We start from the raw sequence: 113,649 nt of genomic DNA on the forward strand, positions 1-113,649 counted from the left end.
CGTCATGGGGATGACTACGCATGCAATCTGGACTGCGCCATTCTGGCTGGCATTGGCTGGTGTCGCGGCAGCCTGGTATTGCTATCTTGTCAACCCTGCTGTGCCTGCGGCGATTCAGCGTACTTTTAGCCCTATCAATAAACTTTTTGAAGAGAAGTACTACATGGACAAACTCTGGATCAATGTGATCGCAGGTGGTTTCATGAAGCTGGGGCGTGTGTTCTGGAAGGCTGGCGATCAGAAATTGATTGATGGCGCGGTAGTCAATGGTTCATGGAAAATTGTCGGCTGGCTGTCTGGAGTCGTGCGTTGGTTCCAATCGGGCTTCATTTACTACTATGCGTTGGTCATGATTCTGGGTGTGTTTGCGCTCATGACGTATTTCGTGTGGCGGAACTACTAGGAGAACAATAAAAATGGCTTGGTTAAGTCTCGCGATTTGGGTGCCTATTGTTGTAGGTATCGCTCTGCTGCCCTTGAATAAACCTGGGCAAGCCCATCTGGTTCGTTGGTTGGCTTTGATTGGTGCGTTGCTTGCGTTGCTCGTGACGGTGCCGCTGTATACCGGTTTTGATACCCAGACTGCGCAAATGCAGTTTGTCGAGAAGGCTGCATGGATTTCAGCCTTCAATATCAACTACCACTTGGGCGTAGATGGTTTGTCTTTGTGGTTTGTGCCACTGACAGCTTTTATCACCGTGATTGTGGTGATCGCTTCCTGGGAGAGCATTACGGAGCGCGTCAACCAGTACATGGGCGCATTCCTGATCTTGTCAGGTCTGATGATTGGTGTGTTCTGCGCGCTGGATGGCATGCTGTTCTATGTGTTCTTTGAAGCCACGCTGATTCCGATGTATTTGATCATTGGGGTATGGGGTGGTCCACGCAAAATTTACGCAGCTTTCAAGTTCTTTTTGTATACCTTGATGGGTTCGTTGTTGACATTGGTGGCATTGATTTATCTCTACAACGTCTCGGGCGGTAGTTTTGATATTCAAACATGGCATGCCTTGCCACTCAGTCTGACTGAGCAAACCTGGATTTTCTTTGCATTCTTTGCTGCATTTGCTGTGAAGATTCCAATGTGGCCTGTTCACACTTGGTTGCCAGATGTCCACGTTGAGGCTCCTACTGGTGGCTCTGCTGTTTTGGCTGCGATTATGTTGAAACTGGGGGCGTATGGTTTCCTGCGCTTTTCTTTGCCAATAGCGCCTGATGCGGCTCATGAATACGCATGGTTGATGATTGGGCTGTCATTGGTTGCTGTGATCTATGTCGGTCTGGTGGCTATTGTCCAGGAAGACATGAAAAAACTGGTGGCCTACTCCTCGGTGGCGCACATGGGTTTTGTCAGCTTGGGCTTTTTCCTGTTCAACCAGTTGGGTATGACTGGTGCGATTGTGCAAATGGTGGCGCACGGTTTTGTGTCGGCGGCGATGTTCTTGGCCATTGGCGTGCTTTATGACCGTATGCATACCCGTGAAATCTCAGCGTATGGCGGTGTGGTCAACACCATGCCGAAATTCGCTGCCTTTGCCTTGTTGTTCGCTATGGCCAATGCGGGATTGCCTGCGACGGCTGGCTTTATTGGTGAATGGATGGTCATTTTGGGTGCTGTTCAACACAGCTTCACCATCGGTGTTTTGGCTGCGGCGGCATTGATTTTGGGGGCATCCTATTCCCTCTTGATGTACAAAAAAGTTTACTTGGGTGATATTACTAACGAGCATGTGAAAGAGCTGCAGGACATCAACTGCCGTGAGATGCTGGTGATGGTCATCTTGGCTGTGTGTGTCATCTTCATGGGGGTGTATCCGAAAATGTTCACTGACATTATGGATACCTCGGTCGTTAACCTGCTTGCGCACGTAGCGCAAAGCAAACTCCAGTAAATAGCCCAGAGAGAGACGCGATGATTGATAGATATAGCTGGGTAGCCGTTTATCCCGAATTGGTTCTTCTGATCATGGCCAGTGTGATTACGCTGGTTGACTTGGGTGAAAAGCGCCGCATGCGCAGTACTACACATTGGTTGACGCTGTTGACCCTTGCTGTTGTTGCAGGTATGCACTTCACCTATGCGGCCAGTGGCAACACCATTTATGGCTTTGGGAATATGCTGGTGGTCGATTCGATGGCCAGTTGGCTCAAAGGGTTTGCTACCGTCAGTGTAATGGTGACGTTGATTTATGCGCGTCCCTATTCAGCAGGTCGCGACATGATGCGTGGTGGTGAGCTGTTCTCGCTGTCTATGTTTGCATTGCTCGGGATCAATTTCATGATTTCTGGCAACAACTTGCTTTTGCTCTATCTTGGCTTGGAGCTGCTAACCCTCTCCAGTTATGCTTTGGTCGCTTTGCGCCGTGACGATAGCCAAGCAACGGAAGCTGCCATGAAGTACTTTGTACTTGGGGCAATGGCCAGTGGATTCTTGCTTTATGGTATGTCAATGGTCTATGGCGCAACAGGTTCCTTGGACATTGGTGAGATTTTCCGAGTCATCAATTTAGGCTTGTTTGAACACCAGCAGGTGCTGGTTTTTGGTTTGGTCTTTTTGGTCGCAGGCTTGGCATTCAAACTGGGTGCTGTGCCATTCCATATGTGGATTCCAGACGTCTATACCGGCGCACCAACCGCAGTGACGCTGTTGATCGCTTCGGCCCCCAAGCTGGCAGCTTTTGGCATCATCATGCGAATTTTGGTCGATGGTTTGCTGCCTTTGGCTACGGATTGGCAGCAAATGTTTGGTGTTCTGGCTGTTGCTTCGCTGTTTATCGGTAACGTAGTCGCCATCGCCCAAACCAACCTCAAGCGAATGTTGGCTTATTCAACTATTTCGCATGTCGGATTCATATTGTTGGGCTTGATGTCGGGTGTGCAGAGTGGGGAGTTCACCGCTGAAACTGCGCAGGCAGCTTATGGCTCGGCCATGTTCTACGTGATCACGTATGTTTTGACGACACTGGCCACATTCGGCATTATTTTGTTGTTGGCAAAAGATGGATTCGAATCTGACCAAATTTCTGACTTGGCTGGTCTGAATCAACGTAGCCCACTATACGCCGGCATTATGGCCATGTGCATGTTCTCAATGGCCGGCATTCCACCGTTGGTTGGTTTCTATGCCAAGTTCGCTGTCTTGCAGGCCTTGCTGGCAACAGGTACCGTGGCGCATATTGCCATTGCGGTTTTTGCTGTGATCATGTCTTTGATTGGTGCCTTCTACTATTTGCGTGTTGTCAAAGTCATGTATTTCGATACAGCTGATACTCAAGTCGGGCCAATCCAGGCGGGTTGGGATGTGAAATCCGTTTTGACTGCCAATGGCGCATTGATGCTGATTTTGGGCCTGCTGCCTGGTGGCTTGATGGCCTTGTGTACAGAAGCCATTCTCAATGCATTACGTGGTTAATGAGTTTTAGATTAACTTGCATGTTTTGTATTAAACCCCGTGTAGACGGGGTTTTTTTGTATGAAGGGCAAAATGGATTGGAACGGCAAAGCAGCGATCTGGATTACTGTAGCCTTGCTGCTGGCAAACCTGCCTTTTTTGTCAAGGCGAATGTTTGTGTTTGGGCGCGTGCGTAGTTCTGAGAAAACTATGGTATGGCTTGCTTTTGAGTGGCTGCTTATGTACGCTGCAGCACTGAGTTTGAGTCTACTATTAGAAGGTGCATCCTCATGGACTGGCGGCGCTGTTAAAGGCTGGCAGTTTTACGTCATCTCTGCATTTTTATTCACTACTTTCGCTGCTCCTGGATTCATTTACCGTTATCTCTATCAGCGTAAGTCTGATTAAGACGGCCTCCAGCTTTGACGCTCTCGCATTTGTACGGGCGCCGTTCCGTACAAATTATTGCTCATCATTTGATTGCGATTTTTTCATGAAGGTTTTGGATCTTCGTTGTGTGCATGGCCATGCTTTTGAAGGCTGGTTCTCTTCTGAGGATGATTACCAGACCCAAAGTGCACAAGGCATATTGTGCTGTCCTGTGTGCGAGAGTCTGCAAGTGAGTAAAGTGCTCAGCGCCCCTTATGTTTCGGCCAAGAGTAATCGTAGACCTGCCGTTTCATCGAATGTGACGCAAACGACTTCAAATCAGGGGAGGGCGACTGATACAGAGCTGCAGTCATCGCGCGTTAATGCATTGACTCAAGGCGACCTTGAGCAAGATGCGTTACGCCAAGCGCAAGAGGCGTTCAACGCGCATTGGATTGCGCATGCCAGAACCGTGATAGCTCAAGGCGAAGATGTAGGCAATGGCTTTGCGCAGGAGGCCAAGCGCATCCATGAGGGGCAAGCTCCAGAGCGTTTGATCCATGGGCAGGCGAGTCTTGAAGAAGTTGTAGAACTACTGGAAGACGGTGTTCCGGTTCTTCCGCTGCCTCACGAAGCCAAAGAGCCTGTGCAATGATCCCCTGAAAAGAGCATGGGACTTTTTGGCATAGCTCTGAAAAGCTTAATGGTTTATTGCGTCTTAAATAAACGCAATCTGTAGGCGGGCACGTTTAATTTCTAATGCTTTGATCAGTTGCTGATGCAGCGCATGTGGCGTTGCCGCTTGAGATTCCCAGCCAAGCAAGTCAGGGCTTTTTGCCCTGAACTGTCGCGTACTGTTGTCAAACCAAATCGTTAAAGTCAGCAATGGGTTTTTCCGAGTACGGTCATAGGCAGATGGGATAGACATAGGCATCATTTATTTAACATTTATTTGAATTTTACTGCGTCTATGCCATCGGTGTGCTTGATCGTGCGACGTGCCTTTGATGGGCGGTAGGAAGCCCTTTTTCTGTCACATTGGTTAAGAGCCATTCATGCGAACGACTTTGCTATGGCGCATTTCTATATATCTTTATATGAATAAAAAAAGAAAAAAAATGTATTTTTCTTTAATATTAATTCCATGCAGAATCGCGTCATCCAAACAATTACAGGTTTTAAGTCAAGGCTTCTTATGAAAAAAACAATGCAAAATAGTTTGAAGTGGGCCGCTGCCGCGCTGGCATTGACGCTTGCAGGTGGCGCTGTTCATGCGCAGCAAACATTACTCAACGCATCTTACGATGTGGCGCGTGAGTTTTATCGCGAGATCAATCCTGCATTCATTAAGCACTACAAAGAAACTACGGGCAAAGACATCAATGTTGATCAAGCCCACGGTGGCTCCAGTGCGCAGGCCCGTGCGGTTCGTGAAGGGCTAGAAGCCGATGTGGTGACCATGAACACCACGACAGACATCCAGTTTTTGGCTGACAACAATTACGTTGCCAAGGATTGGGAAGCCAAGTTCCCCTATGATGCATCGCCCACCACATCGACCATGTTGTTTCTGGTGCGTAATGGCAATCCGAAAAACATCAAGGATTGGGATGACCTGATCAAACCAGGCGTGCAAGTGGTTGTAGTGAACCCGAAGACCGGCGGTAATGGACGCTATGCCTACTTGGCCGCATGGGGTTCTGTTCTGGAGAAGGGGGGCTCTGAAGCAGATGCACGCACGTTTGTCTCCAATCTCTATAAAAATGTTCCTGTGCTGGGTAAAGGCGGTCGCGATGCCACAGCCATTTTCTTGCAACGCAATATTGGGGATGTACTGATCACGTTTGAATCCGAAGTGCTCTCAGTCGAGCGTGAGTTTGGTAAAGGCAAAGTAGATGCCATTTACCCATCCAGTAGCGTATTGGCGGAAAACCCAGTTGCTGTTGTCGAGCCTGTGGTTGCCAAAAAAGGCACAGCACAAGCGGCTAAGGCATACCTTGACTTCCTCTATTCTGATGAGGGACAGGAAATTGCTGCTCGCCATGCTTTGCGTCCACGTTCAGAAGCGGTGCTGGCCAAGCATGCAGATTTGTTCAAGCCGGTTAATCTGTTTCGTGTGAACAAATACTTCGGTTCGTTGGGAGATGCGCAACGTGTTCACTTCAATGATGGTGGCGAATTCGACAAGCTCTACGGCGGCGCAAAGTAAGTAAACCCCATGTAGGACGAATGGGCGGCAGTGATTGAATCGTGTTCATGGAGCGATGGCTTGTCCCGATACCCATGTGGCACTGGTTATGAGTCGCTGTTGCCCACTTTCTTTTCTGCGCGCTTGTGTTGATGGCGCAATGGAATATCCGCCATGGCATACAAGGCGCTAAAAGGCGCCTTGAGTGTTTTCAAGTATGTGGTTTCAGACGGCATCTTGTTTTCACAGATTCGTTGCTCACGGCCAAAACGGAATTCATTTGAAATCCATTGCGGCATGTCAGATGCGGTACTCCTCGTTGCGCTTGTTTACCCACGTTGATTGTTTATGTCACAACCTAATTACGCATCCCCGAGCTCTCCTTTGAGTACGGGTGAAAAATTCCAGCGTGCAGGGCGCTCAAAACGGGTCATCCCCGGCTTTGGCCTCACTATGGGCTATACCCTGTTTTATCTCAGTCTGATTGTGTTGATCCCGGTATTGACGCTTTTTGTCAATACTTTGCAGCTCACTTGGGCTCAGTTCTGGGATGCTGTTACTGCACCGCGTGTATTGGCGTCTTACAAACTAACGATCGGTGCGTCATTCATTGCGGCGGTTGTCAATCTGGTCTTTGGCATGTTGATCGCTTGGGTTCTGGTGCGGTACAAATTTCCATTCAAACGCTTGATCGATGCACTGGTGGATTTGCCCTTTGCGCTTCCAACTGCCGTGGCGGGTATCTCTTTGTCTGCTTTGCTTGCGCCAAACGGCTGGGTAGGGCAGTGGTTTGACAAGATTAACGTGCAAATCGCTTTTACCCCGATTGGGGTGACCATTGCGCTGATTTTTATTGGTCTGCCGTTTGTGGTGCGCACTGTGCAGCCCGTCTTAGAAGACTTTGAAAAAGAACTGGAAGAAGCTGCCAGTAGCTTGGGTGCCAGCCGTTGGCAGACATTCCAGAAGGTGATTTTTCCGGCCATCATCCCTGCGCTGCTGACCGGATTTGCCTTGGCGTTTGCCCGAGCCCTAGGGGAATACGGCTCGGTCATCTTTATTGCCGGCAATATTCCGATGGTGTCTGAAATCACGCCATTGATCATCATTGGCAAGTTAGAGCAATACGACTATGCCGGCGCCACAGCAGTCGCGCTGGTGATGCTCTTGTTCGCATTCATCATGCTGTTTGTCATCAATGGGCTGCAAGCATGGCAGCGCCGTGCTACAGGGGGAGCCAACAAATGACACAAACCGCACGTCCTGCCAAAGCCATTACAACGACTGAGTCTCCTTTGGTACGTCGCATACTTATTGGTATTGCACTGGCCTTCTTGCTGCTGTTCTTGGTGCTGCCCTTGGTGGCGGTGTTCGCTGAAGCGCTGCGCCAAGGCTTTGGTGCTTTTTTTGCAGCCTTCCAGTCTGACGATACCTGGTCGGCAGTCAAACTTACATTGATAACGGCCATCATCGTTGTGCCGCTGAATGTCGTGTTTGGGGTCATGGCGGCGTGGGCCATTGCCAAGTACGAGTTCAAAGGCAAAGCTTTTTTAATCACCTTGATTGACTTGCCATTTTCTATCTCACCAGTGGTTGCTGGTCTGGTATATGTGCTGCTTTACGGCATCAATGGCTGGTTAGGCCCTCTGCTGCAAGCCTATGACTTGAAAATCATTTTTGCAGTGCCCGGTATCGTGTTGGTTACTATTTTTGTAACCTTCCCATTCATTGCTCGGGAGTTAATTCCATTGATGGAGGCACAAGGCAACGATGAAGAGCAGGCGGCCATTGTGCTGGGCGCATCAGGATTTCGTACCTTCTGGAGTGTGACGCTGCCCAACATCAAGTGGGGTCTGATTTACGGCGTCATTTTGTGTAATGCGCGTGCGATGGGCGAATTCGGGGCCGTGTCGGTGGTTTCTGGTCATATCCGTGGGCAAACCAACACCATCCCGTTGCACGTTGAGATTTTGTATACCGACTACCAATCAGTGGCTGCTTTTTCTGTGGCAACTTTGCTGGCCTTGCTGGCCTTGGTGACCTTAGCGCTTAAAACATGGGCTGAATGGCGCCATGATGCCCAACTGAAAAAAGCCGCCGAAATGCCGCCTGAGAGTCCTTATGTCGTGGGCAACACCCAAGTTCCTTCTGGCGACGATGTCAGCCGCCATGAATGGAAACGTGCTACGCCAGTGCTAGCACCTAACGCAAACCGTCATTGAGAGTGTGGAGTTTTGTATATGAGTATCGAAGTCAAAAACATCAGCAAGACCTTTGGTGATTTCCACGCCCTCAAAGATGTCAGTCTGCATGTAGATTCAGGTGAGTTGATTGCGCTTCTGGGCCCATCGGGCTGCGGTAAAACCACTTTGCTGCGCATCATAGCGGGTTTGGAATCTGCCGATGCTGGAGTGGTGCTGTTTTCTGGGAACGACACAACCCATGTTCACGTACGTGATCGTCAGGTTGGATTTGTGTTCCAACACTATGCCCTGTTTCGCCACATGAGTGTGTTTGACAACGTTGCCTTTGGCTTGAATGTCAAGCCTCGCAGTGAGCGCCCCAGCAAAGCCCAAATCAAAGAGAAGGTCATGAGCTTGCTCAAGCTGGTTCAGCTCGATTGGTTGGCTGATCGCTTTCCTTCTCAGCTCTCTGGTGGGCAGCGCCAACGCATTGCCTTGGCCCGTGCTTTGGCCGTTGAGCCGCAGGTACTGTTGCTTGATGAGCCTTTTGGCGCCCTTGATGCCAAGGTGCGCAAGGAATTGCGCCGTTGGCTACGCCGCTTGCATGAAGAGTTGCACGTTACCAGTATTTTCGTCACCCATGATCAGGAAGAGGCGCTGGAGGTGGCTGACCGCGTAGTGGTCATGAACCAAGGCAAGATTGAGCAAGTGGGCACACCGCAGCAGGTTTGGAACGACCCTGCCAGCCCATTTGTTTATGGTTTCTTGGGCGATGTGAATCTATTTAAGGGCCGTGCGGAACAAGGCAGTGTCAGTCTGCAAGGTTTTGAACTGCACACAGGCGACCAGACCCAGTCTGGTAATGCGTTTGCGTATGTCCGTCCGCATGAAATCGAGGTGGAGCCTTATACACCGGGCGCTGAGATTGGAGCGGATGGTAAATCCAACGGCATTGTGGCGCGTATTGACCGTGCCATTGTGGTGGGGCCGATTGCACGTTTGGAACTTCTTGCGGAAAACGACTCCAAACAGGCGGACAATACGTCCGTGGCCAATACCCTGATTGAGGCGCAAGTCGCCGCAGAACGGTACGCCAAGTTGGGCTTGCGTGAGGGAGATACTGTGTTGGTGACTCCACGGCGCGCCCGCGTGTTCGTGGAAGGAACAACAACTTGAATTCCCTAATCAATTTCTTTTTTGGTTCACCTCGGCGCTTGCTCGCCATCATCGCAGCCTGTTGTGCGGCATTGTTGGCTTTTGCCTTTTATTTACAGCATAGTCTGGATCTGGAACCCTGCCCCATGTGCATTTTGCAGCGCATTGCACTGATTGGGGTTGGCGCTACCGCGCTGATTGGAAGCCTGTGGGGGCACAAAATCTGGCTTGGCTTATGGGGCTTGCTGGCATGGGGCACTAGCGCGTTTGGTGCATTTGTTGCCGCGCGCCAAACTTGGTTGCAATGGTATCCCCCTGAGTTTGCGACTTGCGGGCGCGATTTTTATGGCGTGCTGGAAAGCAACTTTCCACTGCGTGAAAAAATTCCCATGTTTTTCAAAGGAACAGGGGATTGCTCCGTAGTCGACTGGACTTTTCTAAGTCTGTCTATTGCCAATTGGTCTTTTGTAGCGTTTGCAGGATTTTTTATCGGTCTGAGCATCGTGGCCTTGCGTAAACGTTGACGCGCGCCTCAATTTGGCATGGGGTGGCTCTGCCCTTGGATTTTTAAGTTAAATCCTAAGCCTTCAATCGTTAGATTCTTCGAAAAACTATCTCTCTAAGCGCCCGGTGTCACAGCACCGGGCGTTTTTGTTTTGGCATGATCAATGCGGCAACAGGTTAACGTGTTAGTTTTAATTTTTTGTATTTATCCATCTCTATTTGGCTGAAAAAGCACAAGGCTAGTTTTGTTTATTTTTGATTGAAATAAAAAAGCGCTGGTGCATTAAGCACCAGCGCTTTTTAGATCTTTAAGACCATCACAAAGAGTGATGGGTCTTGCTGATAAGTGTTATCAGAACAGGTGACGCAGACCCACAGCGAAGGAGCTGAAGTCTTGACCAGCAGAAGCTCCTGCATAAGTGGCATTGCGCTCGTTGTCCACGCGTGTGTAGAAGCCGTAGACTTTAGTGCGCTTGCTCAGGTTGTAGTTGTAGCCCAATGTGTATTGCATTGCACCGCTCTTGTCGATTTTGTCATACTCGTCAGCCCAGCCCACGTTGGCGTGGAATTCGCTAGCGCCCAGGAAGTAGGCACCAACCAGACGTGCGGAGAGGCGGTCACCAAAGTCTGTGTAGCCCAAGTGGCTGGTTGTGGCAGCAGGGTTGAAGCCGTTGTCATCGTACTGAACATAGCCGCCCAGAGCGAAGTTGCCGCCTGTATACAAGGCGCGCAGGGTGGTGGCCTTGGCTTTGTCGAATTGAGAATAAGCAGCACCCAGATCGAAGTTACCAACTTTGTAGCTGGCGCTCAGATCGAAAGGCGAGTTGTCGCCGCCATGGTTGTCTTCGAAACCGTAGCCCAATTCAAAAGAGAAGCCGCCGAATGTTGGGGAGATATAGCCCACTTTAGCTGCGTTAGGCACCACGTAGGCAAACAGGGCATCTGCGGAAGAGCCTGTATCGTGGTTGTGCATGCTGATGTAGTCAGCAGTGTATGTGTAGGCTGTGGAGTTGTAGTTACCGGCCTTGAGGGTACCGAAACCACCAGACAGGCTCACGTGTGTTTCACGTTGAAAGCCAGAAGATGCACCAGTAGTGGAGTCCAGTTGTTGCTCCAGCACGAAGCCAGCTTTCAAACCGCCGCCCAGATCTTCGGAGCCACGGAAACCGATGAAAGAGGAGTTGCTTTGCAGGCCGGTTGTGGAAGATTGGCCAGAATATTTCTGGTTTTCCAAAGTGGTGTTAACGCGGCCATACAGCGTAACGCTGCTTTGTGCATGGGCGACTGCGCCAGCAGCCAACAGGGGGACCAGGACGAAAGGTAAATGTTTTTTCATGGCTGAATATTCCACAAGAATGTCAGATAGATGTCATCAGTGCGTCATTGTTGAGAGGCAAACTGCTGGTTTGCAATTCAATAACAACTCACCCGTAACAGGCATCGGAGTGTACGCCCGCCTGTCTGAATTCTGAAGCAATAGCTGTGCCAATCACGTTTGAAATGTGCCACAACGGACAGAAATTGGACTTGTTGTAGGCCATATACAACAAGTGTAAAAGAACAGTATTGCTGTCGACGTAAGCGTATTGCGTGCGCAGCATGCTTTCAATCACTCGTCTTGCGGCTGCAGGTTTGGCTGTTGTGTGTGTTCTGCGGCCTTCTTTAAAAGCCGCTGACGCTGGCCCATTGGAATTGCTCGGCCTCATCGGCTTCAGGTGGCCAACGGCGGATCGTTTTCTGAAAAAAAGCACTGTTAGGAATTTGCAGGCGCGCACCTCGCGTGTCTTCCGCAGTCAGGTCTTGAAGCACGGTGTAGAGCAGCCGAATTTCAAGGACGCGTCCTTTAACGCCTGGCTTGTCTGAAGCGTCGAGTATTTCAAGCCTGTCCCCGACCCGAAATGGTGCGGAGGTAAATAACAGGAATGAACAAAAGAGGTTTGAGAGCACACTCCATGCAGCAAAAAAAGCAACGGCAGCAACGGCAGCAAAACCTGTGAATGCTGACCAGATTACGGCAGCGGAAACCCCTAGTTGCTGCATCACCATCAGGGTGGCAACCAGCACGATGATCCAGCCGGCCATGGTGCGAAGCGGAACCAGCATGCGTGCAGGCAGGTTGTAGGCTTGTCCCAAGCGCTCAACAATGCGCCAGATCAAACGTTTGAGCAACCATGCACCCACCACGACAAGAATAATTTTCCCTGCATGCAGCAGGGTTGGAAGTGCGTCAAGCGCCCAACTGGGCAAGTGGTCTACTGTCATGGAGATGCGTTCAGTATGTTTGCTGTTGCTTGCCTTATGACAAGCGAAAGAGGGTATATGAGGAGGATGCGTTTTTGGGAAGATGCGCGGTGGCGGCGCAGTATGCTGGACAATGGTGTTCGCTTCACGCCTGTATTACACCTCATCAATGTGCACAAACCGATTGCGCCCGCGGGCTTTGGCGGCATACAAGGCAATGTCTGCTTGCATGATGAGCTGGTCGCGATGGGCGCCAGTGTTCGGGTGTGCATGTGGATCTAACGTAACAATACCGCCCGAGAGGGTGATGTAGTCAGCGGCTGATGAATGCGGATGCGGTTGCGGATATTGCTTGAACACGTGTGTCAGACCGCGTGCCAGTGTCAATGCACCAGCCTTTGGCGTATTGGGCAAAACCAATGCGAACTCTTCGCCGCCATAACGTGCTGCAACGTCTCTGGGCCTCAGGCATACGCTGCTGAGCAAGTGGCTTGCCTGCTTGAGAACTAAGTCACCCTGCAAATGCCCGCAGGCATCGTTGTAATGTTTGAAAAAATCGATATCGCACAAAATCAACGATAGAGGCTGTTGCTCACGCAATGCTGAGCGGTACTCCAGCTCAAGAAGGCGGTCAAAACCTCGCCGGTTGACCAAGCCGGTCAAACCATCGACCTCGACCAAATGGTTGAGCCTCTCGTTCGCGTTTTGCAAGTCCTGGCTGATGCCCATGAGCTGCCTGCGCATGTTCAGCAAACGCTGCATGGCACGTAGCTTGGCAGACAGAATGGTTGCCGTTACCGGCTTGACAAGGTAGTCATCACCACCGGCTTCAATGCCTTGCCAGATGGCTTGCTCGTCATGCAGACTGGAGAGAAACAAGATAGGCGTCCAGACGCTATTGTGTGTGGACGCTTCGAGGGCTCTGATGTGTTCAACCACTTCTAAGCCTGTGCCATCAGGGAGGATGACGTCGAGCAAGACCAAGTCAGGGTGGTGATCTTGAAACAGTGCCTGTGCCTGCTGGCGGCTGTTTGCTTGCCAGATGGTCTGTGCGCCAGCATTGTGCAGCATATGCACCAACATGCTGCGCACTGCGGGGTGGTCCTCCACCACGAGGATGCTGAATGGATCCAGCGTTGTGGGGGAGGCCATGGCTTTGCCGATGTTCAGATCACTGCTCTTGCTGGCGGCGCAGGGCCGGGAAGAGAATGATGTCGCGAATGCTGGCGCTGTCGGTCAACAGCATCATTAAACGGTCAATGCCGATGCCGCAGCCGCCTGTAGGAGGCATGCCATATTCCAGCGCGCGCACGTAGTCGTGGTCAAAGAACATGGCCTCATCGTCACCGCTGTCTTTGGCCTGCACCTGCGCATTAAAGCGTGCTGCTTGGTCTTCGGCGTCGTTGAGCTCAGAGAAACCATTGGCAATTTCGCGTCCGGTGATGTAGAGCTCAAATCGCTCGGTCACTTCTGGGCGCTGGTCGTTGGCGCGAGCAAGCGGCGAAATCTCTGTGGGGTGTTCCATGATGAACGTGGGCTGCCACAGTTTGGACTCAACAACTTCCTCAAACAGCAACACTTGCAAAGCCGCGAGGCTGCGTGTGCTCAGATGGTTGTCTTTTTCTGAGAGGCCGGCTTTTTTCAAAGCTGTCAGCAGCCATTCTCTGTCGTCTACCGAAGCACCACCTTCACAGTGCTCAATGATGGCTTGGCGAATCGTTAAGCGTGCAAACGGCTTGGACAAATCAACAGGCTTGCCTTGGTATTGCACTTGCTGGCTGCCTGCGGTTTTTTCTGCGGTGTCGCGCAAAAGGGCTTCTACAAAGTCCATCAGGTCTTCGTAGTTCCAGTACGCCGCATAGAACTCCATCATGGTGAATTCAGGGTTGTGGCGAACAGAAATACCTTCGTTGCGGAAGTTGCGGTTGATCTCAAATACCCGCTCAAAACCACCCACGATCAAGCGCTTGAGGTACAGCTCTGGCGCAATGCGCAAAAACATTTCCTGATCAAGGGCGTTGTGGTGCGTGGCAAAGGGTTTGGCATTGGCGCCACCCGGAATAGGGTGGAGCATGGGCGTTTCAACTTCTAGGAAGCTGTGGGCGGTCATGAATTCGCGCATGCTAGAGATGGCCTGGCTGCGCTTGATAAAACGCTGGCGTGTGCTTTCATCTGCAATCAAATCGACGTAGCGCTGGCGATACTTCATTTCCTGGTCGGCAATGCCATGGAACTTGTCTGGCAGTGGGCGCAGGCTTTTAGTCAGCAAACGCAATGCAGTGACCTTGAGCGAGAGTTCGCCGGTTTTTGTTTTGAACAAAGTGCCTTCGGCGGCCAGGATATCGCCCAAGTCCCATTTCTTGAACTGCGCATAAACCTCTTCACCAATGCTGTCGCGCGCAATGTAGAGCTGGATTTGGCCTGTTGCATCTTGCACGGTGGCAAAGCTGGCCTTGCCCATGACACGCTTGAGCATCATGCGGCCAGCTACGCTGGCGTGCACGTTTTGCGCTTCGAGTGCTTCGGTCTCCGTGGCGCCATGGCTTTGGTGCAGCGCTTGCGCGCGGTGTTCTGGACGGAAGTCGTTAGGGAACGCAGGGACGCCTTGCGCCTTGGCGGTTTCGCGTAGCGCATGCAGTTTTTCGCGGCGCTCAGCGATCAGTTTGTTTTCGTCTTGGGGTGGCGCAGCATCCGCTGCAGGAGTGGTGTTCAGCTCTGACATGCCAAAGGCCCGGTAGGCAGTTGCAAAACCGGCCATTTTAAAGCGCAAACGCCCCTTGGGCGTATTTATTGCTTGTGACTTACTTTGAGAAGCTGTGCTTAACGCTGATTTAGTAGAGCGTTCGTTGTCGATTTTTAACAGAATAGGTCAGTTTTTTTGATTTTTCTTGGGGAAATAACCCATGCAAAAGTGCTGTTGAAGAGGGGATGTCGGCGCATAATCGCCCCCAATTTTGGTGCGCAAACCAAAATGACTTTGAAGAAGCACTGTTGGGCTGGATACCAACCTAGCAAACAGTGCAACGTCATACCAGTGCAATGCTTTTAAGCCAGCGATGCAATGGGCAAAATCTGAACTCAAAAGGAGCGAAATGATGGGCAAACAATTCAAATCTGTGGCCACTAGCGTGGCTGTGGCCTGCGTCTGCGCAATCGGGGGATTGACGGCTGCGCATGCCGATACAGTGGTGCGACTGGGCTTTGCGGCACCGTTGACTGGGCCGCAATCGCATTACGGTGAGGACATGCGCAATGGCTTAACGTTGGCACTGGAAGAGGCCAATGCACAAGGCATTGAGCTTGATGGCCAAAAAGCAAAATTTGAGTTGGTCTCCAAGGACGATCAGGCCGATCCACGCACGGCAGTGCAAGTAGCTCAGCAAATCGTGGACGAAGACGTCCAGGGAGTTCTGGGGCATTTCAATTCTGGCACCACCATTCCAGCCTCGCGTGTATACAACGATGCAGGTTTGCCGCAAATAGCCATGGCCACGTCACCTGAGTACACCTTGCAAGGCTATGACACAACATTTCGCATGATGACCAGCGATACACAGCAGGGCTCTGCAGTCGGTGTTTATATGGTCAAGGATTTGAATGCCAAGAATGTGGCGTTGATTGATGACCGCACCGCCTATGGTCAGGGATTGACTGACCAGGTGGCCAAAGCTGTCGAGCGTTCGGGGGGCAAAGTGGTTTCGCGTGAATACACCACTGACAAGGCCAATGATTTCACCGCAATTTTGACCAACATCAAATCCAAGAACGCGGATGCCATTTTCTTCGGTGGTCTGGATGCGCAGTCAGGCCCAATGCGCCGCCAGATGGCGACCTTGGGTATCACTGCACCTTTGGTTTCTGGTGAGATGACTCGCAGTGACACCTTCTTGCGCTTGGCAGGCGATGCAGCCAATGGCACTTACGCCTCCTTGGCTGGTGTGCCAATTGATTCGATGGCACAAGGGGAGAAATTTGCGGCAGCCTACAAAGCGCGTTTCAATAAAGATGCGGGTGTGTACGCTCCCTACGCCTATGACGGTGCATGGAACATGATCACGGCCATGAAAGAGGCAGGTTCTGCCAAGCCTGAAAAGTATTTGGAAAAATTGGCTGGCTTGCAGCGCAGTGGTGCAACGAGCGAGCACATCGCTTACGACAAAAATGGTGATTTGAACGAAGTCTCCGTGACCATCTACGAGGTCAAAAATGGCAAGTGGGAGATGGTCAAAACCATGGTCGATTCTGGCAAGTAAGAACTGCTTGACCGGTTGGTAAGGGGGCGCAAGGGGGCTTGAGGCTGATCCCTTAGTCCTCTGCATGCTCAGGCATGGTAATGCCTGAGCATGCTTTTTCCCTTCAGGCGCTTGGCTCGGCAGTGGTTTGGCTAGGCGTTTGTAGCCAATGGCAGAGCTTGTATTTTGTATTGCAAGTCCTGTCGTTTTTTGAATGGCCTTTTCTGTGTGGGCGCTGTGCTGCACCAGCATGAATTTCAGGCTGAGTATGCTTTGTCAGCTCAGCGCTTAGGCGTGGCGATTCGCTCTTTCCATTGGATCCCCCATGGACATATTTATTCAACAAATCATCAATGGCTTGACGGTGGGCAGCGTGTATGCGCTGGTTGCTTTAGGCTACACCATGGTCTACGGGATCATTGGTCTTATCAACTTTGCCCATGGCGATGTCGTGATGGTTGGGGCCATGGTGGCCACCAGCGTCGTGTTGTCGCTGGCGTCAGGCGGTGCCACAGCCAGTTCGGCTGTATGGGCCTTAACAATGGCGCTGCTGACAGCCATTCCTGTGTGTATGGCTATTGGTTGGACGGCAGAGCGCTTTGCTTACCGGCCACTGCGTAAAGCGCCGCGCTTGGCCGCCCTGATCACGGCCATTGGCGTGTCCATCATCATTCAAAACTTGGCCATGATGTTTTGGGGGCGCAATTACCTGAACTTTCCGCACATCATTGAGCCGGCTGTTTTCCATATTGGAGAGGCACGTATCAGTGCTTTGCAGATCACCATCATTGTGGGTGCGGCATTGATCATGGCTGCGTTGTTGCTGGTGGTGTTGAAAACCCGTTTGGGTACGGCCATGCGCGCCACGGCGCAAAACCGTGAAGTGGCTGGACTGATGGGGGTGAACATCAATACCGTTATTTCAGCCGCTTTTTTGATTGGCTCTGCATTGGCAGCGGTTGCTGGCGTCATGATCACCACGTATTACGGCGTGGCCCAGTACACCATGGGCTTCATGTTGGGTCTCAAAGCTTTCACCGCGGCTGTGCTGGGGGGGATTGGTAATTTGGCAGGCGCCATGTTGGGAGGCCTGCTATTGGGGTTGATTGAAGCGTTGGGAGCAGGCTACATCGGCGACCTGACTGGCGGTGTATTTGGTAGCCACTACCAAGATGTGTTCAGCTTCATTGTGCTGATTGTGGTGTTGATTTTCCGTCCATCTGGTTTGTTGGGTGAACGGGCGGGAGACCGTGCATGACGACTCAAACAGTTTCTTCGCTTGAGCGCAAGCCAATTCCACTCAAGGTGTGGTTGGGCGCGCTGCTAATTGGTGCGGCTTTGCTGGTATTGCCTTTTGTGATCGGCGGCATGGCTGGCCAAGGTTGGGTGCGCATTCTGAACTTTGCCTTGCTCTACGTCATGCTGGCACTGGGGCTCAATATCGTGGTGGGTTTTGCGGGGTTGCTTGATTTGGGCTACATCGCCTTCTATGCCGTTGGTGCGTACGTCTGGGCCATGCTTGCTTCGCCCCATTTCGATTTGCATTTGCCGTTCTGGATTGTGTTGCCGCTAGGCATTGGTTTGGCTGCATTGGCGGGCATCATGTTGGGCTTTCCGGTTTTGCGACTGCGAGGGGACTATCTGGCTATTGTGACGTTGGGGTTTGGCGAAATCATCCGCATCTTCATGAACAACCTGGATGCGCCAGTCAACATCACCAACGGCCCGCAAGGTATCAACCGCATTGATACCTTCAAAGTGGGCGAGTTTGCTTTTGGTCGTGCAGAAACCATTTTGGGGTTTCGCATCACCGGACCTGAAAAATACTATTACTTGCTGATGGGCTTGGTGTTGTTGATTATTTTCATCTGCGTGCGTTTGCAGAACTCGCGCATTGGCCGCGCTTGGGAGGCGGTACGTGAAGATGAGATTGCCGCCAAAGCCATGGGCATCAACACCCGCAATATGAAGCTCTTGGCTTTCGCCATGGGGGCTACATTTGGCGGCGTGGCTGGTAGCTTGTTTGCCTCCATGCAAGGGTTTGTAAGTCCAGAGAGCTTTGGCTTGACGGAATCAATTGCCATTTTGTGCATGGTGGTATTAGGTGGCATGGGGCATGTGCCGGGTGTGATCGTAGGGGCGTTGCTGCTGTCGTTCTTTCCAGAGTTCTTGCGTGCCGTGGTCATTCCATTGCAGCAAAGCGTATTTGGCGAAGTGGTGATTGACCCGGATGCCATTCGTATGTTGTTGTTCGGTTTTGCATTGGTGCTGGTGATGATTTTCCGCCCTGAGGGCCTATGGCCATCAGCAGTGCGCAAGCGCCAATTGCACGCAAACAAGGAGGCGTCATGAGCGCTGTGGAATCAACTCCATCCCATTCCGGGCAAGCGCTACTGGTTGCGCAGGGTTTGTCTAAACGCTTTGGTGGCTTGCAGGCGCTGCAGGACGTCAGTTTCACGATTGAAAAAGGTGAGATTTTTGGGTTGATTGGCCCCAATGGCGCAGGCAAAACCACCTTGTTCAACGTGATGACGGCTTTGTATGTGCCCGAGTCTGGCCAATGCATGTTTGACGGAAAAGACTTGACGCGGCTCAAGCCGCACGAGATTGCGCAGCAAGGCTTGGCCCGCACCTTTCAGAACATTCGACTCTTTGCGAGCCTGAGTGCACTGGAAAACGTGATGATTGGTCAGCACCTGCGCACGCATGCGGGCTTGATTGGGGCGATTGTTCGTGGGAAAAAAACGCGGGCCGAAGAAGCACGAATCACCCAACGCGCCCTGGAGCTATTGGACTATGTTGGCATAGCCCATCGTGCCAATGAGATTGCCTCCTCTTTGCCGTATGGCGATCAACGTCGTTTGGAAATTGCGCGGGCGTTGGCAACAGAGCCAACCTTGTTGGCCCTAGATGAACCGGCCGCCGGCATGAATCCTTCAGAAACCGTGGTGCTTCGTGCTTTGATTGAGAAGATACGTGGTGATGGCATCACCGTTTTGTTGATCGAGCACGATATGAAGTTGGTGATGAATATGTGCGATCACGTGCTGGTATTGGAATACGGCAAAGTACTGGCCTTTGGTCGGCCCCATGAGGTACAGCGCAATCCCCGGGTGATTGAAGCGTATTTAGGGCAGGGCGCAGCTAAAGAACTGGGCTTGCTGTCTGAAGAAGGAGACGTCCATCATGTCTGAAGTCGCTCAGGAAAACGCGGTGCAGCCCGGCCACCAGAAAACCATTGCGCCGATGCTCAAGCTGCAGAAGGTGGATGTGGCCTATGGCGGTATTCGCGCCGTCAGGCACCTTGATTTGGAGGTGTTCCCGGGGGAGTTGGTGTCTTTGATTGGGGCCAATGGTGCTGGTAAAAGCACCACACTGCGTGCGATTTGCGGTTTGGTGCCGCTAGCTGGCGGCTCTATTGAATACCAAGGCGTAAGTTTGGCGGGCAAACCCAGTTATACCTTGGTGCGCCAAGGCCTGGTGATGGTGCCAGAGGGGCGAGGTATTTTTCCGCAATTGACGATCGAAGAAAACTTGCTCATGGGGGCTTACAGCCGCAGCGACGCCGCTGCTGTAGCCAAGGAAACGCAAGCCGTATATGCCATGTTCCCGCGACTGGCTGAGCGCAGGCGCCAAACGGCAGGCACCTTGTCTGGTGGTGAGCAGCAAATGCTGGCCATGGGGAGGGCCATCTTGTCTAAACCCGAACTGCTGCTGCTCGATGAGCCCACCATGGGTTTAGCACCGATTATGGTGGAGAAGATTTTTGAGGTCATTCGCGGCATTGCCGCGCAAGGTGTGACGATTCTCCTGATTGAACAAAATGCCAAGCTGGCGTTGGAGTTGAGCCAGCGCGGCTATGTCATGGAATCTGGAGAAGTCATCTTGCAAGGCCCTTCGATCCAATTGCTGCACGACCCGAAAGTGCGCGCCGCTTACTTGGGTGAGTAAGTGGCAAGAAACGCCCGTAGCGTCTTGAATGGCTAGGAGGCCAGATTCAAGACGTACGAGCTATCTCAAGCGGGAGGTTAGAAAGGGACTTTGGAGGAGGCCAGGAAGTTTTTAGCTCCAGCCTCAAAAGCCATATCGAGGCGGCCATAAAAGTCTGGGCTGCCCTTGGCGCTGCATTCGGAGGAGCCTCCATGCAGTGCCCCGATGACATACCCATTGGCGGTGAATAAGGCTGAGCCGCTGCTCCCCCCTTCTGTGATCCCTTCGGCCCATTGCACCCAGTAAAAACGACCATTCGGGTTGCTGCTGCATGTATCGCCATTGCAGTTGGCATAGGCTACGGTTTGACCGCCGGCGATTTTTGCCAGTGAACCTGCTGGGTGATGGATGCCGTAAATGTTTTGCTCGGTGTTGTTCTGGTTGGCATCCCATCCGGCCAGGAAAGTGCCTGCAGGGGCTGCATCGTTGAGAACCAGTAGCGTGATGTCGTTGCCTTGCTCCGAATTGTTGGAGAACAACAAGCGCGCGCCACCAGCGCGGGTGGTGCGCTTAGCGTCCAGATAATTGCCATTGCAGCTTGAGGTACGGAAGAACCAGTCTGTTTGAAGGCTACTGGCTTCAGTTTGGCTGCTGATACAGTGGTTCGCGGTCAGGAAGTAGGGGGTGTTGGAGTTGATTGCGTCGTTGAGTAAAGACCCTGTGCACCAGTAACCTTTGCCATCGGCTTGGGTGAACAACATACGCGCTACGGCATCGCGCTGCTGGCTGCCATTGTTGTAGCAAGTGACATCCAGGTTGCAAGAGCCGGCCGAGGGGACTTGTTCGGCTTTGGTGATCGCCGGATTGAAGTTCAGGTCTTGTAATGGATTGGATGACGATGCACTATCGGCAGATTCGACTGCATAGGTGTATTCGCTTGCATCACGGAACATATTTGAAATAGTTGGCAAAGCCACCTTCACCGCTTCGCTCGGTACGCCAGCAGGCAGGTTGATTTGCAATACCACGGTATCGCCGCCCAAGTCTGCACTCCACCAGGTGCGGCCTGCAATGCTGGTGTCGCCCGCATCGGTATTGTTCTTGATGGTCTGGTTAATGGCTGCGCCTGTGGTTTCATAACCAACAGCCTCGACTTGCCCATTGGCTTCTTTGAACACACGCACGGTGGCGCTGTCAGGCAGCGCGTCAACGACCAAGCCTAAGCGCAGGCCGAAAGCGTCCGTTGCGTGTACCCGCAAGGCGGCAGTGTTTTGGCCTTGGGCGTCAGTTTGCCATGACAGCAGTTGGGCCAGCTGCGTAGCTGTTTTTGCTTGAGGGACTGCCTGAGCCTCAGCAACCTGCACGGCACCACCAACGGCTGCGGACTTCAAGACCAAGTCTTGTGTGTCTAAGGCCGGTAGCGAGATGGTGACGGCGTTCGCAGCGTTGAATGCGGACAGACTTTTCAGGTCTGTGGCTGTGGCGGCCTTATTGGTGTTGTAGCGGCCCTCTACTTTTTTCACATTCAGAACATAGGGCGCTTCATTTTCAGGAGGGTTGTCGCTGCCGCCTCCGCAGGCGCTCAACATGGTTGCTGCGGCGATGGCGGTAAAACAGAATCGGTATGCCTGCATAAAGAAAGCCCTCTCTTGGATGGATGATGTAGGTCAAGGAATGGTGGATTGCGTACAGACTCGGATAGCGCTGCATGCGCATCGTTGTGTGCAACAAGGCGTCGCATGCGAGCATTTTGTTTGCGCCCTGCGATTATCTATGCACAGGCATGTTGATGGGAGAGGCCATTGTTAAGATACGTGTGTCCCTGCGATTTTTTTACTGAATTTGACAATGTCAATATTAAGCAGCGGCTGTGCTAGATAGCGTAATTTCATTTTTTCTCCCCGTTAATCACGTTAGAATTCGCGACTCGCAAGATTGCTTGAAAGAAAAATAGAAAATTAACGCATTCGCGTTGAGAGCCTAATTTTTACTATACAATCATGCGCTTGTTCCCTGATAGCTCAGTTGGTAGAGCGACGGACTGTTAATCCGCAGGTCCCTGGTTCGAGCCCAGGTCGGGGAGCCATTCATTTGATGAATGAGCTTTTAAAAGCTTGTTATACCAATATTCCCTGATAGCTCAGTTGGTAGAGCGACGGACTGTTAATCCGCAGGTCCCTGGTTCGAGCCCAGGTCGGGGAGCCATTCATTTGATGAATGAGCTTTTAAAAGCTTGTTATACCAATATTCCCTGATAGCTCAGTTGGTAGAGCGACGGACTGTTAATCCGCAGGTCCCTGGTTCGAGCCCAGGTCGGGGAGCCAATAAAACGCCTTTGCAAGCAATTGCAAAGGCGTTTTTTATTGTCTTTACCCTGAGGCAGGGTGGCGAGAAGGATTATTTCCAGAGCAGTTGGGCATTTAACGCCTGCAAGGTCAAAGCTGGCTGCGCTGTGGTTGCAGTGATGCAGTCATGTTCGCGTGTCCATGGTTGCTTCCTCATGAGTTAGCCAGTGGCAGAGTGCTTGACGCGTGCCTTCCACGCGCGGGTGATGCATGTCCTCGCGTGAAAGCAGCATGTATTGCGAACCATCCTCTAAAAAACCTAGCGGTGCAGTCAGTAGCTGTTGATCCAGATCGTTCTTCACCATATGCCAAGGGCCGATGGCCACGCCCAAGCCTGCAATGGCGGCTTGCAAACTGAAGTAAAAGTGGTCAAAAACCAAACCTGCTTCAGGGGTAGAGGTGCTGATTTGTTTTTCTGTCTTATGGCTTTGTGTGTTGCTGCTTGGTTTGGTGATGAATTTCCACTGGGGCCAAGCATCAAGGCGCGTGCGGGTATGCAACAGTGGGGCGGTGGGCTTTAGCTGCCATTGCCCAGCCTTTTTGGTAAACCATGTCTGCATTTTTTCTGGGGCGCAGACGGGGCCAAAGCGCTCGGTAAACAAGGGTTGCGCTTGATAGTGCGATGGAATCGCAAAGTCGTTGCGGCGAATGGCGAAATCAATGCCTGTTTCAAGGTCGATGGGACCACCGCCGGCAACCAAATGCACCATTGGCTCTGGGTGTTGGGCGATGAAATCCTGCCAGCGTGGGATCAGCCAACGCATCAACAATGTAGGTTCGCACGAGAGAACCAAGGGCATTTGCTCGCGCTGGCTCTGTAGTCGCAGATTCTGTGTAGTCTGGCTGATGGTTTCAAACCCTTCGTGGACGGCTTTGTACAGTTGTGTGCCTGCTGGGGTTAGAAACACTTGCCGGTTGCGGCGCTCGAACAAAGGTGTATTCAAATCGGCTTCGAGCAAGCGTACTGCGCGGCTGATGGCGCCATGCGTGAGGCACAACTCTTGTGCTGCGCGTGAAAAATGCTGCAAGCGTGCAGCAGCTTCAAAGCATCGTAAGGCAGGTAGTGATGGCAGGCGCAGCATGAATATGGTGGTTGTTATGTTATTTTTTCTCACATAAATGGTGAGAAAGTATCGTTATGCGAAGCGATACGTTCTGAATAATATAGCGTGACTTTGAAAGACTAGGTTTGATGTGAAAGTGGTGAAAATGACAGAAAAAATGGTAGATCTTCGCAGTGATACGGTCACACAACCCACGCCAAGTATGCGTGAGGTCATGATGCAAGCTCCTTTGGGAGATGATGTGTTTGGGGATGATCCAAGCGTTAATGCGTTGCAGGAGCAAGTTGCAGCACTCTTGGGATTTGAGGCTGCTTTGTTCATGCCCACTGGTACCCAGTCGAATTTGTGCGCACTCATGGCGCATTGCCAGCGAGGCGATGAATACATCGTGGGCCAGCAACAGCACACTTACCGTTGGGAAGCTGGTGGTGCAGCTGTGTTAGGCAGTATTCAGCCGCAACCTCTGGAGAACCTGCCTGATGGCAGTATGCGTATAGAAGATATTGACGCTGCGATCAAGCCAGATGATCCGCACTTTGCACGCACGCGCTTGTTGTCTTTGGAGAATACGTGGGGGGGGCAAGTGCTGCCCATGGCTTTTATTGATGCAGCCCATGCGTTGGTGCAGCAACGGGGGTTGGCTTTTCACCTAGATGGTGCGCGGCTGTTCAATGCCGCAGTGGCACAAGCTGCGCAAACGGGACGAACTGCGCAGGAAGAAGTCAAGCGTATTGCGGCACCATTTGACTCCGTTTCTGTGTGCTTCAGTAAGGGCTTGGGGGCTCCTGTCGGTTCAGCTTTGTGTGGCAGCCGCGCATTGATTGACCGCGCCAAACGCATCAGAAAAATGGCCGGTGGCGGTATGCGGCAAGCAGGCTTTTTGGCTGCAGCGGCCAGTTATGCACTGGAGCACCATGTGCAGCGCTTGGCGCAGGACCATGCATTGGCGCAGAAGTTGGCGCAAGGGTTGGCCGATATTGATGGCGTAGCCGTGCAAACACCCCAAACCAATATTGTGTTTGTCGACTTGCAGGGCACTGCGCGTGCACGGTCTGCTGACTTGTTGGCGTATCTGGCGCAGCATGGTGTGCGGGCCACGGGCATCTACCGTTTGCGGTTCGTAACCCATTTGGATGTCGATGAGGCCGGTATTGACCGCGCAATTGAGGTTTTTCGAGCCTTTTTTCAAAAGTGATGATTCACATCAGGATTTTTGGGGGCGAGTGCATTGATCGAAATAATGCCCCCAAATGCAATGCTGTTGCTGGGCCATTGGCGGGCATTGGGCCATGTGCCCATGGGGGCGTTGCGTAAGTATTGCAAGGTGTTGATAACACCGGCATGCGTGATCCACAGTATCGGCTGCGGTGTGTGCTGCTGCTGTTTGTCGTATTCAGCCCAGGCAGCGTGCACGCGTGCAAGAACGTCTGCAACACATTCTTGGCCACCAAAGCGATGGTGCGCAAAATCGTCGCTCCACGCCTCAACTGCGTCTTCGGGTATCAAACGCCACGGCGTCATTTCCCATTGACCAAAATCCATTTCGTTCAGTCGAGCATCAACCTGCCATGCGGGTAAATCGGGGCGCAAGCGCTGCAGGGTTTGGGCTACGGCTTGTGTACGCTGCCTCTGCGAGGTGATGACCAAGCACTGCGTGGGCAATTGTTCGGCAAGCGCCTGTGCGCATTGGTGCAAATGTGCTGTGTCGATAGGCACTTCGCTGGCGCCATAGCAGGTGGCTTCCTGCAGTAGCACCTTCGGGTGGCGCATCAATAGCCAACTCATGCGACTACTGCGCTGGCTGAAGGGAGGCAGGCGAGCATCGTCAAGTACAACGCCAGTTCTCCTATTTGCTGTGATGCGCCAAGACCGTCTCCAGTAAAACCATGCAGGCGTACATGCAATCGCCAAGCTACCACAGCGCCACCAGTCAGGGCACCCAACAGGCCAATCCACCAAGACATTTGTGGAGCTGCAGCGTAAAGCAGTGCGAAAGTCAGGAGCAACCAAAGCACCACTACCATGAAGGCGCGCATTTGGAAGTGTGCGGCAATTGGCTTAGATTTTGACTGCGCGGTATCGCCTACATGTGCCATGCAGGCAGTGATGCAAAGCGGCGCCACACGTGAAAAAACATGGGCTGCAACGAGCAATGCGCCAGCCTGTACGCTGGCCTGAGCAAGTGGCAGATGGGCCTGTGCTTGCAACCAAGCCGCGATCAGTGCCACTTTGCTGAGCAAGGCCATGACGATGGCGATTGCGCCAAACGCGCCGATGCGTGAGTCTTTCATGATGTCCAGTGCGCGCTGCGTTTGGTAGGAGCCACCCAAGCCATCGCTCAGATCGGCCAGGCCATCTTCATGAAAAGCACCCGTCAGCAGCAAGGTGGCTGCAGTGCTTGCAATGGCGGCAATCCAAGCAACGGCAGGAGCTTGTGGGACTGAGGGCAGAGCCAGCAGCACCCCGGACAGCACGATGGCGCTGCATAAGCCCATGAGCAGGCCTACGCCAGGCAAATGGGCCAGTGCCTTGGGCAATTGCTCGGGGCTGTAGCCAATCCATTGGCCCACACGCCCGGTAATGGGGATACGTGTGAAATATTGCAGCGCAAGTAAAAAGTGGCGAAGAGCTTGCATGAGATTGCAATCGAGAGGGCTTTGGGGCACTTAGAACGTGTTTAGGATGTGGCCGCACTTTGGCCCGAGACCTGCGCAGATTCAAAACTCGCCATCTCGCGCAGTATGCGGCAGGCAGATTCCAGTAAAGGCCAGGCCAAGGCTGCGCCTGAGCCTTCACCTAAACGCATATCCATTTGCAGCAACGCATGAACGCCCATGTCTTGCAGCATAAGGCGGTGCGCTTGTTCATGCGATTGGTGGGAGAACACGCAACGCTGCAAGACATGAGGTTGTAGCTTGGCGGCGAGCATGACGGCTGCGCTGGTCACAAAACCATCCACCACAATCACCCTGCGTTCCAGCGCAGCTTGCAGTGTGGCACCGACCATGCCTGCAATTTCCAGCCCGCCCATACTGGCGAGCACTTCTAGTGGTGCTTGTGCATGTGCGTGGCGCGCCAAAACTGCTTGGAGTACTTGGCGTTTGTGCTGTAGTGCTTGGCCCGCTACGCCTGTGCCTGCACCAGCGCACTCCTCAATGCGGCGCTGGCTCAGTCGCGCCAAAATCAATGCCGCGCAAGAGGTGTTGCCAATACCCATTTCACCCAACAAGATGGCATTGCCAGGCACTGAACGCACGGCTTGGCGACCAGCCGCAATCGCGGCGTGCATTTGGGCCTCTGTCATAGCGGCCTGTTGCGAAGCATCTGCAGTGCCTTGAGCCACTTTGGCATCCACCAGGTCAGGATGTGCTGGCAGCGGTTTGGCGACGCCGCAATCGACCAATTTCAGTGCCAGCCCATGTTGGCGCGTCAATACGCTGATGGCCGCGCCCCCTGAGAGCATATTGGCCACCATTTGCCAGGTCACATCACTAGGGTAGGCCGAGACCCCTTGGCGTGCCAAACCATGGTCGCCAGCAAAAATCAGGGCATGACCCTGCTGCAGTTGAGGGACAGTGGTGCCCAAAATGCAACCAATCTGATGGGCCACGTTTTCCAGACGACCAAGTGCGCCTAGTGGTTTGGTTTTTTGATCGAGCAACTGCTGTAGGGCAGACGAGAGTGTGCGGTCGGTTAAATCGGCGATGGAGGGGATGCTGTCAGAAAATGCGGCAGCCTGCATGTCAAGATCAGTGTTCATGGTGTTGGTTGATGCAAGGGTGAGGTATCCTAAGCCAATCATGCACCTGACCATTCAAAATCCTGTCCATAGCGAACTGATCATTAAGAAAAGCCGTTTTATTGGCTGTGTGCAGCCCGTTGCCAGCCGCAGTCAGGCGCAGGACATTGTGGCCGCACTTAAGCAAGAGCACCCCGAAGCCGCCCATGTGTGCTGGGCTTTGATGGCTGGTGGGCAGTCAGCCGCGGTGGATGACGGAGAGCCCAGTGGAACGGCAGGCAGGCCCATGCTTGAAGTTTTACGCCATCAGCAACTGCATGGTGTGCTGGCTACGGTAGTGCGCTATTTCGGTGGCGTCAAACTGGGGGCTGGTGGCTTGGTTCGTGCCTATACCGACTCCATTGCCCAAGCCTTGTTGGGAGCAGAGAAGGTGCAGGTCCAGCCCATGGCCTACCTGACTGTGCAGGTGCAGTATCCTCAAGAAGGGGTCGTGCGCCACGTGTTGCTGCAGCATGGGGTGGAGCAATTGGAGGTGACGCACGAGGCGAGGGTGCGCTTGCGCGCGCAGATGCCTGAGCGGCTTGTGCCGCAAGTGCGTCAGGCGGTGGTGGATGCCACTCAAGGCCAAGCGCAATGGATAGAGGACGCGGCGCACGAAGGATAGCCCTGGGTTGCGGCATGCTTGCACATGAAGGCTTGATAGTTGGCACAACGCAGGTGCATTAGCGAATACGGCCGGCGGGTGTAACCCAGGTGACCCTTTTCCGGGGACAGTGAGGGCTGGCACCGTTGAACCCCTTGATGAATGGGGATAGTCTGCGGTGCATTCCATTCAAACAGGAGACAACATGCCCGTGTCTGACGCTTTCTGGCCTCGAAATGTGCCGCGCACCATGCCTACTGCTGCCACATCGGTTTGGCACAACTTGCATGACAGCGCGCAGCGTTATCCCAATAAAAATGCGTTGGTTTTTTTTGGCACTAAAACCACTTATGCGCAGCTCGCGTATCAGGTGGAGCGGCTGGCGGCTTATTTGCATCAAATCGGCGTGCGCAAAGGCGATCGTGTCATCGTCCTCATGCAAAATTGTCCGCAATTGATCATTGCGCACTATGCGATTTTGCGTGCCAACGCGGTGGTCGTGCCGGTTAATCCGATGAACCTGGCACAAGAGCTGCGACACTACATTGAAGACGCTGATGCACGTGTGGCACTGGCAACGGGAGATTTGGCGCCGCAACTGGCTAAAGCCTCGGATGCATTAGTGCCTGAGCAGCAACTCAAGCACTTGATTGTGACCCAGTTCACCGATGCGTTCGACGCGCAAGTGCAAGGCGATGATGCTCCGCCTGAGGTCTGGCAAAAATGGCTGTGCAGCGAATACCCGCTGCCTGCTATTGAGGGTGCGCAAACGCACCGTTTTTCGGATGCTTTGGCTTGCACTGCCACGGCGCCTGTGCATGAGGTTGGTGCGGATGATTTGGCTGTTTTGCCCTACACCAGCGGCACAACAGGCTTGCCTAAAGGCTGTATGCATTTGCATCGCAGTATCAACTTCAATGCCACTGCTGCCACGCTGTGGGGCTATAGCACGATGGAGTCCGTCACGCTGGCAGTGGTGCCTATGTTCCACATTACAGGCATGGTTGCCGTGATGCATGGCTCCATCTACAAGGCGGCTACGCAAATCTTGATGCCGCGTTGGGATCGTGAATTAGCCGGGCGTTTGATATCGAAATGGAAAGTCACTAATTGGACCAACATTCCCACCATGGTGATTGACTTGCTGGCCAGCCCCAACTTTGCGAGTTTTGATTTGACCAGTTTGCTCTACATGGGGGGTGGTGGTGCGGCCATGCCCCAAGCAGTCGCGCAGCGCCTGCAAGATTCATATGGGCTCAAGTACGCTGAAGGGTATGGGCTGACCGAAACGGCGGCGCCTACGCACAATAACCCTGTTGATCACCCTAAACAGCAATGCCTTGGCATTCCTTTTATTGGCGTAACGTCGTATATCGTCGACCCTGAAACACTGGAAAAATTGCCCCCCGGCGAGCAGGGTGAGATTGTCGTCAATGGGCCGCAGGTGTTTGAAGGTTATTGGAAGCATCCGCAGGCCACAGCCAGCGCGTTTGTGGACATTGATGGGATGCGTTTTTTCCGCACCGGTGATTTGGGGCGAACCGATGAGGATGGTTATTACTTCATCACAGATCGGCTCAAACGCATGATCAATGCCTCAGGTTTCAAGGTTTGGCCAGCTGAAGTGGAGGCGTTGATGTTCCGCCATCCCGCCATTCAGGAGGCCTGTGTGATCGCGGCCAAAGATGACTATCGTGGTGAGACGGTCAAGGCTGTTGTAGTACTGCGCCAAGGCCATCAGGACACGACCGAGGAAGAGATTCTGACCTGGTGCCGCGAGAACATGGCAGTATACAAAACACCGCGCATCATCTCTTTTGTGGATGCATTGCCCAAAAGCGGTAGCGGCAAGGTGATGTGGCGACTGCTGCAAGAGAAAGAGCCGACGTAAGACCGCGCAGCAGCGGTATCAGTGTGGCTGGGCACGTGCAGGGCGCGGCCATCACTGCAACGGCGCAGAGATCGCGAACAGGCCTTCAGGCTTTGGCGATGACATAGACCTTTTTAACGCACTCATCGACTTCCCAGTGGCCAGTCCAGCCATCGGGGATGATGAAATGGTCGCCTACGGTGAAATGATGCACAGTTCCGTTCGGATCGACCAAACGGCAAGCTCCTTCGACGATGTAGCAAAACTCGATATAGCCCACTACGTGTGATGCAAACTTTCCCGCAGTGGCTTGCCAGGTACCAGAGTTGACCTTGCCATTCAAGCCTTCAAACACGTTCATCGTTTGGTATTGCGTCTGCCCGCTGATGGGGCGGCTAGGCTTACCCATAACGGGATTGACTAAGGTTTTCGCTGGCCAATGGATGATGGAGACTGTGTCTGTTGTCTGGGGGGACATGGTTCACTCTGGTCGATTTTGCAGGAGGGCTGCATTATCGCGGAAGCTGCTCATGTCCCATGGATGCTCTTGTCATGCATGTTCTGCTGCAAGACGCATCGCCAATGTATTGTTTACTGAACAGGCTGCTTTGAATAAAGGCCAGTTATACCGTTTCAAGCAGATGCGGCAGTCACCGAACGGCTTGGACGATGGCCGCTAGAGCGGTAGCGTGCGATGGCCAAACCTTCTGTGCTGATTTCTGGCGTTTTGCCAGTAACCAGATCGGCCAGAACACGGGCAGAGCCGCACGACATGGTCCAACCCAAGGTGCCGTGTCCGGTATTGAGATACAAGTTGCGGTATGGTGTGGCACCAATGATTGGTGTGCCATCAGGCGTCATGGGGCGCAGGCCGGTCCAGAAGCTCGCGCTGGGTAAATCTCCGCCTGGGAACAGGTCGCTCACGACCATTTCCAACGTGGCGCGGCGCCGAGGATCAAGTCGGAGGTCAAATCCCCCCAGTTCAGCCATGCCCCCAACGCGGATACGTTGGTCAAAGCGGGTGACGGCAATTTTGTAAGTTTCATCCAAGACGGTTGATTGGGGGGCGAGACTTTCATCGCGCAAAGGCACGGTAAGCGAATAGCCTTTGACCGGGTAGACCGGCAATTGCAAATTCAATGGGGCCAGTAGTTGGCGTGAATAGCACCCCAAGGCCAACACATAGCGATCAGCAACCAGCGTTTGGCCATTCACCCGCACGCCCGTAATGGCGTCGCCTCCCTGCTCAATGTGCTCAATGTGTTGATCAAAACGAAATACAACCCCCAGGCGTCGACACTCTTGCACAAGCGCGTTGGTAAACAAATGGCAGTCGCCTGTTTCATCGTTTGGCAGGTAAAGTCCGCCAGTGAGGCGATCTGTCGCATGGGTCAAGCCAGGTTCGACTCGCGGCAGTTGTTCGGGGGCAAGGAGTTCATGGGATACCCCGCATTCGCGTAGTACCTCTATATCGCGTTGTACTGCATCAATTTGTGCCTGTGTACGGAACAGTTGCAGTGTGCCGCCGCTGCGGTTCTCGTACTGGATGCCTGTTTCTGCGCGCAGTTGTCTCAGACAATCGCGGCTGTATTCGGCCACCCTGGTCATGCGCTCTTTGTTAATGGCGTAGCTGCCGCTATTGCAGTTGCGCAGCATGTGTGCCATCCATTGCAGCTGGAACAAGCTGCCGTCCAGACGAATCGCCAACGGGGCGTGCTGCTGGAACATCCATTTGATGGCTTTCAGGGGGATGCCCGGTGCGGCCCATGGTGTGGAATAACCGGGCGAGATTTGCCCAGCATTGGCGAAGCTGGTTTCCTGCGCTGCCTGTGGCTGGCGATCAATCACCTCGACTTGTGCGCCGGCACGGGCCAAATAGTACGCACTGGTGACTCCAATGACACCGGCGCCCAATACAATGACTTTCATTGGATTCAATCCGTATAAAAAGTAATTGCGCAACTTTATTGTTTTATTTGAAGTTGTATTCACTTTATTTTTTAATAAAAAAAGTGAATATTTTTGAAATATTTTCAGCAAGCAAGCGAGAACAGTGAAATGCACCCACTTGACAAAACCGACCGCAAGATTTTGAGCATTCTGCAAAGAGAGGGCCGTATTGCCATGACAGAGTTGGCCGACCGCGTCGGGCTGTCGGCTTCGCCCTGTACGGAACGTGTGCGCAGGTTGGAGCGCGACAAAATCATCACCGGCTACCACGCACACTTGGCCCCAGAACCTTTGGGAAAGACATTGTTGGTGTTCGTGGAAATCAAGCTCTCGTCGAAGTCTGACGATATCTTCTCGAAAGCGCGCCAGTCGTTGCTGCTGGTGCGTGATGTGGTGGAGTGCCACTTGGTGTCTGGAAGCTTTGACTATTTGGTCAAAGCCAGACTTGGCGGTATGCGCGAATACCGTCGCTTGCTTGGGGACATCCTCAAGCAACTGCCAGTGCCGGCTGAGTCACACAGCTATGTGGTGATGGAAGAAATTAAAGAGTCTTTGGAGCTGCAGCTGGAGCGGTAAAAGAGTCTCATAGCAACAGTATTTTTGGCACGTATGGACATCTTTCTGTATTTATTGGCGATGGCCGTGGCGTTTGCGTATGGCCCCAAGCATTCCAACCCCTGCAATCAAGGTCAATAGCGACCACATGTGTAATGTAGGTACAGGAGTTGCCTGGATCGTATTTCTTGGGGGGAGGAGGTTTGTATTCACGGAGATCAATACCGAGCCCGGTTGGCCAGGTGTGCCGGTTGCACTGGCATTTGCTATACCGCCAATTTCTTCACGATAGCCGCCAATACCGCCTGCCGCACCGGTGCTGCCTATTGCAGGTTGGTAGAGCACATTGCTGCCAACAGCCCAAACACATGAGCCGCCCCCCGTGCCACCTTTACCGGGCTCGCCATTGACCATGTCTATACCGTACCAGCCATCTCGCCCTCCGTCACCACCTGCGCCGACAGCCCCGGTATAGCCGCCACCGCCACCACCACCGCCACCGCCATTTGGGTCAACGGCAGTGGGATCGGTTGGGATCAGCGATGCGCCACCTACACCACCATCAGCGGCCGTTAGGCAGTTTGCGGTGGACACCACGGTGGTTAAGGCATCTCCGCCATTGGTTCCTGATGTCCATCCTGCAGTTGTTGTCGCATCGTCAGTTCGCCCCCAGTATGAGCTACCGCCACCGCCACCGCCAGCTCGAATTACGGTGTCGCCTACTGTTGCGACTGAGCCACCGCCACCGCCACCGCCACCGCCGCTGCCATAACCAATAGTGCCGTTGCCGCCTTTTCCACTACCATTGCCTCCGGTGCCGCCTACAGAAAAATTGGTGAGCATAGCTCCCCCATCACCTAGTGTGGCAGAGATAAGTTGACCAGGTTGGACTGCTATGGTGGCTACCACTTTTGCACCAGCCCCACCGTTTCCTGCATTGTCGTCGTCACCTCCTCCACCCGAGCCTCCTGCGCCTTCAAGAACCACGTCAACCCAGTGGACTCCAGCAGGAACGGTTGCTGTTCCTGCTGCATTCAGCAAAACTTGGGCAGGTACGCTTCCTGCAGATACCAAGCAGGCAACAGCAAGAGAAAATTTGAATTTTTGTGTGTGGAACATGGAGGCACTCATTTGGAAGTTCATTGGGTTTATACGAATCGCAGGATAGCTTATTGTGTCTATGTGAAACAATGTGATTTGTTTGTCACTCCTTTTGATTAACACTTTTTCATTTTTTTTGTGGTTTTTTGACGTTGTATTTAGATGCAGTCGTGGCTACGTAATTTCGTATGCCTGATTGCCCAAAAAAACTGTTCGTAGCCTTACGTTGTGCAAAGCGTCGTTCATACGAATTAGGTGAGCAGTAGTTCAGTGTTGAACGCTGACGTATGGGGTTTTGGAACCCTGTCATGTAGCCAGTGATAACGAGGTCGGCTTCTGGGGAATTGGGCACAGGTCGTTCACCACGTGTGCTTCATCTTGAGAATCAGAAAGAAATGCTGTATTGGTGCCTATCCCAATAACTTCCCTTGCGACTCATGCTGGCGATGAACTTGTAGTCTGCCAATATCTTGATGTAATCGCTGCTTGTATATTGGTTACCCTGTCTGAATGCGCGATCAATCTTGGCTTGGGGTTACGGCAGTTGATGACCGTCTTCAACGCCGAGCACACCGGCATGCGCATGCATGACTGATGCAGTGGCCCAGCCTACAAATTTTTGCGAGTACAAATCCAGCAATGCCGAGAGATAGAACCCACCGACGTCCGTGCTGACGTGCGTGATGTCAGCAACCTACTCCCACCAGGAGAGCCAGGTATGAACTGGTGGCCAAGCGCATTTGCAGCAATGGGTAAATCGTGATGGCTGTTGGTTGGTGTGTGTGCTTGCATTTGCATTAGGCACAGAGCCTGTTTCCGTGCATCAGCGTGTGCACAGTGCTGTCGGTCAGATCCATGTCTTTGTGCACTTGCGCCATTTAGAGTTATTTCGACTCTTTAAAAGCACTTTGCTAGCGGGCGCAGACCAGATCCCAGTTGCCGATGTCGTGCTCTTCGCAGTCAACAGGTGAGCCGGGGGGGGCGATGCGATCTACCACAAGCCAGGTGCCTTCTTTCAAGGTCCTTAAGGGGTGGTGCCATGTGCCGGGTGCCAAGTTGATACCTTGCTGGCCGTCGGAGAGAAAGGCTTGTACATGGGGGGGCTGCAATGCGTAGGCGGGAACATCGGCAGGTGCGACGACGACCAACATGGGCAATGCCTGGCCCATCGGAACAAAGGCTTGGGAGGTATAAGCATGGCGCTCTAGCACTTGCAGAGGCAAGTTCCAGGGCAGTGCCTGAGCATGAAAAAGGCTCATGCCAATGCGGCCTTCAGCACGCAATTGAGGTTGTGCGAGATCATGATAACGCTGACATGTACCTCCATTGATGGGGAAACTGCAGTGGCCTTTGCATTCAATGACCTGACCGAATGGCGCAAAGCTTTCAGCTGTGAGTGGTTGCACCGTAAGCCAGTGTGTGGTGGGTAGTGCAGGCATTATTGAACCGATCCTAGGAAAGCGGCCAATTCAGGGGTTTTGGGGGCGCGAAACAGCTCTTTGGCGTTGCCGTTTTCATGGATACGACCTTGGTGCATGAATATCAGACGACTGCCCACATCACGGGCGAAGCGCATTTCATGGGTCACCATGATGAGGGTCATGCCTTCGGCTGCGAGGTTTTGAACCACGGCCAGAACTTCATTAACCAACTCAGGATCAAGCGCAGAGGTGATCTCGTCACAGAGCAATACACTGGGTTGCATGGACAAGGCTCTGGCGATGGCAACGCGTTGCTGCTGGCCGCCGCTGAGCTGATCGGGGTAAGCATCAAATTTGTCACCCATGCCGACCTTGTGGAGCATCTCACGCGCCAGTTCTAAAGCTTCTCGCTTGCTGGTTTTTTTTACCACCGTTGGCGCTAGGGCGACGTTTTGGCCCGCACTGAGATGAGGAAATAGATTGAATTGCTGAAAGACCATCCCCACTTTCAGGCGTAGCGCGCGCAGTTGTTGGGGCATGGCAGCATCGGGCTTGAGGACAGCACCATCGACAACAATCTGCCCTTCATTGATGGCTTCAAGGCCATTGATGGTGCGCAGCAAGGTGCTTTTGCCTGAGCCGCTGCGACCGATCATGGAGACGACTTCTCCGCGTTCAACGAGCAGGTCAATTCCTTTGAGAACATGGTTGTCACCATAGTATTTGTGTAGGTCACAGACATCAACGAGCGGCATAGAGTTTCTTCTCCAGATGTTTGGCATAAAGCGAGAGTGGGTAGCACAGTAAGAAGTACCCGATGGCTACGAGGCCGTAGATGAGAAAGGGTTGGAATGTGGCGTTTGCAAGCATTGAGCCAATTTTGGTGAGCTCACTGAAACCGATGATGGACGCCACAGAGGTGCCTTTGACGATCTGTACAGAAAAGCCCACGGTAGGAGCAATAGAGAGGCGAAATGCCTGTGGCAGAACGACATGGCGCATTTGCTGAAAATATCCCATAGCCAGACTGGAAGAGGCTTCCCATTGGCCTTTGGGAATGGCCTGCACGCAGCCGCGCCATACTTCTGCCAAATAGGCGCTGGTGTAAAAAGTCAGGCCCAGTGCGGCTGCAATCCAAGGTGAAATATCCACCCCCAACATGGGCAGTCCAAAAAAAATCAAAAACAACTGCATTAACAGCGGTGTGTTCTGGAACAGTTCAATCCAGTAGGAAGCCAGCCGTTGAAGGAAGAGGTTTTTACCTACTCGCGCGAAAAGGATGATCAGCCCAGCGATGCCGCCTAACACGAACGCCATTAGGGAAAGGCGCAATGTTGACCAGAAGCCTTGCCCTAGGGCCGAAAACAAGGCAGGCCAGTTCATATCTGCAATCATGCGCGCACTCCTTGTGTGGGGGCTGCTTTAGGGGTAGGACGGTTGATGATCCAACGATTGCCAATCCACAGTAGGAGCTGGCGCAGCATGAGGGCCAACGCAAAGTACATCAGCGTGACGATGAGGTAGGTTTCCAACGCGCGAAAATTACGCGATTGAATGAAGTTGGCCGCGAACGTGAGGTCTTCTGCTGCGATTTGCGACACCACGGCAGAACCGAGCATGACGATGATGATTTGGCTAGTCAATGCGGGCCAGACTTTTTGCAAAGCCGGGCGCAGTACGACATGTCTGAATGTGGCAAACCGGCTCATGGCTAAGGCGGCGGCGGCCTCAAGCTGACCACGCGGTGTTTCTTTGATGCCAGCACGCACGATTTCGCTGATGTAGGCCCCCAAGTTGATAACCATAGTCAATACGCTGGCTTGCCATTCGTCGATTTGCACACCCAAAGACGGGAGACCGAAAAAAATAAACAGCAATTGAACCAAGAAGGGGGTATTGCGTATTAACTCAATGTAGACGCCAAAGAACCAGCTCAATGGTGCAATTCGCCAGGCTCTGCATACACCGCCGAGAATGCCAATGGTGCCTCCGGCGAGTGCGCCAATGGCGGTCAACGCCAACGTCACCGCCGCGCCTTGAAGCAAGGTGCCGCTGTAATCAAAGACGGCCAGAAAATCAAACTGGTAGGCCATGATGAAGTCCGAAAGAAGTGCGTCTGCAGTGAAAGGTGGCATACCGTCACTAAACAGACGCTGGTGAATACCTCAACGCATGTGCGCGATGTGTTGAGGCGCAAGCGCTATTGATGTATGCATCTGCCAGCAACGCATTACAGCGTTGCTGGCAACTCCAATTGCATCCACTTGACCGACATGGCATTGAGGCGGCCATCGGATTTGGCTTTAGTGATGATCTCGTTGAGTTTGTCTGCCAGTGCCGTTTCGCCTTTGGCTACACCGATAAAGCAAGGGGTGTCCTCCACGGCAAACTTCAGGTCAAAGTCGCGCTGTTTGCTTTTTTCGCGCACGGCGTTGGCCACGATGTTGCCCAGAGTTACCAGCTGTACTTGACCACTGAGGTAAGAGGTGGCGGTGGAGTTGTTGTCCTCGTAGCGGCGAATCGTGGCGTCTTTCGGGGCCAATTCTGTCAGTGCTAAATCTTCTGTGGAGCCGCGTGTTACGCCAATGGTTTTACCAGCTAGGTCGACTGGGCCAGTAATGGCCATGTTGGCCGGGCCATAGACGCTTTTCGGGAATGGCGCATAGGCTTGGGTGAAGTCAATGACTTTCTCGCGCTCAGCATTTTTGCCGAGTGACGAGATCACGATGTCGACTTTGCTGGTGGTCAGGTATGGAATACGGTTGGTGCTGGTTACGGGAACCAATTCGACCTTAACGCCCAACTCTTGCGCTACCAGGTTGGCCATGTCAATGTCATAGCCTTGGAGCTTCAGATCGGTGCCCATGGAGCCAAAAGGAGGAAAGTCTTGTGGAATGGCTACGCGCAGAACGCCAGCTTTTTGCACATTGGCCAAGACATCGGCCTGCGCGCCGGTGACTGCAATGGCAGCCGCGCACGCGACTAGGCTGTGTACAACAAGACGGCGAGAAAAGGTATTGGTGTAAGGCATGAAAAACTCCTGTGGTAGGCGAACGGTGAAAGGTGAAAGGCAAACGTGAATCAAATGGGGGTGAGAAGCCAGGGCACATCGTTAGTGCAGGACGGCTGGTTCACATGGCTTCGGGTGGCCGCTGAGAGCAAGTGGTCGCGCATGCAAGTGGCTGCGCTGCGCTCGTCTTTTGCCGCAATGGCATGAATGATTTGTGCATGCTCTTGCATGGGCGCTTGCAGGGTTTCCATCTCGATATAGGGTTGCTGCAGGCTGTAGAGGATGGCTGCTTCAAGGTGAGTAAACAGCGTATGCAGAGCAGGATTGCCTGACTGTTGCGCCAGCAGCAGGTGAAAGCGCAAATCGAATTGGGTTGCTTTTTGTAGATCGCATTGGCTCAAAGCGTGGGCGTATTCTTGCTGTACTTTTTCCAGTTCAGCGACGGTGTCTGGCGTGCTGTGACGAGCTGCCAGCGCTGCCCAAGCAGGCTCTACCACCAAGCGCAGTTCCATCAAATGGGCATTACTCAGGTGTAGCGTTTGACTTGGTAGCGCAAATGCTCGACCGAGGCTGGGGGCGGCTTCGTTTAGGGCATGTACCCGTGTGCCTTTGCCTGGCAACATTTGTACCAATCCGAGCGTCTCCAGCATAGAGAGGGCTTCACGCAGTGAGGCGCGGCTGATGTCCAGCTCGTCCGCCAGTGAGCGTTGCGGTGGCAGAAATTCACCCGCGGCGTACTCGCCACGCATGATGCGTTGCTGCAAAGTGAATGCGGCGGTATTGGCAAGTCGGGTCATAGGTGGTGCATGGCTTTTGTGTTCTGTGGTCTGACTGGTCAGACCGCGTAAACACTTCAAAGCATGGACCGTGCCAATTTTGAATAAAGTGTCAGTACAGAAGGAATTTGCAGCCCTTGTCATGTGGGTGCGTGCAAGCTAGAGGAGTGGGTTTCCAGCGCTTTCCTCTAGTTTTTAGCAGTGTACGCACAAGCTGGTGCAAGGCTTGGCGTTGATAGAGAGGGGCGTGATGGTGCGCGCCTGGGAACATTTGGTGCACGTTGCATGGGCTTGTGCATTGCGCACACCAAAATGGCCCATGCTGAAAAATAGCAAAATGACAGGCACACGAAGTGCCTGTTCAAGGTGCCAGACCTATTCCGCCATAGGTTCGGTTAGTGTTTATGCTGGCTGGTGCAGGCGGCTGTGCACCAAGAGGCTGCCACGCAGGTTGCTCCATGCTTTTGCACCAGCGAGTACTGCCAGGTCAATCAAGGGCTCCAGCACAATCACACTCATATATGCTGCGCCAAAGCTGGCAATACTTTGCAGGTTGTCCGCACCCACACCATGGCCATACAAGGCCCAGAACCCGACCCACAGCACGATACCGCCTTGGTATGCGATGGAGAGCTTGAATGCCTGCATGTATCCAATATCGACATAGGCCGTGTGCGCAGGGATGATTTTTTGCGCCAATGCGGCGGTAGCAAACAATGGCAGCAGCAAGGTGGTGACATTCATGCCGTATTGCGGTAAATCAAATGGCGCAAAGAATACACCTTGAATCAGCAAACCCGTGGCTAGACCAATGGCTGCAGGCGCTGTGCCAAACAGCAGGAGCAGCGTGGTGCCCAGAATGAGGTGCACCTCTGACACCCCTACCGGGTGGTGTGGAAAGATCTCAAAGAAGCAGAAGACCAGTGCACTGGCGATGGCTGTTCGCAACAGCACAGCCAGAATGCCATCGCTGCGTAATGCGCGCAGCGTCAGCCATGCGGTGTAGCCCAGTGCCGCGCTGGCTGTCGCGTAGCTGAGCAAGATTTTGGAACCATCCACCATGCCGGGTTCGATATGCATGAGAAAACTCCTTCAGAGTTGGTTGAGGAAAGTAAATCAGGTGTTGCGTGGGGGCGTGCTTTATCTGTTTTTCAATGTTGTATGGATGTGCACTGAATCGTCGCTACTTGGCGGAGCGAGTTGATCCAGGTGGAGGTAGCTGCATTGCCAGCGTTGTGCCAACTGTGTCATGCGCGCTAACGGGATGCGGTTGCGCTCACAGTCCACTAAGGTCGTGTGTGCTGTATGGGTGGGGCGTTCCGGCAAATGTGCAACGCGGCCGTCGCTCAGCAGCCAAAGTGTGCGCTGGGCAGGGGCGTAACGGTGGGCGTTACGCAGGAGTTCATCGGCTTGCGTTACGGCTTGCGCCAAAGGGCTGTGGCCACCGCCACCAATAGGTGCCAGCCAAGCGTCATTCCAAGCCGGGGGGCGCTGTGGTGGCAGCTGCAGTTGCACGCCTTGGCCGCCAAAACAGAACAACGCCGCGTGGGCGCGCGCTTGGTACGCCTCAGCCAACAAAGCCAGCAGCAGGCCTTTGGCGTGTGCCAAAGCCCCGGTTTGCCGCATGGATGCCGAACAATCGAGCACGATGCAGTGCAACGCGGTTTCGTGCGCCAGCGCAGGTTTGCGCTGTAAATGGTGCAAGCGCAATGGTTCAGCACCGCGTTGGCGCAGTGTCTGAGGCCAATCCCAACTGCCCATAGCGCTCGTGTTGAGGGTGGGAACGTTTGGGGTGCTGAGCCCTCCTGCCGCAACCGCACTGGCTGCGCGTATGCGGCACTTGGTGCTGTTGAGTGGGGCAGAAGGGCTCATACGTTTTTTAAAGGCTCGCGCGGGGCAGCACTGGTTAACAACGGCGCATGAGAGGGAATACGTTGCAAACGCACGGGTTCAGGCGCCATGGCTCCCCAATCCGGTGGCGCGGTAGCGCCGAGTGCATCGGGATTTGGGGCTTGCTGCTCAGAGGCGGTCTGGCCAGCATGGGCTGTGCTCGTGGTGTGGCTGGGTTGTCGTTGTGGTGGTGCAGGTGGCGTGGTCGCTGCCTGTGCAGTGGACGATTGGGCTGGCTGTGTATTGGCATGGCCATGACTGCGGTGGGCCAGCACCAGCGTCTTGACTTGGGCAACATGGGTAGTGGTGGTTTCGCTATCGCCTTGCCAGAGCGCGGCAGCCCGGGCGGCGCGCAGCCATACCATATCTGCGCGTAAACCGTTGACGGCCGCATCAATACAGCCTTGGCTCACCGCGGTGTGTACCGCATCGTTCCAGCCACCATCGGGCTGTGTGCTCCATTGATCCAAGCCAGTTCGCGCTGCGTGCAGGCGTTCTGCGAGCGCGGCATTGGCGTTTGCGTATTGCAGGCGGAATGCATGCGGATTGGCGTCAAATGCCAGCCGGGTTTTGACGATGTGTTGGCGTAAGTGAGGCTCGGTCACATTGCCCAGTTGAACGTTCAAGCCCAAACGGTCTAGCAGCTGGGGGCGCAATTGACCTTCCTCAGGATTCATGGTGCCAATCAACACGAACCGCGCAGGGTGGCTGTGTGAGATTCCATCGCGCTCGACCGTGTGAACGCCACTGGCAGCGGCATCGAGCAGTACATCGACAATGGCGTCAGGCAGCAGGTTGATCTCATCGACATACAGCACGCCACCATGGGCTTTGGCCAGCAGGCCGGGGGCAAATTCAACCGCGTGGCCCTGTATGGCGCTGTTCAAATCTAAACTGCCTGCAACATGTTCCAAACTCGCACCCAAAGGCAGCGTTACAAAAGGCGAATGAGGCGCGAGCAGTTCGGACAATGCGCGAGCAGCGGTGCTTTTGGCGGTGCCTGACGGACCTTCAATCAACACGCCTCCAATAGCAGGGTCTATGGCCGCAAGCACTAAGGCGAGCTGCATGTCGGGTTGGCCTTTGATGGCGCTGAAAGGAAATAGGGCTTGTTCCATAAAGTGACTGCGGTCTGTTAATGGGGGGCAGGTTTTACGCTTGCATGCTGTTTTCCAAAGTCAGCAAATGCTGGGCAATCGCATCGGCATCATCTCCGGGCTGTTGCCACAAGCCGCGTTGCATGGCATCTACCAGGCGTTCGAGTACATCATGCAGGGCCGCAGGATTGTGCTGCTGCATGAACGCGCGGTTGTGCGCGTCGTGCACGTAGGCTTGGGTCACCAGGCTCCAATGGTGGTCACTGACCTGGCCTGTTGTCGCGGCGAAGCCAAACAAATAATCGACCGTGGCCGCCATTTCAAATGCGCCTTTGTAGCCGTGGCGTTGTGCACCTGCAATCCATTTCGGATTGGTGATGCGGGCGCGCACCACGCGGCCAATTTCTTCTTTCAGGCTTCGCACCTTGGCTTGTTGTGGATTGCGGTGGTCCCCATGGTAGAGCGCCGGTTGTTGGCCGCTGTGCTGCGCCACTGCGGTAGCCATGCCGCCCTGGAATTCGTAGTAATCGGCTGCATCAAGCACGTCGGCTTCGCCATGGTCGTGGTTGTGCAAAACAATTTGCATGTCGTGCAAACGTTGTTGCAAGGCACTGTTGGCGGGCGTGCCTTCGGCGTGCTGGCCATAGGCAAAGGCACTCCACTGCACAAAGCGCTTGGCCAGATCGACTTGGCTGTGCCATTGACCGCTTTGCATTAATTCACTGATGCCTGTGCCGTATTGGCCCGGTGGGCTGCCGAAGATGCGCCAACCTGCTTGTTCTCGCGCTTGGGATGCTTCGATGCCTTGGGCTTGCAATTGCGCAGTTTCTCGCAGGATGCAGGCCCGGATGGGGTTTTGCGTTTCGTCTTCGCCTTCCACCGCGGCCACGGCTTGTACTGCCGCATCGAACATTTGCACTACGCCGGGAAATGCGTCGCGAAAAAAACCGGAGATGCGCAGTGTGACATCCACGCGAGGGCGATTCAAACCCACTTGAGGGATGACTTCAAAATCGGCCACGCGTTGGCTACCTGGAGCCCATTTAGGGCGCACGCCAATGAGTGCAAAGGCTTGGGCAATATCGTCGCCTCCTGTGCGCATGGTTGCTGTTCCCCAGACGGATAAACCCAGCGTTTTCGGGTATTCGCCATGCTCTTGCAGGTGCAGCTCCAGTACGCGCCTGGCTGCTTGCTGGCCCAGCGTCCAGGCTGTGCTAGTGGGAATGGCGCGCGTGTCGATGGTGTAGAAGTTGCGGCCTGTAGGCAATACATCGGCACGCCCCCGTGACGGAACTCCGCTGGGGCTCGGGGGGATGAATTGGCCTTGTAGTCCTGCGCTAAGGTGTTGCAGCTCCAGTGGGCCACAGGCATCCAGCGCAGGAGCGATGTGGTGTTCGATGGCCCGCAAAGCCACTTGTGTATGAGGCCCTAAAGGGTGAGGCCATGTTCCTGCAAGGATGTTGGCTGCGCCATGTTCCAGCCGCTCGCGGGTATCGCCGCAATGGCGCCAAGGTGCATCACTCAAGGCTTGCAGTACCGCAGGGCGCGGGCCAGACCAAGCGTGTGCTGCATCGGCCTGCCATGGATCGGTTAAGGCTGGGCCGTCAGTCGGGGTTAATAGGTCGTGGGCCAGTGCTTGTAACAAACTTAGCGTTGGTGCAGGAGGTTCGGCTTGCTGTGCCGATGAGGATCGATTGTGGGCACTTTGCACTGGGAAGTGGGCCAAAGCCAGTAAGGTTTGCGTGCGTTGTTCGTTAGAGGGGCTTTGACCAAAAACATGCAGCCCATCGCGAATCTGTGTTTCTTTGAGCTCGCACAAATAAGCGTCAATGCGCTCCAGTACTGCATCATTTTCGCCCTGTGCAAGCGACTCTTGCAGATCCAGCTCTTCTGCCAATTGCTGCTCGCGCACTGCTTGCAGAATGTGCTGGCGCAGTAATGCCGCGCGGCGTGCATCTACCAGCAGTGCGTCATAGTACTCGTCAACCAAGGCTTCTAGCTCTAGCATGGCGCCGTGCTGTTCGGCACGGGTAATGGGGGGCATGAGATGGCTGATGATGACGGCTTGGCTGCGGCGTTTGGCTTGTGCGCCTTCACCAGGGTCATTGACGATAAAGGGGTACAGGTGTGGCAGCGGGCCTAAGATGGCATCGGGCCAGCACTGGGCTGACAGGGCTAGGCTTTTGCCGGGCAACCACTCGAGGTTGCCGTGTGTGCCCACGTGCACCATCGCATCAATAGCGAATACATCACGCAGCCAAAAGTAAAACGCTAAGTAGTGGTGTGGCGGTACTTGCTCTGCGTCATGGTAACTTGCGTAATCTTGTGGTGCATGGACGTTGGCATGTGTGCGTGAAGGTTGAATGCCAATGAATACATGGCCTAAACGCAAACCTGCAATCATGAAGCGGCCTTGACGCAGCATGGGGTCTTGCTCTGGGGGGCCCCAGCGTGCGTGCAACGCCTGTTGCATGTTGGGGGCTAGTTGGTTCAGGCGGACTTGGTAGTCGGACAGGGGATAGCTTTGCCAAGCGGGGCGCAGCGGCCATTGTGCGGGGTCATTGGCAATCCCTTGTTGCAGCCAGTGCATCAATTGCTCGCCATCCAGAGGCATGTTTTCCTCTGGCCCCAAGGCATACCCCTCTTGTTTTAAGCGCTGCACAATCTGCAGGATGGAGGCGGGGGTATCCAAACCAATGCCGCTGCCAATACGCCCTTCGCTACCGGGGTAGTTAGCCAAGATCAGGGCGAGTTTTTTTTGTGTAGCAGGTATTTGGCGCAAGCGGCACCAACGGGCGGCCAATTCAGCCACAAAGGCCACGCGGTCAGGTTCAGGCAAGTAACCCACCACGTCTGTTTGCGTCCATTCACATCGGCGCAGCAAGCCTTTGAAGCTGATCGCGCGTGTGATGATGCGGCCATCCAGCTCCGGCAATACCACCTGCATGGCGATATCGCGAGGGCGCAAACCCTGCGGATCGGCTTGCCAGTCTTCTCGGTTGCCACCACTGACAATGGCTTGAATGACGGGGGCATCACCAGCCAGCCGCTCAGTATCGTGCGTGCTGTCTGCATTCAAGGCTGCAAAGGCAGTGGTGTTGAGTACCACTTGCACATCGTGGGTGCGGCACAGTTGGCGCAGGGTTGCCAGGCACAGCGCATCTTTGAGGGAGTCAATCGCCAACGGTAAGGCGTTGATGCCTTGTTGCTGCAGGGCCAATGCCAGTGCATCAAACACGCCGGTGTTGCCTGCCAGTAGGTGGGCGCGGTAAAACACAATCGCTGCGACTGGTGCGTCAGGCAGCCAGTGGGCTTGCAAGTCGGCGACGCTGGCAATGCTGGAGCTCGGTTGCACGCTTGCAGCCGACCAGGCCGCTGGCACATGGATGGCCACTTGGGGTAGGGCGCGCGGAGGCTCAGGCCGCGCTCCATATTGCAGGCCAAACCATGCGGTGGCTTGCAAAAAAGAACGTGCGTTGCGCGCACCGCCTGCGCGCAAGTATTGCCACAGCTGTTGGCTGACTTCAACAGGCAAGGTGCTACGGGCAAGCAGATGCGGGTCTTGTTGCAAATCACCTGAAAACATGGCCAGTTGCTGGCCCCGCACCTTCGCCAGTGCGCTGATTTGTTGGATACCGTAAGGCCATGCAGATTCTGAACCTAGGTGATCCACAATCACCACGTTGGCATGCTGTAGTACTTCATCGACATACAAATCAAGCGAAGCGTTTTGCCGCAAGTGCAACAAGTTGGCCAGGCGCACACTGGGAAAGTCGCTGTGTTGCTCCGCCAGGCTGGCACAGGCCTGCGCCAGCAATGCCAGCGTGGTGTCGGCAGAGCTGAGTATGACGATGGAGGCAGGCGTTTGGTCCAGGCGGGTGATGATGCTGTCATCCTCGACAAAGCCTCCTGCGCGGGTGCTGAGCAAATGCATGGTGTGGGTACGTCTTTGCTTATGGCAGGTTAGGCTGGCAGCCCGAGCAATGCATGCAGTTCAGATTGCAGCGCAGCAGCATCGAGTTCTTGCCCAATGAACACTAAGCGTGTGGAGCGCGCTTCATCTGCGCGCCAAGCTCGGTCAAAATGGGCATCAAACCGTTTGCCTACGCCTTGCACCAGCAAACGCATGGGCTTGCCGGGTACCGCGACGAAACCCTTGACGCGCAAGATCGATTGACGCTGCACCAATTGGGCTAGAGCATTGAGAAGTGCTTCTTTGCTGACTTCTGGCAGGCTCAAATCAAATGAGTCAAAGTCGTCGTGGTCATGGTCTTCTTCATGGTCGTGGTGGCTTTTGCGTTGGTCGATAGTGGTTTCGGCCGCTTTGCCCAAACCAAGCAAGACGGGCAGGGGCAATACGCCGTTGCTAGCCTGGATGATTTTGACTTCCGCTGGAATTTCTGCACGCACCAGTTGCTCCACTTGTGCTAAGGCTTGGGTGTCGACTAAATCTGCCTTGTTCAGGATGACCAAATCGGCAGCCGATAGCTGATCTTCAAACAACTCGTGCAGTGGCGATTCATGGTCTAAATTGGGGTCGGCTTGGCGTTGCGCATCCACCGCTTGCGGGTTGGCTGCAAATTGCCCTGCGAAGGCTGCGGGTGTATCCACTACTGTCACTACGGCATCCACAGTGAACACGTTGGCAATTTCAGGCCATTGGAAAGCTTGCACCAGTGGCTTTGGCAAAGCCAGACCAGATGTTTCGATCAAGATGGCGTCAATGTCTTGGCGGCGTTCAGCCAGCTTTTTCATGACAGGGAAGAACTCCTCTTGCACGGTGCAGCACATGCAGCCGTTGGCCAGTTCGTAGAGCTGACCATCGACTTCGTTGCCGGCATCGTCACAGCCAATGCCACAACTTTTGAGGATGTCGCCATCAATGCCCAGTTCGCCAAACTCATTGACGATCACGGCAATGCGCTGGCCGTTGGCGTTGTCCAGAATATGGCGCAGCAAAGTGGTTTTGCCGCTGCCGAGAAAACCAGTAACGATGGTGGCGGGAATTCTTGCAGTTTGCATGGTCGGTGACTTAAAAAGTTGGGGTTGCTTGCACGTTGGTATGGACGGCTTTACCAAGCACGTAACGTGCAGGGGAATAACGAGAGGGGGGCGACAGCACAATCGCCGGAGCCAATGTGGCGCGTTTGTTTTCTATCTGCGTGAGGGGGTAGCTATTGTGTGTGCGTTGACAGGCACCAAGGCGCCCAACAGCAGACGGCATCATGCAGCCATGACGCAATAAGCTTTGCCTTGCAGAGTATGAATGGATTGTCTGCGCAACTGCGCAGAAAGAGGTGACAGGTTTTTGTAATCTGTCTCGAGCTGCTGTCATGGCTGGCACTCCCGCGTCGCCGATGAATCTGCGCACCAGGCTTTGGCAGCCGCAGCGCGAACGGACGCGGTCGGGCCGGTATCCGGGCTTGTGGCGCGCCATTCATAATGACTAACGGTTTCAACCTTCCCACCCGACTCATCGGGGCAGTGGCCGCTGCCACTGGCAGCAATAAACCGTGTTAACACCACTGACCGTTGCGGGGGCAGCGCAGGCTTTGCATAAACCCAATGGAATGCGCACCTGCTTCCCGTTTAACTGGGTGAGCAATGCCTCACCACAGCACCAGACAGCGAAATGCAGCCTCTGGGGCTGCATTAGTGATTATAGAGAGAGATTTGTTGGACACATTGGGAGGGGCACTTCGCCTCTGTAGAATAAACTGGCATGTGAAAAAATCTGATTCGATGACTTCTCATGCCATCATCACTTCAGAATTTGCGCGCTTTACGCTTGCGTTGCACACTGAGCGTTCCAATGACCATCGCGCTAGCCAGAATGAGTATTGCTAGCGGGTTATTGGCAGGTACAGCTGCCGGAGCTATATGTGAGATGACAGTTTTACTGGTAATCAAACCAAATGCAATAGCTTGGCGGGACGCTATTGCTTCTGAGTCACTTCCATAGTCAATGAATATCCGGCTTGGAGTTTGTGTACCCAGGATGTAAGCGCCTCCTTCATTGTTGAAAACATCCTTATAGATGCGTGCTAGTTCAGGTGTAGACAAATCAAGGATGCCAACATTGGCGCTACCGTCTACTCGCGTTAGGTTGGCAATTTCGGTCCAGTTTCCCCCGTTAGTCGTAAAAAGTTGACGCTCTTGGTGGGTTCTACTTCTTGCAGTTGTCTCCGCATCTGCGGTGATCCATTCAAAAGCGTAGCGGTTACCTGCACTATCGCTGAGTTGGATGTCACTGAATTCTAGTGTGCCGTTGTTGTATCCATAAATGAGAGGTGAACCCGAAATGCCTTTATAACCCGTTCTGCCGAATGATGCATTTGTTGAAAAGTTTGGCGATGTGGATGTACCAAAATCTGGGTTCAGAGGATTGCTTTGTTTGAGTCTGAACGAAAGAATCAGTCCGTCGATAGTGGTAAAACTGAGCAACTGACCACTGGACGATGTGACTTGAGTTTTGTCGTAGTCTGAGAAATCAAGCCATTCAATCTCGTTTGCCTTTGGAGCGCTATCAGTCGCTTTTGAGGTGGTTGCGGCAAAAGCACTCATGCATAGACTGATTGATAAAGCCGCTGCTGTAGCTTGTTTGATGAATTTGGTTTTCATATTGACAAGAGATGTTTGTTAGATAAGTGCAAGCTTATCCACAGGAAGATGGATATGAATGGGTTTGCATTATTGTGTATCAAATATTTTTTTTGGAAAAAAATTGTTAATTTTATGTCTTATTAAACTTTGTTCTAAATGATGATTGCAGGGAATCGGATCTTAACGATTGAAATTTTTTGAGTGCTGGCTATTCGGTATGGCAATCAGCACTGTTGGTCTTACAAGCTATGTGCGTTTGATAATTACAATGCCGCCCTTTGCAAACAAAGTCTGGGTGTTATGGATATCGAGGTCAAGGAAGAGCTCAAGGCGTATATCGATCCGTTGAGTGAAGATGAATACGCCGCGCTGGAGCGCAGCATTGTGGCCGAAGGCTGCCGCGATGCGTTGGTGCTATGGGGGAATGTATTGATTGATGGGCACAACCGCTACAGCATTTGTCAAAAGCATGGCTTGCCATTTCAGACCGTGCAGAACACACGCTTTCAGTCGATGGAGGATGTCTACCTTTGGATGATTGACCAGCATCTGGGGCGGCGCAGTGTTTCAGACTTTCAGCGTGGTGTATTGGCCTTGCGCAAACGCGAAATTTTGCAAAACCGTCGCCAGCAACAGCGTGAGGCGGTATTGGCACAAACGCCTGGCAGTCAAGAGCATGTGTTGCCAGTGGAGCCGAACGCTGAGGTTGGCGCTGATTCCGCAGAGGCGCCGCCGCCGTGGGAAGGCGATGACAGTGCTGCGGTGCGCTACGCCCCTGCTGTGGATGTGGCAGCAGACGTTGCAGAAGAAGAGGCATTCAATAGCCGTGAGGCCTTGGCAAAAGCGGCGCGTTTGAGCAGCAGCCAAGTGCAAATGATCGAGAAAATTCAAAAGCAAGCGACACCTGAGGTGGTTGCTGCGCTGCGTGCGGGCGATATTTCGCTAAGTGCCGCAGCCACTGTGGCCACACTGCCAGAAGAAGAGCAAAGAGCCGCAGCCGTTGCTGGTGCCGATGAGTTAAAGCAAGCTGCTAAACGGGTGCGCGATGCTAAGCGTAAATCTAAAGAAGTGCCACCAAAGACAAGCTCTGATTCGATTGAAGTGCTCGGTACAGAGGATGTGCAGAGCGAATTGGTGCGGTTGCGCCAACGCGTAGCTGAGTTGACTGCAGAGAACGAAGCGCTCAAGCAGCAATTGCAGGCCTTGAATAGCTGATCTGTTGTATTGGTTTGGGCTGTGCAAAGCAGGGGCTTGACTCTCGCACAGAAAAATACCCGCCGCCTTCAGCGAAGACTTCGGGTCATGCATGTTGCGCAGATTAAGAGCGACCAACACAACCCTTGATACGTCGAAAGCAAAACCTTGTCGTACTACTCGTACTGTCTGCGGTTTTGCGCCTAGTCTCAACCGCAAACCTTCGGCTTGCTGGGGTGTGTTAGCCGCTCTAAGCAACGGCCTCTAGGTGGCATGGCGCCTATGGCATACCTCCCAGACTCAATTGGTCCAACGCAGCGCTGAGAGGTCATTGACAAAGACAGGCATGTCACGCCATAAGCCGCGAATGTTTTTGTTGGCGACGGTTACCCATTGGGGCTGGTAGAGGAAGGCGTTGACAGAATCTTCTGCCAGCATGCGTTGCGCGTTGCCAAGTAAACGGGCACGCTCTGCAGGTTGTACAGCGCCTTTGATTTGTTCAAATAGTTTTTGAAACGGCTCTGAGTTGTAGCCCCAGTAATAATCGGGGTTGGCGTAGTTGCCCAGATCAAACGGTTCTACGTGTGAAATCATGGTCAAGTCAAAGTGGTGTTTAGCCATCACATTGCTCAGCCACTGCGCCCATTCCACATTTTCCAGTTCGACTTGAATGCCAACCTTGGCCAATAACGCTGCGATCACAATGCCGCCTTGGCGTGCGTAAGGCGGTGGTGGCAGCGCCATGCGCAGTTTGAGTGGAGTTTTAATCCCCGCTTCTTTCAGTAACGCAACGGCTTTGTCTGGGTCGTAAGGGTTGATGCCCGTCGTATCGACAAAACCAAACGCGCCAGGGACATAGTGGCTGCCTATAGGCGCGCCATAGCCATCGCCAGCACCTTCAATCACAATGCGCCGATCAATGGCGGCAGCAATAGCACGGCGCACGCGTACATCATCCAGCGGTTTACGGCGGTTGTTGATGGCCAAAATCGTTTTGGCCCGTGAACCGCTGACAACGGTTTGGTATGCCGCATTGGTTTCAAACTGTTGCACACTGCGCGGCGACACTCTTGGAAATGCATCAACATCGCCAGCTAGGAGGCTTGCTACCTGTGCGGCAGGGTCTGCAATGAATTTAAAGACAGCCGTTTGAATGCGCAGTTGGCTAGCGCGCGGATAGTCGTCCCAGCGCTTGAGGCTTAACGAGGTGCCACGACTCCAGCGTACCAATTGGTATGGGCCTGTGCCGGTGGGTGTACTGGCGTTTTTTGCAGCACTTTTAGGCTCCACGATGATGGCTGTGGCTTGCCCCAGCATAAACAGCAGCTCAGGCTCCACATCGGAGTTGCTGATGCGCACGGTGTAGTCGTCCAGCACATCGGTGTTGAGCTTGGCAAAGGTGGCTTTGTCTTTATTAATGCTGTTGCTGGCCTTGGCACGATCAAAGCTGAACTTTACCGCTTCGGCATTGAAGGGTTCGCCATTGTGAAAGCGCGACTCCTTGCGCAAGCGGAAGGTGTACGTTTTCAGGTCTGATGAAACTTCCCAACTTTCTGCCAAGAGGGGTGATACGCTGCCATCGGCATTGATTTTGGTGAGCGTTTCGTACAGGTTGTAGAGCGTGATTTCACCAACCGCAGAGGCCGCGTTGGCCGTGGGATCCAGACTTGGCGGCTCCAGCGCCATACCAATGGTGATAGTGCTTTGTGTTGTGCCTGCGCTTTGGGCCAAAACGCTTAACGGCACAGTCGTGCCAGAAGCAGCCAGTAAGGCTGCGCCAGAAGCCAAAACGGTACGCCTAGTGAACATCGAGTGGGTATCTCCTGCTAGTTTTTCGCATTATTTCATGTTCCCATATGGCGCATACAGTCACAGGGATTGCCAATTGCAAAAAAGAAAAGGCCCTGAGATAGGGCCTTGTGCGCAGTGCTTCGTAAGCCCCGATCAGGCTTTGTTGGAGTCTACTTCTGTGTAATACCGAGCCACGCGCTCGACTTCGTTTTTGGAGCCCATGATGACGCTTACGCGTTCATGCAGTTGGGTTGGTTGAACCTCCAGAATGCGTTGGTGGCCGTTGCTGGCAGCGCCTCCAGCTTGCTCCATTAACCATCCCATAGGGTTGGCTTCGTACATCAAGCGCAGTTTGCCGGGTTTGTTGGGCTCACGCTTATCCCATGGATACATGAAAATACCACCGCGGCAAAGAATGCGGTGCACATCAGCAACCATGGAGGCAATCCAGCGCATGTTGAAGTTTTTCCCGCGCGGGCCTTCTTCACCTTGCAAACATTCATCGATATAGCGTTTGATGGACGGATCCCAGTGGCGCATATTCGACATGTTGATTGAAAACTCTTTGGTGTCTTCAGGAATCTTGACGTTTTCCTCAATCAGGATGAAAGAGCCTTGTTCACGGTCCAGTGTGAACATCGCTACGCCATCACCCACAGTGAGCACCAGCGTGGTTTGTGGACCATAGATGCAGTAGCCAGCAGCAACTTGTTTGGCGCCTTGCTGCAGAAAATCGGCTTCGGTTACGCCAGGATGGTCTTGGGGCTTTTCCAGTACGCTGAAGATGGTGCCAATACTGACGTTTACGTCGATGTTGGAGGAGCCATCCAACGGATCGAACATCAGCAGGTATTCGCCCTGAGGGTAACGGTTTGGCACGATGTAGATGCCTTCCATTTCCTCACTGGCCATTGCCGCTAAGTGACCGCCCCATTCATTGGCTTCGATCAGGACCTCGTTGGCGATGATGTCGAGTTTCTTTTGTACTTCGCCTTGAACGTTCTCACTACCAGCACTGCCCATGGCATCGCCTAACGCCCCTTTGTTCACTTCAAAGCTGATGCGTTTGCAAGCGCGCGCAACCACTTCAAGCAATAAGCGCAGCTGACCGGGGATGAGGCCGTCAACACGTTGTTGTTCAACCAAATAACGAGTAAGGGAAATGCGTTTGGACATGGTGCGAATCAGTTTTTTGGAGTGCTAAAGGGGGCGTGAGACAGTTGCCCAGATTGGGCTCAATGGTTTTCAATGAGCCTCAATCGGAATCCGGTGTCATTATCGGCGATCGCGCAGGCGCAGGCGCAGGATACTTTGCTGCGTTATAGAGAGCAGGGAGGTCTGCTTGAAAAGCATTTCCCAAGGCTGAATGTATGCCTGCGGCTAAGGTTTTATCATCATGTGGATGCACTATGAAGCACCCTAGTGCTGGCTGGATACCTTTCTATTCGGCCTTTTTCCAAGTTTGGTATCTGGGCCAATTATGCGGAATACGTTTTTGTGCCGCATGTTGAAACCAGAAGGCTAAGCCAGCCAAACCAATTGTTAAACCTAGGCTGAGGTAGATGCCTGTGCCCGGCAGCACCCAGTCCACCACCTTTTGAACAGGCTCGCGCAAAATAATGGCACCACTGAATGCCAGCATCGAACAGAGACTGGCTTTGTTTTCAATAGGGTGCGGGTTGTTTTGAAGCAAGCTCTTGCAGTTGGGACACACTGGGTAGGCATACAAAGGCAAAAAGCGCCTGCTACCCGGAGGTGGGGCGCTGCGCATTTTGGCTTTTTCAAGGTGATGTTGGCAGTGGGGGCAGGTGTAGTGCATGGGTTTGAATGGCGCCTATTTTGACCGCTGAAGGCATTGACGCTAGAGGCAGGCGATCACCAATGCTACGACAGCGATCCAGAACAGCAGCCCCGTCACAATGGCCACGAAATCATCGATCTGGCGGCGACCAAAGGCACGCCAAATCAATCGGCCTGTGCCTTCAAATAAGAAATCAATGAGGCCGTACGTCAATAGGTGAAAAACAAGACGACATGCCCTCACGATGACTTCTATTAACGTGTCGAAGATCATGCCGTTTCGTCCCGTTTCGCTTTGTGCGGTTTACGCAGCGGGTGCCAACGCCTTTTCAATAATTTCACGCACGTCTTTGCTCAGTTTTTCTTGCGCGGCCACACGTTGCAAGGCAGTTTCGGCATGGGCTTTGAAGGGCTCATCGAGCTTGCGCCATGCATCCATAGCGCGAGCCAAGCGGGCTGCGACTTGGGCGTTGATCGCGTTCAATGCAATGACTTGGTCAGCCCAGAATTGGTAGCCTGCGCCATCTTCGCGGTGGAAGGCTGCCGGGTTGGCGTTGGTGAAACCAAAAATCAGGCTGCGTGCGCGGTTCGGATTTTTGATGTTGAAGTCCGGGTGCTTCATCAGCTGTTGTACTTGGGGCAGGATGTCGCCATCAAGGTCTGGTGCGCTGGCTTGGAGTTGGAACCATTTGTCCAGCACCAGCGCTTCATTTTTGAAGAGTTGGTGAAACAGCGGCAGTGCTTTGGCGGCCAATGGGTGACGCGCATGGACCAGTGCTGATAGTGCGTTGAAACGGTCAGTCATGTTACTGGCGTCTTTAAAGCGTTGGTAGGCTTTACCTGGCCAAATGGTGTCTTCTGCAGTGCTCGAATGCAGCGTCAGCATGGCTAATGCTTTGCCCGCTAAGGCTCTGCGCCCTGCAGATAGCGCGTCGGGTGTGTATGCGCCGGTGTCATGGTGCAAGTCCCAAGTGCGTTGCCAATCTGCCTGTAAGGCGGCAGCCAATTGGGCCAACAGGGCTTGGCGCACAGTATGGATGCGTTGCGGGTTGACGGTGGCTATTTGTTCGGCAATGTAGGCTTCGCTCGGCAAGGTGAGCACCAGGTCTTTGAAGGCGGCATCGAGGAGCGGATCGTTCAAGACTTTGCTAAGCGCCTGCGTAAAGCGTGGTGGCAGTTCAGGCGTGTCATTACCATCATTGATGGCGGTGATGATGATGCGTTGCGCCCATTGCTGGCTGGCTTCCCAACGGGTGAATGGGTCGCTGTCGTGTTCGAGCAGGACTTCCAGCTCTTCATCGTCCAACTGCTGATGCAATACGACGGGTGCGCTAAAGCCACGTAGCAGCGAAGGTACAGGCGCTTGTGCCACGTTCACAAAGGTGAAGGCTTGCTGAGCTTCAGACAGCACTAGAGTCCGCTCCAGCGTGGCAGGGTCCGCTTCGCCTTGCAATTGCATGGGGATGGCTTGGCCACTGCGTGTGAGTAGACCGAGTTTTACGGGGATGACAGAGGCTTGCTTGTCAGATTGACCAGGAGTAGGGCGCAGTGTTTGCGTCAAACGCAAGGTATAGGTTTGCGCCATCTCGTCATATAAGCCAGTGGCTTGCACGTGTGGCGTGCCGGCTTGGCTGTACCAGCGTTTGAACTGAGGCAGTAAACGTGTCAGTTCGCTTTCTGGGTTGGCGTCTGCAATGGCTTGGGCAAAGTCATCGCAGGTGACGGCTTGGCCATCGAAGCGTTCAAAATACAGCGTGATACCTTTGCGGAAGCCTTGTTCGCCCACTAAGGTGTGCATCATGCGCACCACTTCTGCGCCTTTTTCGTAAATCGTCAGGGTGTAGAAATTGTTGATTTCTTGGTAGCTGTCAGGTCGCACAGGATGCGCCATAGGGCCAGCATCTTCAGCGAATTGGTTGGTGCGCAACAGGCGCACGTCTTCAATGCGTTTGACTGCGCGGGCACTGTCGCTGCCAGCCATGTCCATTGAGAATTCCTGATCACGGAAAACGGTCAAGCCTTCTTTGAGCGAGAGCTGGAACCAATCACGGCAGGTTATGCGGTTGCCCGTCCAGTTGTGGAAGTATTCATGGCCAACTACGCTTTCAACATTGCCGAAGTCCACATCGGTAGCGGTGGCTTGACTGGCCAGAACAAATTTGGTGTTGAAAATGTTCAGGCCTTTGTTTTCCATTGCGCCCATATTGAAATCGCTGGTGGCAACAATCATGAAACGGTCCAGATCCAGATGCAGACCAAAGCGTGTTTCGTCCCACGCAATGGAGGCAATGAGCGATTGCATGGCATGCTCGGTTTTTTCCAAGTCACCAGGACGGACAAACACTTGCAGCAAATGCTCTTTGCCATTGCGGGCAATGATGGTTTGCTCGCGCGCTACCAGCTTGCCTGCAACGAGTGCAAACAAATAACTTGGTTTTTTGAATGGGTCATGCCATTTGGCAAAGTGGCGCCCTTCTTCGAGTTGCCCTTCTTTGATCAGATTGCCATTGGATAGCAACACTGGATAGAGCGCTTGATCGGCACGCAAGGTGACGGTGTAGACGCTCATGACGTCAGGGCGGTCTAAGAAGTAAGTGATGCGGCGAAATCCTTCTGCTTCACATTGGGTGAAGAAGGTACCTTGGCTGGTAAACAGACCTGAGAGCAGGGTGTTTTTTTCTGGCTGGCAGGTGGTGAAAATTTCCAGTTCAAATGGGCTGTCATCCACAGGCAGATTGGAGAGCACGAGTTGGCCATTGTCCATCTTGAACGTGGCCCCTTGCCCATTGACCAGAACGCGCGCAAGGTTCAGGTCTTCGCCATCCAGGCGCAACGCTTGCTCTGTGCCTGCTGCTGTATTGCGGCGCACGCGCATTTTGTTGAGTACGCGTGTTTTGGCTGGATCCAAGTCGAAAGTGAGTTCAACCGTGTCGATCCAGAATGCTGGTGGGAGGTAATCCTCTCTGCGCACAATGTGGGTTGCAGGGGTGTCGGGGGAGAGGAGGGTGGTATCAGTCATAAACGGTTTTCAATGAAATCGGTACTGGACGCTGCCAGCGCTCTACGCCCAAAAAGAATGCCGCTTCAAGCGGCCAATGCACCATTATCCTTAATGTGGAGTGCGCTGACAAAAGCAAAAAAGAAAGCCAGCCCCCAGCATGTGATTGTGCAAAGGCTAAACACAAACATGCGGCCTTACTTGTTTTTTTTGCGATGGATGTTGAGCCCAAGACGATCCCGGTCGCGTTGGATACGTGCATTTTTCTTCGCATTCTCTTTTTCCATGACTTTGCGTTTGGTATAGCCAGACCAATCGGCCCATGTCCACCAAACGGCTGTCAGCCCGAAGGGCACTGCAATCCACCACCATGGCCAATTGGCGATAGGGCCAACTTCAAAATATTTCATGGCCAACAGAATCAGAGAGAGACCAAGCAAGTACATGGTGTTGAGCGTGTGCTGTAAGGGGTTGAAAGAGATGTAGGTGACGCAATTGCTGGATGCGCGGGGGCGTTACCAGCGCGCAGTCAGCACCAACAATCGTACCCATCGGTTTGTGAGTGCAAGGAGCGAGGTGCCGTACGCACAAGGATTCTAGTTCACCGTGCTTTGTTTTTATAAAGAGTCAAACTAGGTGACGATCAAATACCGGGACTAAACACTTAGTAGAAACAGTAGGCTGAATGTGCCATTGGTTCTCGCTTGAAGTCGATGTATTGGTGTTCTTTTTTAAGACAATGAGTTGTCTTTATGTTGATTTATCTTTTATTTAAAACTCAATACAGTAACGCCATTGCCACAGTCGTGGTGCTCAGGAGTTTTTAAATCATGACTTACTCGTCTACAGCCCGTTCCGATGCTTCATTGAGTGTCTTGGCCCCTTACGGCGCAGCAGCCCTTCGTGTGGGGCTTGGGGTTTTGTTTTTGGTGCATGCACTGACTAAATTGCTGGTGTTTACCCCAGCAGGTACTGCGGCATTTTTTCAGTCTTTGGGTTTGCCACCCGTTTTGGCCTACATCACCATCACGCTTGAACTGGTGATTGCTGCTGCATTGGTCTTGGGTATTTACGCCCGCTGGATTGGCTTGATTGGGGTGCCATTGTTGTTGGGAACCATTGTGACAGTGCATGGCGCCAACGGTTTTGGATTTGGTAACCCTGGTGGGGGCTGGGAGTACCCTGCCGTCTGGGCTTTCCTATTGGTGGTGCAGTTTTTGTTGGGTGATGGCCGTTTCACTATTCGTTCGCGTTAAAAGGCGCGCACTGTCAGCCTTGATATGTCGTTGCAAAACCATGTCGCACTTACCCGTACTGCCTTAGGTTTTGCCCCAGTCTCGGGTGTTTTATCAGCATGAAGCCAAGTTAACCGGCAGGCCAACTCAAGACGATGTGATGCCGTTTGGCTATGCCGTTGACGGTACAGGTCTTGCGCCGGTATTTGTTTGATTACAGTCAGGAGTTGTGTGATGTCTACTGCTCGTTTGCCATCATTGTTTATCTCGCATGGCTCGCCCATGACTGCGCTGCAGCCCGGTCAAGTGGGGGTGCAATTGGCCCAGTTGGCCCGAACCTTGCCAAAACCACGTGCGATTGTGATTGCATCTGCGCATTGGTTGGCACTGCAGCCGTCGGTTGGCGCTGCCGAGCAACCTGAGACCATTCATGATTTTGGTGGTTTTCCACAGGCCTTGTTCGATATCCAATACCCTGCTGTTGGCGATCCTGAGCTGGCTGCGCAGGTCGCAGACTTGCTCAAAGCCAGTGGATTGTCGGTACAGGTCGATGCCCACTATGGCCTTGATCATGGCGCATGGGTGCCGTTGCGTTTGCTGTATCCCGAAGCCGATATTCCGGTTGTACCGTTGTCCATTCAGCCTCGTTTGGGGCCTGCACATCAATTGGCGATGGGGCGTGCGCTGGCTTCGCTACGCGATGAGGGTGTATTGCTGATTGGTTCAGGCAGCATTACTCACAATTTGCATGATTGGCGGGCGGGATACGGTGATGGTCGAGAGGCTCCGTATGTTCGGCCATTCATTGAATGGTTTGAAGCCAAGCTGTTGGCTAATGACATGGATGCCTTGCTAGATTACCGCCGCCAAGCGCCTTTTGCGCAGCAAGCCCATCCGACTGACGAGCATCTCCTGCCTTTGTTTTTCGCGATGGGCGCTGCCGGCAGTGCGGATGCGTTAGGGGCTCAGCGCTTGGATGCTGGGGTCGATATGGGATTTTTGGCGATGGATATCTACCAGTTCAGCGGTGTGGCGCCAGCGGTGGCTACATTGAAGGCCGCGTGAGTGCTGCTAAACGCGTTGGGTCATCCTCTCAGCTAGCTTGCGAAAACAACCTGTTTGCAGCTAGCGCGTGAAAATGCGTGAATTGCAAACAGGTTTTTTCTTTTGGGAACATGTCAGAACACACTTTGGCAATGGGGCAGGACTTTAGTGCGTGAAAACTGCACAAATACCTGATTTCAGGGATACCCTGAAAGGGGCGCTTGGCATAATATCTGCGCCCATGATTCATCAAAACCTTCCCTTTCTTGAGCAAACGACGCTGCCTGTCCCCGTCTTGGTGGTTGAGGATGAGCCCTTGATTCAGCAACGCTTACATGGCTTATTGCTTCAGTTGGGTTATCGCGATGAAGTGTTGTCTTTTGCGGGTACGCTGCAAGCCGCTAGGGCGATTGTTGCGGCGCAGCCAGTTGCACTGGCCTTGGTGGATTTGCAATTGCCCGATGGGAGTGGGCGAGAGCTGATTTCTGAGCTGCGTGCAGAAGACCCTACTATGTCCATTTTGGTTGTTTCAGCCTGGAGCTCAGAGGATGCTATTTTGGGCGCGTTGCGCGCTGGTGCAACAGGCTATGTACTCAAAGAACGTGATGATTTTGAAGTGCTGTTCTCCATTCGCAGTGCCTTGCGCGGTGGCGCGCCGATTGACCCCTTCATTGCCCGGCGTATTTTGGAACTGCTACCCGCCCCGGCGACTCAGGCGCAAACTTCAGCCCAAATTGCAGCAGAGACAGCCGAGCAATTGAGTGAGCGAGAGGCCCAGATTTTGCGTTTGGTCGGCGATGGCTTGTCCAACCGCGAAATTGCTGAGCAGCTGTTCATATCGCGCTTTACCGTAGAAAGCCATGTCAAACGCATCTATCGCAAATTGGCTGTTTCCTCGCGTATGAACGCTGTTTTAGTGGCAAGAGAGCGGGGGATGATTGGGTGAACCTGGTACGTCAATGTGCGTTGTTGCTAGGCCTGCTGGTCATCGTCTCTTCCGCGCTGGCGCAGCAGGTGTGCGTGCCACAGGTACTTTCTGTGCAGGCCGCACCTGCGGCTGAGCAGTTGGCAAATCAACGCATTTCTGCGTGGCAGCCCATCCCAACCCGCCCTGTAGATGGGTGGATCAATGTAGCGTTGCCAGATGACTGGTCAACGCGTTGGCCGCAGCAACGTCTTGGGGTGTGGTATCGCCTGGACTGGCAGTTGGCGTGTATTAGTGGCCATTCTGACCAGGACGTCCCCGTGGCCTTGGGGATTGATGGCATAAGCATGGCTGGTGCGGTATACAGCAATGATTCGCTTCTGTGGCGCGACACGTCTTTAGTCGAGCCGTTGTCGCGCAGCTGGAACATGCCACGTTGGTGGATACTCCCGCAAGATTCTTTGCGCGATGGCATTAATACCGTGTGGGTGTACGTGGCTGGTGTGGTCGAACTCTCGCCAGGCTTGGGGCGTACGCGGGTAGATTTTGCAGACCAAGTACAGGCGATTCAGGAGAGCCATTGGTGGCGTCAACGCACTGTTTATATGCTGACGGCAGGAATGGCTGCAGCAGTGGGGGGCTTGTTTCTGGTGATCTGGCTGTTGCGCCGCAGTGAACGCGTCTTTGGTTGGTATGCGTTGGCGTCTTTGAGTTGGGCTGGTTATCTGACTACGTTGTTGCTCACATCATCATGGCCTTGGTCAAATGCACTGGCGCTGTCGCGGTTGAATATTGCGCTGTTCGTGGTCTATATAGTGGCGTTGTGCATGTTTATCTGGCGTTTTGCCGCTTGCCGCTTTCCTCGGCTCGAGCGGTGGCTATGGGGTCTGGCTGTGCTGGCGATTGGGGGTGTTGTGCTTATCCCCAGCGCAGCTGTACCGGTCGTGTTCGCGATAGTGTGGTATGGCGCAATTGCGCTGTTTTTCATCAGTGCGCTGCAGTACCAGTGGTTGATTTGGTGGCGTAAACGTCACGATCGCAGTCGTGCGCAGAAGTTGATGGCATTGTGTTTGCTATTGATTCTGGTTGTGGCCGTGCACGATACGCTACTGGTTTTGCAAATGTGGGCCCATCAGTCATCGTGGAATCCGGTCGTTGGCCCGTTGGCGACGTTGTTGATGGCATTGCTGGTTGGTTGTCGCTTGGCTGCAGGGATGCAGCGCATTGAACGCTTCAACCAAGAGTTGGAGAGCCGTGTGCAAGAGGCTCGACAAGAGCTCTCGTTGGCGCTGGGGCAAGCCCATTTGACGGCGTTAGACAATGCAAAGTTACAAGAGCGCATGAAGATTGCACATGACTTGCATGATGGAATTGGGGCGAGTTTGGTGCGCTCAATGGCGCTGGTGGAGCAGTCGTACGAAAACTTGAGCAAGGATCGCGTTTTATCTCTCTTTAGCATTCTGCGCGATGACTTGCGCCAAGTGATTGATCAAGGCTCTAGTGCGGGAGTGGTGATTCCAGATACCCCCGTTCGTTGGGTGGCTCCCTTGCGCCATCGTTTCACCCGCATCTTGGATGAGTTGGGCGTGAAGTCGACCTGGCGCGTTGAGGACCAATGGCAACAACCTTATCGGCCTAGTGCATTGCAGTGTTTGGGCTTGGCCCGACTCATTGAGGAAGCGCTGTCCAATGTGATCAAACACAGCCGCGCGCGCCATCTGCGGGTGACGGTTCGCTCAGATGGCGATATGCAGCAGCCTGTCGTGTTGGTCTTGCTTATTGAGGATGATGGAATTGGCTTCGATGTGGCAGCAGTGCGAGAGGCAGGCGTGTCTGTTGGCATGCGTAGCATGTCGGCACGTGCTGAGCGCATTGGGGCTCGTTTCAGTGTGCAGTCTGGGCTTAGTGGAACCGTTGTGACCGTGGTGACGCCATTGCAACAAAATCAGGTGCAGAGCTTTTCACCACCAGCAGGCACCATGTTGCAACCCCCGTCGACAGATCAAGGGGTTGCACTTCATTGAACGGGTGGGGTGCTTTGGTGCAGATCCAAAGCGTCTGAACACGGGCTTTGTTGGCGCTGCATTGTGTTGCCGGCAGCCTTGCCAATTTGAGTGTCATTCTTGTGAGAGTGAACTCAGCCTCATTGCACTCAAACGCGCTGAATGTCAGCACCAACGCTGCGGAGTTTGGCTTCAATGTTGTCGTAGCCCCGGTCTAAGTGGTGTAGCTCACCGACCCGGGTTTCACCTTGGGCTACCAAGCCTGCAATGACAAGGCATGCAGATGCACGCAGGTCGGTAGAACTCACCTGCGCACCACTGAGTTGTGCACTGCCCTCAACCACTGCCACTTTGCCATCCGCTTGGATACGCGCGCCCAAGCGGATGAGTTCACTGACATGCATGAAGCGGTTTTCAAAAATGGTTTCTGTGATGGTGGAAGCCCCTTTAACCACGCAATTCAATGTCATGAACTGCGCTTGCATGTCGGTTGGAAAACCTGGGTACTCAGTCGTGCGAAAGCTTTGTGCAACCAGCTCGCCCGATGCCGCCCCCGGGCTTTGCACGCGAATGCCAGAATCCAGTGATTCGATGCTGACACCCATGTCGCGCAGCTTCTCAAGTACGGCCCCCAAGTGCTTTGCACGTGCACCTTTGAGGAGGACGTTTCCGCCCGTTGCTGCCACAGCGCAGAGGAATGTGCCTGCCTCAATACGGTCAGCAACCACACTGTGCTCGCAGCCATGCAGACGTTCAACCCCCTGCACGCGGATGCGCCCGGTCCCATGCCCTTCAATGCGCGCCCCCATGGCGATGAGCATTTCAGCCAAATCAATGATTTCGGGCTCTTGCGCTGCATTGGCCAAAATCGTTTCACCCTCAGCCAATACCGCCGCCATCAACAGGTTCTCTGTGCCGGTAACGGTGACCATGTCGGTGGTGATGCGTGCGCCCTGCAGACGTTTCGCTCCACGTGGCAATGTGGCAATGATGTTGCCATGTTCTACAACTGTTTCTGCCCCCATCGCCTGTAGCCCGCGGATGTGCTGGTCTACGGGGCGAGAGCCAATAGCGCAACCGCCCGGCAAGGCGACTTTGGCATAACCAATGCGGGCCATTAATGGGCCCAACGCCAGAATGGAAGCGCGCATACTACGAACCAAGTCGTAAGGCGCTTCTGGTTCGCCCAATGTTTGGGCATGCAAGTGCACAGTGCCATCGGCATCATGGCGGGTGCGAACGCCCATGAATTCAAGCAGCTGCAGCATGGTGCGCACGTCTTGCAGGCGCGGTACATTGTGCAAGACCACTGGCTCGTCGGTCAGCAGTGCGGCACACAGCAGCGGGAGGGCGGCGTTCTTGGCACCAGAAATGGTGACTTCACCACGCAGCGTTTGACCGCCGCGAATAAGCAATTGTTCTGTGGTGCGGGACATAAGTGAAGAGACAGAAGACGAAAAGATACGCAAGCGGTTATTGAGTTTTCCACTCAGCGGGCGTGAGCGTTTTCATTGACAAGGCGTGAACCTCGTCTGTGTGCATACGATTGCCCAGGGTGGCATACACCTTGCGCTGGCGTTTGACGAGATTGAGCCCTTCGAATTCAGCTGAAACAATGGTGGCAAACCAATGGCGGCCATCGCCTTGGAGTTCAATGTGTTCGCATGCAAGGCCTTGTTCGATCAAGGATTGGAGTTCTTCTGCGGTCATGTCAATCGTGGAGTTATGCTGTAGGAAGCTGGGTTGCAATGCGCTTTAAGGGCTGTCTTGGTAAGGACGCTCTTAGGACAGATGCGCGATTATTCAATAGTTGCGTGAAGTCAACATGAAGTCTTGCTAACGACTGTCAATGCCAGTCAGGCAAAAGCCCATAGTGCGTTGTGCGCTTGTGTTCCGTTTACTCACCATTGGAGTAGTTTAGTTGCGGATTTTGTAACCTATCTTGAGCAAATGCAGCGCTAGCCAACTGGCCAGCGCCCAAGCCGAAGCGGTGATTCCCAAGCTTAGCCAAGGAGAGAAGTCGCTATGGCCCAGAAAACCATAGCGAAAGCCGTCAATCATGTAGAAGAACGGATTCAAGTGGCTGACAAATTGCCATACGGCAGGCAGTGAGTGGATGGAATAAAACACGCCGGAGAGAAACGTCATGGGCATGATTAGAAAGTTCTGGAATGCTGCCAGTTGATCGAATTTATCTGCCCATAAGCCCGCAATCACCCCCAATGTGCCTAATAAGCCCGCGCCAATGATGGCAAAGAGCAGTGCCCACATGGGGTTGACCAGTTTTAATGAAGTGAAAAAGACGGTGACCAGCATCACGCCCAAACCCACCACCACGCCACGCACGATCGAGGAGCCCACGAACGCGATATACCAGGCACGATGAGAGAGCGGGGTGAGCAAAATAAAAATAAGATTTCCTGTGATTTTGCTTTGAATCAAACTCGAGGAGCTGTTGGCGAAGGCATTTTGCAGCACGCTCATCATCACCAGTCCGGGCACTAGAAATGATGTGTAGCTCAGGTCGTTATATACCGTTACACGTCCTTCGAGTACATGACCAAAAATCATCAGGTACAGCAAGGCGGTGAGCACTGGTGCCGCAATGGTTTGAAACGCCACACGCCAAAAACGTTTGACTTCTTTGATGAGCAGCATTTGCCAGCCGCTGGCAGGTGAAGTGGAAAGTGGTTGCATGAGAAGGTGCGGGGAGTGAAGTTGCTGATACTGCGGTGCAACTGCAAGTCAGGTTCGTAGGTTTTTGGGGCTGTACATACTGCTGAATACAGGAATGTGGCAGAAGCTATTTAACGGATGGGGCTGCAGCTTAGGGGCGGGTGTTGGCTTATTCGCTTTGGCCCTCACCCATGATGGAGACAAACACATCTTCGAGGTCTGCGCGGCGAATTTCGATATCTTGCACTTGCACACCTGCCTCGCGCAGTTGTGTTAATAGGGCTTCCACATCGCCTGCTTCTTTGGCCGGGATTTGCACCACGCGGCCGGTCACCCGGGCCTTGCTTGCCAATGCTTCAGGTAAGGCCTGGTCAGTTTTGAACTGCAACACACTATGGCTGGCTGCGCTCAGTAATGTTGTTGTATCTTCCAGTGCCACGATACGCCCACGTTTAAGCATGGCGATGCGGTGGCACAAAGCCTCTGCTTCTTCCAGGTAGTGGGTGGTGAGCAGAACGGTGTGCCCTTCACGATTGAGGCGGTCAATAAAGTGCCACAGGGTTTGACGTAGCTCCACATCAACGCCAGCGGTAGGTTCGTCCAGAACAATGATGGGCGGTTTGTGTACCAATGCTTGAGCGACCAAAACGCGCCGCTTCATGCCGCCAGAGAGTTGGCGCATGTTGTGGTTGGCCTTATCTGTCAGGCCCAGGTGGTGGAGCAATTCGTCAATCCAGGCATCGTTGTGGCGGATGCCAAAGTAGCCAGACTGAAATTGCAAGGCTTCGCGTACGGAGAAGAAGGGATCGAATGCCAGTTCCTGTGGGACGATGCCAAGGCGCTGACGGGCTTGAGCATAGTCTTTTTGCACATCAAAGCCTTGCACCAAAACCTTGCCTGAGGAGGCCCTTGCCAGCCCGGCCAGGATGGCAATTAGCGAGGTCTTTCCAGCACCATTGGGGCCAAGAAGACCCAAAAATTCACCTTGACGGATATCGAGACTGACCTCATCGAGCGCCTTGAATGGCCCCGCAGGGGTTGCATAGGTTTTACTGACGGATTGGAAAGAGACGGCGGCTTGAGGCATGGATGAATAAAACAAAGCATGAAAGGCGCCGATGCAAGGTTACCGCCAGCCTTGTTCTTTGTTTCTGTGTATGTGGCAGGCCACAGGATGTGGGCTGTATTGGGGAATTCGCTATTCTAGGTGTTGCGCTGCGATCGTGCTTGCTGCATGACCAGCCTGATACCGTTGACCATTTTGTGCTGCATCAGTTGGCACTGTGGTGCGATGGCGATGACTGCCATCGTAGATTGCGCTGGCCTACTCGGCTGTAATTGCTTGCTTGGTCACAGGGTTTGAGGTGAGCGTCGATACAATGGCCGCGATTTTTCCTCTTTTCTCTGACTTATGGGACGTATATGAAAATTGCCATCCTTCCTGGTGACGGTATCGGAACCGAAATCATTGCTGAAGCAGTAAAAGTACTCAAAGCCTTGGATCTGAAGTTCGAGATGGAAACCGCTGACGTGGGCGGTACAGCGTACGCAGCCAGTGGTCATCCGCTGCCAGAGGCGACACTGAACCTGGCCAAGGCATCGGATGCTGTTTTGTTTGGCGCTGTGGGCGATTACAAATACGACAATCTGGAGCGCGCCTTGCGCCCTGAACAGGCGATTTTGGGTTTACGCAAAGAGTTGGGATTGTTTGCAAATTTTCGCCCTGCGATTTGCTATGAGCAACTCACCCACGCCTCCAGCCTGAAGCCAGAATTGGTTGCGGGCTTGGATATTTTGATTATTCGTGAGTTGACTGGCGATATTTATTTTGGTCAACCACGCGGTCGTCGTACCGCTGTTGATGGGCACTTTCCCGGCAGTGAAGAGGCGTTTGACACCATGCGTTATTCACGCCCTGAAATTGAGCGTATTGCCCATGTTGCTTTCCAGGCAGCGCAAAAACGCAATAAAAAAGTGCTCAGCGTGGACAAGGCCAATGTGCTGGAAACTTTCCAGTTCTGGCGGGATGTGGTCACTGAGGTGCATAAAGATTATCCTGATGTGGAGCTGGAACACATGTATGTGGATAACGCCGCGATGCAGTTGGTCAAGGCACCAAAAAATATTGATGTGCTGGTCACGGGCAATATGTTTGGAGACATTCTCAGCGATGAGGCGGCGATGCTCACCGGCTCGATCGGCATGTTGCCCTCAGCCAGTTTGAATGCGAAAAAACAAGGTTTATACGAGCCTAGCCACGGGAGTGCGCCGGACATTGCGGGCAAGGGGATTGCCAATCCACTGGCCACAATTTTGTCTGCTGCAATGATGTTGCGTTATTCACTAGACCAGGCTGAAGCGGCCAACCGCATTGAAGCTGCAGTGAAGAAAGTGTTGGCCAGTGGCCTGCGCACCAGCGATATTTATAGCGAAGGCACACAAAAAGTCGGTACCGTTGAAATGGGTAATGCCGTGGTGGCTGCGCTGTAATTGTGGCTCCATCAGCGGAACCTGTTCACACCTGCGATGCCAATATGGTGGGTGTGAGCGGGTCTCGGTTTTGACGAAAGTAGGCTGTGATGACAACCGATGCTGTGGCGGCGTTGCTTGAGGACATTCGTGTGTTGGGCGAAAACCAGCATCAATTGGTGCAGACTGTACGAATGCATCTTTGCCACCTTTTTCCTGCGATCAAGGAGGAGGTGAAGTATGGCGGCATCGTGTTTTCGCAGGATGGACCGTTTTGTGGTGTGTATGCCTATACACAGCATGTTTCTGTGGAATTGAGTCAGGGTGCGAAAATCCGCGACGCATGGGGATTTTTGCAGGGTAGTGGGCAATTTCGGCGGCACCTCAAATTGCGGTGTATGGCGGATGTCGCGCAACAGCATTTGGATGACTATCTTTTGTTGGCGTATCAGGCGACCAAACATTGAGATGCAGGCCTTCTGGTTTTCAGAGTGCGCACGCTGCGTTATGTTGCGGTGCCATTAAAGCGGGTTTGGTGGGCGCTGTTTTGCTTTTTCTCCTGCCCATGAAGGCGCTGGCTTGCTGCTGCGCCATGGCATTACAAAAAAGGCATTAACGCACACTATGAATCGCTCACAAAGTAGTAGCGCTCCTTCTGATTTATCTGTCAGCGAAGCCATTACGCAGCTGCTGGCAAGTATGGACAAACCGTATTTCACTGCGCGTGAATTGGTGGCCATGATGGGAGATAAAGGGCTGTTGATGGTTTGTGCATTGATGACCTTGCCCTTTCTGTTTCCTGTCTCCATTCCGGGTGTCTCAACCGTTTTTGGCTTAGCCATTTTGTTGATTGCACTGTCCATTAGTGTCGGGCGACTGCCTTGGCTCCCTGCCTTTGTTGCGGATAGGCGCTTGGATGCGGCCAAGCTTAAACCTGTGCTCAAACGTGGCGTGGCAATTTTGAAAAAACTCGATCGTGTTTTGCGCCCGCAGCGTTTACGTGCGTTGACGGTCGGATTCATGAACAACCTCAATGGTGCCGCGATTATGTTTGCGGCTGTATTGTTGATGCTGCCTTTGGGCTTAGTGCCTTTTTCCAATACTTTGCCAAGTATTGCCATTTTGTTGCTTGCATTGGGGATCAGCCAGCGCGATGGTGTGGTCGTGTTGGGCGGTTATCTGATGATTGCAGGCACTTTGGCTTACTTTAGCTTTCTGGCCTGGGGCGCTTGGCGTGCCGGTAGCCATTTCTTTGCATAAATCAATACCAAACGAGTACACCATGAATCGTGCGTTAGAAATGGAAGTATTTGCCGCTGTTGTTGATGCCGGCAGTTTTGTGGGGGCAGGTGATGTATTGAGCATGTCCAAGGCCGCCGTCTCCAGACATGTGGATGCATTGGAGCGTCGTTTGGGCGTGCGATTGATGCAACGCACCACCCGGAGGCTTTCCTTGACGCAAGAAGGGGCAGGTTTTTACCACCACTGCAAAGAAGTGCTGGCCGTGATGGATGCGGCTGAAGCTGAGGCCTCATCCAAGGTGCTGGAGCCTTCAGGCATTGTGCGCATCAATGCACCAGTATCGTTTGGGATTCGTTATCTGACGCCTGTATGGGAGCAACTGCTCAAGCGCCACCCTAAGATTGACATTGAGTTGTCTCTCACAGATCGCGTGGTCGATTTAATTGATGAAGGTGTGGACTTGTGTGTGCGTATTGGTGAGTTGACTGACTCTTCTTTGGTCAGCAGGCGTTTTGCCAGCACCAAAGTGGTGGCAGCAGCATCGCCAGCCTACTTGCGCGAATATGGTTGCCCGCAAACGCCTGACGATTTGCGCCAGCACCAAATCATTTCTTACCGCAATTGGACTGGGCCAGGCCGGGATGAGTGGGCCTTTAGGCCCAAAGAGGGTGGGGCATGGCAAACCGTGAAATTGGCATCTCGCGTTTTCAGTAATAGCGGCGATCCGTGCAGACAACTGGCTTTGAGTGACGCTGGTATTGTCTTTCAGCCTGATTTTCTGATTGGGGACGATCTGCGCGCAGGCACGTTGGTGCATGTGTTGCCTGAATACGATTACGAACGCAGTGAATTGGGCATTTATGCGGTTTATCCTAGCCGCAAGCAATTGCCGCAAAAGGTACGTGCTTTGGTCAATCTCTTGGTAGAGAGCTTTGCGACGGTGCCATGGGCGCGTGCTGAAGACTTGTCTGCGCCAGCTGTCTCAGCGCCTAAAATAGCGCCTTCAAGTCGCCGCACCAAGGCAGCGACATCACAAGAGAAACAACCATGATTACTTTGGCCCTCTCCAAAGGGCGAATTTTTGAGGAAACTTTGCCGCTGCTTGCCGCCGCTGGCATTGAAGTTCTCGAAGATCCGGAAAAATCCCGCAAACTCATTTTGCCGACCAACCGTGCCGATGTGCGCGTGGTGTTGGTGCGCGCCAGCGATGTGCCTACCTACGTTCAGTTCGGTGGCGCTGATATTGGTGTTGCAGGTAAAGACGTGTTGATTGAGCATGGAGGAGAAGGCCTCTACCAACCGTTGGATTTGAAGATCGCCAAGTGCCATGTGAGTGTGGCCGTGCCCGCAGGTTTTGACTATGCCTATGCGGTGCGCCAAGGCGCTCGTCTACGCGTGGCCACTAAATACACCGCCATTGCGCGTGAGTTCTTCGCACAAAAAGGTGTGCATGTGGATTTGGTCAAGCTATACGGCAGCATGGAGCTGGCGCCTTTGACCGGTATGGCCGATGCGATTGTGGATTTGGTCTCTACCGGCAATACGTTGCGTGCCAACAATTTGGTTGAGGTGGAGCGCATCATGGAGATCAGTTCGCAATTGGTTGTTAACCAGGCGGCATTGCGCCTCAAACAAGCCCAATTACGCCCGCTTATTGACGTGTTTGCGCAGGCTTCTCCAAAAAACTGATATACCGTTGCAGCTATTGAGCCAAGTCAGGCAATCAGTGGCACGGTACAAACAATGCCTTTCATAGTATGCGCTGCTGCCAAGCGCATGACTTTTCATAGATCCACACCATGACCTTCCAAGCACGCCCATTGCGTTTATCGACGCAGCAAGACGATTTTGAAGCCCAGTTCCAAAAGCGATTGCACTGGTCTGCAGAGACAGATACCGAGATTGAGCAGCGCGTTGCAGACATTCTCAAAGCGGTTGCGCAAGAGGGTGATGCTGCCGTGCTGGGCTTTACCGCACGTTTTGATGGATTGCCTGCCACTTCTGTAGTGCAGTTGGAACTAACACAAGCGGAATTGAAAGCGGCCTTTGATGGCTTGCCTGAACAACAGCGAAACGCCTTGCAGCAAGCTGCAGCGCGTATTCGTAGCTACCACCAGGCACAAAAGAAGGCTTCTGGCGAGAGCTGGTCGTACCGCGATGAAGATGGCAGCTTGTTGGGGCAAAAAGTCACTCCTTTGGATCGCGTTGGTATTTACGTGCCGGGCGGCAAAGCCGCCTATCCTTCCAGCGTGTTGATGAATGCCATTCCTGCCAATGTTGCCGGTGTGCAAGAGATCATCATGGTGGTGCCCACCCCGCGTGGGGAAAAAAATCCTTTGGTATTGGCTGCAGCCTATGTGGCAGGTGTCAGTCGTGCGTTCACTATTGGCGGTGCCCAAGCGGTTGGTGCTTTGGCCTACGGCACCGCCACTATTCCCAAAGTGGACAAAATCACTGGCCCCGGCAATGCCTATGTTGCCAGTGCGAAAAAACGCGTTTTTGGCTTGGTTGGCATTGACATGATTGCAGGGCCCAGCGAAATTCTGGTGCTTGCCGATGGCTCCACACCTGCCGATTGGGTCGCCATGGACTTGTTTTCTCAGGCAGAACACGATGAGCTCGCGCAAAGCATTTTGCTGTGCCCAGATGCGGCCTACATTGATGCCGTTCAGGAGGCCATTGATCGCTTGTTGCCGACCTTGCCGCGCGCGGAAATTATTGCCAAGAGCTTGAATGGGCGAGGCGCCTTGATTCATACCCGTTCTATGCAAGAGGCCTGTGAGATCAGCAACCGCATTGCTCCGGAGCATTTGGAGGTATCCAGTCACGAACCCCACCGTTGGGAGCCGGCGCTGCGCCATGCGGGAGCTATTTTCTTGGGAGCCTATACCAGCGAGAGTTTGGGCGACTATTGCGCAGGCCCAAACCATGTATTGCCTACAAGCGGAACAGCCAGGTTCTCTTCCCCTTTGTCCGTGATGGATTTCCAAAAGCGCAGCTCTATCATTGAAGTAAGTGCGGATGGCGCCCAAAAGCTCGGGCCTATTGCCCATATTTTGGCTGAGGGTGAAGGGTTGCAGGCCCACGGGCAAGCTGCGGTTTTGCGCTTGCGCTGAACAACAAGAGTTGAAAAAAAAGAAAGGCACCAAAAAGGTGCCTTTTATTTTTTTGTTTTTGATATCCGTTGTAGTTCGTTTTTTTAGGTTGGATTCGCCATGGTATTTTTTCTGACACTAGGTGCATTTGGCGAGTTTGTCTCCTCGGCCTCTCAATCAGCTGGGATAGTTTGATGGCTATCCGCTGTGAGTGGATGGACTATAGGTCAATGCACCTTTTTGGGTTATTGGTGCTTACCCTTTAATGTGCATATTTATGTGACATTTTTGTGAATGTCCTGTGCAGAGTCCCATCAACTGCATGGTGATCGCGGTGAACCTGTGATTGGTTAAATGGAAAACTGGAACGTATTTTTTGACACCAGAGTTGCGTCTACAACTCAAAGCTATTGAGCTTGCGATGCGCGTTTTCCAGACTGATACTTGGTGCCTGGATGGAGAGTTGACACATTCGTTTCTGGGCTTTGCTTGTATAGGCAATAATAGACTGGCTAGTTAGATCGTGCACACGTTCTAAGAACCCTATCCCATTCTTTTTATTGAGTGAGTTTTTCTTGAGTTCAACACCCCAGCTAAACATTCAAGCATTGGAGAAGCGGCAATGTGTTCGCTTGTCCGGGAATTGGGGCGCTGCGTCGGTGAGTCAGCGCGCGGTTTGGCGTCAACTCAAAGGAGCTTTGCACAGCGCTGCACAGTTGCATGATGCCGAGTGGGATTTGACGGATGCGCAGGGTTTTGACCATGTTGCTGCGCAACTATTGTGGGAGATGTGGCGCCAACGCATGCCGGCACAATTGCATGGCACAGAAAGTCAGAAAGCAATCGTTGAGCGTGTTGCTAAATTGACGGTCAACACACAGGTGAAAGCAGAGTCTGGTGGTGTTGCACAGGGTGTTTCACTTCTCGGTCAATTCGCCTTGGGTGGCTTGTCGCATGCCAAAGGGATGCTCGAGCTGGTTGGTCAACTGCTGCTTGATGCCATTCAATTGGTGCACAGGCCATTGCGCGGCCCTTGGCATGATTTCTCCGGGCATGTGTTTCGTATGGGGGCACAGGCCTTGCCAATTACGGCTTTGGTTGGTTTTTTGATTGGCGTTGTCATCGCTTATTTGCTGGCTTTGCAATTGCGACAGTTTGGAGCAGATGCTTTTATTGTCGATATTCTCGGCATTTCCATCACGCGTGAGCTTGGCCCTTTGTTGGCCGCGATTTTGGTTGCAGGGCGCTCTGGCTCAGCCATCACGGCCCAAATTGGGGTGATGCGCGTGAATGAAGAGCTTGATGCCATGCGGGTGATGGGAATTCCGCAAGGCTTTCGTCTGGTATTGCCACGAGCCATGGCGTTGGCATTGGCGATGCCTTTGGTTAGCCTCTGGACTACGATGGCTGCCTTGGTGGGGGGCGTGTGGGCGGCAGACATGTCGCTGAATATTTCCCCTGCATTTTTCGTTCAAACATTGCCGGCTGCAGTGGATGTGGCCAATCTGTGGTTGGCAATGGCCAAGTCAGTGGTGTTTGGGTTGGCCATTGCTTTGGTGGGGAGCCATTGGGGGCTTTGGGTCAAACCCAATACCGAGAGTCTGGGCAGTGGTACCACGGCGTCGGTGGTTACTTCGATCACGGCAGTGATAGTGATTGATGCTGTGTTTGCCATTATTTTCAGAAACGTGGGGTTTTAAGGCATGAACCGCACTTTGGATCAACACGCGCAAACTGGCTCAGATGGGCAGTCAGAAGATATTTTGGTGGATGTCGACCATATTTCGACGGTTTTTGGGCAGGGAGCTTCTGCTTTTTCGGTGCATGAGAATTTGGACTTGAAAGTCCGCCGTGGCGAAATCATGACCATTGTGGGTGGCTCAGGCACGGGTAAAACAGTGCTTTTGCGCCATATTCTGGGTTTGACCAAGCCAAGTGCTGGTGTGGTGCGTATCAATGGTATTCCTGCCCATGCCTTGCCGGCTGAGGGCGCATCAGCGCGCATGGGGATGCTGTTCCAGCATGGTGCCCTGTTTTCTGCATTCAACGTGCTGGACAATGTGGCCTTTGCTTTGCGTGAGCAGGACAGCTTGCCGGACGCGGTTGTACGAGATGCGGCAATCGTGAAGCTGCAGATGGTTGGCCTCAAACCCGAACATGCGTTGCGTATGCCTTCGGATTTGTCTGGCGGTATGATCAAACGCGTAGCTCTGGCACGTGCCTTGATCATGGATCCACCGCTTTTGCTTCTCGATGAACCCACTGCAGGTCTTGATCCGCGGGGCTCAGATGAGTTTTGCGAATTGCTGCTTGAAGTGCATCAAGAGTTGGGTTTGACGGTGGTGATGGTGACCCATGATCTGGATACGCTGTATGCCCTCAGCACACGTGTTGCGGTACTCGCGGAGAAGAAAGTCATTGTGGAAGGTCCACCTAAAGAGGTGATCACTTTCAAACACCCTTTTATTGAACAGTTTTTTCTTGGCGAGCGTGGTTTGCGCGCGCTCGAACCAGCCCCCGTGGCAAAACCATAAGGCCATAGAGCTAGAGGACATCGTGCATGGAAAACAAATCACACGCTATTGCGGCTGGCGTATTTGTCTTGAGTTTGGTTGTTGTGCTGGCATTTTTGGCCGTATGGCTTACGCGCGACCAAGGCAGTTACAACACCTATGAATTGTCGACTCCACAAGCGGTCACCGGATTGCAGCCTCAGGCCCCAGTTCGTTATAAAGGCGTAGCCGTTGGTCGAGTGAGTTACATCGGTTTTGACAAGGATGAACCAGGCCATGTGCTCATTCGGGTATTGGTGGACGACACTACGCCAGTGACAGAAACCACCTTTGCGACGTTGGGCTATCAAGGTGTGACAGGCCTGGCGTACATTGATTTGGATGATGCCAAAGAGTCTTTGCGGGATTTGGGGCGCACATCCAGAGGCTATAGGCGCTTGCCAATGCGGCAGTCCAACCTGAGTCAGTTGGCTGCGATGGGGCCGGAACTCTTTGGCGAAGTGCAAGAAACACTGACACGCGTGAAAACGCTATTGAGTGATGACAACCAGCGTGTCTTGATTGGCACGGTCTCCAGTTTTGGGCAGGCGGCCCACAATACCTCAGTGTTGGTTGAACAGCTCAATCAAAGCTGGAATAAGGATTTGGCGCCAGCGATTACCCAATTGAGCGGTGATGTTCAGCGCAACATGGCTTCGCTGGAAAAAACAGCACACAGTATCAGTCTGATGAGCCGTGAAATTGCCGCTGTTGCCAAGCAAGTGGGGCAAGAAGGAGGAGCGGTTGACCAGTTGAGTGTGACGGCCCAGTCGTTTGAAGGGGTTGCCAACGATATCAATAGCAACACCTTGCCGCGCCTGCAGAGCACGATGGATGAGGTCAGTGCCGCTATGCGCGAAGTCAAGCAATTGGCCAGTGGCCTGAGTGAAAGCCCACAAGCCTTTATTTTTGGCCCTAATGTTGGCCAACCTGGGCCGGGTGAACCAGGCTTTGTTGCTCCAGTCGGGCATTGAGCTAGTCGAGAGTGGAACGAATCAAGGAGTTTTTTTATGCCTATGCCACAAGCTAAAACTACAGGTAAGAGCCTTTTAGCAGCACAGATTGCGGATGTTGCTTCTTCAGCAAACTTACGGCAACGCTCGGTAGCAGTTAGTGCGGTTGTGGCTATGGTATGGGCGTTGCAGGGGTGCAGTGCACTGCCAGCGCCTCAAGCGGCCCCTGCTCTTTATGATTTTGGCTCTGTCGTGGCAGTTGCCGCCCCCTCTATCGTCGGTGCTGATTCAGGTCATCAAGGCCTTTTGCTGCGGCCTGTCTATTTGGCTGAAGTCACAGCCCAAGGTCTGCCAGACAATAGCCAGATCATGTTATACCGCCTTCGGTATTCAGAAGACTTGCAGTTACGTGGCTACCAGAAAGCCCGTTGGAGTCAACCAGTCGAGCAGTTGGTTGAACAGCAATTGCGTAGCCAATTGGCACGCAGCCGCCCAGTGTTGTCTGATCGCTTGAATGTGAGTTTTGGACGCAATGCGCAATCTGCCCCTGCTATTGCCTATGTCAATCTGATACATTTTGAGCAGGCGTTTACTGGGCCATCAACCAGCCAGGCAGAGGTTCAGGCGCAAGTAACCGTGGTTGAACCGAGTCCGCAAGGCGACCGTTTGTTAGGGCAGAAGCGTTTTGACTACAGCAATGCTGCTCCGTCTGCAGATGCAGTTGGCGGGGCGAGGGCTTTGGCGCAGGCGGCTGCGCAATTGTCTTTAGATGTGGATGCGTGGATCACAACGATTTTGAATTCAACGCCCCCGTCGTCAGGCGTGGAATTTGTGCCTTCTCAGTCGCGCTGATGGCCTCTTGGCCATAGCTTAAGAAGGGTTCAAGGGTGTGGTGCAGTCAGACTCTTGCCTTGAAACGGTGCAGGGAGGAGGGCAGCAAGATGCTCTGGTCTACTTGGTCAATCTGGGTGTGGCCGCAGAAGGCCATGCTGACATCCAGTTCTTTTTGCAGGATGGTCAGTGCTTTGGTTACCCCTTCTTGGCCGTACGCCCCTAAACCGTAGACAAAGCTGCGGCCAAGCATAGTGCCACGCGCGCCAAGTGCACGTGCTTTCAGAATATCCTGGCCGGTGCGGATGCCGCCATCCATCCATACCTCCAAGTCTTTTCCTACAGCATCCACAATTTCGGGCAAGGCACTGATAGAGGAGGGGGCACTGTCCAGTTGCCGTCCGCCATGGTTGCTCACCACAATGGCATCAGCGCCGCTTTGCGCAGCAAGCTTGGCATCCTCCACATCCATGATGCCTTTGAGAATGATTTTGCCGCCCCATTGGTTTTTGATACGCTCAACATCATTCCAGTTCAGTTGTGGATCGAATTGTTCGGCGGTCCATGAAGACAGCGAGGACAAATCCGTCACGCCTTTGGCATGGCCCACGATATTGCCAAAGGTGCGCCGTTGGGTGCCAAACATGGCTTTGCACCAGTGTGGCTTGGTTGCTAAATTGAGCAAGTTTTTTAGCGTGGGCTTAGGCGGTGTGGTCAGTCCATTTTTAATGTCTTTATGGCGCTGGCCTAGCACTTGCAAATCCAGTGTTAGGACCAGCGCTGAGCACCCAGCAGCCTTGGCTCGGGCAATCAAGTTGGCTGAAAATTCACGGTCACGCATGACGTAGAGTTGGAACCAGAATGGGTGACCGTTGGTGCCTTGAGCTACATCCTCAATGGAGCAGATGCTCATGGTAGAGAGTGTGAAGGGGATGCCAAAGTCTCGCGCAGCGCGAGCGGTGAGAGTCTCACCATCAGCGTGCTGCATGCCTGTCAGCCCTACAGGCGCAATGGCAGCTGGCATCGCCACATCTTGCCCCAGCATTTGGGTACGCGTAGAGCGTCCGGACATATCGACGGCTACACGTTGGCGGAAAAGCAAGTTCTGGAAATCTGCTTCGTTCGCCCGATAGGTGCTTTCGGTGTAAGAGCCCGAATCAGCGTAGTCGTAGAACATGCGTGGGACGCGGCGTTTGGCCACTTTGCGCAGGTCTTCGATACAGGTGATGGTGTTCAGATTGGTCATAGCATCCTGACTGGCAAAAGCAATTCAACAATGTGCGGCGGAGGCGGCAGCCTCACGGCAAAGGTTTGATTTCGTAAAGCCCTTCACCCATTTGACGGTGTGCACCAAACACCGCTTCGAGTGCGGCTACTTCAGCGATGCGCCAGCTCTCAAAGACATGGCGTTCGGCATCAGAGAGATTGTCCACATCAATCGTGTCAGCACTGCCTGTTCCTTGCGTTTGAATGATACGCAAGAATGCGTGGTAGATGGGAAGCACCAAGGCGACATTACCCAACGCATTCACGAGTGCTTGCCCGAAGGCTGCTTGCGCTTGTGTGCGCTGGCGTGAGGACACGGTTTCATCGCCGAACCAGAGATCAACATGAAAAGGCCATGGCTGCGACCGATCATGCGTGGTGCTTTGCTCAGCGGCCATTGTCATTACTGGAGGTATCGGAGGAGCTTGGGAAAGTAAACTGCAAAGGGAGGCGCACTTTCGCAGGGTCAAAACCTGGGGCAGGAGGGAAACGGCAGGACTGGATGAAACGAGCGACTTCTTTATCAAAAGCATTCGCAACGTTGGTGCGAGTAGCCTCATTCGCAGCGGAAGGCGCAGTGCGGATTTGTTTGAGCAGACGATTGGCTGGTTGGTAAGGCGCCAAGTCTGTAATGCTGCCATCGGCTTGAACCCAGAAATCCATGATGACGGTGGTTTCAAAGTACGTTCTCAGGGCTAAGCTGGGATAACGTACTTTGGTTTTGCACTTCCAAGGCATTTCCACGCTTCTGGGATTGGGGGGCGGTGGCTTGGTGGCGCAGCCTGCCAGTATGGTGCCCAAGCAGACTGCCGTCATGCTGCGGGATATCCAAGAGGAAAAAGGCAGGCGGGACGGATGTAAGTGGGGCATGGTGCAGAGAAGTAATGGACAGCTCTCCATGCTTGATGGCAAGCACTTGAACTGTTAAACAGTAATAGCAAGGCGCCGCAACGCCTATGCCGGATATTACTTGCTGGTCTCAAACAGGCCAACGCGCAGGTCATTGGCAACGTAGATTTCTTGGCCATCAGCGAGCAGGCGCGCATCTGCAATGGCCATGTTGAGTTTGCGTTTGATGACGCGCTTGATATCGATTTCGTAAGTGACGAGCTTGACGTTGGGTTTGACTTCACCAGTGAATTTGACTTCGCCAGCACCTAAGGCGCGACCTTTGCCGGGCAAGCGCAGCCATGTCAGGTAAAAACCAATGAGTTGCCACATGGCATCGAGTCCAAGACAGCCGGGCATGACGGGATCGCCTCGGAAATGGCACTCAAAAAACCACAGGTCAGGTTTGATATCGAGTTCCGCCACGATGCGTCCCAGGCCGTGCGCACCGGTTTCGTCGTCAATATGGGTGATGCGATCGAACATCAACATGGGAGGCAAAGGCAGTTTGCCGCTATCAGGCCCAAAAAGGCGGCCTTCGCCAGAGTCAATCAGTTGTTCGTAGGAAAAAGATTCGACCATTTTTCTTATCTGTGGATGACGATTTTGCGGGGCGCAAAACCAAAAAGGGGTGAGTATAGCTTAGCGTGCTTTGGCATCACTCCAGCGCCATTGTTGGGCCGCTGGCAGCACTTCAAGGCGTTGCTGTGCAGTGGCCGCCAGTTGTGCTGGCGAGACCAGTGCAGGATTGATGCTGTTCAAAGGCTGCAAAACAAAGGCTCTTTCAAACATTCGGGGGTGTGGCAGCGTCAACTCACTGGTGCCTAGTTGCAGCCAATGTCCGTCCTGTTCGTAGAGCAGAATGTCCAAGTCCAGCGTGCGGGGCGCATTGCGGTAGGGCCTTTGGCGCCCGGCTTCGAGCTCCAGTGCTTGAAGGGCGTGAAGCAAGTCCAGTGGCGCCATGGTCGTGCATATGCGAATGACGGCATTCGTGTAGTCTGGACCGTCGGCGTCTACGGGGGCTGAATGAAAAAGTGCAGATGCAGCGTCAAGCGTGGTGTGAGGCCAGCTTGCTATGGCCGCCACTGCGGCGCTGAGAGTTTCATGGGCGAGGCCCAAATTGGCGCCTAACCCTATCCATGCCCGATTGGCTTGGTGATGTTCTTGTGGCACTGCAGTGTGGTGCATGGCGTTTGTGTAAAAGATGCTTGCCGTTTTTGCAGAAACGAAAACTATTGCCGAAGGCTGTGCAAACACAGTTGCTGTGGCTTTCAATGGGATATTTGACATCGATTGGATGTCTGCAAAAACGGCGGTTGAACAGGCTTGCGGGTTTGGCGACCTATTCCTGATCAGTTGGTGTATTCGCGTTCAGATCATCGCCTGTGCCCGCAGCAGGTTTTTTGCGACGGCGGCGACGTTTTTTAGCGGGTGCTGTATTGCTCTGCAAAGCGTCGGAGCCGACATCAGGCACGATGCTGTCTGCCGATTTGCTGCTGTGTTCGTCCAACTCTTGCGCTGTGTTGAGCGCATCCGTCTTCGGTTTGCGTGGTTTTTTTTGTTTGCGTGCGGGGTTGGTTTTGCAGCTTTGTTGTGCTTGTTGGCGGGCGTGTTCCAGCATGTCGGCACGTTCTTCGTCGTGTGCGAGGCTAAATGTTTCCCACCATTGCGCTAATTCAGCGATGGTTTCGCCGGAGCGTCCACGCAGACGCAAAAAGTCTAGGCCTGCGCGAAAGCGCGGCTGCTCAACCATGCTGATTGGGGCTTTGCCTGTTCTGCGTTCAAAGCGTGGTTGCAGCATCCAGATTTCGCGTATGTCGGCGGCCAATTTGCCGCGACCAGATACGTCGCCAACCCGACGATCGAACACTTCGTTAATGGCGTTGGACAGTGCCGGGTTGGGATGTTCGCCACGGGCTTGTTCACGTTCCCATACGCGCTGTACGTCATCCCACAACACGCAGGCGAGTAAGAAACTGGGGGCAACGGATTTGCCTTCAGCCACACGGCGATCTGTGTCTTGCAGTGCCAGTGCGACCAGGGGCCAATCTGCGCGCTCGACGATTAAATCGAGTAACGGGTAAATGCCTTTGTCTAAATGCAATGCCTGCAACTGTGCGATAGAGGCGACGGCGTGGCCGGTTTGCAGCAGTTTGAGCATTTCGTCAAACATGCGACTGGGTGGAATGTCTTCAAGCAGTGGTCGTAATTCAGTGAGTGGCTGGGCTGTTTTGGTACCCAGTTTGAAGCCCAGTCGGTTGAGTTTGGCTGAAAAACGAATGGCGCGAAGCATGCGCACAGGATCTTCACGATAACGGGCAACTGGATCGCCAATCATACGGATCATGTGCTTTTGCGCGTCTTCAATACCGTGGTGGTAGTCGACCACGATTTGTGAACGCGGGTCGTAGTACATGGCGTTGATGCTGAAATCACGCCGGGCCGCATCTTCTTGCATGCTGCCCCATACGTTATCGCGCAGTACGCGTCCGCTTTCATCCACGGCATGTTGCACACCAGCTAGCGCCTGGCGGCTGGTTTTTTCGTTGCCAGAAATTTTTTCTGCGGCTTGGTTGTCCAGGTATGCCCGGAAGGTGGTGACTTCGATCACTTCGTTCTCGCGACCGCGGCCAAACACAACATGAACAATGCGAAAACGCCGACCGATGATGAAGGCCCGGCGAAACAGAGACTTGACTTGCTCTGGTGTCGCGTTGGTTGCGACATCAAAGTCTTTGGGTTTGAGGCCAAGCAGTAAGTCGCGTACTGCGCCACCAACGATGTAGGCTTCGTAGCCTTTGTCTTGCAAGGTTTTCACCACGTCAATGGCGCGGCGGTCTACAAAATCAGGATCGATGCCGTGCACGCTGACAGGGACTTCGTGGCGCTTGCCGAAAGTCTTGGTGTTCAATGCGGCAGTTTTTCGTGGTTTAGTACGTGGGGTGACTGGAGCCTGATTCTCTTGTATTGGCGCTTTTTTACCGCGTTTGCCAAGGAGTTTATCGATGAATTGCTTGATCATAGGAGCAGTGGTTGCGCGAGCTCACGCTTGGGGGAAAAGATCCAGAATGGCCCAGCCACGCTGTTGTGCCTGTTGGCGTAGAAAGTCGTCAGGGTTGGTTGCAATGGCAACATTGGCTTGCTCAAGCAGGGCCAGATCATTGCTCGAATCGCTGTAGAAAGTGGTGTGTACACTGTCCCAGTCCCAGCCGCGCTCAGTCAGCCACTGTGTCATGCGCGTAACCTTGCCCTCACGAGAGGTGGGGGTGCCTGCAATGCGCCCTGTGTACCAACCGGATGCATCGCGCTCTAAATTCACGGCCAGCAAATGCGTAATGCCCAGTGCTTGCGCAATAGGTCCCGTGACGAATTCGTTGGTGGCCGTCACGATGACCAAAGTGTCTCCTGCATCGCGGTGTTTGGCAATCAAGTCCAGTGCTTGGGGCAAGATTGCTGGGGTGATGACTTCTGCCATGAAGCACTCTCGTGCAGCATGGCTGGCTTGAGGGCCCAACTTGCGTACGGCTTCAGTGGCAAATTGCACGTATTCGTTCAGATCCAACGTGCCTGCACGGTACTGGGCAAAGAACTCGGCATTGCGTTGTGCAAACGATTCGCTGTGCACCAACCCTTTACGCGCCGTGAATTGGCCCCATTCGTAGTCAGAATCTAGGGGCAAAAGGGTATGGTCAAGGTCAAAGAGGGCCAGGCGTGGGCGTTGGTCGTTCAAAGTATGGGTCATGCCATTCAATAGTGCAAAGAACGCTCACAGACGCAGCAGCGTCAAAATGCGCATTCAGAATCTTTCATTGGAGTACAAAGACTGTCGGCAGTGGGTCTTGAGGTCTTGTTTCAAACGGTGCTAGCGAAAGGCTGCAAGGCTGCGCGTGCGAGTCCAGTGGTTGGCTGCGCTAACTAGGCCCATAGTATGAAGATGTGATGAAGATCTGCAGACAATAAAAGCGCATTCTCGCAGATTTGCAGGTGATGTAACAGGCCCGCTGCGCAGCACGGCAAAGCAAAGGCTCAAGGTCTACGTTTGAGACTCTGAGCTTTGCGTTGGAGGTTGAGTAAAAACTGCTGCAAATGTAAGAGTAAGAGCGCGCGATCGTGCGGAGATGCTTATGGGAGAGACGCCGGGCTGTCATGCAGCACTTCGCGCAAAAGTGGGATGGTGATGGCACGTTGGGTACGCAGGGCGTGCACGTCCAAGCGCGCCAACAACTCGCTGAGGCTGGAAAGATCGCGTGCAAAACGCCCAAGCAGGTATTGGGCGACCTCATCGCTCAAATGCAGTCCACGTTCACGGGCCTGAAGCTGCAGTACCGCTTGCCGCTGTACGTCGCTAAGGGGGTGAAGCTCAAAGCTCAGGCCAGAACCCAGTCGTGATCGCAGGTCATCACGCATGGCCAGATCAATGGCTGGGGCACTGCCTGTGGCAATTACCCAGCATGGGGGGCCGTCGCTGGGATAAGTGGCGTTAATGAACCAGTTGAAGGCGCGTTGCTGCTCGGCTTTGCTCAGTTGGTCGGCATCGTCAATCAAGACGGCGCTCCATTGCGGGTTGAACTCCCTTGCGTTGGGTTTACCGGCATAAATGCCCGGTTGGAGCCAGCCCACGCTGAGGCCATGCGACTGCAGCGCTAAGGCCACCGATGTCAATAAATGGGTTTTACCCGTACCTGGGCCTCCCCATAGGTAAACAGGAATAGGGGCAGTATATGCAGCCTGCTCGGATTGCGCGTGGAGGTTGATAGCAGAGGCCATGCCTTCTTGCAGAGCTTGAAGCGCGCCTTCGTTGCCACAAGGCAAGTAGCGCTCAAAACTCGGCTCCGGGGCCATGCCAATGTCCAGAACCAGTTGTTGCATGGCCAATAGCGGATCTTTAAAAATGCCTCTGTGAGACAAGGGTAACGGACCAGCGCGGTAACGCTCTGGCCTTAAAATGGCAGCATTCTAGCGCCGCTAAAGCTCGTTGCCTGACTCTATCTTGGCACAAGCAGTGACTTCGTTGCTCTACCGTAGTAGAGTGAGCGGCCTTGTGTTCCGGTGCCAGTGTGCCCACTTGATTTTTTTCTCCATGAGCTCTTCACCATCATCCAACCCCACTCCTATTACCTACAAAGACGCCGGCGTCGATATCGACGCGGGCGATGCGTTGGTGGATCGTATCAAACCATTGGCTCGCAAAACCTTGCGCGAAGGCGTATTGGGTGGCATTGGTGGCTTTGGTGCTTTGTTTGAAGTGCCAAAACGCTACCGAGAGCCTGTGTTGGTGGCAGGCACCGATGGTGTAGGCACCAAACTCAAGCTTGCATTTGAGTGGAATATGCACGACACCGTTGGTATCGATTTGGTAGCCATGAGCGTCAATGATGTGCTGGTACAAGGCGCTGAGCCGCTGTTTTTCTTAGACTATTTTGCTTGCGGTAAGCTGCATGTCGACACGGCTGCGGCAGTGGTTGGCGGTATTGCCGCTGGTTGCGAGGAGTCTGGTTGCGCGCTGATTGGTGGTGAAACGGCCGAAATGCCAGGCATGTATCCTGATGGCGAATACGATCTTGCAGGTTTTGCCGTAGGCGCCGTTGAGAAATCAAAAATTCTGGATGGCAAGAGCATTGCGCAAGGCGATGTGGTGTTGGGTTTGGCCAGCCATGGCGTGCATTCCAACGGATTTTCGTTGGTGCGTAAATGTATTGAGCGAGCTGGCAGCCAACTGCCTTCTACACTGGATGGCAAGCCGTTCCGTGAAGCCATCATGGCGCCTACTCGTCTGTATGTGAAAAGTGTATTGGCCGCGCTGGCTAAGCATTCCGTCAAAGGGCTGGCACACATTACCGGTGGTGGTTTGCTGGAGAATATTCCTCGTATTCTTCCTGCGCACTTGGGCGCACGCTTGAAAGCTGGTAGTTGGCCACAAAGCGAACTGTTTGCATGGTTGCAAGCGACAGCTGGTATTGATTCCTACGAAATGAACCGCACCTTCAATAACGGCATTGGTATGGTGTTAGTGGTTGCTGCGGCTGATGCTGATGCTGTAACGGCCACGTTGCGCGAGCATGGTGAGCAGGTGTTTGCAATTGGTACTATTGACCAGCGCGGAGATCAGGCTGCTGTGACAGTGGCGTGATCGCAGGTTGCATGCTATTGGCCCGAGTGCTTGTGGCATGGACGGCTGTGTGAAGTTTTTCCACAACAAATGGGGCGCGTACAGACACCCCTTTTCTCTATGAGTGAGAGGCTTGATGGCATCGACTTCAGAGGAGGCCCTACAAGGGCAAGCGCTGGTGGCCACGTCTAAAGTGCCGGATTTGTGCGCTGGACAGTTGGATAGCCATGTTTCGTTGCCAGTGCGCATGGCCAGTTATGCGTTGGTTGCTGCCACGCTGTTGTTGGTCATGTTGGTTGGTTTGCTTCCAGGCCTGTTGGCTGCGTGTTTGGGTTTTTTACTCACACGCTGGATCAATACGTTATTGGTGCATTTTGCTCGCAGGCGATGGCACCATCCTCCTGCTGATGTCCTGCGATGGATTTCAAATATCGCGGCAACCTTGGTCATCGTGGGGCCATTGCTGATCATGTTCTTTGCCTTGAGCCACTACCGTGGTTTGCTGTTGACTGCACCACACCAGTTCAGTGAGCTGACAGACTATGTCGCGCGCACAGTGCTGTCTTTTAAAGACAATCTTCCGGAAGATATTGCCGCGATGCTGCCTAAAGAGGCAGAGGAAATCCAACGCACGATCGCAATGTATTTACTCTCCAAAGCGGCGGCTTTGGCCAACGCAGGCAAACTGTGGCTTCTTGGTTTCATGTATGCCTATGTAGGTTTATTGATAGGCGCACTCGGTGCGATTCGCGTGCAGAAGAAAATGCATGCGCCGCTTTCAGATGCCTTGAAAGTGCGCGTAGCGCGATTTGGCGATGCATTTCGCCAGATTGTGACAGCACAGTTCTGGATTGCCAGTTTCAATACTGCTCTTACTGCTTTGTTCTTGCTGGTGGTTTTGCCGCTTTTTGAGCTGCGACTGCCTTACACCCCAGCCTTGATTACATTGACTTTTGTGGCAGGCTTGATACCGATTGTTGGTAACTTGCTGTGCAATGTTGTCATCACGATTGTGGGCTTGTCTGTCTCACCGACAACTGCACTCGTTTGTCTTGGTTTTTTGGTTCTGATTCATAAGGCTGAATACTTCATTAATGCCAAAGTAGTCGGCCAGAAGACGCACATTGCAGTGTGGGAGTTGCTTGCAGTGATGTTTGTGAGTGAGGCTATTTTTGGTCCAGCAGGGCTCGTGGCGGCACCTTTGTTTTATGCTTATTTGAAGAAAGAGCTGGAGGCTGTGGGCTTGGTTTGACTCACTGCAATCCATATTGAGGATAGCGCGCGCCTTCACGAAAAAAGCCCACACATCTACTTTAAAAGGGATGTGTGGGCTTTTTTGATTGAGAAATTTAGGCGCCAGGTCTTCTCAGGAGTAGGAGTATTTCATTGTTGGTCAGCACTTCTTGTGGGTAGTGCTCCAGCAACGGCAAGGGGGGCATATCCTGCATATGGTTCTTTTGTTGGCGCACCACTTCAAAGCCCGCCTCTTGCATCAACGCAATCAGCTCATCTGCCGTTAAGCGGTTGAGGTGCTGGTACTCTTTGAAAACAAAGCGTTTATAGCCATCTACGCCGAAGTCGTCGAAGCCGTAGTCAACTTCACCCATGTCCAACTCGCCCTCGTAAGCTTGGATGCGTTGCCAAAGTTCTTCTTCACTCACGAGCAGGTGCACCCACGGCGTATCAATGTAGCGACGCAAATGCGCGCCCCACGCAGAGTAGTACAACGGTTCAATTTGCAGAAAGAACACACCGCCAGGACGCAGACACTGAAACAAATCGCGTGCAATGGGCAGGACTTGATCGCGCTGGACATGTTCAAACGTTGACCAACTCATGATGCCGTCGACTTGGTGCTTGCCGGCCAAGGATTGGGATGGTTGGATGTTTTCGAAACTGAGGCCTTTAGGCAGTCTTTGCAGGTGCAGTTGTTCTCGGGCTATTTTCGGGAGTTTCTTGAACTCTTGGCGAATGTCCACGCCATGGATACGTTGAGCACCGTAGCGCAGCATCAATGCCAAGTCGCTAATGCCATCACCGCAACCAAAGTTCAGCAGTTTGGATTGGCGCAGATCTAGTTCTTTTCCCATCCAGTCATGAATCAGATCGGTGGCATAAAAGAAATGCGCTTTGAACCATTCATTGGTGATGAGGGACTCATCGAAACGGGGCTGGCCTTGGAAGGCACTCTTGATGCGGTCAATGAGATGCAGCATGAAACTCTATGGTTGGCAAATGGAATGAAATTAGATGTCTGGCTGGGCAGCAGCGATTGTCGTTTCTGCTTGGCTTGGCAGCATGGTGGATGCAGTGGCTGCTTACGGTACCACTTGGAATAGGGCCCAGGTGGCGTTGTCTTGTGCAACGAGCTGCAAACTGGCATTGCGCTGTAAAGCAGCCGCATGGGCGGTGTTTGTCAACACGAATTCTACGTTCAAGAGGCGGAAGTCAAACAAAGTAGGCTCTAGTCGCAGTTCGACACGATCCATGGCTGGCGCTCCAACAGAGAAGAAGCGTGGATTGTTGGCTTCTTTTTCACTTAACGTGATATGAAGGTGCTGATAGCGGTTGTATTGGCTGATAAATAGGCTATCAGGGTCCAGGCGAGCCCAAAAAGCTAATGGAGGCTCATAGAACGTGCTGTTGAGTACAGAAACGCCGGCGCTAGCTAAGGCGTTTGACCACTCTCTTTGCGCCACCACGGCTATTTGCGGTTGCTTGCAAGCATTTGTGTCGCTTCGTGTTGACTTAGCTGAGCACAGATTGTCTAGTGGTTTTGCCAGCTCGGTGACAGGGGTGATGAAAGATGGTGCCTGTGTAATGGGATTGAAAGGAAGAGCAGTTGCCAGCGTCCAAGCTGCGTAGATCAGGATGGCAGCTTTGAGGCGGCCAGAAGCAAGTAAAAAACCCAGTGCAGCACATCCCATATAAATCAGGCCGGTTATTCCCAAACCTAACCACCCCTGTAAAGGGGCAGGCATGCTGTCGAATTGTTGTGCTGTGAGGTATACAAATGCGACGCCACCCAAAACGCCAAGGCTATTGAGCCGATACGTGTTAGAGGACGCAAGAATGCCTTGCTCGCGCAGGATTTGCCAGCGCCATATCAGCCAACCCCACAATAAAGTTTGGGCAAGCCCTAACGCTACATCTAGTCGGAAGGCTGGTGCCATGCTCCATAAGGTGGCATGCGCGAGCCAACCAGGCAAACCCCAGAACATGTACCAGGAAACAAAAGCGATGTATGCCCAGAGCGTGAGTGAGATTGCGTCAGGGCCACGCAACCTGTCCCATACCACCAGTGTTGCCAATGCCAGCGGGGGGAGTACATAAATAAAATTACCAGCATCACTTGCAATCGACCACTGTGATGCATTGAAGAGAGTAATGGAATTGGTCAGCCCCTTGCTCAAGTGCCAAGGGTCTGCATAACCACCTAGATCGATGCTGCGCTGTCCTGGGTAAACGGTATGTCTGAGCACCTCAATCGCATCTTTCCCATCCAGCCACCACGCGCCCAAAAGTATTGCCGCAACTGTGGTCGCGAGCAGTATGCCAATGAGCTGCGGCCTGCCAAAATGCAATTGCGCGCGAAATTGCCATGCCGCAGCGAGAGTCGCAAAAACCATGAGATAGCCTAGTGGTATTTGCCAGCCAGGGTAGAGCACCAGCACAAAACCTGCAAAAGCCCAACCCAAACAGGCACTGGCGGCTAGAGCTGTCGGCCAACGGGTCGCTCTTAATGCCACGTCTGCTGCTAACGCGGCTGCTAAGGGGAAAAAGGTTGCGTATGCAGGCCATCCAGACCAGCTTACAGAGTAGCCAGACCAAGCAACAGTAGCCGCCAACGCAGCATGAAGTTTCCATGGGCCATTAAACCAGCGCTGCAACAACGCAAAAACAGCACTAAAGCAAGCGAAGAAAGGCAGCCACCAATCCCAAGCGAGGGCTCTGCGCATGTCTAAAAAGAAAAAGCCCCATGTAGCCGGTTTTGCAATTGCGGCTGCATTGCTGATAGGCGCGCCCGTCATCCCCACTACATTCATGTTTTGACCAGGTTGTCCATGTAGAGGATTGATGTTTGGGAAGCGATTGGGCACCTGTGTCTGACTGATGGCTAACGGTGTGACAACCTGCCATTCATCTGCGCGTACATCTTGTGCATGCCCCATCCATACTGATGCGTTGTGTGATATCACAGGAGTTTGATTGAGCAGCCGTGTGATGGAGGAGCCCGTCCAGCCTCCAGCTACCAACAGTACAAAAGAGATCGAGATGGATGCAAGAAACAGTGCTTTACCCAAGGTGTCTGAGCTGGGTTTGGTTTGTCCTACCCGATTGCTATGTGCGGTAGACAGTCGACTGTTGGGTGAAGTATTCGGGGGAATCAACCATGCCAGTAATGGAATGGCTATTGCTAACCAAAACAGGAATTTTGCCCGATGACTCGGTTGTTGTGGTGGTGGGGGGATGTCTGCAAACGTGCTGTTCTCAAGACTTTGCACGTCAAAGTGGGATTTGTCACCCAACATCACTTGCATGCGAATGGAGTGCATGCCTGCGGGTACGGCGTCGGGCACATGCAAGGGTAAGCTGAATCCACTGGTTTCCCATAGTGGATTATTCAGTGATTGAGCTACATCAACTCTGGCCGTTGCGTAACCCAGGCGACCTTGGTAAATCAACTGGTCTCCCAGCCAAACTTTGGCAAAGGTGACAAAAACATCAGGACGGTGAGAAACAGCCCAACCAGTCAGAGTGATCGTCCGATCTGGAGCGACGTGAATGGATTCCAGTACACCTCGTCCTGGTGTGTTGCTTGCCTCTGTGTCTTGCGCGTGAGTCACATTTGGCAAGGCAAAAGTAAGTGCTAAAAGCAGCAGGGCAAAGCCAATCGCATTAGATAAGCGTGCCCTTTGAAAAATCACACAGTAACAGTACTCGCAGAGTGAGGTGAGCGTCTGCCTACGTTGAGAGAGCATGGAAAGATTGCTGTTACTGGTTGAGTTGCAATGTGGTTGGTGTCAATGGTATTGACTATACGTGCGAGATCGGGCAGTTAAGTCGACACCAGCTTACCAATAATATAGGCGTCTTGGTAATTCCAGAATGAGGCTGGTGCGTATAGGCGCAGTTGGTCTATGCCGATAGTTTGCGCAATCTGCGAGCGCACGAAGGCATCACTCGTGAACGTCGTTCCGTATTCTTGTGCCTCAATGGCATTAGATTCGCTGGATGGGAAAAAGCGCAAGCCAGTTTCATCCATTTCAACCCGTTGGCGCTGTTGGGCTTGTATGCCATGGGTAGTGAAGACCAGTACGCCGCCGGGTTGAACGCTTTGGTAGAGGTGGTTTAGCCAGCGGCTCCAGCTTTTGAGTGGCAGGTGGGTAAAGAGTGACAGTACAAACACCACTTCGTATTGGCTGGGCCAAGTGACTTGCTCTGGCTCAGTGGATGAGACAAAGCCTTTAACGCCGAAAGTTTGTGTTGAGAAATGCACCGCATCTTCTACGACGTCGGATACGGTTAGCGCATCTTCACCAATGGCTTTAACCAAATGGCGTGTAAAGCGGCCATGGCCACTGGCGAACTCTAAGAAACTCTTGGTTTGGCTCAGTGGTTTGTTCACTTTCTCAAGCAATAGCATCAATTCTGAAAGTGTGCGCCAGCCATCAGCGAAGTAGTCGCGCAAGGGATTGATGGAGGTTGGGTGACCTGCAAAGAAATGGAATATGTCGTCCTGTTGTGAGATGCTGCAGTTGAGCCCCATCATTTCCTGAAAAGAGCCCTCAAGTTGATGCTTTTCTATCAGATGGTGCGCAGCCAACCTGGTTGATGGCTCTTGGCGCGCCTGGAGTAGCAATGGAGCTGCTGCGCTGAAATCCGATTGACTGAGCAGCTGCTGTGCTTGTGTCAATCGCTCTGTAGCTGAGGTGTTGGCTGTCATGGTCAGGATGGTATGAAAAGGGTCATGCCCAAGTATGGGGCAACTTGACGAGGCCGGGCATGAGGGTTGGATTTAGAAAACGAATGTGCATGAAGCGCAGCCATTCGTCATAGACCACTAAACCGCTTTCATCAAATAAAAAGGCACTGATGACGTATTGGCCGCTATGCAGCGGCAAATCGGCAAAGGTCAAAATAGATTGCCACGATCCATCTTCGAGCTGTTTTGGCGAGGCCTTGTCTTCATGCGTTGCCAAGGACGTGATTCCAACCCCTTTGGACTGCTCAATCATAAAGCCCACGTTAGGGCATTCGGCGCCGTTGCCTCGCGCTGTAATGGTGACGATCAGGTCTTTGCTATTGAGTAAGGGCGCTTGGCCCTCTTTGTCCTCAAGCAGGTGCGAGACTTCGACATTGATGATATGTGCGGCATCTGCATGGCGTGCGCTAACGGGTGTTGGTTTTTGACTTGCTGCATTGCCTTCGGTGTTCTTGTCTGTGGCGCCCTCGTTGGTGGGCTCTGCGGCTTGTTCTTGCTCTTGCAGCAAAATTCGTGTGTGGGTGAGGTAGGCTCCAAGGACTTCTTCTGTTTGACCAAAAGCTTCAATCTTGCCTTTATGCAGCCACATCGCGGTATCGCACAGGGTTCGAATATGGTAGGGGCTGTGCGAACAAAATAAGATGGTGCAGCCGTTTTCCTTGAAGGCGGTGATGCGTTCGACACATTTTTTCTGGAAGGGTTGGTCACCAACGGCCAGCGCTTCGTCCACGATCAGAACATCAGGCTGAATGGCTGTCATCAGCGCAAAAGCCAAGCGCACGACCATTCCTGAAGAATAGGTTTTGACAGGCCGATTCATGGCATCGCCAAGCCCTGCAAATTCCACAATTTCAGTTTCGAGTTCAGCCATCTGCGCATGATGAATACCAATCATGCTGCCCGCAAAGTACAGATTTTCCCGGCCACTGAAATCTGGGTGAAATCCTGCTCCCAATTCCAAGATCGCTGTGACACGCCCCACACGCTCAAGCGTGCCTGTGGAGGGCTGGAGCGTGCCTGCCAATAGTTTCAAAAGGGTGCTTTTCCCCGCGCCATTGTCGCCAATGACGCCAATGCACTGACCACGTTGCAACTCAAAAGAAACATCCTGCAGTGCCCAGTGGCTGCGATGGTAGGCGCCCCCAGTAACCAGTGCTTTTAGCCGTTGACGTGCGGATGGGTAGAGCTTGTATTCTTTGCCCATTTGTTGGGCTTTGAGGACAACCTCTGCATGACTTGATTCGGGTTGCCCGTTCTCAGGTTCGTGCGCGCCCAATACGGGCGTCGAAGATGAAGCGGTGTCTGTCATAGCCAATCCACCAGTTGGTCACGGCTGCGGCCAATCACAATGTTCAAGATCACGGCAATTACCGCAATGGTGATGCCGATGGCTAACCAAATGCTTGCTGGTGGCCATTGCCCTTTGAGCAATACATTTTGATAGCCAAGTACATAAGGGGTGATGGGATTGAGCCAAAGTACCCAGCGCCAGCGTTCTGGAAACATAGTCAGTGGAAACAGAATCGGTGCGGCGAAAACTCCGACGGAGAATACAAATGCGACCAGCTGCGCAACGTCACGCAAAGCGGCCATCAAAATAGCAAGTAAATAGCCCAGCAACCATGCCGTCACAGTTTGTAAGGCCAGCAGCGGCAGCATGGCGCTAATGGCTAATGCGCCGTGGTGCATCGGCCAGTAGGCTACTGTTACCAGCAAGAAAAGGGGGAAGAATACGACGGCACTGGCCAGTACTGAGCGTGCTGGAAACAAGACGGGAGGCAAAGGGTTTTTTTGCAGTAATCCTCCTACGTCAACCAAACTGCTCATGCCGCGCTGCGTCATTTCGGAAAAAGCCATCCATCCGATCATGCCGACAATCAAAAAGGTGCCAACTCGTTCTGAAGGAGCCTGCTCACCTAGGCGCATTGCGAAGACCAAGTCAAAAACGACAAAGTAGCTTGCAATAGTCAGCGCGGGTTGGATCCATGCCCACACAATCCCGCCGATGGAGCCAGCAAAACGGGCGCTGAGTTCACGCTTGGTCAGAACGACAAGCAAGGCGCGCATCCGAGCCAATACAGCTATATCTGAAAAAAGAAACTTCATGTTTTCAATGTCTGGTTGAGATTAGCAAAACCAGAGGAGCGAGTACGAATGCATTGCATGTACGTAATGGATTTTTGCGTTTTTCAAGCCTGAGTAATTGTCTGCTTGTTGATCGGCCATGTAGTGGCCAAACGTTGTATGGCAAACGCAGACCGTGACTACCATGGTTCCCATAACAACCGCTTCTACGCGCAAGCAAAGCCACGCAGTTTAGCTGTTTTGCTTTGTACTCAAACTAAACACTGTTTCAGTGCGTGACGGGGCACACTGCGGGCTTGCGCAAAACGGGAATCTGCGCAACTGCATGGCACTAATGCCGTTACGTTTCGTCTGTCAAGGCCGGATTGCACTTGATATTTACCCCCGCTTGGGTGCAGAATACGCCGTTTTTCAAATTCATCGTTTTCCCTAGTTATCATTATGTCGACAATTCAGGTTCGTGCTGCGACTTTGCGTGATGCCAAAGCCATTGCCCAAATTCATACCGCTGCTGTGCAGGCAGCTTACAAAGGCATTGTGCCCGATGAGCATTTGAAGTCTGTCAGTGTCGAAAAGCGCGTGGCTTACTGGCGTGAAGCTATTGAGTTTTGCGAGCCTCAAGTCAAGGTGGCAATTGAGCAAGACAAGATCGTTGGTTTTGTCGGATTTGATCGCTCGCGTGACGAAAAGACACGCCCTACCACTGGTGAGATTTGGGCTATTTATATTGCCCCCAACCATTGGAATAAAGGCGTGGGTGCCGCACTTTGGGATGCTGCCAGAGAAGGCTTGCATGAAGAGGGGTGCACGAACGTGACCGCTTGGGTCCCCGTACAGAATGAGCGTGCTTTGAAATTTCATGAAACCGCTGGCTTTGAGCGTGAAATCAGTAGCGCCAAAACAGCTACGATCGGTGGCATGAAGTTTGAAGAGATTCGCGTTAAACGCTCACTGACAACAGGCCGTTGATTTGCTGCAGTTCAGTCGATTTTTGGTGGTTTGCCAGATCGTCTCTCTGATAAGCGTTGATTGGCTTGTTAAGGTTAAGGTATCTGTTTAAGTAAGAAAACCGCTGATCCCAGCGGTTTTCTTACGAACATTTATTACAGATAGATGCCCCAAAAGAGGGCGTGTTCTGTAGCGGTTTCTCCGCAAGAATGCAGGTGCTACTTATAATGCTTTGATACTTTTTACATGGCGACTGCATTCAAATGCAGGGTATGTCCGTGTATGCTTAAACAGTGTTTTTGACTAAACATTCAACGATCACTAGATGGAGAACAAATCACTATGACCAAGCCAGCAACACGTTTGCTTACCCTTACTTGTGCTGCGGCAGTTGCAGCACTGGTTGCAGGTTGTAATGTTAACGAGGGAATGCTGAATGCAGGAGGCTCAGCCCTTAAAGCTGTGACGCTGAGCAAGGAGGACGTTGTTCAGATGTCGAGCCAATCTTGCCAAGCACTCGATACAGACAATCAAATTGCCAAGTCCAATAGCAAGTATGCAACACGATTGGCCGCCATTGTGAAGCCTTTGCCTAAAGAAATTGAAGGGCAAACGATCAACTATAAGGTCTATATGACCAAGGATATCAATGCTTGGGCGATGGATAACGGCTGTGTGCGTGTGTATTCAGGCCTGATGGATTTGATGAATGATGATGAGGTTCGCGGCGTAATTGGCCATGAGTTAGGGCATGTCGCTTTGGGGCATTCCACCGCGAGCATGCGCACTGCTTATGCCACCTCTGCCGCTAGGCAGGCTGCTGCGGCCAGCGGCAACGCAACGGCTGCGGTGTTGTCCAGCTCTGCTGCCGGCGCGTTGGGAGAGGCATTCATCAATGCCCAATTTTCCCAGAGCCAGGAAACAGCAGCAGACAATTACTCATTTGATTTGCTGACTCAGCTTAAATTGGAGCGCAAGGGCTTGGTTACTGGTTTTCAAAAACTGGCCAAACTCAGCGGTAAAAGTAGCGCGGCTTCTTCATTGCTGAGTTCTCATCCATCGTCAGAAAAACGCGTTGAGAATTTACAAGGACGTTTGGACAAGGCCAAGTAATCGGCATTGATCAAAAATAAAAAAAGCGCATAGCCGTTGAGTTATGCGCTTTTTTTATCATTTTGTGTTTTCTCTTGGTGCATAGCCTGGGTGTATTGGCGCAAAATTTAGTGGTGGAAAGCAGTTAGGATTCAAAACGTGATGGGTACAAATGACAATATGAATGGACAGTTGCATTTATCGTACGCGGGGGATATCTCTCCTCAGCAAGCCTGGGCGTGGTATCAAACCGGCGAGGCGCTTGTAGTTGATGTGCGCACCGATGCTGAGCGTGCGTGGGTAGGTTCTGTGCCGGGGGCCATTGCTATTGCGTGGAAACAGTGGCCAGGAATGGCCTTGAATCCTGATTTTGATGCGCAACTGCGTGCGGCAGTGATTGGGGCTGAAAGCAAGAAATTAGCCATTCTCTGCCGTAGTGGCGTACGTTCAATTGCTGCGGCTGAACGTGCTACTTTGCTGGGTTTTGAGGCCTACAATATTCTTGAAGGTTTTGAGGGCGCGTTAGATGCCCATGCGCACCGTGGGCGTATAGGGGGCTGGCGTTACCATGGCTTGCCCTGGGGGCAATCTTGATTTTAAGGAATGGGATTGGCACTTTTTCACTAGAAGCTTAAAAGGCAAAGGCACCTGTCGGTGCCTTTTTTTGGTGAATTCTCTGAGACTAACTCAGAAAACGCATTCCGAAATATTACAGTGCGGGAATACGAAGTTTTTGCCCTGGATAGATTTTGTCTGGGTGCGACAACATGGGTTTGTTGGCCTCAAAAATCACAGGGTACTTATTGGCATCGCCGTAGTATTTCTTGGCAATAGCGGAGAGGGTATCTCCACGCACCACATCGTGGTATTGCGCTTCTGGTTCAGGGTTGGTAACAGACATTTGGTTGTCCACTTCATTGACGTTGGCAACGTTGCCACAGCACAGAGTGACTTTTTCAAGATCTTGCTGGGTATCGGCTACGCCATTGACGGTCACCTTGCCTGTTTCGCCATTGAATGCCACTTTGACATCGCTGACATTGAGTTTTTGCGTGGCAATGTAAGCTTCGATAGCGGTTGCGGCAGTTGCATTCAATGCCTCTTGACCTGAAGCACCAGCACTTTCTGCTGCGTTAGCGGCCTTTCCGCCGAAGAGTTTTTCGCCCGCTTCTTTGATGAAACTGAAGAGACCCATGCTTGACTCCTTTTGAGTGAAAATGCAGCCCCGAGATGATGCTGCCAACGGCCAAGTGTAGCCGCATGTGATTGCACTGGTTATGATTTTTGGTGACAGAAACAAAATATCAAAATTCCTGAAATGACATTTCTTGCAATAGACATAGGTAACACGCGCCTGAAATGGGCTTTGTACAGCGAGGCACGCTGGAACGCCCGCCTGATAGCTCAGGGAGTGGAGTTTTTGGATCACATAGACCGTTTGTCGGAAAACCATTGGGCGGGTTTACCTGCCCCTAGCATGATGCTTGGCTGCGCCGTTGCTGCTGATGCTGTGCGCAACCGTGTGGTTGAACAATTGGAGATTTGGGATGTTGAGCCGTTTTGGGTAAGCTCGGGCAGGCAAGCCGCTGGCTTGGTTAATGGCTATGACCACCCTGGGCGTCTAGGCGCTGATCGTTGGGTAGCCATGATCGGTGCGCGCAATCGGCTTCTTGCGCGCGGAGAAAAGCGACCTCTGATTGTGGTGATGGTGGGGACCGCCGTGACTGTGGAGGCTATCGATGCCGATGGACAGTTTCTGGGGGGGCTTATCCTGCCGGGGCACGGGATCATGCTCCGTGCGCTGGAGTCCGGCACCGCAGGCCTGCATGTGCCTACTGGTGAAGTCAAGCCTTTTCCAACCAATACCAGTGATGCATTAACCAGTGGTGGTACTTACGCGATTGCAGGTGCGGTAGAGCGCATGATTCAGCACTTGCAGCAACGTACCGGGCAAGTGCCTGCTTGCATCATGACTGGTGGTGCCGGTTGGAAAATGGCGCCCAGCATGACAAGGCCTTTCGAGCTGGTGGAAAGTCTGATTTTTGATGGTTTACTGGCGCTGGCACAAGAAAGGGTCCATACAAACGCTGCATCTAAGGGGGAAATATAGAGGACGTACGTTGCCTGCTGTTATGTGAATACAAGCGATGCATCTTAGGTATCCGTGCTTACTGCCGCAATACATCGCGCAATGATTCATATGTTTTATCAGAACCTTTGAATGGATTCTTAGGAGAAAGAGAGAACGGGTTGGCTGCACGCTCAATCTCTTTGTTTTCCCAGACGGGTTCCATGAAAAATGAAAAGAAACTTGCGCCCGCGCGGCGGTGTTGCTCAAGCGTGCGTTCCAATTCTTGTGGCGATAATGGTTTGAGAGGATGAAATTCCGTAACTCCGTATTGGTGCTGACCTTGCGCATTGAGGTCGTTCAGGAATGCCTCGCTCATGCTCGATTCGCCATATAGACTCACACCTAAACGGAGTTTAGTTTGTGCTTGCAGCGTCCGTTGAATTGCAAATTTTTGCGGATCCCAGCCAGGGTTGGTATGGGGAATAATTTGGTGAAGGTATAAGGGGTTTTGTGCCAAACACGTGCCATCTAATACATTGCTGAAGGAACGTAAGTACCGGTTGACTTGCTCTTGCCGGAATGCATGCCAAATTGATGCTAAAGGATTGAATAAGTAAGGGCGGTCTTCGCGCGGCAAGTCTACATAAAAGGCCCAATCTTTGGAGGCGGCTATGCTGTGTGGCCAGCGAATGGTTTTTTGAGTGGAGGTGGGCGCAATGCCCGTGTTGACTTGCAGCGTTTTGCTGATGAGTAACTGCAAAGTTTGGCCAGGCGCTTGCAAATAGACCTGTACAGTATGCGGACCGTTACTCCATTGGCTGTAATCGAGAAACGTTTGCCAGCCAACAGATCTATCGCCAAAGTCAGGGCGTGCATCAAGTACGTCTTGACGGCCTTGATTGATCGGAAGACGAGCAACAGCTTCTCCGTCAACGTAGACCAGTATCCGACTCTGCGCGTGCGTCTGGACATTGGCGGTGAACGCCCAGCCACCCACCGGAATCAATCCATGGCTGTAAGCATCAATGTGTTCAGTGCGGCGCGCCTCCCATTGTTGGCGAGGCAAGGTCAAAATATCGCTGCGCGGCGCATCAATCTCGTCCCAGTGGGTGATGTTGGCAGCGATGGCACGATTAAATCTGGCCAGTGTTCCAAAACGACTTTGAAGATAAGCATGCCATTGCCCTATTGAGGCTTGGCTGTAATCAGTAATGCGGTAGGGCTCAGTAAAGCCTGTACCAGTAGCAAAATTGGGAAAAAGCTGGTGAACTTCACCAAGCAAAGACATGCCGCGTACTTTTTCAATAGTCGCTTCGCCTGACTCACAGATGGTATTTATCACCGCTTTCATCGCTTCTCGACGATAGAGAGTGATCGGATTATCTGTACGGGCAACAGACCATGCGTACAAAGGGCTGCCTAAATAGTCGCTCGGAGCAATCGGCCCTGTTGATGTTTGGGCTAAATTGGCATCGTCTTGTGCCAAGTCCTTTTCGATTGCAGCGTGGGCACTGAAATGAGTGGCAAACAAGTAAACGATAGCCTGTTGCGAGCTATCGCGCAGGGTGCGAACGAAACGATTTATCCTGTCTTGCTGAAGGCGCCATTGACCCGCTTCATCTTGAGCGTACAGCTGTAAGAGCGGGATCGCAAGCGTGTATCCCAATTCGTAGCGGTGTTGTGCTTGGCGCGAGTGTGCTGGGTCGGGCAGTTGAGCAAGCGTTTGGGCAATCAATGCGGCTGCTGAAGCATTGATGGCTTTTGTACAAACCGATTCGAGTGAGGCAGGGACCTGCGCATTGGCATTGCCAGGCAGGATGCAACTGTCCGTCACCTCTACCATTGGCGCCAAGAAGAGTTTTGGTGCTTGGCGAACTGAAGCTGCATCAAAGCATAAAGCAGTTGCGGTCACCAAGAGCATCAGAGCACAAGCGTAGCCCAGCATAGTTTGGCGCTGCATGAAGGTCTTTCTACTTTGATATCGTGCATGCCTAACAGAAGCATAGCCGTGTGCCGTTTCACCTGCTTGTTCAAAGGCAGATTCTTTCTGCCAATCAGTGCACTGAGCTGATTGGTATCGCACTTAAACTGGCTTAGAACTTAAACCCATTAGGCTCGGGGAAGCCCTGCAAGCGCGGGAGATTGAAATCCCAAGGCGTTGTGACTTGCAGTTTGCCGTGTTGTTTTTTGACTAAAGTCATCCGCATGACGGGCTCTTGGCCAACGCAAGCCATCAGGCGGCCGCCTTCGTTTAGTGCGCCAAGCAAAATGGCAGGAATTTCCACAACAGAGCCGCTGATGACAATGGCATCGAATCCACCAGCGGGCACGTCTGCCGCTCCATTGGCTTGCACAACGGCCACGTTTTGCACACCGTAGCTGCTGAGGTTGGCTTTGGCCAGCGCAACCATGTCTGGGGCAATTTCCAGAGAAACCACTTCTTTACTCAAGGCGCCAAGCAATGCCGCCATATAACCAGAACCTGTGCCGATTTCAAGTACACGCTCGTGGGCTTGAATATCCAGGTCATTGAGGATGCGAGCCTCGATTTTTGGTGGGAGCATGCATGCATCTGGGCGAGACTGCCACTGGCCATCTGGAAGCAAAGGCACAGCCACGTCCATGAAAGTCATATTCCTGTATGCAGCAGGAGTGAAGTGCTCGCGCTTGACCCGCGCCAAGGTTGACAGTACCACACTGTCATCCACGTTCCAGGGGCGAATTTGTTGCTCAATCATATTGAAGCGGGCAACATCTTCCGGGTGGGTGAATTCTTGCAAACGGTTCAAAGGCAATGTCATCGTGTTCTCCAGAGTCTGAGATTCCGTGTCTGACTCAACGCAAGGCTGATAGGGGATGCTTGGGATGGCGCTTCTGGCAGACGTTCCGTGCGACAGCACAGCTTGGGTCGGTTGTGTGGATGGTGCATTGCTCCATTGCCCATTGCCAACCCCGGATCAACTTGGCATTTTAGTTCGGGTTCAGGGCATTTGATGGTTCATATTCATCTCGAAGGCGTTTTGAGTGCGTTTGACGACCTCCGAAGTTGTTGGAATGCGCGTTTTGAGAGTTGTTTCTGGCCGCGTGCATCTGTTTTGTTGCTGCTTAAAAAGGGGTTTTTAGCCTTGTTGAAGGAGGCTTATTGTGCAGAAGTGCCTTGGCGTTGGGCGCGGCGGGCTTGTTGTTCAAGCCAATTAGAAAGTTCGAGCAGCCGTTCGTGTTCTTCTCTTTCTTTATTGTTTCCTATAGGCGCTGATTCAAGGTCTTGTGTCAGCGCGTTTTGAGTCAGTTGCTGCAGCTTCAGGGCTTCGTCACTGGCTATTTGCCATTGGCCTTTTGACAGTGCATGCAAAGCATGTACGAGGCGTTGGTGTGCAGCCACGTCGTGGCGGTATTCACGCCAGATTTTGGCCTCTGTGGGCATGCGCCATACCGACAGGATTGCATAGACCAACAGGGCGCCAATGGCAAAGATAAATGCAATCAGCAGCAAGAATAGGTTCAGCGAGAGGTCAACGCGATACGGGTGCCAGAATAAGGTGACAGTGGCGCGGTTGCTGTTGAGAAACAACGCTGCAGCGACAGCAGAGGCAAAAAGGATAAGGACCCACAGAGCACTTCGCATATCAATCTCGCTCCTGAGAGGCGGCTGCAGGAGTGTTTATTGCTGCCGAAGTGCCAGTGTTTGCACTATTGCCCCCAACAACTGAAGCCGCATTGGTTGTATTGGCGGGCTGCGTCGTGACTTGGCGCACAGCGTGCGCAGCGGCAATCGCATTGAGGGTATCTGTAATGGCAGGGGCTTGTACTGAAAGAATATGGTTTTGCAGTTGCTGCAAGGTGCGTAACGCCTGCTGGGTACGAGCGGAAGTCAGGTCGAAATACTTCAGCAGCAATGCTTGTGCGGATGCCAGATCTGCGCGGGCAGAACTTGATTGGCGTGCAAGCAAACCCATGCGTGCATTCATCAGTTGCAGACGCATGTTTTCTCGCAGGAAAAATGCTTGCTCTGCTGTCAATAGGGCTGCTTCTGGGTAATCAATGCGTTGCACTCTAACCAGCGAAGAGAAGTTGTCAAATAGCACACCTAGCCAGCCTCTATCATCCGCTTGCACGGCAACAGTGTTCCGGTCATCAGGTAGAGGCGTGGCTTCTACATTGTCTGGGGGCACCGAAATGTTGCTTGCTGATTCCGAGTCGGTTGGCGCAGTCTCGATGGCAGGAGAGGGGGCATTTTGAGCGGAGGAGGTACCGCCAACGGCATTCGCTAAAGGAATTTGCTCCAACTGCAGCAGCAATGTATCGATGCGTCCGAGCAGGCCAGCCGTGTCGGTCACAGCCGCGCTGGTTAAGCGGGACAAGTCCTGCTCGATAGCGCTGCGAATAGGGGTCAGCCGTGGCTGTTCTGCACGGTCGAGCCGTTGTGCCGCATTGCGTAATGCAGCCACCAAAGGGTCAGCCAAGCCCGTCAATTGGGCTTGTTGTTGTGATAGGCGCAATGAGGCTTCCATGTCAATCAGCATGGTTTCGTCGCGTGTGCGTGACAGCTCAAAGGCCATTTGCTCAATGTGGGAGCGTTGCAGGGTGTATTCATTCACCCGGGCCTCACTCAGGCTGGAGCGGGTTGATGCATCACGAGCCAAGGCCTGCGCTTGTTCCGATAGAGTTTTGGCTTCAATCGCCTGGGCTTGAATTTGTGTGGTTTGAACCCCCAATTGCGTTTGAATGTGGTTCAGACGTCGCCATTGGCTGTAGGCGAGAAGAAGCCCGAGCACCGCAATAGCAACAAGCAGCCAAGCTCCCCAAATTGGGAACAGCATGGGTTTGCGCCAGTTAGCGATGACCTGATGAAGTGGCTGTGGGGTGGGGCGTTCTTCGGAGTTCACAGGGAGATGGTCAAGCTTGTACCTTCATCGGTGCAGGAGCAATGCGATGAGTTGTTTACGTAGGTGCTGATTGTGGCACGTTCTGCTGCTATGGGGCTGATGGTGCTTGCATCGCATGCGCTGCCGCTGCAATAGCCTCAGGTGTGGGGCGAGTCTCAACCACTTGGCCAAAGCCGGCATGCAGTAGGGTGTGTGCAATGCGCGGGTGGGTTGCGATTGCGCTGTGGTTGCGCCAGTGGTGCGCAGGGTAGTGTGTCGTCAGGTTACTCACGGCCTCTGAGCTACTGAATAGCCAGATGAATTGGTGGTTCTCAGCCAGCGTCACCAGCGCGGCTTGATGGGCTTGCCAGCGGGGAGGTCTGCGTTCGTAGACGCAGATAAAGTCGACTTCTGCACCGTGGTTGCCCAATGTTTGGGCTAGCCAGTCGCGGCCCGAGCCTCGATTGCAATTATTTGACTTGTCGGACGCGGATTCGCTGGATCCACGCACCACTAGCACGCGACTGCCTAGAGTAATTTGCTTATGCACCACGGTCCAGAGTGCCTCGGAATCAAACTGGCTTGCATGCACGGGGGCAGGTTGGTCAATGGCTGCTTGCGTAAAGCCTAGGTTTTGCAATGCTTGGCTGGTTCCAGGCCCAGGGGACCATAGGCGCGGAGGTTGACCCTTTGCCTTGGCTGGATTCATGGCGATTTGCTGCCATTGAGCTAGGCCAGATTGGTCCCAGAAAAACTGCACCGCATTAGGGCTGACGTGCATGATGGCTTGGTAGCGATCTAGTTGTTCCAGCGCTTGAGTGCGTGCTTGTTGCATAGATGGGCCGATAGTGGGCGCTATCTCAATCAGGGGCAAGGCGACCGTGCGGATGTGGAGGCGATCAAAAGCAGCGCTCCAGAATGGCAATTGCTTTTCGGGGCGCGTCAAAATCAGCGGGCGGACAAGCGTGCTCAATGGTCAGGCTCCAGATATGAAGGCATTTTTTGCTTTTTCACCAGACCTCAGGCTAATCGGCAGGAGTCAGTGCAATATGCGCAAGCACTGCCAGTGGCGCAGTTTCGGCTCGTAAAACGCGTGCGCCCAGTGTGGTGGCCAAAAAACCGTGGGCAATGAGTGCTTCTTCTTCAGTGGCGGAGAGCCCACCTTCCGGGCCGGAGACAAAGCACATATTGGCTGCGGGGTGCTGGGAATGTAGTCGGTTTGCCAGTGTTTGTGTGCCGGTGCGCAGGCTCAGAATGCACCGCAGTGATGTCGTCCGATCGGCTGGTGGTTGTGGGGTGGTATCTGCTTGCAGCACACGGTATGACTCATTTTTCAGGAAGCCGTCCAGTGATTGCACAGGGTGGATGATGGGGACCGTGTTGCGGCCTGATTGTTCACATGCAGCTGTGGCAATGGCCTGCCAATGTTCACGCTTTTTATCTGCTCTTTCACCTTTAAGTCGTAACACGCTGCGCTCAGTCATGACAGGGCTAATGCTGTAAACACCCAGTTCAGTGGCCTTTTCAACCAGCCAATCCATGCGTTCATTGCTGGGCATACCGACTACCAAATGCACGCGTGTGGGTATTTCGCGTGAGTGCTCTTCGGCGTTGAGTACGCGCACACGCACCGTTTGACGGCTGATGGCCACAATGTCGGCTGTGTATTCTTGGTTTGAGTTGGGCTCAGCACCGGGGAATAGACACACCGATTCACCCGGTTGCATGCGTAAAACTTGAATGTGCCGACTGGCTGCAGCGGGCAAATCAAGCTCTTCACCCAAGGTGAGGGCGTGTGGAAAATGAATGCGGGGAAGGGCCATCGGCAAAAGATAAAAAGTAGGTTATTGCAGCACAGCTCGAGAACATGCTTGTGCTAATCAATATGTGGTGAGCATTTCTATTGTGTATAGAGTTGCACAAGTGAAAAGCGTTTTGGGAATGGTGGCCTTCACAACCGACCAAATGAAAAAGCTTCAGTTTTTTCAGTGTTCTCAATCGCATCAATCAGTCGCAATAAAGGGAATAGCTCCCTATAGCGGCTTGCCGTACTGCGAATGTAATGGATGAATCGAGGCGTGTCGGCTAGGTACTTGGGCTTGCCATCGCGTAACGTTAGCCGGGCAAAAATGCCAGCTACTTTCAAGTGGCGCTGCAGCCCCATCCATTCCACGGCACGGTAGAACTCTCCAAAATCTGCCTCCCATTGCGGCACACTGGCAAGCAGGCCTGCTTTACGGGCGCGTTCCCAGTAGCGAACGGCGATGTCAATGAGGAAATCTTCTTCCCAGCTGTGAAAGGCATCGCGCAACAGGCTGGCCAGGTCATAGGTGATGGGGCCATGCAAGGCATCTTGAAAGTCGAGGACGCCGCTGAGCTGGACGGGGGATTCGGCGTTTTGCGCTTGGGGGGTGACCATCAGGTTCCGCAGCATGTAGTCACGATGCACAAAACAGGTCGGGGCACTTAGATTGTGTGAGGCTATGGCTTCGAATGTCTGGTGTAGCGTTTGTTGCTGCGTCGCATTCAATTGGGCCTGTCTGTGCTGGCCCAAATACCAATCGGGGAAAAGCTGCATTTCACGCATCAATATGGCACGGTCGTATGCAGGGACTTCGGGGTGGGTGCGGCACTGCATTTGTACCAGCCAATCCACGCTTTGTAGCATCAGTGGGTAGGCCGCATCAGTGTCATAGTCAGGGGCTAGATATTGCAGAACAGTTTGTTTACCAAGATCGTTCATCAATAAGAAACCGTCTTGCAGGCTGCATTCGAGAATCTTTGGTGTGGGAATCTCCGCAGTATGCAATAAAGCACCTACCTGCATAAATGCATCAAGCGGTTCTTTCTCTGGCGGGGCATCCATGATGACGCGGGACGTCCCGCTGGTTGTCTGGATACGAAAGTAGCGTCTGAAGCTGGCATCTGCCGAGGCCAGTTGCAAACTTGCGATGTCTAACTGCTGTGCCGGGGCAATGGTACTTAACCATCGGTCAAAAATAGCCTTGCGTGCAGGCTCGGTCCACTGGATGTCGGTCATAAAAAATGGTGCTGAGGAGGGGCAAATGCCATGAAGCGGCTGAATGGGGTTGCTGCTACTGTTGCGCGGCATTTTACAAACGATGGCAGATGCGAACCTGATAATATGCGCCGACTGCAAAGACTTTGCTCTGTTGGCCCTTGCCTGGCACCATCCTTAATACTGACTGTGCAGGTGCGACATTCACGGGCGTTGCGCGGATGGCTGCAACTGGTGGATTTGGAGCGGAAATTGATGAAAAGAAAAGGGAATTTGTGAATCGACCCCGACCATTTGCGCCGCAACGTTTGTCGCGGATTGCGCATTCGGCCATGTTGTGCCTGTTAGCCAGCACTGTCTCGCCTTCACTTTGGGCGCAAGCACAGCTCGATCATGGGGACTGGAATGGCCCGTTGCTGTTGCAGAGTACGCCTGCATTGCAAGAGAAAATTGCCCCAGCCCAGGCTGAAAAGAGCCCCATTTACCTTTCTGGTGAGCAGATGGAGGGGCAGCAAGATTCTGAATTACGCGTGACAGGTAATGCGCGTTTACGCCGTGCCGATACACGCATTCAAGCCGATACCTTGCGCTACGACCCTACCAGCAGCCAAGCGCAAGCGGATGGCAACGTCACAATCGACAGCGCAGCTGACCAATATTGGGGCAGTCAATTGCGTCTGAATGTGGATACGTATGAAGGCTACTTCAACGATGTGCGTTACCGCTTTGGCGAGAACCAGGCTTTTGGGCAGGCCCAGCGTGTCGATTTCATTGATCGTGACCGTTATGTTGTGCATGAGGGCGACTACACCACTTGCCAGCGCGTGGACAGTGATCCCAACTGGCGCCCAGCGTGGCAGATCAGGGCCAAAGAGTTGACCATTGATCGTGTGGCGGATGTGGGGGTTGCGCGTAATGGCGCGTTGGAGTTCATGGGTGTTCCGATCTTGCCCGTGCCTTACCTGAGTTTCCCTCTGTCAGATAAGCGCAAGTCAGGTTTTTTGCCGCCAACGGTGGGATTGGACAGCGTATCGGGTCTGCAGTATGAGCAGCCCTACTACTGGAATATCGCACCCAACCGGGATGCCACTATCACTACGACCGTATTGGCCCGGCGTGGTGTGGACTTGGGTGGTAAATTTCGCTATTTGGAGCAGAATTTCAGTGGGGAGCTCTCTGGCCGCTATATGCCAAGCGATAGCTTGCGTGATAAAGATCGCTGGAGCGCAGCGTTGCGCCATCGTCAAGTGTGGGAGTCCCCGGTCGGGAACATCAATTGGGATGCCAACCTCAATCGAGTCAGTGACCACAACTACTGGCGCGACTTTCCGCGGAGTTCCTATGGGCTTGCCGAGCGTTTGTTACCCAGTGAATTGAACGGTTCATGGCAGCAAGACGATTGGCGTGTGCGCTTGCGCACTTTGAAATGGCAAACCTTGCAAGATATCGATTCGGTGATCTTGCCGCCCTACGATATGCTGCCGCAGTTGAATGTACGCTACGAACCGTGGAGCCTTGACAGTGGTTTTGACTTTAGCGTGGAGATGGATACCACCCGCTTTCAGGCTGACAAAGACTTTACCAATGTGCTTACCGATGGCACCCGTTCATACGCGCTGGCTAAATTAAGCCGCCCTATGGTTGCGCCGCAAGGGTTTCTGACTCCATCGGTGCAATTGCATGCCAGCTATTACAACTTCGACTCTTCCGCCCTGACTGCAGGTCGTAAGAGCTACTCTCGTGTTTTACCAACGTTCAGCATTGACTCTGGTTTGGTGTTTGAGCGCGATACGCAGTTGTTGGGGCGAAACCTGCAACAAACGCTGGAGCCACGCGCGTTCTATACCTACACGCCTTATAAAAACCAAAGCATGCTGCCGATGTATGACACGGCAGAGCTGGATTTCACGTTCGCCAGTATTTACTCTCCCAACGCATTTGTAGGGCAAGACCGCATTGCTGACAACAACCTGTTGACGCTCGGCTTGACCTCGCGCTTGATTGCAGCCGATGATGGTGCCGAGCTGGTCAAAGCATCAGTGGCTCAGCGTTTGCGCTTCAAGGACCAGCGCGTCACAGCACCTGGCGTGGATCCACTGGAGGAGCGTTGGTCAGACATTTTGCTCGGTGGGGCAGTGAATTGGACGCCGCGTTGGGCAACCAATGGTGTCATTCAGTACAACCACGATCAGCGGCGCACTGTGCGCTACACCATGACGGGCTACTACAAGCCGGGGGATTACAAAGTCCTCAGTGCAGGCTATCGTATGAAACGCGATGCCAGTAAACACGTGGAGTTTGGTTGGCAGTGGCCCATTTCTGAGTTGTGGCAGTCCACAGCCAGCGCTAAATCTGATGGCCGCTGGTACGGTGTTGGGCGCGTGAACTACAGCATGCGCGATAAAAAACTGGTCGATACCGTGGTGGGGGTTGAGTACAGCGCCTGCTGCTGGACTGGCCGGGTTGTGCTTGAGCGTTTGCAAAACAGCTGGAACAGCTCCAATACGCGCGTTCTGTTCCAGTTAGAACTTACAGGGCTCTCGCGAATCAATATCGGTTCTAATCCGCTCAATTCACTGCGCAATAACGTCCCTTACTATCAGGAAATAACCCCTGCGGCGGCGGAGCCTTCAAGCCGCTTTGGCCATTATGAATAATGGCTTAGCTCAATCCCTCAAGCATTGTGCTGTCGTACTGGCTAGTCAACACAGTGACAAGCATGCACAATGCCTGTCTTGCCAAGTTCGGTGGTTGGCCGTCTGATGGCTTGCAAGCGCTCTCTGTGGTTTATCTTCATTTGAAAATGACATCCGTTTTGAATACCTTTTATACGCAAAGCAAACGCCTTGTTGCGGTGGCATGCTTGGCCTCTGCTGTAGCTATCGTCCCGCTGACTGGACAGGCCCAAGGTTTACGCATGCCTGGTTCTGGTAGCGCCAGTGGTGGCCTAACAGGGAGTGGGGCAAGTGCGGCAGGGGCCTTTGCCAATGACTTGCAAGGTGCTGCATCGAATGCGGCGGCTTCTTCCCGCGATGGTAGTAGCAACCGACAGGCGGATTTCATCATTGCCTTGGTCAATTCTGAGCCAATTACCAATGTTGAGTTGCAAAACCGCATGGTTCCTGCGCGTGAGTATTTTGCACAGCAAGGTCAAAACCCCAGTGAAGCGCGCATTCGGCAAGAAGTGCTGAATGTGTTGATTGCGGAACGCTTGCAATTGCAGGAAGCCAAGGCAACCAATCTGACGGTTGATGACTTCACGCTGAACCAGGCTGAAGCGAACGTGGCGGCTAAAAACAATGTCAGTGTGACCACCATGTACCAAGAATTGGCGTCCTCAGGCATTGGTCGTGAACAGTTTCGCCGGCAAATGCGCAACCAGCTAACGTTGATGCGGATTCGCGAGCGGGCTGTGGAAGCGCGTGTGCGCGTTACCGATCAGGAGCTTGATCGCTACCTGCGAGAGCATCCGGTGGATCAAGGGGAAGCGATTCCTGAGGCGCTCAATTTGGGGCATATCTTGGTGGTTGTTCCAGAAAAAGCCAGCGCAGCTGAAGAGGCGCAACTCAAGCAGCGCATCGACCAAGCCGCAGAGGCATTGGCTGCTGGCAAGAATTTCGCTGATGTGGCGAAAGAATACTCGCAAGCCAACGAAGCCAGCCGCGGTGGCGAACTGGGGCTTCGCCCTGTGACCCAATACCCTGATTTGTTTGCCAATGCAGTGGCAGACAAAGCGGTTGGGACGGTTGTGGGCCCCATTCGATCGGGCGCAGGATTTCATATTTTGAAAGTGCTGGAGCGCCAAGAAGGTGGCGCAGGCATGGTCATTCAAAACCATGCACGTCATATTCTGATGACGGCTGCTTCAGGGCGCTCAGCACAGGAAGTGGGCGATATGCTGATGGAAATCCGCGATCGTGTGGTGCGCAATGGAGAGGACTTTGCCGTGCTGGCGCGTCAGTACTCAGAAGATGGCAGTGCCAAGGATGGTGGTGATTTGGGCTGGGCAGGCCCGGGCATGTTTGTGCCTGAATTTCAGGCCGCGCTCGATGAGTTACAGCCCGGGGACGTCAGCCAGCCTGTGGTCTCTCGTTTTGGTTTGCACCTGATTCAGTTGCTCGACCGTCGGCAACACAAGATGACGCAACAAGAGCAGCGTGAATTGGTGCGTAATGAAGCACGAGAGAAAAAAGTCGAAGAAGAGTACCAGAAGTGGATTGATGGCTTGAAAGCGCGTGCTTTTATTGAAATGCGTGACCAAGACAATTAATCGTTCTGTTGGGTTGATTGGTTACTACCCAAGGTGATTGGCAATGTCGGGTGCTCTGCATGGTTTACATATGGGGCGCTTGATTGGTTTGCTCGAACTGGCGCTTAGTGATCGCCATTCAGGTTTAGTGGTTTGTTTGTGAGATTCTTTTGTGCGTCATATTCCTCGTAAGCGTTTTGGTCAGCATTTCTTGGTTGACGACTCTGTCATTCATCACATCGTCACGGCCATTGATCCGCAACCAGGTCAGCCTGTAGTGGAAATTGGCCCCGGGATGGCGGCTTTGACCAAGCCTTTGCTCGAACGCCTTGACCGACTCACCGTGATTGAGCTTGACCGTGACTTGGTAGTGCGTTTGCAGCGCAATCCTCAACTCAATGTGGTGGCCAGCGATGTTTTGCTGGTTGATTTTCGCCAGCTCTCGGAGAGTTTGGGCGGACAGCGTTTGCGGGTGGTAGGCAACTTGCCCTACAACATCTCCACTCCGCTGATGTTCCATTTGCTCGATGCGATCGAGGTTGTGCAAGACCAGCATTTCATGCTGCAAAAAGAAGTCATTGACCGCATGTTGGCGCAACCCGGGACTTCGGCTTTTGGGCGCATCTCAGTAATGCTTCAATGGCGTTACGCTATGGAGCGTATTCTTGATGTTCCGCCTGAGGCGTTTGATCCACCGCCTCGCGTTGACAGTTCTGTTGTGCGGATGGTGCCGCTGACGGAATGGACGGCGGTGCCACAACCTTTGCTGGAAGAATTAGTCAAAGTGGCTTTTAGCCAAAAGCGTAAGCTGGTGCGCCATACATTGGGTAAATGGCTTGAAGCCAAAGGCTTTGCTGGTACGTTTGATGTACAACGCAGGGCTGAGGAAATCCCTGTGGCCGAATATGTGGCTTTGGCTGAGGCATTGCACAAAGCAGACGCTGTTTAACGGCTGACGGTGTCTACCGGCCAGGTTGTTGATATCAGCCTGTGTGGTTTGTTCTTGGCGGGGGATTGGCTTAGGCAGTAGTCAATAGCGTCATACAATCGCCGCCATGAATGTTTCCTCTCATGCGGGCACAGACCAAGGCAATCCCTTGTTGCAGGGCCTCAATCCAGAACAACGTGCGGCAGTGACTTTCACCGGCGGTAATACGCTGATTTTGGCTGGTGCTGGCTCTGGTAAAACACGGGTGTTGACCACCCGGATCGCTTGGTTGCTGCAGACCGGACAGGCATCGCCTGGGGGTATTCTGGCCGTAACGTTCACCAATAAAGCCGCGAAAGAAATGGTTACGCGTTTGACTGCGATGGTTCCAGTGTCTGTGCGCGGCATGTGGATTGGCACGTTTCATGGATTGTGCAACCGCATGTTGCGTGCGCATGCGCAGACAGTTGGTTTACCCAAGCAGTTTCAGATTCTTGACATGCAAGACCAACTCTCTGCCGTCAAGCGAGTGTTGAAGGCGCATAACGTTGACAGTGAGATGCTGCCGCCAAAAAAGCTGCAATCGTTCATTAATAGCTGTAAGGAAGAGGGCATGCGCCCAGGCGATGTGCCTGTGCGTGATGCTGATTCACGTCAGCGTGTCGAGCTGTACCAAGTCTACGAGCAGCAATGCCAGAAAGAGGGCGTGGTAGATTTTGGCGAGTTGATGCTGCGCAGTTTTGAACTGCTGCGAGACAATGCCGCTGTGCGCGAACACTACCAAACGCGTTTTCGGCATGTGCTGGTGGATGAGTTTCAAGACACCAACCGCCTGCAATACCAGTGGCTCAAGTTGATCGCTGGTGCGGGATATGCTCGCGACGAGCAGCGAGGTTTGGCCTGCGTGGTTGCCGTTGGCGACGATGACCAGAGTATTTATGCCTTTCGCGGTGCGCGCGTGGGCAATATGGCAGATTTCGTGCGTGAGTTTGGCGTTCAACAGCCTATCAAGCTAGAGCAGAACTACCGCTCATACAGCCATATTTTGGACAGTGCCAACGCATTGATTGCACACAATAGCCAGCGTTTGGGTAAAACCCTGCATACTGACCAGGGCGCTGGCGAAGCATTGCGAATTCATGAATCGGTCAATGATTTGGCTGAGGCGCAGTGGATCGTCGACGAAGTGCGTCAGTTGATGCAAGTTGATGGCTTTGCAAGGCAAGAAATTGCAGTGCTTTACCGCAGTAACGCACAGAGTCGTTCTTTAGAGTCGGCATTGATTACGGCCAAGGTTCCTTACCGCATTTATGGGGGACTGCGATTTTTCGAGCGTGCTGAAATTAAACATGCGCTGGCTTATCTGCGCTTGCTCGAAAATGCTAATGACGACACCAGTTTTTTGCGTGTGGTGAATTTTCCAGCACGTGGTATTGGGGCGCGTAGCATTGAAGGTCTGCAAGATCAAGCGAAGGTAAAAGGCTCGTCACTTTATGCAGCCTCGGCCACGATGGATGGCCGGGCTGGTGACAAGCTGCGTAGCTTTGTGCAATTGATTGAGCAGTTGCGCCAAGCCAGCATGGGGCAGACATTACGCGATGTGATTGGCTTGATGCTGGAGCACAGTGGTTTGCTTGCGCACTATCGGGCTGAAAAAGATGGTGTTGACCGTGTTGAGAACTTAGAAGAACTGGTCAATGCCGCTGAAAGCTTTGTGGTGCAAGAAGGTTATGCGGTGGATGTGACCAGCTTGCCTATGGACGAGCACGGTACCCCTGTGGGCCAGGGCTTGGCCAGCCAAGGCGTTGACTTGAATGCACCTTGGGAGGAACAAGCCATTGTTCCTGTCGCTCAGCGCACATTGGCTGTACAACCTGCAGCATTGGATCCTAATCAGTCTTTGTTCGTCGATGTGGATACTGGTGAGACGTTGACGCCATTGGCTGCATTTTTGACGCATGCTGCCTTGGAGGCAGGGGACAATCAGGCGCAGGCAGGACAAGAGGCCATTCAATTGATGACGGTGCATGCATCTAAAGGTTTGGAGTTTGATGCGGTCTTTATTGCGGGTTTGGAGGAAGGCTTATTTCCCCACTACAACAGCATGAGCGACCAAGATGGCTTGGAAGAAGAGCGCCGCTTGATGTATGTGGCCATCACGCGTGCACGCAAGCGCCTGTATCTCAGTCTGGCGCAGGAGCGCATGCTCAATGGGCAGACGCAATACAACGTAGCGAGTCGTTTTCTAGATGAATTACCAGAAGAGTCTGTGCGATGGTTGACCCCCAAGCGCAACCCAGCTAGCCGAAATGCAGGGGAATCTTTTGGTGGTTTCTCCAGCACCGGAGGGTGGAATTCAGGCGGACGGCAGTCATCGACTTATGAGCGCTCAAGCTACTCAGCAAGGCAGGCGGAGGATGTCCCATATCGCGAAGGAGGCCGCTACGGCGCATCTAAACAGGTTGCTTATGGATCAGGCCCTGTGCCACCCCAGGCATCTGATGGTATTGAGACCCATGGTATTCGTGCCGGACAAAAGGTTTTTCATGCCAAATTCGGTGAAGGGGATGTGTTGGCGATAGAGGGTAAGGGCGCGGACGCTAAGGCCAAAGTCAATTTCGGCCGGCACGGCACCAAACTGCTGTTGCTGGCTGTTGCCAAGTTGACGGTGGTTGCCTGATGCGTGCGAGGCGACTTTCAAGCCGTTGTCAGACAGTCGCGATGCGGTGGTGATTGGGCGAGAAGGTGAAGTCTGATACCAAGGGCAGGTGGTCAGACATGCGCCGCCAGATACGCCCACGGGGCACAAAAACTGACGCGGGTGTCAGATGGCGTACAAAAATGCGGTCTAGTTGTACAACCGGCAAAATCGATGGGTAGGTGAAGGCGCGCTGTGCGTATTCACTAAAGCCCGTTTCGCGCAGTAGTAAGCCCGTTTGGTCACCCCAGTCGTTGAAGTCTCCTGCAATCACCACAGCTTCGTCTGCTGGTATTTCATCTTGAATGAACTCCCGGATCAATGCGACTTGACGCAGCCTGCTGATGTGGATCAAGCCAAGATGAACTACCAGCACATGAACGCAATGGCCTGATACATCAATGCGCGCATGCAAAATACCGCGTTGCTCAAGACGGTGGTCGGAAATGTCCCGCTGCTGTGACCCGAGTACGGGCCAGCGGCTCAACAATGCATTGCCATGTTCGCCATAGCGGGTAATGGCATTGGTGTAATAGACCGCTTCATAGCCTTCAGGAGCCAGAAACTGCGCCTGAGGAATTTCTGGCCAATTGGCAAAGCGTTCTTGCTCTTTGAGGTTGGCTTTGCGTACCTCTTGCAAGCAGATGATGTCTGCATCAAGCTGCTCAACAGCCAGTCCTAAATTACCAATTTCCAAGCGACTCAAAGGGCCAAGGCCTTGAACCCCTTTGTGGATGTTGTAAGTGGCCACGCGCAGGCGTTCGGGGGCTTGCGCATCAGTGAGGTGGGGCTGGTCAATTGCGGGGAGGAGCGAGGCAGAAGAGTGCATAGTCTGGATTCAAGATGACGGTTTAGTCTCTAGAGATTGCAACAAGCTTCTGCCACTGGGTTGACTGCGCCCTTGTTTGCGTCTTTATTCGCCGCTTTCTTCACTGGTGCCTTGCGGATCGGGCAGACGTGAAGCTTGAACGCGCTCGACCATCTTGCCATCCATCTCGACAATCTCAAAACGCCAGCCTTCCCATTCAATATGGTCGCCCACTTGGGGAATACGTTCGAGCAAGAGCATGAACATGCCGCTGAGGGTATGGTAGTGTCCACGCTCCTCTTCAGGCACGCTGGAGAGATTCAAGCGGTCCTTGAGTTCCACATTAGGGATAGTGCCATACAACGACCAGGAGCCGTCTTCAAGCTGGCGAGCCCAAGCGTCGTCTGCATTGCGCGATGTGAACTCGCCCGTCAAGGCTTCGGTCACATCTTGCAATGTCACAATCCCTTCTGTTTCACCATATTCATCGACAACAAATGCCATTTGCAGGCTGTTGGCGCGGAACTGATCGAGCAAAGACAGACCGGTTAAGGTCTCAGGCACATACAAGCTGGTGTGCAAGTCACGCGCAAAATCGGGACCTTGTCCGCTGCTGACACGGGCGAGCACTTGTTTGGCGTGAATGTAGCCGAGAATTTGGTCTAAACCACCATTGCAAACCGGGAAGCGGGTGTGGCCTGACTCGATCATGCGTTGCAAGTTGACTTCGTCACTTTCATGCAGATCAACAAAGACAATGTCAGTGCGCGGGGTCATTAGTGAGCCCACTTCGCGGTCATCCAGTCGGAACACATTACGCACAATGTCATGCTCGTTTTGTTCAATCACACCTGATTGAGAGCCTTCGGCCAGCATGGCGCGGATCTCTTCTTCGGTGACGCCTTCTTCCGAGGATTGTTTTACCCCCAACAATTTCAGTAATGTGTTTGTGGAGAACGCGAGTAGCCAGACGAATGGGCGCGTCAGCAATGCAAGCAATTGAATGGGGCGTGCAACCAAACGCGCAATCGGCTCAGGAGAAATTTGTCCCAGACGTTTAGGTACCAACTCGCCAATGACGATGGAAATATAGGTCACGCCAATCACCACCACCACTGTTGAGGCAATATTAGCCGTTCCTGCGTGCACGCCAACGGACTCCATCCAGATTGCCAAAGGGGCAGCCAAAATAGCCTCACCTACGATACCGTTGAGCAGACCAATTGAGGTGATGCCGATTTGGATGGTCGATAGAAAACGGGTTGGGTCTTCTCCTAATTTCAACGCGGTGGCTGCGGCTTTGTCGCCGCTGTCTGCGCGCGCCTGTAAACGCGCACGCCGTGCAGTCACTAGCGCAATCTCTGACATGGCAAAAATGCCATTGAGCAGAATAAGACCGATAAGAATGAGAACTTCCATGATTACCCTCCTAATACGGTTACTGACGTGTCGGTGTGCTGATGACCACGGCAGAGGAGGGTAGAGGCGCGTCGAAGTGCGTTATATGCACTGCACTTCTTAGCGAAAGGAGATACGTTGAAAAAACAACTGGGAGGTTCCATGGAAGAAAAAACA

General features: G+C 53.1%; 103 protein-coding genes, 3 tRNA genes and 1 riboswitch (1 of these 107 only partly in view). Of the genes, 47 read left to right on the forward strand and 59 right to left on the reverse strand.

What is annotated here, in order from left to right; translation table 11 throughout:
* The 5 genes from nuoL to E9531_RS01930 form a co-directional block, all read left to right on the forward strand.
* Positions 1–403 carry the end of an NADH-quinone oxidoreductase subunit L gene (nuoL, locus tag E9531_RS01910; RefSeq protein ID WP_136572030.1) on the forward strand. The gene continues 1,622 nt to the left of window position 1, outside the view, so 403 of the gene's 2,025 nt are visible here — the last part of the coding sequence; the start codon falls outside the window, past its left edge; it ends in the stop codon at positions 401–403.
* A 13-nt stretch (positions 404–416) separates the two neighbouring features.
* Positions 417–1,892, forward strand: a complete 1,476-nt coding sequence (locus tag E9531_RS01915) for an NADH-quinone oxidoreductase subunit M (RefSeq protein ID WP_136572031.1) — start codon at positions 417–419, stop codon at positions 1,890–1,892.
* A 20-nt stretch (positions 1,893–1,912) separates the two neighbouring features.
* The gene (gene nuoN, locus E9531_RS01920) at positions 1,913–3,412 is read left to right on the forward strand and encodes an NADH-quinone oxidoreductase subunit NuoN (RefSeq protein WP_136572032.1); all 1,500 of its coding nucleotides are present in this window, start codon (positions 1,913–1,915) and stop codon (positions 3,410–3,412) included.
* Between the two features lie 72 nt (positions 3,413–3,484).
* Entirely contained in the window at positions 3,485–3,799 is a 315-nt protein-coding gene (locus tag E9531_RS01925; RefSeq protein ID WP_158291698.1) for a DUF2818 family protein, read from the forward strand.
* 85 nt (positions 3,800–3,884) lie between these two features.
* Positions 3,885–4,415 carry a DUF1178 family protein gene (locus E9531_RS01930; RefSeq protein ID WP_136572034.1) on the forward strand — a complete coding sequence of 177 codons (531 nt, stop codon included), beginning with the start codon at positions 3,885–3,887 and terminating at the stop codon, positions 4,413–4,415.
* Between the two features lie 63 nt (positions 4,416–4,478).
* On the opposite strand, the gene E9531_RS01935 is transcribed toward E9531_RS01930, so the two are convergent.
* Entirely contained in the window at positions 4,479–4,688 is a 210-nt protein-coding gene (locus E9531_RS01935) for a hypothetical protein (RefSeq protein WP_136572035.1), read from the reverse strand.
* A gap of 267 nt (positions 4,689–4,955) precedes the next feature.
* Here E9531_RS01935 and E9531_RS01940 point away from each other — a divergent pair, with 267 nt between their 5' ends.
* Complete coding sequence (locus tag E9531_RS01940; RefSeq protein WP_244609934.1) at positions 4,956–5,969, forward strand: sulfate ABC transporter substrate-binding protein; 1,014 nt, start codon at positions 4,956–4,958, stop codon at positions 5,967–5,969.
* An 86-nt stretch (positions 5,970–6,055) separates the two neighbouring features.
* Here E9531_RS01940 and E9531_RS17895 read toward each other — a convergent pair whose 3' ends face one another.
* Positions 6,056–6,184 (reverse strand): hypothetical protein, encoded by a 129-nt coding sequence (locus E9531_RS17895; protein WP_280177167.1) that lies wholly within the window; start codon positions 6,182–6,184, stop codon positions 6,056–6,058.
* Between the two features lie 217 nt (positions 6,185–6,401).
* Here E9531_RS17895 and cysT point away from each other — a divergent pair, with 217 nt between their 5' ends.
* From cysT to E9531_RS01965, 4 genes are read left to right on the forward strand one after another with little or no spacing between them, the layout of a single operon-like run.
* Positions 6,402–7,193 (forward strand): sulfate ABC transporter permease subunit CysT, encoded by a 792-nt coding sequence (cysT, locus tag E9531_RS01950; RefSeq protein WP_244609951.1) that lies wholly within the window; start codon positions 6,402–6,404, stop codon positions 7,191–7,193.
* Positions 7,190–8,167, forward strand: coding sequence for a sulfate ABC transporter permease subunit CysW (gene cysW / locus E9531_RS01955; protein ID WP_170181409.1), 978 nt, complete (start codon positions 7,190–7,192; stop codon positions 8,165–8,167). The genes cysT and cysW overlap by 4 nt, the downstream gene beginning before the upstream one ends.
* A gap of 18 nt (positions 8,168–8,185) precedes the next feature.
* A complete protein-coding gene (locus E9531_RS01960; protein WP_136572039.1) occupies positions 8,186–9,304 on the forward strand; it encodes a sulfate/molybdate ABC transporter ATP-binding protein in 1,119 nt (372 codons plus the stop codon).
* Entirely contained in the window at positions 9,301–9,807 is a 507-nt protein-coding gene (locus E9531_RS01965) for a disulfide bond formation protein B (RefSeq protein WP_136572040.1), read from the forward strand. The genes E9531_RS01960 and E9531_RS01965 overlap by 4 nt, the downstream gene beginning before the upstream one ends.
* Before the next feature lie 332 nt (positions 9,808–10,139).
* On the opposite strand, the gene E9531_RS01970 is transcribed toward E9531_RS01965, so the two are convergent.
* The 4 genes from E9531_RS01970 to lysS form a co-directional block, all read right to left on the reverse strand.
* A complete protein-coding gene (locus E9531_RS01970) occupies positions 10,140–11,123 on the reverse strand; it encodes a porin (protein WP_136572041.1) in 984 nt (327 codons plus the stop codon).
* A 326-nt stretch (positions 11,124–11,449) separates the two neighbouring features.
* Positions 11,450–12,049: a mechanosensitive ion channel family protein gene (locus E9531_RS01975; RefSeq protein WP_136572042.1), complete on the reverse strand. Its 600-nt coding sequence runs from the start codon at positions 12,047–12,049 to the stop codon at positions 11,450–11,452.
* A gap of 135 nt (positions 12,050–12,184) precedes the next feature.
* A complete protein-coding gene (locus tag E9531_RS01980) occupies positions 12,185–13,180 on the reverse strand; it encodes a diguanylate cyclase domain-containing protein (RefSeq protein ID WP_136572043.1) in 996 nt (331 codons plus the stop codon).
* A 19-nt stretch (positions 13,181–13,199) separates the two neighbouring features.
* Positions 13,200–14,750, reverse strand: coding sequence for a lysine--tRNA ligase (lysS, locus tag E9531_RS01985; RefSeq protein WP_136572256.1), 1,551 nt, complete (start codon positions 14,748–14,750; stop codon positions 13,200–13,202).
* Positions 14,751–15,123: 373 nt separating this feature from the next.
* Between lysS and E9531_RS01990 the strand changes: the two genes are divergently transcribed.
* From E9531_RS01990 to E9531_RS02010, 5 genes are all read left to right on the forward strand, one after another.
* Entirely contained in the window at positions 15,124–16,281 is a 1,158-nt protein-coding gene (locus E9531_RS01990) for a branched-chain amino acid ABC transporter substrate-binding protein (protein WP_136572044.1), read from the forward strand.
* 304 nt (positions 16,282–16,585) lie between these two features.
* Positions 16,586–17,518, forward strand: a complete 933-nt coding sequence (locus tag E9531_RS01995; RefSeq protein WP_136572045.1) for a branched-chain amino acid ABC transporter permease — start codon at positions 16,586–16,588, stop codon at positions 17,516–17,518.
* The gene (locus E9531_RS02000; RefSeq protein WP_136572046.1) at positions 17,515–18,612 is read left to right on the forward strand and encodes an ABC transporter permease subunit; all 1,098 of its coding nucleotides are present in this window, start codon (positions 17,515–17,517) and stop codon (positions 18,610–18,612) included. Before E9531_RS01995 ends, E9531_RS02000 begins: the two co-directional genes overlap by 4 nt.
* Positions 18,609–19,454: an ABC transporter ATP-binding protein gene (locus E9531_RS02005; RefSeq protein ID WP_136572047.1), complete on the forward strand. Its 846-nt coding sequence runs from the start codon at positions 18,609–18,611 to the stop codon at positions 19,452–19,454. Before E9531_RS02000 ends, E9531_RS02005 begins: the two co-directional genes overlap by 4 nt.
* Positions 19,455–19,506: 52 nt before the next feature.
* Positions 19,507–20,211, forward strand: coding sequence for an ABC transporter ATP-binding protein (locus tag E9531_RS02010; RefSeq protein WP_136572257.1), 705 nt, complete (start codon positions 19,507–19,509; stop codon positions 20,209–20,211).
* Positions 20,212–20,288: 77 nt separating this feature from the next.
* On the opposite strand, the gene E9531_RS02015 is transcribed toward E9531_RS02010, so the two are convergent.
* Positions 20,289–21,824, reverse strand: a complete 1,536-nt coding sequence (locus E9531_RS02015) for a trypsin-like serine peptidase (protein WP_136572048.1) — start codon at positions 21,822–21,824, stop codon at positions 20,289–20,291.
* Between the two features lie 376 nt (positions 21,825–22,200).
* Here E9531_RS02015 and E9531_RS02020 point away from each other — a divergent pair.
* The 3 genes from E9531_RS02020 (at position 22,201) to E9531_RS02030 (ending at position 22,514) form a co-directional block, all read left to right on the forward strand.
* A tRNA-Asn gene (locus E9531_RS02020) sits at positions 22,201–22,276 on the forward strand.
* Between the two features lie 43 nt (positions 22,277–22,319).
* Positions 22,320–22,395 (forward strand) — tRNA-Asn (locus tag E9531_RS02025).
* Positions 22,396–22,438: 43 nt separating this feature from the next.
* A tRNA-Asn gene (locus E9531_RS02030) sits at positions 22,439–22,514 on the forward strand.
* A gap of 146 nt (positions 22,515–22,660) precedes the next feature.
* Here the strand turns inward: E9531_RS02030 and E9531_RS02035 are convergent.
* On the reverse strand, positions 22,661–23,617 hold the full coding sequence (locus E9531_RS02035; protein ID WP_136572049.1) for a LysR family transcriptional regulator: 957 nt from the start codon (positions 23,615–23,617) through the stop codon (positions 22,661–22,663).
* Positions 23,618–23,744: 127 nt separating this feature from the next.
* On the opposite strand from E9531_RS02035, the gene ltaE reads away from it, so the two are divergent.
* Positions 23,745–24,794: a low-specificity L-threonine aldolase gene (gene ltaE / locus E9531_RS02040; protein WP_136572050.1), complete on the forward strand. Its 1,050-nt coding sequence runs from the start codon at positions 23,745–23,747 to the stop codon at positions 24,792–24,794.
* Here the strand turns inward: ltaE and E9531_RS02045 are convergent.
* Genes E9531_RS02045 through cobT form a run of 3 tightly spaced genes read right to left on the reverse strand, consistent with a single transcriptional unit; the run spans position 24,785 to position 27,359 of the window.
* The gene (locus tag E9531_RS02045; RefSeq protein WP_158291699.1) at positions 24,785–25,369 is read right to left on the reverse strand and encodes a histidine phosphatase family protein; all 585 of its coding nucleotides are present in this window, start codon (positions 25,367–25,369) and stop codon (positions 24,785–24,787) included. The genes ltaE and E9531_RS02045 overlap by 10 nt on opposite strands.
* Before the next feature lie 11 nt (positions 25,370–25,380).
* Entirely contained in the window at positions 25,381–26,235 is an 855-nt protein-coding gene (locus E9531_RS02050; RefSeq protein WP_136572052.1) for an adenosylcobinamide-GDP ribazoletransferase, read from the reverse strand.
* A gap of 41 nt (positions 26,236–26,276) precedes the next feature.
* A complete protein-coding gene (gene cobT / locus E9531_RS02055; protein ID WP_244609935.1) occupies positions 26,277–27,359 on the reverse strand; it encodes a nicotinate-nucleotide--dimethylbenzimidazole phosphoribosyltransferase in 1,083 nt (360 codons plus the stop codon).
* A 40-nt stretch (positions 27,360–27,399) separates the two neighbouring features.
* Here cobT and E9531_RS02060 point away from each other — a divergent pair, with 40 nt between their 5' ends.
* Complete coding sequence (locus E9531_RS02060; protein WP_136572053.1) at positions 27,400–28,002, forward strand: IMPACT family protein; 603 nt, start codon at positions 27,400–27,402, stop codon at positions 28,000–28,002.
* 184 nt (positions 28,003–28,186) lie between these two features.
* Positions 28,187–29,872 (forward strand): long-chain fatty acid--CoA ligase, encoded by a 1,686-nt coding sequence (locus tag E9531_RS02065; RefSeq protein ID WP_136572054.1) that lies wholly within the window; start codon positions 28,187–28,189, stop codon positions 29,870–29,872.
* An 85-nt stretch (positions 29,873–29,957) separates the two neighbouring features.
* Here E9531_RS02065 and E9531_RS02070 read toward each other — a convergent pair whose 3' ends face one another.
* Together E9531_RS02070 and E9531_RS02075 are read right to left on the reverse strand one after the other, a co-directional pair.
* Positions 29,958–30,329, reverse strand: a complete 372-nt coding sequence (locus E9531_RS02070; RefSeq protein WP_136572055.1) for a cupin domain-containing protein — start codon at positions 30,327–30,329, stop codon at positions 29,958–29,960.
* A 155-nt stretch (positions 30,330–30,484) separates the two neighbouring features.
* Positions 30,485–31,915: a D-amino acid dehydrogenase gene (locus tag E9531_RS02075; protein WP_342210841.1), complete on the reverse strand. Its 1,431-nt coding sequence runs from the start codon at positions 31,913–31,915 to the stop codon at positions 30,485–30,487.
* Between E9531_RS02075 and E9531_RS02080 the strand changes: the two genes are divergently transcribed.
* Positions 31,910–32,377 carry a winged helix-turn-helix transcriptional regulator gene (locus E9531_RS02080; protein ID WP_136572057.1) on the forward strand — a complete coding sequence of 156 codons (468 nt, stop codon included), beginning with the start codon at positions 31,910–31,912 and terminating at the stop codon, positions 32,375–32,377. The genes E9531_RS02075 and E9531_RS02080 overlap by 6 nt on opposite strands.
* A gap of 51 nt (positions 32,378–32,428) precedes the next feature.
* Here E9531_RS02080 and E9531_RS17900 read toward each other — a convergent pair whose 3' ends face one another.
* From E9531_RS17900 to E9531_RS02145, 13 genes are all read right to left on the reverse strand, one after another.
* On the reverse strand, positions 32,429–33,475 hold the full coding sequence (locus tag E9531_RS17900) for a hypothetical protein (RefSeq protein ID WP_136572058.1): 1,047 nt from the start codon (positions 33,473–33,475) through the stop codon (positions 32,429–32,431).
* A gap of 893 nt (positions 33,476–34,368) precedes the next feature.
* The gene (locus E9531_RS02090; RefSeq protein ID WP_136572059.1) at positions 34,369–34,896 is read right to left on the reverse strand and encodes an ureidoglycolate lyase; all 528 of its coding nucleotides are present in this window, start codon (positions 34,894–34,896) and stop codon (positions 34,369–34,371) included.
* A complete protein-coding gene (locus tag E9531_RS02095) occupies positions 34,896–35,633 on the reverse strand; it encodes an amino acid ABC transporter ATP-binding protein (protein WP_136572060.1) in 738 nt (245 codons plus the stop codon). Before E9531_RS02095 ends, E9531_RS02090 begins: the two co-directional genes overlap by 1 nt.
* Entirely contained in the window at positions 35,620–36,273 is a 654-nt protein-coding gene (locus tag E9531_RS02100) for an amino acid ABC transporter permease (RefSeq protein ID WP_136572061.1), read from the reverse strand. The genes E9531_RS02095 and E9531_RS02100 overlap by 14 nt, the downstream gene beginning before the upstream one ends.
* Entirely contained in the window at positions 36,270–36,971 is a 702-nt protein-coding gene (locus E9531_RS02105) for an amino acid ABC transporter permease (protein ID WP_136572259.1), read from the reverse strand. Before E9531_RS02105 ends, E9531_RS02100 begins: the two co-directional genes overlap by 4 nt.
* A 137-nt stretch (positions 36,972–37,108) precedes the next feature.
* Positions 37,109–37,909, reverse strand: a complete 801-nt coding sequence (locus E9531_RS02110) for a transporter substrate-binding domain-containing protein (RefSeq protein WP_136572062.1) — start codon at positions 37,907–37,909, stop codon at positions 37,109–37,111.
* A 50-nt stretch (positions 37,910–37,959) separates the two neighbouring features.
* Positions 37,960–38,685, reverse strand: coding sequence for a FadR/GntR family transcriptional regulator (locus E9531_RS02115; RefSeq protein WP_158291700.1), 726 nt, complete (start codon positions 38,683–38,685; stop codon positions 37,960–37,962).
* A 381-nt stretch (positions 38,686–39,066) separates the two neighbouring features.
* Positions 39,067–39,744, reverse strand: coding sequence for an energy-coupling factor ABC transporter permease (locus tag E9531_RS02120; RefSeq protein ID WP_136572064.1), 678 nt, complete (start codon positions 39,742–39,744; stop codon positions 39,067–39,069).
* Positions 39,745–39,804: 60 nt separating this feature from the next.
* On the reverse strand, positions 39,805–40,536 hold the full coding sequence (locus E9531_RS02125; protein WP_211343344.1) for a vWA domain-containing protein: 732 nt from the start codon (positions 40,534–40,536) through the stop codon (positions 39,805–39,807).
* Complete coding sequence (locus tag E9531_RS02130) at positions 40,533–41,672, reverse strand: magnesium chelatase ATPase subunit I (protein WP_136572065.1); 1,140 nt, start codon at positions 41,670–41,672, stop codon at positions 40,533–40,535. Before E9531_RS02130 ends, E9531_RS02125 begins: the two co-directional genes overlap by 4 nt.
* Positions 41,673–41,706: 34 nt before the next feature.
* On the reverse strand, positions 41,707–45,585 hold the full coding sequence (gene cobN / locus E9531_RS02135; RefSeq protein WP_136572066.1) for a cobaltochelatase subunit CobN: 3,879 nt from the start codon (positions 45,583–45,585) through the stop codon (positions 41,707–41,709).
* A gap of 29 nt (positions 45,586–45,614) precedes the next feature.
* Positions 45,615–46,673, reverse strand: a complete 1,059-nt coding sequence (gene cobW / locus E9531_RS02140; protein ID WP_136572067.1) for a cobalamin biosynthesis protein CobW — start codon at positions 46,671–46,673, stop codon at positions 45,615–45,617.
* Between the two features lie 369 nt (positions 46,674–47,042).
* Positions 47,043–47,291: riboswitch (cobalamin riboswitch) on the reverse strand.
* Positions 47,292–47,417: 126 nt separating this feature from the next.
* The gene (locus E9531_RS02145; protein ID WP_136572068.1) at positions 47,418–48,272 is read right to left on the reverse strand and encodes a CshA/CshB family fibrillar adhesin-related protein; all 855 of its coding nucleotides are present in this window, start codon (positions 48,270–48,272) and stop codon (positions 47,418–47,420) included.
* A 282-nt stretch (positions 48,273–48,554) separates the two neighbouring features.
* Between E9531_RS02145 and E9531_RS02150 the strand changes: the two genes are divergently transcribed.
* Entirely contained in the window at positions 48,555–49,469 is a 915-nt protein-coding gene (locus E9531_RS02150; RefSeq protein WP_136572069.1) for a plasmid replication/partition related protein, read from the forward strand.
* Positions 49,470–49,748: 279 nt separating this feature from the next.
* Here E9531_RS02150 and E9531_RS02155 read toward each other — a convergent pair whose 3' ends face one another.
* The 6 genes from E9531_RS02155 to E9531_RS02180 form a co-directional block, all read right to left on the reverse strand.
* Complete coding sequence (locus tag E9531_RS02155; protein ID WP_136572070.1) at positions 49,749–51,257, reverse strand: ABC transporter substrate-binding protein; 1,509 nt, start codon at positions 51,255–51,257, stop codon at positions 49,749–49,751.
* 135 nt (positions 51,258–51,392) lie between these two features.
* The gene (locus tag E9531_RS02160) at positions 51,393–52,415 is read right to left on the reverse strand and encodes a class 1 fructose-bisphosphatase (RefSeq protein ID WP_136572071.1); all 1,023 of its coding nucleotides are present in this window, start codon (positions 52,413–52,415) and stop codon (positions 51,393–51,395) included.
* 265 nt (positions 52,416–52,680) lie between these two features.
* Positions 52,681–53,010: a hypothetical protein gene (locus E9531_RS02165; protein WP_136572072.1), complete on the reverse strand. Its 330-nt coding sequence runs from the start codon at positions 53,008–53,010 to the stop codon at positions 52,681–52,683.
* 90 nt (positions 53,011–53,100) lie between these two features.
* The gene (locus E9531_RS02170; protein WP_136572073.1) at positions 53,101–53,313 is read right to left on the reverse strand and encodes a hypothetical protein; all 213 of its coding nucleotides are present in this window, start codon (positions 53,311–53,313) and stop codon (positions 53,101–53,103) included.
* A gap of 30 nt (positions 53,314–53,343) precedes the next feature.
* On the reverse strand, positions 53,344–56,058 hold the full coding sequence (gene pepN, locus E9531_RS02175) for an aminopeptidase N (RefSeq protein WP_136572074.1): 2,715 nt from the start codon (positions 56,056–56,058) through the stop codon (positions 53,344–53,346).
* 176 nt (positions 56,059–56,234) lie between these two features.
* Positions 56,235–56,483, reverse strand: a complete 249-nt coding sequence (locus E9531_RS02180; protein ID WP_136572075.1) for a TIGR04438 family Trp-rich protein — start codon at positions 56,481–56,483, stop codon at positions 56,235–56,237.
* Positions 56,484–56,867: 384 nt separating this feature from the next.
* Here E9531_RS02180 and E9531_RS02185 point away from each other — a divergent pair, with 384 nt between their 5' ends.
* The 4 genes from E9531_RS02185 (at position 56,868) to E9531_RS02200 (ending at position 61,265) form a co-directional block, all read left to right on the forward strand.
* On the forward strand, positions 56,868–57,293 hold the full coding sequence (locus E9531_RS02185; RefSeq protein ID WP_136572076.1) for a DoxX family protein: 426 nt from the start codon (positions 56,868–56,870) through the stop codon (positions 57,291–57,293).
* A gap of 213 nt (positions 57,294–57,506) precedes the next feature.
* Complete coding sequence (locus E9531_RS02190; RefSeq protein WP_136572077.1) at positions 57,507–58,337, forward strand: dioxygenase family protein; 831 nt, start codon at positions 57,507–57,509, stop codon at positions 58,335–58,337.
* Between the two features lie 220 nt (positions 58,338–58,557).
* Complete coding sequence (locus E9531_RS02195) at positions 58,558–59,262, forward strand: LuxR C-terminal-related transcriptional regulator (protein WP_136572078.1); 705 nt, start codon at positions 58,558–58,560, stop codon at positions 59,260–59,262.
* Positions 59,259–61,265: a sensor histidine kinase gene (locus E9531_RS02200; protein ID WP_136572079.1), complete on the forward strand. Its 2,007-nt coding sequence runs from the start codon at positions 59,259–59,261 to the stop codon at positions 61,263–61,265. Before E9531_RS02195 ends, E9531_RS02200 begins: the two co-directional genes overlap by 4 nt.
* A 128-nt stretch (positions 61,266–61,393) precedes the next feature.
* Here E9531_RS02200 and murA read toward each other — a convergent pair whose 3' ends face one another.
* From murA to E9531_RS02220, 4 genes are all read right to left on the reverse strand, one after another.
* Positions 61,394–62,680 (reverse strand): UDP-N-acetylglucosamine 1-carboxyvinyltransferase, encoded by a 1,287-nt coding sequence (murA, locus tag E9531_RS02205; RefSeq protein ID WP_136572080.1) that lies wholly within the window; start codon positions 62,678–62,680, stop codon positions 61,394–61,396.
* Positions 62,681–62,717: 37 nt separating this feature from the next.
* A complete protein-coding gene (locus E9531_RS02210; RefSeq protein ID WP_136572081.1) occupies positions 62,718–62,954 on the reverse strand; it encodes a BolA family protein in 237 nt (78 codons plus the stop codon).
* Between the two features lie 207 nt (positions 62,955–63,161).
* Positions 63,162–63,941 carry an ABC transporter permease gene (locus tag E9531_RS02215; protein WP_136572082.1) on the reverse strand — a complete coding sequence of 260 codons (780 nt, stop codon included), beginning with the start codon at positions 63,939–63,941 and terminating at the stop codon, positions 63,162–63,164.
* A gap of 148 nt (positions 63,942–64,089) precedes the next feature.
* Positions 64,090–65,007, reverse strand: a complete 918-nt coding sequence (locus tag E9531_RS02220) for an ABC transporter ATP-binding protein (RefSeq protein ID WP_136572083.1) — start codon at positions 65,005–65,007, stop codon at positions 64,090–64,092.
* Between the two features lie 335 nt (positions 65,008–65,342).
* Between E9531_RS02220 and leuB the strand changes: the two genes are divergently transcribed.
* From leuB to E9531_RS02270, 10 genes are all read left to right on the forward strand, one after another.
* On the forward strand, positions 65,343–66,410 hold the full coding sequence (leuB, locus tag E9531_RS02225; protein WP_136572084.1) for a 3-isopropylmalate dehydrogenase: 1,068 nt from the start codon (positions 65,343–65,345) through the stop codon (positions 66,408–66,410).
* 89 nt (positions 66,411–66,499) lie between these two features.
* Complete coding sequence (locus E9531_RS02230) at positions 66,500–66,856, forward strand: DUF1801 domain-containing protein (RefSeq protein WP_136572085.1); 357 nt, start codon at positions 66,500–66,502, stop codon at positions 66,854–66,856.
* Positions 66,857–67,013: 157 nt separating this feature from the next.
* Positions 67,014–67,649, forward strand: a complete 636-nt coding sequence (locus tag E9531_RS02235) for an exopolysaccharide biosynthesis protein (protein ID WP_136572086.1) — start codon at positions 67,014–67,016, stop codon at positions 67,647–67,649.
* Between the two features lie 22 nt (positions 67,650–67,671).
* On the forward strand, positions 67,672–68,682 hold the full coding sequence (locus E9531_RS02240) for a LysR family transcriptional regulator (protein ID WP_136572087.1): 1,011 nt from the start codon (positions 67,672–67,674) through the stop codon (positions 68,680–68,682).
* Positions 68,679–69,320, forward strand: coding sequence for an ATP phosphoribosyltransferase (gene hisG / locus E9531_RS02245; RefSeq protein WP_136572088.1), 642 nt, complete (start codon positions 68,679–68,681; stop codon positions 69,318–69,320). Before E9531_RS02240 ends, hisG begins: the two co-directional genes overlap by 4 nt.
* A 110-nt stretch (positions 69,321–69,430) precedes the next feature.
* On the forward strand, positions 69,431–70,747 hold the full coding sequence (hisD, locus tag E9531_RS02250; RefSeq protein WP_136572089.1) for a histidinol dehydrogenase: 1,317 nt from the start codon (positions 69,431–69,433) through the stop codon (positions 70,745–70,747).
* A 611-nt stretch (positions 70,748–71,358) separates the two neighbouring features.
* Positions 71,359–72,426: an MlaE family ABC transporter permease gene (locus E9531_RS02255; protein ID WP_244609937.1), complete on the forward strand. Its 1,068-nt coding sequence runs from the start codon at positions 71,359–71,361 to the stop codon at positions 72,424–72,426.
* A 3-nt stretch (positions 72,427–72,429) separates the two neighbouring features.
* Positions 72,430–73,260 (forward strand): ABC transporter ATP-binding protein, encoded by an 831-nt coding sequence (locus tag E9531_RS02260; RefSeq protein ID WP_136572091.1) that lies wholly within the window; start codon positions 72,430–72,432, stop codon positions 73,258–73,260.
* Between the two features lie 26 nt (positions 73,261–73,286).
* The gene (locus E9531_RS02265) at positions 73,287–74,252 is read left to right on the forward strand and encodes an MlaD family protein (protein ID WP_136572092.1); all 966 of its coding nucleotides are present in this window, start codon (positions 73,287–73,289) and stop codon (positions 74,250–74,252) included.
* A 36-nt stretch (positions 74,253–74,288) separates the two neighbouring features.
* A complete protein-coding gene (locus E9531_RS02270) occupies positions 74,289–75,083 on the forward strand; it encodes an ABC-type transport auxiliary lipoprotein family protein (protein WP_136572093.1) in 795 nt (264 codons plus the stop codon).
* Between the two features lie 46 nt (positions 75,084–75,129).
* On the opposite strand, the gene E9531_RS02275 is transcribed toward E9531_RS02270, so the two are convergent.
* The 8 genes from E9531_RS02275 to hda all read right to left on the reverse strand — a co-directional run bounded on the left by E9531_RS02275 (position 75,130) and on the right by hda (position 82,085).
* Positions 75,130–76,308 carry an alpha-hydroxy acid oxidase gene (locus E9531_RS02275; protein ID WP_136572094.1) on the reverse strand — a complete coding sequence of 393 codons (1,179 nt, stop codon included), beginning with the start codon at positions 76,306–76,308 and terminating at the stop codon, positions 75,130–75,132.
* 52 nt (positions 76,309–76,360) lie between these two features.
* Positions 76,361–76,732: a hypothetical protein gene (locus E9531_RS02280; RefSeq protein ID WP_158291701.1), complete on the reverse strand. Its 372-nt coding sequence runs from the start codon at positions 76,730–76,732 to the stop codon at positions 76,361–76,363.
* Entirely contained in the window at positions 76,716–77,144 is a 429-nt protein-coding gene (locus tag E9531_RS02285; protein WP_136572096.1) for an energy transducer TonB, read from the reverse strand. Before E9531_RS02285 ends, E9531_RS02280 begins: the two co-directional genes overlap by 17 nt.
* A gap of 150 nt (positions 77,145–77,294) precedes the next feature.
* On the reverse strand, positions 77,295–77,798 hold the full coding sequence (fabA, locus tag E9531_RS02290; RefSeq protein WP_136572097.1) for a bifunctional 3-hydroxydecanoyl-ACP dehydratase/trans-2-decenoyl-ACP isomerase: 504 nt from the start codon (positions 77,796–77,798) through the stop codon (positions 77,295–77,297).
* Positions 77,799–77,858: 60 nt separating this feature from the next.
* On the reverse strand, positions 77,859–78,404 hold the full coding sequence (gene folK / locus E9531_RS02295) for a 2-amino-4-hydroxy-6-hydroxymethyldihydropteridine diphosphokinase (protein ID WP_136572098.1): 546 nt from the start codon (positions 78,402–78,404) through the stop codon (positions 77,859–77,861).
* A gap of 154 nt (positions 78,405–78,558) precedes the next feature.
* Positions 78,559–80,238: a polynucleotide adenylyltransferase PcnB gene (gene pcnB / locus E9531_RS02300; protein WP_136572099.1), complete on the reverse strand. Its 1,680-nt coding sequence runs from the start codon at positions 80,236–80,238 to the stop codon at positions 78,559–78,561.
* Between the two features lie 21 nt (positions 80,239–80,259).
* The gene (locus E9531_RS02305; protein ID WP_136572100.1) at positions 80,260–80,958 is read right to left on the reverse strand and encodes an HAD family hydrolase; all 699 of its coding nucleotides are present in this window, start codon (positions 80,956–80,958) and stop codon (positions 80,260–80,262) included.
* A 380-nt stretch (positions 80,959–81,338) separates the two neighbouring features.
* The gene (gene hda / locus E9531_RS02310; protein ID WP_136572101.1) at positions 81,339–82,085 is read right to left on the reverse strand and encodes a DnaA regulatory inactivator Hda; all 747 of its coding nucleotides are present in this window, start codon (positions 82,083–82,085) and stop codon (positions 81,339–81,341) included.
* 211 nt (positions 82,086–82,296) lie between these two features.
* Between hda and purM the strand changes: the two genes are divergently transcribed.
* Positions 82,297–83,346: a phosphoribosylformylglycinamidine cyclo-ligase gene (purM, locus tag E9531_RS02315; protein ID WP_136572102.1), complete on the forward strand. Its 1,050-nt coding sequence runs from the start codon at positions 82,297–82,299 to the stop codon at positions 83,344–83,346.
* Positions 83,347–83,572: 226 nt separating this feature from the next.
* A complete protein-coding gene (locus E9531_RS02320; RefSeq protein ID WP_244609952.1) occupies positions 83,573–84,577 on the forward strand; it encodes an AI-2E family transporter in 1,005 nt (334 codons plus the stop codon).
* Between the two features lie 97 nt (positions 84,578–84,674).
* Here E9531_RS02320 and E9531_RS02325 read toward each other — a convergent pair whose 3' ends face one another.
* From E9531_RS02325 to E9531_RS02345, 5 genes are all read right to left on the reverse strand, one after another.
* Complete coding sequence (locus tag E9531_RS02325) at positions 84,675–85,541, reverse strand: SAM-dependent methyltransferase (protein WP_136572104.1); 867 nt, start codon at positions 85,539–85,541, stop codon at positions 84,675–84,677.
* 102 nt (positions 85,542–85,643) lie between these two features.
* Positions 85,644–88,172, reverse strand: coding sequence for a DUF7657 domain-containing protein (locus tag E9531_RS02330; protein WP_136572105.1), 2,529 nt, complete (start codon positions 88,170–88,172; stop codon positions 85,644–85,646).
* A gap of 212 nt (positions 88,173–88,384) precedes the next feature.
* Complete coding sequence (locus E9531_RS02335; RefSeq protein WP_136572106.1) at positions 88,385–89,272, reverse strand: SAM-dependent methyltransferase; 888 nt, start codon at positions 89,270–89,272, stop codon at positions 88,385–88,387.
* Between the two features lie 22 nt (positions 89,273–89,294).
* Positions 89,295–90,515, reverse strand: a complete 1,221-nt coding sequence (locus E9531_RS02340) for an ABC transporter ATP-binding protein (protein ID WP_244609953.1) — start codon at positions 90,513–90,515, stop codon at positions 89,295–89,297.
* 101 nt (positions 90,516–90,616) lie between these two features.
* Positions 90,617–91,417 (reverse strand): ABC transporter permease, encoded by an 801-nt coding sequence (locus E9531_RS02345; protein WP_136572108.1) that lies wholly within the window; start codon positions 91,415–91,417, stop codon positions 90,617–90,619.
* A gap of 420 nt (positions 91,418–91,837) precedes the next feature.
* On the opposite strand from E9531_RS02345, the gene E9531_RS02350 reads away from it, so the two are divergent.
* The 3 genes from E9531_RS02350 to E9531_RS02360 all read left to right on the forward strand — a co-directional run bounded on the left by E9531_RS02350 (position 91,838) and on the right by E9531_RS02360 (position 94,030).
* Positions 91,838–92,365 carry a GNAT family N-acetyltransferase gene (locus E9531_RS02350; protein WP_136572109.1) on the forward strand — a complete coding sequence of 176 codons (528 nt, stop codon included), beginning with the start codon at positions 91,838–91,840 and terminating at the stop codon, positions 92,363–92,365.
* Positions 92,366–92,686: 321 nt separating this feature from the next.
* Positions 92,687–93,457 (forward strand): M48 family metalloprotease, encoded by a 771-nt coding sequence (locus E9531_RS02355; RefSeq protein ID WP_136572110.1) that lies wholly within the window; start codon positions 92,687–92,689, stop codon positions 93,455–93,457.
* Positions 93,458–93,598: 141 nt separating this feature from the next.
* Entirely contained in the window at positions 93,599–94,030 is a 432-nt protein-coding gene (locus tag E9531_RS02360) for a rhodanese-like domain-containing protein (RefSeq protein ID WP_244609938.1), read from the forward strand.
* Between the two features lie 115 nt (positions 94,031–94,145).
* Here E9531_RS02360 and lysM read toward each other — a convergent pair whose 3' ends face one another.
* A complete protein-coding gene (gene lysM / locus E9531_RS02365; protein WP_136572111.1) occupies positions 94,146–94,631 on the reverse strand; it encodes a peptidoglycan-binding protein LysM in 486 nt (161 codons plus the stop codon).
* 123 nt (positions 94,632–94,754) lie between these two features.
* Between lysM and E9531_RS02370 the strand changes: the two genes are divergently transcribed.
* The gene (locus tag E9531_RS02370; RefSeq protein WP_136572112.1) at positions 94,755–95,546 is read left to right on the forward strand and encodes a type III pantothenate kinase; all 792 of its coding nucleotides are present in this window, start codon (positions 94,755–94,757) and stop codon (positions 95,544–95,546) included.
* Positions 95,547–95,604: 58 nt separating this feature from the next.
* Here the strand turns inward: E9531_RS02370 and E9531_RS02375 are convergent, their stop codons facing one another.
* The 7 genes from E9531_RS02375 to E9531_RS02405 all read right to left on the reverse strand — a co-directional run bounded on the left by E9531_RS02375 (position 95,605) and on the right by E9531_RS02405 (position 103,412).
* Entirely contained in the window at positions 95,605–97,467 is a 1,863-nt protein-coding gene (locus tag E9531_RS02375) for a hypothetical protein (protein WP_136572113.1), read from the reverse strand.
* Positions 97,468–97,600: 133 nt separating this feature from the next.
* Entirely contained in the window at positions 97,601–98,308 is a 708-nt protein-coding gene (locus E9531_RS02380; RefSeq protein ID WP_136572114.1) for a protein-L-isoaspartate O-methyltransferase family protein, read from the reverse strand.
* Positions 98,309–98,646: 338 nt separating this feature from the next.
* Positions 98,647–99,132 carry a heme biosynthesis HemY N-terminal domain-containing protein gene (locus E9531_RS02385; protein ID WP_136572115.1) on the reverse strand — a complete coding sequence of 162 codons (486 nt, stop codon included), beginning with the start codon at positions 99,130–99,132 and terminating at the stop codon, positions 98,647–98,649.
* Between the two features lies 1 nt (position 99,133).
* On the reverse strand, positions 99,134–100,327 hold the full coding sequence (locus E9531_RS02390) for a uroporphyrinogen-III C-methyltransferase (RefSeq protein ID WP_136572116.1): 1,194 nt from the start codon (positions 100,325–100,327) through the stop codon (positions 99,134–99,136).
* 154 nt (positions 100,328–100,481) lie between these two features.
* Positions 100,482–101,345 carry a uroporphyrinogen-III synthase gene (locus E9531_RS02395; RefSeq protein ID WP_136572117.1) on the reverse strand — a complete coding sequence of 288 codons (864 nt, stop codon included), beginning with the start codon at positions 101,343–101,345 and terminating at the stop codon, positions 100,482–100,484.
* Positions 101,346–101,397: 52 nt separating this feature from the next.
* Entirely contained in the window at positions 101,398–102,195 is a 798-nt protein-coding gene (locus E9531_RS02400) for a 16S rRNA (uracil(1498)-N(3))-methyltransferase (RefSeq protein WP_136572118.1), read from the reverse strand.
* Between the two features lie 128 nt (positions 102,196–102,323).
* On the reverse strand, positions 102,324–103,412 hold the full coding sequence (locus E9531_RS02405; RefSeq protein WP_136572119.1) for an aminoglycoside phosphotransferase family protein: 1,089 nt from the start codon (positions 103,410–103,412) through the stop codon (positions 102,324–102,326).
* Positions 103,413–103,666: 254 nt separating this feature from the next.
* Between E9531_RS02405 and E9531_RS02410 the strand changes: the two genes are divergently transcribed.
* From E9531_RS02410 to E9531_RS02425, 4 genes are all read left to right on the forward strand, one after another.
* Positions 103,667–106,048 (forward strand): LPS-assembly protein LptD, encoded by a 2,382-nt coding sequence (locus E9531_RS02410; RefSeq protein ID WP_244609939.1) that lies wholly within the window; start codon positions 103,667–103,669, stop codon positions 106,046–106,048.
* 146 nt (positions 106,049–106,194) lie between these two features.
* Positions 106,195–107,661: a peptidylprolyl isomerase gene (locus E9531_RS02415; protein ID WP_136572121.1), complete on the forward strand. Its 1,467-nt coding sequence runs from the start codon at positions 106,195–106,197 to the stop codon at positions 107,659–107,661.
* 151 nt (positions 107,662–107,812) lie between these two features.
* Positions 107,813–108,589: a 16S rRNA (adenine(1518)-N(6)/adenine(1519)-N(6))-dimethyltransferase RsmA gene (gene rsmA / locus E9531_RS02420; protein WP_136572122.1), complete on the forward strand. Its 777-nt coding sequence runs from the start codon at positions 107,813–107,815 to the stop codon at positions 108,587–108,589.
* Between the two features lie 106 nt (positions 108,590–108,695).
* On the forward strand, positions 108,696–111,248 hold the full coding sequence (locus tag E9531_RS02425; RefSeq protein WP_136572123.1) for a UvrD-helicase domain-containing protein: 2,553 nt from the start codon (positions 108,696–108,698) through the stop codon (positions 111,246–111,248).
* A 28-nt stretch (positions 111,249–111,276) separates the two neighbouring features.
* On the opposite strand, the gene E9531_RS02430 is transcribed toward E9531_RS02425, so the two are convergent.
* Positions 111,277–112,095: an endonuclease/exonuclease/phosphatase family protein gene (locus E9531_RS02430; RefSeq protein WP_136572124.1), complete on the reverse strand. Its 819-nt coding sequence runs from the start codon at positions 112,093–112,095 to the stop codon at positions 111,277–111,279.
* A gap of 84 nt (positions 112,096–112,179) precedes the next feature.
* On the reverse strand, positions 112,180–113,493 hold the full coding sequence (locus E9531_RS02435) for a hemolysin family protein (protein WP_136572125.1): 1,314 nt from the start codon (positions 113,491–113,493) through the stop codon (positions 112,180–112,182).
* Between the last annotated feature and the right edge of the window lie 156 nt (positions 113,494–113,649).

It is taken from the genome of Lampropedia puyangensis, assembly GCF_004833285.1.
Classification (GTDB): domain Bacteria; phylum Pseudomonadota; class Gammaproteobacteria; order Burkholderiales; family Burkholderiaceae_C; genus Lampropedia; species Lampropedia puyangensis.

What these genes read in the sequence shown, in the direction of transcription:
- E9531_RS02010 (WP_136572257.1), top strand. Translation starts at nt 19,507, where the DNA reads ATGCTCAAGCTGCAGAAGGTGGATGTGGCCTATGGCGGTATTCGCGCC.
- E9531_RS01935 (WP_136572035.1), bottom strand. Translation starts at nt 4,688, where the DNA reads ATGTCTATCCCATCTGCCTATGACCGTACTCGGAAAAACCCATTGCTG.
- E9531_RS02160 (WP_136572071.1), bottom strand. Translation starts at nt 52,415, where the DNA reads ATGTCCAAACGCATTTCCCTTACTCGTTATTTGGTTGAACAACAACGT.
- E9531_RS02145 (WP_136572068.1), bottom strand. Translation starts at nt 48,272, where the DNA reads ATGAAAACCAAATTCATCAAACAAGCTACAGCAGCGGCTTTATCAATC.
- E9531_RS02070 (WP_136572055.1), bottom strand. Translation starts at nt 30,329, where the DNA reads ATGTCCCCCCAGACAACAGACACAGTCTCCATCATCCATTGGCCAGCG.
- murA (WP_136572080.1), bottom strand. Translation starts at nt 62,680, where the DNA reads ATGTCCCGCACCACAGAACAATTGCTTATTCGCGGCGGTCAAACGCTG.
- E9531_RS02430 (WP_136572124.1), bottom strand. Translation starts at nt 112,095, where the DNA reads ATGCACTCTTCTGCCTCGCTCCTCCCCGCAATTGACCAGCCCCACCTC.
- E9531_RS02125 (WP_211343344.1), bottom strand. Translation starts at nt 40,536, where the DNA reads ATGAGCCCTTCTGCCCCACTCAACAGCACCAAGTGCCGCATACGCGCA.
- E9531_RS02260 (WP_136572091.1), top strand. Translation starts at nt 72,430, where the DNA reads ATGAACCGCACTTTGGATCAACACGCGCAAACTGGCTCAGATGGGCAG.
- hda (WP_136572101.1), bottom strand. Translation starts at nt 82,085, where the DNA reads ATGCAACAACTGGTTCTGGACATTGGCATGGCCCCGGAGCCGAGTTTT.
- E9531_RS02210 (WP_136572081.1), bottom strand. Translation starts at nt 62,954, where the DNA reads ATGACCGCAGAAGAACTCCAATCCTTGATCGAACAAGGCCTTGCATGC.
- E9531_RS02130 (WP_136572065.1), bottom strand. Translation starts at nt 41,672, where the DNA reads ATGGAACAAGCCCTATTTCCTTTCAGCGCCATCAAAGGCCAACCCGAC.
- leuB (WP_136572084.1), top strand. Translation starts at nt 65,343, where the DNA reads ATGAAAATTGCCATCCTTCCTGGTGACGGTATCGGAACCGAAATCATT.
- hisG (WP_136572088.1), top strand. Translation starts at nt 68,679, where the DNA reads ATGATTACTTTGGCCCTCTCCAAAGGGCGAATTTTTGAGGAAACTTTG.
- E9531_RS17900 (WP_136572058.1), bottom strand. Translation starts at nt 33,475, where the DNA reads ATGTTCCACACACAAAAATTCAAATTTTCTCTTGCTGTTGCCTGCTTG.
- E9531_RS02370 (WP_136572112.1), top strand. Translation starts at nt 94,755, where the DNA reads ATGACATTTCTTGCAATAGACATAGGTAACACGCGCCTGAAATGGGCT.
- E9531_RS02005 (WP_136572047.1), top strand. Translation starts at nt 18,609, where the DNA reads ATGAGCGCTGTGGAATCAACTCCATCCCATTCCGGGCAAGCGCTACTG.
- E9531_RS02065 (WP_136572054.1), top strand. Translation starts at nt 28,187, where the DNA reads ATGCCCGTGTCTGACGCTTTCTGGCCTCGAAATGTGCCGCGCACCATG.
- E9531_RS02275 (WP_136572094.1), bottom strand. Translation starts at nt 76,308, where the DNA reads ATGACCAATCTGAACACCATCACCTGTATCGAAGACCTGCGCAAAGTG.
- E9531_RS02190 (WP_136572077.1), top strand. Translation starts at nt 57,507, where the DNA reads ATGTCTACTGCTCGTTTGCCATCATTGTTTATCTCGCATGGCTCGCCC.
- E9531_RS02380 (WP_136572114.1), bottom strand. Translation starts at nt 98,308, where the DNA reads ATGACATTGCCTTTGAACCGTTTGCAAGAATTCACCCACCCGGAAGAT.
- E9531_RS02220 (WP_136572083.1), bottom strand. Translation starts at nt 65,007, where the DNA reads ATGCCTCAAGCCGCCGTCTCTTTCCAATCCGTCAGTAAAACCTATGCA.
- E9531_RS02390 (WP_136572116.1), bottom strand. Translation starts at nt 100,327, where the DNA reads ATGCTGTTCCCAATTTGGGGAGCTTGGCTGCTTGTTGCTATTGCGGTG.
- E9531_RS01930 (WP_136572034.1), top strand. Translation starts at nt 3,885, where the DNA reads ATGAAGGTTTTGGATCTTCGTTGTGTGCATGGCCATGCTTTTGAAGGC.
- E9531_RS02155 (WP_136572070.1), bottom strand. Translation starts at nt 51,257, where the DNA reads ATGTTCACTAGGCGTACCGTTTTGGCTTCTGGCGCAGCCTTACTGGCT.
- E9531_RS02335 (WP_136572106.1), bottom strand. Translation starts at nt 89,272, where the DNA reads ATGACAGCCAACACCTCAGCTACAGAGCGATTGACACAAGCACAGCAG.
- E9531_RS02000 (WP_136572046.1), top strand. Translation starts at nt 17,515, where the DNA reads ATGACGACTCAAACAGTTTCTTCGCTTGAGCGCAAGCCAATTCCACTC.
- E9531_RS01970 (WP_136572041.1), bottom strand. Translation starts at nt 11,123, where the DNA reads ATGAAAAAACATTTACCTTTCGTCCTGGTCCCCCTGTTGGCTGCTGGC.
- E9531_RS02060 (WP_136572053.1), top strand. Translation starts at nt 27,400, where the DNA reads ATGCACCTGACCATTCAAAATCCTGTCCATAGCGAACTGATCATTAAG.
- E9531_RS02320 (WP_244609952.1), top strand. Translation starts at nt 83,573, where the DNA reads ATGGCCAGTTATGCGTTGGTTGCTGCCACGCTGTTGTTGGTCATGTTG.
- E9531_RS02270 (WP_136572093.1), top strand. Translation starts at nt 74,289, where the DNA reads ATGCCTATGCCACAAGCTAAAACTACAGGTAAGAGCCTTTTAGCAGCA.
- E9531_RS02415 (WP_136572121.1), top strand. Translation starts at nt 106,195, where the DNA reads ATGACATCCGTTTTGAATACCTTTTATACGCAAAGCAAACGCCTTGTT.
- E9531_RS02165 (WP_136572072.1), bottom strand. Translation starts at nt 53,010, where the DNA reads ATGCGCAGCGCCCCACCTCCGGGTAGCAGGCGCTTTTTGCCTTTGTAT.
- E9531_RS02105 (WP_136572259.1), bottom strand. Translation starts at nt 36,971, where the DNA reads ATGGCCTACCAGTTTGATTTTCTGGCCGTCTTTGATTACAGCGGCACC.
- E9531_RS02150 (WP_136572069.1), top strand. Translation starts at nt 48,555, where the DNA reads ATGGATATCGAGGTCAAGGAAGAGCTCAAGGCGTATATCGATCCGTTG.
- lysS (WP_136572256.1), bottom strand. Translation starts at nt 14,750, where the DNA reads ATGTCAGAGCTGAACACCACTCCTGCAGCGGATGCTGCGCCACCCCAA.
- E9531_RS02185 (WP_136572076.1), top strand. Translation starts at nt 56,868, where the DNA reads ATGACTTACTCGTCTACAGCCCGTTCCGATGCTTCATTGAGTGTCTTG.
- E9531_RS02180 (WP_136572075.1), bottom strand. Translation starts at nt 56,483, where the DNA reads ATGTACTTGCTTGGTCTCTCTCTGATTCTGTTGGCCATGAAATATTTT.
- nuoN (WP_136572032.1), top strand. Translation starts at nt 1,913, where the DNA reads ATGATTGATAGATATAGCTGGGTAGCCGTTTATCCCGAATTGGTTCTT.
- E9531_RS02100 (WP_136572061.1), bottom strand. Translation starts at nt 36,273, where the DNA reads ATGATTGCAGATATGAACTGGCCTGCCTTGTTTTCGGCCCTAGGGCAA.
- E9531_RS02435 (WP_136572125.1), bottom strand. Translation starts at nt 113,493, where the DNA reads ATGGAAGTTCTCATTCTTATCGGTCTTATTCTGCTCAATGGCATTTTT.
- E9531_RS02045 (WP_158291699.1), bottom strand. Translation starts at nt 25,369, where the DNA reads ATGCGCCACCCGAAGGTGCTACTGCAGGAAGCCACCTGCTATGGCGCC.
- E9531_RS02095 (WP_136572060.1), bottom strand. Translation starts at nt 35,633, where the DNA reads ATGCCGCTCGTTGATGTCTGTGACCTACACAAATACTATGGTGACAAC.
- E9531_RS02035 (WP_136572049.1), bottom strand. Translation starts at nt 23,617, where the DNA reads ATGCTGCGCCTGCCATCACTACCTGCCTTACGATGCTTTGAAGCTGCT.
- E9531_RS02400 (WP_136572118.1), bottom strand. Translation starts at nt 102,195, where the DNA reads ATGGCCCTTCCCCGCATTCATTTTCCACACGCCCTCACCTTGGGTGAA.
- E9531_RS01915 (WP_136572031.1), top strand. Translation starts at nt 417, where the DNA reads ATGGCTTGGTTAAGTCTCGCGATTTGGGTGCCTATTGTTGTAGGTATC.
- E9531_RS02235 (WP_136572086.1), top strand. Translation starts at nt 67,014, where the DNA reads ATGAATCGCTCACAAAGTAGTAGCGCTCCTTCTGATTTATCTGTCAGC.
- E9531_RS02325 (WP_136572104.1), bottom strand. Translation starts at nt 85,541, where the DNA reads ATGCTGCATCTCATTGACCGCATCAAGAGTGCCTTCCAAGGCCAGCCC.
- E9531_RS02195 (WP_136572078.1), top strand. Translation starts at nt 58,558, where the DNA reads ATGATTCATCAAAACCTTCCCTTTCTTGAGCAAACGACGCTGCCTGTC.
- E9531_RS02120 (WP_136572064.1), bottom strand. Translation starts at nt 39,744, where the DNA reads ATGCATATCGAACCCGGCATGGTGGATGGTTCCAAAATCTTGCTCAGC.
- E9531_RS02110 (WP_136572062.1), bottom strand. Translation starts at nt 37,909, where the DNA reads ATGCCTTACACCAATACCTTTTCTCGCCGTCTTGTTGTACACAGCCTA.
- folK (WP_136572098.1), bottom strand. Translation starts at nt 78,404, where the DNA reads ATGCACCACACTGCAGTGCCACAAGAACATCACCAAGCCAATCGGGCA.
- pepN (WP_136572074.1), bottom strand. Translation starts at nt 56,058, where the DNA reads ATGACTGATACCACCCTCCTCTCCCCCGACACCCCTGCAACCCACATT.
- lysM (WP_136572111.1), bottom strand. Translation starts at nt 94,631, where the DNA reads ATGGGTCTCTTCAGTTTCATCAAAGAAGCGGGCGAAAAACTCTTCGGC.
- E9531_RS01980 (WP_136572043.1), bottom strand. Translation starts at nt 13,180, where the DNA reads ATGGCCTCCCCCACAACGCTGGATCCATTCAGCATCCTCGTGGTGGAG.
- cobT (WP_244609935.1), bottom strand. Translation starts at nt 27,359, where the DNA reads ATGAACACTGATCTTGACATGCAGGCTGCCGCATTTTCTGACAGCATC.
- E9531_RS02280 (WP_158291701.1), bottom strand. Translation starts at nt 76,732, where the DNA reads ATGACAATGGCCGCTGAGCAAAGCACCACGCATGATCGGTCGCAGCCA.
- E9531_RS02375 (WP_136572113.1), bottom strand. Translation starts at nt 97,467, where the DNA reads ATGCAGCGCCAAACTATGCTGGGCTACGCTTGTGCTCTGATGCTCTTG.
- cysW (WP_170181409.1), top strand. Translation starts at nt 7,190, where the DNA reads ATGACACAAACCGCACGTCCTGCCAAAGCCATTACAACGACTGAGTCT.
- E9531_RS01960 (WP_136572039.1), top strand. Translation starts at nt 8,186, where the DNA reads ATGAGTATCGAAGTCAAAAACATCAGCAAGACCTTTGGTGATTTCCAC.
- E9531_RS02215 (WP_136572082.1), bottom strand. Translation starts at nt 63,941, where the DNA reads ATGCAACCACTTTCCACTTCACCTGCCAGCGGCTGGCAAATGCTGCTC.
- E9531_RS02170 (WP_136572073.1), bottom strand. Translation starts at nt 53,313, where the DNA reads ATGATCTTCGACACGTTAATAGAAGTCATCGTGAGGGCATGTCGTCTT.
- E9531_RS02355 (WP_136572110.1), top strand. Translation starts at nt 92,687, where the DNA reads ATGACCAAGCCAGCAACACGTTTGCTTACCCTTACTTGTGCTGCGGCA.
- E9531_RS01995 (WP_136572045.1), top strand. Translation starts at nt 16,586, where the DNA reads ATGGACATATTTATTCAACAAATCATCAATGGCTTGACGGTGGGCAGC.
- E9531_RS02340 (WP_244609953.1), bottom strand. Translation starts at nt 90,515, where the DNA reads ATGGGCAAAGAATACAAGCTCTACCCATCCGCACGTCAACGGCTAAAA.
- fabA (WP_136572097.1), bottom strand. Translation starts at nt 77,798, where the DNA reads ATGGTCGAATCTTTTTCCTACGAACAACTGATTGACTCTGGCGAAGGC.
- E9531_RS02240 (WP_136572087.1), top strand. Translation starts at nt 67,672, where the DNA reads ATGAATCGTGCGTTAGAAATGGAAGTATTTGCCGCTGTTGTTGATGCC.
- E9531_RS02305 (WP_136572100.1), bottom strand. Translation starts at nt 80,958, where the DNA reads ATGACCCATACTTTGAACGACCAACGCCCACGCCTGGCCCTCTTTGAC.
- E9531_RS01990 (WP_136572044.1), top strand. Translation starts at nt 15,124, where the DNA reads ATGGGCAAACAATTCAAATCTGTGGCCACTAGCGTGGCTGTGGCCTGC.
- E9531_RS02360 (WP_244609938.1), top strand. Translation starts at nt 93,599, where the DNA reads ATGGGTACAAATGACAATATGAATGGACAGTTGCATTTATCGTACGCG.
- hisD (WP_136572089.1), top strand. Translation starts at nt 69,431, where the DNA reads ATGACCTTCCAAGCACGCCCATTGCGTTTATCGACGCAGCAAGACGAT.
- E9531_RS01940 (WP_244609934.1), top strand. Translation starts at nt 4,956, where the DNA reads ATGAAAAAAACAATGCAAAATAGTTTGAAGTGGGCCGCTGCCGCGCTG.
- E9531_RS02080 (WP_136572057.1), top strand. Translation starts at nt 31,910, where the DNA reads ATGCACCCACTTGACAAAACCGACCGCAAGATTTTGAGCATTCTGCAA.
- E9531_RS02230 (WP_136572085.1), top strand. Translation starts at nt 66,500, where the DNA reads ATGACAACCGATGCTGTGGCGGCGTTGCTTGAGGACATTCGTGTGTTG.
- E9531_RS02265 (WP_136572092.1), top strand. Translation starts at nt 73,287, where the DNA reads ATGGAAAACAAATCACACGCTATTGCGGCTGGCGTATTTGTCTTGAGT.
- E9531_RS02115 (WP_158291700.1), bottom strand. Translation starts at nt 38,685, where the DNA reads ATGACCCGACTTGCCAATACCGCCGCATTCACTTTGCAGCAACGCATC.
- cysT (WP_244609951.1), top strand. Translation starts at nt 6,402, where the DNA reads ATGGGCTATACCCTGTTTTATCTCAGTCTGATTGTGTTGATCCCGGTA.
- E9531_RS17895 (WP_280177167.1), bottom strand. Translation starts at nt 6,184, where the DNA reads ATGCCGTCTGAAACCACATACTTGAAAACACTCAAGGCGCCTTTTAGC.
- E9531_RS02345 (WP_136572108.1), bottom strand. Translation starts at nt 91,417, where the DNA reads ATGAAGTTTCTTTTTTCAGATATAGCTGTATTGGCTCGGATGCGCGCC.
- E9531_RS02015 (WP_136572048.1), bottom strand. Translation starts at nt 21,824, where the DNA reads ATGCAGGCATACCGATTCTGTTTTACCGCCATCGCCGCAGCAACCATG.
- E9531_RS01975 (WP_136572042.1), bottom strand. Translation starts at nt 12,049, where the DNA reads ATGACAGTAGACCACTTGCCCAGTTGGGCGCTTGACGCACTTCCAACC.
- cobW (WP_136572067.1), bottom strand. Translation starts at nt 46,673, where the DNA reads ATGCAAACTGCAAGAATTCCCGCCACCATCGTTACTGGTTTTCTCGGC.
- E9531_RS02050 (WP_136572052.1), bottom strand. Translation starts at nt 26,235, where the DNA reads ATGCAAGCTCTTCGCCACTTTTTACTTGCGCTGCAATATTTCACACGT.
- cobN (WP_136572066.1), bottom strand. Translation starts at nt 45,585, where the DNA reads ATGCATTTGCTCAGCACCCGCGCAGGAGGCTTTGTCGAGGATGACAGC.
- E9531_RS02385 (WP_136572115.1), bottom strand. Translation starts at nt 99,132, where the DNA reads ATGCGAAGTGCTCTGTGGGTCCTTATCCTTTTTGCCTCTGCTGTCGCT.
- E9531_RS02405 (WP_136572119.1), bottom strand. Translation starts at nt 103,412, where the DNA reads ATGACCGACATCCAGTGGACCGAGCCTGCACGCAAGGCTATTTTTGAC.
- pcnB (WP_136572099.1), bottom strand. Translation starts at nt 80,238, where the DNA reads ATGATCAAGCAATTCATCGATAAACTCCTTGGCAAACGCGGTAAAAAA.
- E9531_RS02285 (WP_136572096.1), bottom strand. Translation starts at nt 77,144, where the DNA reads ATGACGGCAGTCTGCTTGGGCACCATACTGGCAGGCTGCGCCACCAAG.
- E9531_RS01925 (WP_158291698.1), top strand. Translation starts at nt 3,485, where the DNA reads ATGGATTGGAACGGCAAAGCAGCGATCTGGATTACTGTAGCCTTGCTG.
- purM (WP_136572102.1), top strand. Translation starts at nt 82,297, where the DNA reads ATGAGCTCTTCACCATCATCCAACCCCACTCCTATTACCTACAAAGAC.
- E9531_RS02425 (WP_136572123.1), top strand. Translation starts at nt 108,696, where the DNA reads ATGAATGTTTCCTCTCATGCGGGCACAGACCAAGGCAATCCCTTGTTG.
- E9531_RS02350 (WP_136572109.1), top strand. Translation starts at nt 91,838, where the DNA reads ATGTCGACAATTCAGGTTCGTGCTGCGACTTTGCGTGATGCCAAAGCC.
- E9531_RS02090 (WP_136572059.1), bottom strand. Translation starts at nt 34,896, where the DNA reads ATGCCTGCACTACCCACCACACACTGGCTTACGGTGCAACCACTCACA.
- ltaE (WP_136572050.1), top strand. Translation starts at nt 23,745, where the DNA reads ATGACAGAAAAAATGGTAGATCTTCGCAGTGATACGGTCACACAACCC.